The sequence below is a fragment of the Sphingomonas epibiotica genome, assembly GCF_039615155.1.
In the GTDB taxonomy this organism is placed as follows: domain Bacteria; phylum Pseudomonadota; class Alphaproteobacteria; order Sphingomonadales; family Sphingomonadaceae; genus Sphingomonas.
The window spans coordinates 167074-282416 of the sequence record NZ_JBDGHY010000003.1 but is presented as its reverse complement, the minus strand read 5'-3'; the positions used below and the strand labels follow the sequence as shown (position 1 = coordinate 282416).

The 115343-nt window shown below is 67.2% G+C and carries 93 protein-coding genes, 2 tRNA genes and 1 riboswitch (2 of these 96 only partly in view); of the genes, 59 read left to right on the top strand and 36 right to left on the bottom strand.

Annotated features, from left to right (window positions below; all coding sequences use genetic code 11):
- On the top strand, positions 1-730 hold the 3' portion of the coding sequence (locus AAIO73_RS07690) for a glycosyltransferase family 4 protein (protein WP_345877141.1). 491 nt of this gene lie to the left of the window's left edge; the window shows 730 of its 1221 coding nt (coding positions 492-1221); its start codon lies off the left edge, out of view; its stop codon occupies positions 728-730.
- Here AAIO73_RS07690 and AAIO73_RS07685 read toward each other — a convergent pair.
- Positions 652-1518: a glycosyltransferase family protein gene (locus AAIO73_RS07685; protein ID WP_345877140.1), complete on the bottom strand. Its 867-nt coding sequence runs from the start codon at positions 1516-1518 to the stop codon at positions 652-654. The two genes, AAIO73_RS07690 and AAIO73_RS07685, sit on opposite strands and share 79 nt — an antisense overlap.
- Before the next feature lie 83 nt (positions 1519-1601).
- Between AAIO73_RS07685 and AAIO73_RS07680 the strand changes: the two genes are divergently transcribed.
- The gene (locus AAIO73_RS07680) at positions 1602-2483 is read left to right on the top strand and encodes an NmrA family NAD(P)-binding protein (protein WP_345877139.1); all 882 of its coding nucleotides are present in this window, start codon (positions 1602-1604) and stop codon (positions 2481-2483) included.
- 194 nt (positions 2484-2677) lie between these two features.
- On the opposite strand, the gene cobU is transcribed toward AAIO73_RS07680, so the two are convergent.
- Positions 2678-3196 carry a bifunctional adenosylcobinamide kinase/adenosylcobinamide-phosphate guanylyltransferase gene (cobU, locus tag AAIO73_RS07675; protein ID WP_345877138.1) on the bottom strand — a complete coding sequence of 173 codons (519 nt, stop codon included), beginning with the start codon at positions 3194-3196 and terminating at the stop codon, positions 2678-2680.
- Between the two features lie 25 nt (positions 3197-3221).
- A riboswitch (cobalamin riboswitch) is annotated at positions 3222-3422 on the top strand.
- Positions 3423-3559: 137 nt separating this feature from the next.
- On the opposite strand from cobU, the gene AAIO73_RS07670 reads away from it, so the two are divergent.
- Genes AAIO73_RS07670 through AAIO73_RS07620 form a run of 11 tightly spaced genes read left to right on the top strand, consistent with a single transcriptional unit; the run spans position 3560 to position 14204 of the window.
- Positions 3560-5488, top strand: coding sequence for a TonB-dependent receptor plug domain-containing protein (locus tag AAIO73_RS07670; RefSeq protein ID WP_345877137.1), 1929 nt, complete (start codon positions 3560-3562; stop codon positions 5486-5488).
- Positions 5488-6447: an aminotransferase class I/II-fold pyridoxal phosphate-dependent enzyme gene (locus AAIO73_RS07665; protein ID WP_345877136.1), complete on the top strand. Its 960-nt coding sequence runs from the start codon at positions 5488-5490 to the stop codon at positions 6445-6447. Before AAIO73_RS07670 ends, AAIO73_RS07665 begins: the two co-directional genes overlap by 1 nt.
- Positions 6444-7055, top strand: a complete 612-nt coding sequence (gene cobO / locus AAIO73_RS07660) for a cob(I)yrinic acid a,c-diamide adenosyltransferase (protein ID WP_345877135.1) — start codon at positions 6444-6446, stop codon at positions 7053-7055. The genes AAIO73_RS07665 and cobO overlap by 4 nt, the downstream gene beginning before the upstream one ends.
- Positions 7052-7858, top strand: a complete 807-nt coding sequence (locus tag AAIO73_RS07655; protein WP_345877134.1) for an ABC transporter substrate-binding protein — start codon at positions 7052-7054, stop codon at positions 7856-7858. The genes cobO and AAIO73_RS07655 overlap by 4 nt, the downstream gene beginning before the upstream one ends.
- A complete protein-coding gene (locus AAIO73_RS07650; protein ID WP_345877133.1) occupies positions 7855-8817 on the top strand; it encodes a FecCD family ABC transporter permease in 963 nt (320 codons plus the stop codon). The genes AAIO73_RS07655 and AAIO73_RS07650 overlap by 4 nt, the downstream gene beginning before the upstream one ends.
- Entirely contained in the window at positions 8814-9584 is a 771-nt protein-coding gene (locus tag AAIO73_RS07645; protein ID WP_345877132.1) for an ABC transporter ATP-binding protein, read from the top strand. The genes AAIO73_RS07650 and AAIO73_RS07645 overlap by 4 nt, the downstream gene beginning before the upstream one ends.
- Entirely contained in the window at positions 9584-10453 is an 870-nt protein-coding gene (gene cbiB, locus AAIO73_RS07640) for an adenosylcobinamide-phosphate synthase CbiB (protein ID WP_345877357.1), read from the top strand. The genes AAIO73_RS07645 and cbiB overlap by 1 nt, the downstream gene beginning before the upstream one ends.
- The gene (locus AAIO73_RS07635) at positions 10441-11898 is read left to right on the top strand and encodes a cobyric acid synthase (protein ID WP_345877131.1); all 1458 of its coding nucleotides are present in this window, start codon (positions 10441-10443) and stop codon (positions 11896-11898) included. The genes cbiB and AAIO73_RS07635 overlap by 13 nt, the downstream gene beginning before the upstream one ends.
- Complete coding sequence (gene cobT / locus AAIO73_RS07630; RefSeq protein WP_345877130.1) at positions 11895-12899, top strand: nicotinate-nucleotide--dimethylbenzimidazole phosphoribosyltransferase; 1005 nt, start codon at positions 11895-11897, stop codon at positions 12897-12899. The genes AAIO73_RS07635 and cobT overlap by 4 nt, the downstream gene beginning before the upstream one ends.
- Complete coding sequence (locus AAIO73_RS07625; RefSeq protein WP_345877129.1) at positions 12889-13662, top strand: adenosylcobinamide-GDP ribazoletransferase; 774 nt, start codon at positions 12889-12891, stop codon at positions 13660-13662. Before cobT ends, AAIO73_RS07625 begins: the two co-directional genes overlap by 11 nt.
- Positions 13659-14204: a histidine phosphatase family protein gene (locus tag AAIO73_RS07620; RefSeq protein WP_345877128.1), complete on the top strand. Its 546-nt coding sequence runs from the start codon at positions 13659-13661 to the stop codon at positions 14202-14204. Before AAIO73_RS07625 ends, AAIO73_RS07620 begins: the two co-directional genes overlap by 4 nt.
- On the opposite strand, the gene AAIO73_RS07615 is transcribed toward AAIO73_RS07620, so the two are convergent.
- Positions 14189-15031, bottom strand: coding sequence for a glycoside hydrolase family 16 protein (locus tag AAIO73_RS07615; protein WP_345877126.1), 843 nt, complete (start codon positions 15029-15031; stop codon positions 14189-14191). The genes AAIO73_RS07620 and AAIO73_RS07615 overlap by 16 nt on opposite strands.
- A 129-nt stretch (positions 15032-15160) precedes the next feature.
- Between AAIO73_RS07615 and AAIO73_RS07610 the strand changes: the two genes are divergently transcribed.
- The 10 genes from AAIO73_RS07610 to AAIO73_RS07565 all read left to right on the top strand — a co-directional run bounded on the left by AAIO73_RS07610 (position 15161) and on the right by AAIO73_RS07565 (position 30267).
- Positions 15161-15871: a dienelactone hydrolase family protein gene (locus AAIO73_RS07610; protein WP_345877125.1), complete on the top strand. Its 711-nt coding sequence runs from the start codon at positions 15161-15163 to the stop codon at positions 15869-15871.
- A 56-nt stretch (positions 15872-15927) separates the two neighbouring features.
- Positions 15928-16371, top strand: coding sequence for a peptide-methionine (R)-S-oxide reductase MsrB (gene msrB, locus AAIO73_RS07605; RefSeq protein ID WP_345877124.1), 444 nt, complete (start codon positions 15928-15930; stop codon positions 16369-16371).
- Between the two features lie 146 nt (positions 16372-16517).
- Positions 16518-19322 (top strand): TonB-dependent receptor, encoded by a 2805-nt coding sequence (locus tag AAIO73_RS07600; protein ID WP_345877123.1) that lies wholly within the window; start codon positions 16518-16520, stop codon positions 19320-19322.
- The gene (locus AAIO73_RS07595) at positions 19322-20350 is read left to right on the top strand and encodes a phytase (RefSeq protein WP_345877122.1); all 1029 of its coding nucleotides are present in this window, start codon (positions 19322-19324) and stop codon (positions 20348-20350) included. The genes AAIO73_RS07600 and AAIO73_RS07595 overlap by 1 nt, the downstream gene beginning before the upstream one ends.
- Positions 20351-20491: 141 nt before the next feature.
- Positions 20492-21577 (top strand): ROK family transcriptional regulator, encoded by a 1086-nt coding sequence (locus tag AAIO73_RS07590; RefSeq protein ID WP_345877121.1) that lies wholly within the window; start codon positions 20492-20494, stop codon positions 21575-21577.
- A 215-nt stretch (positions 21578-21792) separates the two neighbouring features.
- A complete protein-coding gene (locus tag AAIO73_RS07585) occupies positions 21793-22755 on the top strand; it encodes an ROK family protein (protein ID WP_345877120.1) in 963 nt (320 codons plus the stop codon).
- Positions 22748-24124 (top strand): sugar porter family MFS transporter, encoded by a 1377-nt coding sequence (locus AAIO73_RS07580; protein WP_345877119.1) that lies wholly within the window; start codon positions 22748-22750, stop codon positions 24122-24124. Before AAIO73_RS07585 ends, AAIO73_RS07580 begins: the two co-directional genes overlap by 8 nt.
- Positions 24121-25623 carry a glycoside hydrolase family 32 protein gene (locus tag AAIO73_RS07575; RefSeq protein ID WP_345877118.1) on the top strand — a complete coding sequence of 501 codons (1503 nt, stop codon included), beginning with the start codon at positions 24121-24123 and terminating at the stop codon, positions 25621-25623. Before AAIO73_RS07580 ends, AAIO73_RS07575 begins: the two co-directional genes overlap by 4 nt.
- An 84-nt stretch (positions 25624-25707) precedes the next feature.
- Positions 25708-28512 (top strand): TonB-dependent receptor, encoded by a 2805-nt coding sequence (locus AAIO73_RS07570; RefSeq protein WP_345877117.1) that lies wholly within the window; start codon positions 25708-25710, stop codon positions 28510-28512.
- Between the two features lie 129 nt (positions 28513-28641).
- Entirely contained in the window at positions 28642-30267 is a 1626-nt protein-coding gene (locus AAIO73_RS07565; RefSeq protein ID WP_345877116.1) for a glycoside hydrolase family 32 protein, read from the top strand.
- A gap of 58 nt (positions 30268-30325) precedes the next feature.
- On the opposite strand, the gene AAIO73_RS07560 is transcribed toward AAIO73_RS07565, so the two are convergent.
- Both AAIO73_RS07560 and AAIO73_RS07555 read right to left on the bottom strand, forming a co-directional pair.
- Complete coding sequence (locus AAIO73_RS07560; RefSeq protein ID WP_345877115.1) at positions 30326-31675, bottom strand: GntP family permease; 1350 nt, start codon at positions 31673-31675, stop codon at positions 30326-30328.
- A gap of 525 nt (positions 31676-32200) precedes the next feature.
- Positions 32201-32274, bottom strand: a tRNA-Gln gene (locus AAIO73_RS07555).
- 166 nt (positions 32275-32440) lie between these two features.
- On the opposite strand from AAIO73_RS07555, the gene AAIO73_RS07550 reads away from it, so the two are divergent.
- Positions 32441-33481, top strand: coding sequence for a Ppx/GppA phosphatase family protein (locus AAIO73_RS07550; protein ID WP_345877114.1), 1041 nt, complete (start codon positions 32441-32443; stop codon positions 33479-33481).
- Positions 33478-34197: an RlmE family RNA methyltransferase gene (locus AAIO73_RS07545; protein ID WP_345877113.1), complete on the top strand. Its 720-nt coding sequence runs from the start codon at positions 33478-33480 to the stop codon at positions 34195-34197. The genes AAIO73_RS07550 and AAIO73_RS07545 overlap by 4 nt, the downstream gene beginning before the upstream one ends.
- On the opposite strand, the gene AAIO73_RS07540 is transcribed toward AAIO73_RS07545, so the two are convergent.
- Positions 34187-35248: an SDR family oxidoreductase gene (locus AAIO73_RS07540; RefSeq protein ID WP_345877112.1), complete on the bottom strand. Its 1062-nt coding sequence runs from the start codon at positions 35246-35248 to the stop codon at positions 34187-34189. The genes AAIO73_RS07545 and AAIO73_RS07540 overlap by 11 nt on opposite strands.
- A gap of 102 nt (positions 35249-35350) precedes the next feature.
- Here AAIO73_RS07540 and AAIO73_RS07535 point away from each other — a divergent pair, with 102 nt between their 5' ends.
- Complete coding sequence (locus AAIO73_RS07535; RefSeq protein ID WP_345877111.1) at positions 35351-35731, top strand: winged helix-turn-helix transcriptional regulator; 381 nt, start codon at positions 35351-35353, stop codon at positions 35729-35731.
- Positions 35732-35931: 200 nt separating this feature from the next.
- Here AAIO73_RS07535 and rpoZ read toward each other — a convergent pair whose 3' ends face one another.
- Positions 35932-36276: a DNA-directed RNA polymerase subunit omega gene (gene rpoZ, locus AAIO73_RS07530; protein ID WP_055758348.1), complete on the bottom strand. Its 345-nt coding sequence runs from the start codon at positions 36274-36276 to the stop codon at positions 35932-35934.
- Positions 36277-36389: 113 nt separating this feature from the next.
- Between rpoZ and AAIO73_RS07525 the strand changes: the two genes are divergently transcribed.
- The 3 genes from AAIO73_RS07525 to AAIO73_RS07515 are packed head-to-tail and all read left to right on the top strand — an operon-like array spanning position 36390 to position 38310.
- Complete coding sequence (locus AAIO73_RS07525) at positions 36390-37550, top strand: phospholipase D-like domain-containing protein (protein WP_345877110.1); 1161 nt, start codon at positions 36390-36392, stop codon at positions 37548-37550.
- A 45-nt stretch (positions 37551-37595) separates the two neighbouring features.
- Positions 37596-37940: a hypothetical protein gene (locus AAIO73_RS07520; RefSeq protein ID WP_345877109.1), complete on the top strand. Its 345-nt coding sequence runs from the start codon at positions 37596-37598 to the stop codon at positions 37938-37940.
- 34 nt (positions 37941-37974) lie between these two features.
- Positions 37975-38310 carry a hypothetical protein gene (locus tag AAIO73_RS07515; RefSeq protein WP_345877108.1) on the top strand — a complete coding sequence of 112 codons (336 nt, stop codon included), beginning with the start codon at positions 37975-37977 and terminating at the stop codon, positions 38308-38310.
- A 29-nt stretch (positions 38311-38339) separates the two neighbouring features.
- On the opposite strand, the gene AAIO73_RS07510 is transcribed toward AAIO73_RS07515, so the two are convergent.
- Entirely contained in the window at positions 38340-38930 is a 591-nt protein-coding gene (locus AAIO73_RS07510) for a TlpA family protein disulfide reductase (RefSeq protein WP_345877107.1), read from the bottom strand.
- A 16-nt stretch (positions 38931-38946) separates the two neighbouring features.
- Here AAIO73_RS07510 and argH point away from each other — a divergent pair, with 16 nt between their 5' ends.
- Together argH and AAIO73_RS07500 are read left to right on the top strand one after the other, a co-directional pair.
- Positions 38947-40308 carry an argininosuccinate lyase gene (argH, locus tag AAIO73_RS07505; RefSeq protein WP_345877355.1) on the top strand — a complete coding sequence of 454 codons (1362 nt, stop codon included), beginning with the start codon at positions 38947-38949 and terminating at the stop codon, positions 40306-40308.
- Positions 40308-40544 carry a hypothetical protein gene (locus AAIO73_RS07500; RefSeq protein ID WP_345877106.1) on the top strand — a complete coding sequence of 79 codons (237 nt, stop codon included), beginning with the start codon at positions 40308-40310 and terminating at the stop codon, positions 40542-40544. The genes argH and AAIO73_RS07500 overlap by 1 nt, the downstream gene beginning before the upstream one ends.
- A 4-nt stretch (positions 40545-40548) precedes the next feature.
- Here AAIO73_RS07500 and gspN read toward each other — a convergent pair whose 3' ends face one another.
- The gene (gene gspN / locus AAIO73_RS07495) at positions 40549-41187 is read right to left on the bottom strand and encodes a type II secretion system protein N (RefSeq protein ID WP_345877105.1); all 639 of its coding nucleotides are present in this window, start codon (positions 41185-41187) and stop codon (positions 40549-40551) included.
- 71 nt (positions 41188-41258) lie between these two features.
- Between gspN and AAIO73_RS07490 the strand changes: the two genes are divergently transcribed.
- From AAIO73_RS07490 to AAIO73_RS07480, 3 genes are read left to right on the top strand one after another with little or no spacing between them, the layout of a single operon-like run.
- Positions 41259-42278 carry a type 1 periplasmic-binding domain-containing protein gene (locus AAIO73_RS07490; protein WP_345877104.1) on the top strand — a complete coding sequence of 340 codons (1020 nt, stop codon included), beginning with the start codon at positions 41259-41261 and terminating at the stop codon, positions 42276-42278.
- Complete coding sequence (locus tag AAIO73_RS07485) at positions 42275-42808, top strand: type II secretion system protein GspJ (RefSeq protein ID WP_345877103.1); 534 nt, start codon at positions 42275-42277, stop codon at positions 42806-42808. Before AAIO73_RS07490 ends, AAIO73_RS07485 begins: the two co-directional genes overlap by 4 nt.
- On the top strand, positions 42805-43686 hold the full coding sequence (locus AAIO73_RS07480) for a type II secretion system minor pseudopilin (RefSeq protein ID WP_345877102.1): 882 nt from the start codon (positions 42805-42807) through the stop codon (positions 43684-43686). The genes AAIO73_RS07485 and AAIO73_RS07480 overlap by 4 nt, the downstream gene beginning before the upstream one ends.
- Positions 43687-43877: 191 nt before the next feature.
- Here AAIO73_RS07480 and AAIO73_RS07475 read toward each other — a convergent pair whose 3' ends face one another.
- From AAIO73_RS07475 to AAIO73_RS07465, 3 genes are all read right to left on the bottom strand, one after another.
- Positions 43878-44315 (bottom strand): hypothetical protein, encoded by a 438-nt coding sequence (locus AAIO73_RS07475; protein WP_345877101.1) that lies wholly within the window; start codon positions 44313-44315, stop codon positions 43878-43880.
- 100 nt (positions 44316-44415) lie between these two features.
- The gene (locus AAIO73_RS07470; protein WP_345877100.1) at positions 44416-44799 is read right to left on the bottom strand and encodes a YraN family protein; all 384 of its coding nucleotides are present in this window, start codon (positions 44797-44799) and stop codon (positions 44416-44418) included.
- 36 nt (positions 44800-44835) lie between these two features.
- Positions 44836-45942 carry an extracellular catalytic domain type 1 short-chain-length polyhydroxyalkanoate depolymerase gene (locus AAIO73_RS07465; protein ID WP_345877099.1) on the bottom strand — a complete coding sequence of 369 codons (1107 nt, stop codon included), beginning with the start codon at positions 45940-45942 and terminating at the stop codon, positions 44836-44838.
- A gap of 295 nt (positions 45943-46237) precedes the next feature.
- On the opposite strand from AAIO73_RS07465, the gene AAIO73_RS07460 reads away from it, so the two are divergent.
- A complete protein-coding gene (locus AAIO73_RS07460) occupies positions 46238-47707 on the top strand; it encodes a glycoside hydrolase family 125 protein (protein ID WP_345877098.1) in 1470 nt (489 codons plus the stop codon).
- A 174-nt stretch (positions 47708-47881) separates the two neighbouring features.
- Here AAIO73_RS07460 and AAIO73_RS07455 read toward each other — a convergent pair.
- Positions 47882-47958: transfer RNA gene (locus tag AAIO73_RS07455), tRNA-Pro, on the bottom strand.
- Between the two features lie 164 nt (positions 47959-48122).
- On the opposite strand from AAIO73_RS07455, the gene lepA reads away from it, so the two are divergent.
- The 6 genes from lepA (at position 48123) to AAIO73_RS07425 (ending at position 53814) form a co-directional block, all read left to right on the top strand.
- Positions 48123-49931: a translation elongation factor 4 gene (gene lepA / locus AAIO73_RS07450; RefSeq protein WP_345877354.1), complete on the top strand. Its 1809-nt coding sequence runs from the start codon at positions 48123-48125 to the stop codon at positions 49929-49931.
- 631 nt (positions 49932-50562) lie between these two features.
- Positions 50563-50898 (top strand): phasin family protein, encoded by a 336-nt coding sequence (locus AAIO73_RS07445; protein ID WP_345877097.1) that lies wholly within the window; start codon positions 50563-50565, stop codon positions 50896-50898.
- 67 nt (positions 50899-50965) lie between these two features.
- On the top strand, positions 50966-51724 hold the full coding sequence (modA, locus tag AAIO73_RS07440; protein ID WP_526023786.1) for a molybdate ABC transporter substrate-binding protein: 759 nt from the start codon (positions 50966-50968) through the stop codon (positions 51722-51724).
- Positions 51721-52413, top strand: coding sequence for a molybdate ABC transporter permease subunit (modB, locus tag AAIO73_RS07435; protein WP_345877095.1), 693 nt, complete (start codon positions 51721-51723; stop codon positions 52411-52413). The genes modA and modB overlap by 4 nt, the downstream gene beginning before the upstream one ends.
- Positions 52403-53023, top strand: a complete 621-nt coding sequence (locus tag AAIO73_RS07430; protein WP_345877094.1) for an ATP-binding cassette domain-containing protein — start codon at positions 52403-52405, stop codon at positions 53021-53023. The genes modB and AAIO73_RS07430 overlap by 11 nt, the downstream gene beginning before the upstream one ends.
- 89 nt (positions 53024-53112) lie before the next feature.
- Positions 53113-53814 (top strand): hypothetical protein, encoded by a 702-nt coding sequence (locus AAIO73_RS07425; protein ID WP_345877093.1) that lies wholly within the window; start codon positions 53113-53115, stop codon positions 53812-53814.
- Here the strand turns inward: AAIO73_RS07425 and AAIO73_RS07420 are convergent.
- Genes AAIO73_RS07420 through AAIO73_RS07410 form a run of 3 tightly spaced genes read right to left on the bottom strand, consistent with a single transcriptional unit; the run spans position 53805 to position 55221 of the window.
- Positions 53805-54224: a hypothetical protein gene (locus AAIO73_RS07420; protein WP_345877092.1), complete on the bottom strand. Its 420-nt coding sequence runs from the start codon at positions 54222-54224 to the stop codon at positions 53805-53807. The two genes, AAIO73_RS07425 and AAIO73_RS07420, sit on opposite strands and share 10 nt — an antisense overlap.
- Entirely contained in the window at positions 54212-54661 is a 450-nt protein-coding gene (locus AAIO73_RS07415) for a hypothetical protein (RefSeq protein ID WP_345877091.1), read from the bottom strand. The genes AAIO73_RS07420 and AAIO73_RS07415 overlap by 13 nt, the downstream gene beginning before the upstream one ends.
- A complete protein-coding gene (locus AAIO73_RS07410) occupies positions 54658-55221 on the bottom strand; it encodes a hypothetical protein (protein WP_345877090.1) in 564 nt (187 codons plus the stop codon). Before AAIO73_RS07410 ends, AAIO73_RS07415 begins: the two co-directional genes overlap by 4 nt.
- 189 nt (positions 55222-55410) lie before the next feature.
- Between AAIO73_RS07410 and AAIO73_RS07405 the strand changes: the two genes are divergently transcribed.
- Positions 55411-57924, top strand: coding sequence for a PhoX family protein (locus tag AAIO73_RS07405; RefSeq protein WP_345877089.1), 2514 nt, complete (start codon positions 55411-55413; stop codon positions 57922-57924).
- Between the two features lie 392 nt (positions 57925-58316).
- Here AAIO73_RS07405 and gspD read toward each other — a convergent pair whose 3' ends face one another.
- The 5 genes from gspD to gspG all read right to left on the bottom strand — a co-directional run bounded on the left by gspD (position 58317) and on the right by gspG (position 62571).
- Entirely contained in the window at positions 58317-60365 is a 2049-nt protein-coding gene (gene gspD, locus AAIO73_RS07400; RefSeq protein WP_345877088.1) for a type II secretion system secretin GspD, read from the bottom strand.
- A 10-nt stretch (positions 60366-60375) separates the two neighbouring features.
- Positions 60376-61158: a type II secretion system protein N gene (locus AAIO73_RS07395; RefSeq protein ID WP_345877087.1), complete on the bottom strand. Its 783-nt coding sequence runs from the start codon at positions 61156-61158 to the stop codon at positions 60376-60378.
- Positions 61155-61574 carry a type II secretion system minor pseudopilin GspI gene (gspI, locus tag AAIO73_RS07390; protein ID WP_526023785.1) on the bottom strand — a complete coding sequence of 140 codons (420 nt, stop codon included), beginning with the start codon at positions 61572-61574 and terminating at the stop codon, positions 61155-61157. Before gspI ends, AAIO73_RS07395 begins: the two co-directional genes overlap by 4 nt.
- Before the next feature lie 77 nt (positions 61575-61651).
- Positions 61652-62116: a prepilin-type N-terminal cleavage/methylation domain-containing protein gene (locus AAIO73_RS07385; RefSeq protein ID WP_345877353.1), complete on the bottom strand. Its 465-nt coding sequence runs from the start codon at positions 62114-62116 to the stop codon at positions 61652-61654.
- A gap of 2 nt (positions 62117-62118) precedes the next feature.
- A complete protein-coding gene (gene gspG / locus AAIO73_RS07380; RefSeq protein ID WP_345877085.1) occupies positions 62119-62571 on the bottom strand; it encodes a type II secretion system major pseudopilin GspG in 453 nt (150 codons plus the stop codon).
- A 67-nt stretch (positions 62572-62638) separates the two neighbouring features.
- On the opposite strand from gspG, the gene gspL reads away from it, so the two are divergent.
- The 5 genes from gspL (at position 62639) to glsA (ending at position 68170) form a co-directional block, all read left to right on the top strand.
- Positions 62639-63724: a type II secretion system protein GspL gene (gspL, locus tag AAIO73_RS07375; protein WP_345877084.1), complete on the top strand. Its 1086-nt coding sequence runs from the start codon at positions 62639-62641 to the stop codon at positions 63722-63724.
- Positions 63721-64215, top strand: coding sequence for a type II secretion system protein M (locus tag AAIO73_RS07370; RefSeq protein WP_345877083.1), 495 nt, complete (start codon positions 63721-63723; stop codon positions 64213-64215). Before gspL ends, AAIO73_RS07370 begins: the two co-directional genes overlap by 4 nt.
- Positions 64212-65693 carry a GspE/PulE family protein gene (locus AAIO73_RS07365; RefSeq protein ID WP_345877082.1) on the top strand — a complete coding sequence of 494 codons (1482 nt, stop codon included), beginning with the start codon at positions 64212-64214 and terminating at the stop codon, positions 65691-65693. The genes AAIO73_RS07370 and AAIO73_RS07365 overlap by 4 nt, the downstream gene beginning before the upstream one ends.
- A gap of 166 nt (positions 65694-65859) precedes the next feature.
- On the top strand, positions 65860-67086 hold the full coding sequence (locus AAIO73_RS07360; protein ID WP_345877081.1) for a type II secretion system F family protein: 1227 nt from the start codon (positions 65860-65862) through the stop codon (positions 67084-67086).
- A 169-nt stretch (positions 67087-67255) separates the two neighbouring features.
- A complete protein-coding gene (glsA, locus tag AAIO73_RS07355; RefSeq protein WP_345877080.1) occupies positions 67256-68170 on the top strand; it encodes a glutaminase A in 915 nt (304 codons plus the stop codon).
- Between the two features lie 294 nt (positions 68171-68464).
- Here the strand turns inward: glsA and AAIO73_RS07350 are convergent, their stop codons facing one another.
- Positions 68465-69793, bottom strand: coding sequence for an amidohydrolase (locus AAIO73_RS07350; RefSeq protein ID WP_345877079.1), 1329 nt, complete (start codon positions 69791-69793; stop codon positions 68465-68467).
- Between the two features lie 354 nt (positions 69794-70147).
- On the opposite strand from AAIO73_RS07350, the gene uvrB reads away from it, so the two are divergent.
- From uvrB to AAIO73_RS07335, 3 genes are all read left to right on the top strand, one after another.
- Positions 70148-72349: an excinuclease ABC subunit UvrB gene (gene uvrB / locus AAIO73_RS07345; RefSeq protein ID WP_345877078.1), complete on the top strand. Its 2202-nt coding sequence runs from the start codon at positions 70148-70150 to the stop codon at positions 72347-72349.
- 442 nt (positions 72350-72791) lie between these two features.
- On the top strand, positions 72792-73310 hold the full coding sequence (locus AAIO73_RS07340) for a hypothetical protein (protein ID WP_345877077.1): 519 nt from the start codon (positions 72792-72794) through the stop codon (positions 73308-73310).
- The gene (locus AAIO73_RS07335; protein WP_345877076.1) at positions 73307-73834 is read left to right on the top strand and encodes a hypothetical protein; all 528 of its coding nucleotides are present in this window, start codon (positions 73307-73309) and stop codon (positions 73832-73834) included. The genes AAIO73_RS07340 and AAIO73_RS07335 overlap by 4 nt, the downstream gene beginning before the upstream one ends.
- A gap of 349 nt (positions 73835-74183) precedes the next feature.
- Here the strand turns inward: AAIO73_RS07335 and AAIO73_RS07330 are convergent, their stop codons facing one another.
- From AAIO73_RS07330 to rpoB, 4 genes are all read right to left on the bottom strand, one after another.
- Positions 74184-74963, bottom strand: a complete 780-nt coding sequence (locus AAIO73_RS07330) for a formate/nitrite transporter family protein (RefSeq protein WP_345877075.1) — start codon at positions 74961-74963, stop codon at positions 74184-74186.
- A 56-nt stretch (positions 74964-75019) separates the two neighbouring features.
- Positions 75020-76099 (bottom strand): DUF5694 domain-containing protein, encoded by a 1080-nt coding sequence (locus tag AAIO73_RS07325; protein ID WP_345877074.1) that lies wholly within the window; start codon positions 76097-76099, stop codon positions 75020-75022.
- A 523-nt stretch (positions 76100-76622) separates the two neighbouring features.
- A complete protein-coding gene (gene rpoC / locus AAIO73_RS07320; RefSeq protein ID WP_345877073.1) occupies positions 76623-80903 on the bottom strand; it encodes a DNA-directed RNA polymerase subunit beta' in 4281 nt (1426 codons plus the stop codon).
- A gap of 164 nt (positions 80904-81067) precedes the next feature.
- Positions 81068-85213 (bottom strand): DNA-directed RNA polymerase subunit beta, encoded by a 4146-nt coding sequence (rpoB, locus tag AAIO73_RS07315; protein ID WP_345877072.1) that lies wholly within the window; start codon positions 85211-85213, stop codon positions 81068-81070.
- 325 nt (positions 85214-85538) lie between these two features.
- Here rpoB and AAIO73_RS07310 point away from each other — a divergent pair, with 325 nt between their 5' ends.
- The 5 genes from AAIO73_RS07310 to AAIO73_RS07290 all read left to right on the top strand — a co-directional run bounded on the left by AAIO73_RS07310 (position 85539) and on the right by AAIO73_RS07290 (position 90349).
- Positions 85539-86681: a hypothetical protein gene (locus AAIO73_RS07310; protein ID WP_345877071.1), complete on the top strand. Its 1143-nt coding sequence runs from the start codon at positions 85539-85541 to the stop codon at positions 86679-86681.
- Between the two features lie 72 nt (positions 86682-86753).
- The gene (locus AAIO73_RS07305) at positions 86754-87275 is read left to right on the top strand and encodes a DUF2975 domain-containing protein (RefSeq protein ID WP_345877070.1); all 522 of its coding nucleotides are present in this window, start codon (positions 86754-86756) and stop codon (positions 87273-87275) included.
- Positions 87275-87505 (top strand): helix-turn-helix domain-containing protein, encoded by a 231-nt coding sequence (locus AAIO73_RS07300; RefSeq protein WP_242119872.1) that lies wholly within the window; start codon positions 87275-87277, stop codon positions 87503-87505. The genes AAIO73_RS07305 and AAIO73_RS07300 overlap by 1 nt, the downstream gene beginning before the upstream one ends.
- Positions 87506-87525: 20 nt before the next feature.
- Positions 87526-88935 carry a M16 family metallopeptidase gene (locus tag AAIO73_RS07295; protein WP_345877069.1) on the top strand — a complete coding sequence of 470 codons (1410 nt, stop codon included), beginning with the start codon at positions 87526-87528 and terminating at the stop codon, positions 88933-88935.
- Between the two features lies 1 nt (position 88936).
- Positions 88937-90349: a M16 family metallopeptidase gene (locus AAIO73_RS07290; protein WP_345877068.1), complete on the top strand. Its 1413-nt coding sequence runs from the start codon at positions 88937-88939 to the stop codon at positions 90347-90349.
- Between the two features lie 217 nt (positions 90350-90566).
- Here the strand turns inward: AAIO73_RS07290 and AAIO73_RS07285 are convergent, their stop codons facing one another.
- The 3 genes from AAIO73_RS07285 to rplJ all read right to left on the bottom strand — a co-directional run bounded on the left by AAIO73_RS07285 (position 90567) and on the right by rplJ (position 92803).
- Positions 90567-91643 carry an energy transducer TonB family protein gene (locus tag AAIO73_RS07285; protein ID WP_345877067.1) on the bottom strand — a complete coding sequence of 359 codons (1077 nt, stop codon included), beginning with the start codon at positions 91641-91643 and terminating at the stop codon, positions 90567-90569.
- 218 nt (positions 91644-91861) lie between these two features.
- Positions 91862-92239, bottom strand: coding sequence for a 50S ribosomal protein L7/L12 (gene rplL, locus AAIO73_RS07280; protein ID WP_056002613.1), 378 nt, complete (start codon positions 92237-92239; stop codon positions 91862-91864).
- 48 nt (positions 92240-92287) lie between these two features.
- Positions 92288-92803 (bottom strand): 50S ribosomal protein L10, encoded by a 516-nt coding sequence (rplJ, locus tag AAIO73_RS07275; RefSeq protein WP_055761025.1) that lies wholly within the window; start codon positions 92801-92803, stop codon positions 92288-92290.
- Between the two features lie 379 nt (positions 92804-93182).
- On the opposite strand from rplJ, the gene AAIO73_RS07270 reads away from it, so the two are divergent.
- Positions 93183-93926, top strand: a complete 744-nt coding sequence (locus tag AAIO73_RS07270; RefSeq protein ID WP_345877066.1) for a copper homeostasis protein CutC — start codon at positions 93183-93185, stop codon at positions 93924-93926.
- A gap of 20 nt (positions 93927-93946) precedes the next feature.
- On the top strand, positions 93947-96844 hold the full coding sequence (gene galA, locus AAIO73_RS07265; protein WP_345877352.1) for a beta-galactosidase GalA: 2898 nt from the start codon (positions 93947-93949) through the stop codon (positions 96842-96844).
- Positions 96845-96906: 62 nt separating this feature from the next.
- Here the strand turns inward: galA and AAIO73_RS07260 are convergent, their stop codons facing one another.
- The 7 genes from AAIO73_RS07260 to AAIO73_RS07230 all read right to left on the bottom strand — a co-directional run bounded on the left by AAIO73_RS07260 (position 96907) and on the right by AAIO73_RS07230 (position 113813).
- On the bottom strand, positions 96907-98823 hold the full coding sequence (locus tag AAIO73_RS07260; RefSeq protein ID WP_345877065.1) for an alpha-L-fucosidase: 1917 nt from the start codon (positions 98821-98823) through the stop codon (positions 96907-96909).
- Positions 98820-101186 carry a hypothetical protein gene (locus tag AAIO73_RS07255; RefSeq protein ID WP_345877064.1) on the bottom strand — a complete coding sequence of 789 codons (2367 nt, stop codon included), beginning with the start codon at positions 101184-101186 and terminating at the stop codon, positions 98820-98822. Before AAIO73_RS07255 ends, AAIO73_RS07260 begins: the two co-directional genes overlap by 4 nt.
- On the bottom strand, positions 101183-103477 hold the full coding sequence (locus AAIO73_RS07250; RefSeq protein WP_345877063.1) for a GH92 family glycosyl hydrolase: 2295 nt from the start codon (positions 103475-103477) through the stop codon (positions 101183-101185). The genes AAIO73_RS07255 and AAIO73_RS07250 overlap by 4 nt, the downstream gene beginning before the upstream one ends.
- Positions 103474-106056 carry a glycoside hydrolase family 3 C-terminal domain-containing protein gene (locus AAIO73_RS07245; RefSeq protein ID WP_345877062.1) on the bottom strand — a complete coding sequence of 861 codons (2583 nt, stop codon included), beginning with the start codon at positions 106054-106056 and terminating at the stop codon, positions 103474-103476. Before AAIO73_RS07245 ends, AAIO73_RS07250 begins: the two co-directional genes overlap by 4 nt.
- Positions 106053-108665, bottom strand: a complete 2613-nt coding sequence (locus AAIO73_RS07240; protein WP_345877061.1) for a beta-mannosidase — start codon at positions 108663-108665, stop codon at positions 106053-106055. The genes AAIO73_RS07245 and AAIO73_RS07240 overlap by 4 nt, the downstream gene beginning before the upstream one ends.
- Positions 108662-110947, bottom strand: coding sequence for a beta-N-acetylhexosaminidase (locus AAIO73_RS07235; RefSeq protein WP_345877060.1), 2286 nt, complete (start codon positions 110945-110947; stop codon positions 108662-108664). Before AAIO73_RS07235 ends, AAIO73_RS07240 begins: the two co-directional genes overlap by 4 nt.
- Positions 110948-111086: 139 nt before the next feature.
- Positions 111087-113813 (bottom strand): TonB-dependent receptor, encoded by a 2727-nt coding sequence (locus tag AAIO73_RS07230; protein WP_345877059.1) that lies wholly within the window; start codon positions 113811-113813, stop codon positions 111087-111089.
- A 485-nt stretch (positions 113814-114298) separates the two neighbouring features.
- Here AAIO73_RS07230 and AAIO73_RS07225 point away from each other — a divergent pair, with 485 nt between their 5' ends.
- Both AAIO73_RS07225 and AAIO73_RS07220 read left to right on the top strand, forming a co-directional pair.
- Positions 114299-115036: a GntR family transcriptional regulator gene (locus AAIO73_RS07225; protein ID WP_242119842.1), complete on the top strand. Its 738-nt coding sequence runs from the start codon at positions 114299-114301 to the stop codon at positions 115034-115036.
- A gap of 31 nt (positions 115037-115067) precedes the next feature.
- Positions 115068-115343, top strand: the 5' end (the start) of a protein-coding gene (locus tag AAIO73_RS07220; protein WP_526023777.1) for an SIS domain-containing protein. 783 nt of this gene lie beyond the right edge of the window; 276 of the gene's 1059 nt are visible here — the first part of the coding sequence; the start codon lies at positions 115068-115070; its stop codon lies beyond the right edge, outside the window.

Below are 115343 nucleotides of genomic sequence, written 5' to 3'. Positions count from 1 at the left end.
TGGCGCGAAGGTCGCGGCGCTCTACGGTACGCAGCCGCCGGGGGCGGGCCATGCGGTGATCGGCCTCAGCCTGCCGCCGGCGATCGGTGATGCCGGACGGGCGGCGCCCTATCCGCCGGGCAATGCCGTGCTGCGGATGCTGTTCGTCGGACGCAACGAGCCGCGCAAGGGCACCGACGCGCTGATCGGCGCGCTGCCGGCACTGGCAGCGGAGGCGGATGCCGGGACGCTGCCCGATTTCCGGCTGACGATGATCGGGCTGCACCGCCAGGAACTCGACCGGCTGCCGCCCGCCGCGCTCAAGCGGATCGACAGCTATCACCGGGTCGATGACGACACGCTGCACGCCGCGCTGGCGGCGGCGGATATCGTCGTCGCGCCGTCGCGCTACGAGAGTTTCGGGTTGGTCTATCAGGAGGCGATGACCTTTGGCCGGCCGATCGCGGCGTGTGGCGAGGATCCGAGCGCCCAATTGTTCGTCGGCGGCAGCGGCGCGGGATTGCTGGCACAGGATTGCACGGCGGTGGCGCTCGGTGCGATCCTGCGGCGGATGCTGCGCGATGGCGAGTTGCGGCAGGCGTTGTCGGCGGCGGCGCGGGTTGCGGCGGGGCGCTTCACCCGCGCCGGCCTCGCGGCGGAAACGCTAGCGGCCTATGTCGCGGCGGTTAACGGGCGGAGCAGCGCGGCTTCGTCGCTCGGCCGGCCGGCGTCGGTCGACATGGCTTCGTAGGCCACCGAGCGTTCGACGACGCGCGATCGGCTGAGTTGATGGTCGATCGAGCCGGCGAGGGCCAGCGAGGTGCGCTCGAACGGCACGACCGGGCGTTCGTGGACGCGGCCGGCGAAGCGGATGCCGGCGTGGTTCAACCGGTACTGGATATCGGGCCACAGCGCCGACTGCACGCCATCGACCCAGTTGCGGCGCGGCAGGCCGAGCGATTGTAGCCCGTCGCGATCCGCCGCATGAGTCAGCCAGCCGAGCGACCCCAGCAACGCCGCGTCGGGCCGTTCGTCGGTATCGAGTTGCAGCACCCAGCCGGCGGCCAGCGCCTGCACCCGGTTGCGCTGCGCCGCGAAGTCTCCGTTCAGCGGATGGGCGATGATCTGCGCCCAAGGCGTCCGTTCGGCCAGGGCCGCCGCGTCGGCGGACGTACCGTCGAGCAGGACGATGGCGTGGGGAAAGGCGGGGCGGAGGTCGGCGAGCATCGTGGCGATGGTGTCCGCCTCGCCGGCGCGGGCGATCATGCCGAGCGTGACGCTGTGCGGTCGCGGGGTGGCGGGCCGGCCATCGACCAGTCCCAGTGCCCATGCCGCGTTGCGCCGGGCATGGGGGGCAAACGCGAAGCCGCGTGCGGGCGATCGTCCCTGCAAATGGTCACCGATTGCGTTGCGTAATCGCTCGGCGTCGAAACGAAGGTCGACGACTGCCAGCCCGCAATGGGTGCATTCGGGCAGCGCGCGGTCGTGCCAGTTGGCGTTGCCGCAGATCGGGCAGCGCGGTGCCGTGCCTTGACTCATCTTAATCGCCCCCTTGCGTTGCCGCGACGGGGAACGCACGACGCGGCCTGACGGTTCGTCGGGACGACAGACGGGAAACGGACATGGACACGATCATCGTCGCGGGGGCGACCGGCGATTTGGGCGGGCGGATCGCGAAGGCGGCAGTCGCGCGCGGCGCGAAGGTGCGTGCGCTGGTCCGGCCGGGCACCGCCCCCGACCGGATTGCCAAACTCGAAGCGATCGGGGCCGATCCTTATCCGGTCGATTTCGGCGACGCGCAGGCGCTGGCCCATGCCTGTCGCGCCGTGGTGTGCGTGGTGTCGGCGCTGAACGGCTTGGGTGACACGATCCTCGATGCGCAGACGCGGCTGCTCGACGCGGCGCTTGGCGGCGGGGCGGCGCGGTTCATCCCGTCCGATTTCTCGATCGACTATCGCGCGCTGCCGACCGGCACCAACCGCAATTTCGACTTGCGCCGCGCCTTCCGCACCCGGATCGACACTGCGCCGATCATGGCGACGTCGATCTTCAACGGCGCGTTCGCCGATATGCTGAACGGGCAGATGCCGTTGACCCAGCGGCGGGTGCGGCGTGTGCTGTACTGGGGTGATGCGGACGTGAAGTTCGCGCTGACGACCAAGGACGATGTCGCCGCCTACACCGCCGCCGCCGCGCTCGATCCGGCCGCGCCGCGCGACCTGCATATCGCGGGGGCCGAGGTCAGCGCGCGCGATCTGGCGGCATTGATGGGCGAGGTGACGGGCAGGCCCTATGGACTGCTACGCGCCGGGTCGCTCGGGTCGCTGGCGCGGATGATCGCCGTGACGCGCCGGCTGTTTCCCGCGCGGGATCAGGTGTTTCCGGCGTGGCAGGGTATGCAGTATCTGCACAATATGTTCGATGGGCGGGCGCCCAGCGCGCCCGTGGACAATGGGCGCTATGATGTGGCGTGGACCCCGTTGCGAGAGGTGGTGGCGCAGTGATGCGGTCGTATCCTCGCGGAGGCAAGGCCTGCGAAAGTCGCCCGATCACTTAAGAAATCCCGTACCCCGGCGAAGGCCGGGGTCCAGTTGGGAAGGCTTTTCCCGACCTTACCGACGTCCCCCAACTGGGCCCCGGCCTTCGCCGGGGTACAAGAATAGCGTTTCGCTACGGTCTCGCCGATGCGGGGATATTGTCAGGGTGCGCGATCGAACCGGTGAAGCGGCAGCACCATGCCTGCCACCACGAACCAGCACCGATCGACCTTCGCTGCCACCGCTTGATTCAACCGCCCCGCCGCATCGCGAAATCGCCGGCCGAGCGGATGGTCGGGCACGATGCCCATGCCGACCTCGTTGCCGACCAGCAGCACCGGGTGCCGCGCCCGGCCGATCGCGGCGAGCAGGTCGGCGGTATGGCGGTCGATATCATGGTCACCCAGCATCAGGTTCGACAGCCATAGCGTCAGGCAATCGACCAGCACCGGCCCCGTCGCCGCATCGATCGCAGCCGCCAGATCGACCGGGCATTCGACCGTGTGCCAACAGGAGCCGCGATCGGCGCGGTGGCGGGCGATGCGGTCGGTCATCTCCTCGTCCCAGGCCTCTGCCGTGGCGAGATAGGTCCATGGCCCTGCCAGCGCCTCGCACGCCTGTTGCGCCAGCCGGCTCTTGCCCGAGCGTGCGCCGCCCACGAACAGGGTTGTCGTCGCCATCTTGTCCTGTGCCCCGATGCGCTCTAAGGGCGCGGATGCGACAGGTTCCCAGAAATGGGATGAAAAGGGAACCCGGAAGCGCGTCGTGAACGCGTCATCCGGGGCTGCCCCCGCAACTGTGACCGGCGAGCCTTGCTCCCCCGCATGCCACTGGACATCCGTCCGGGAAGGCCGGGCAAGGCGACGACCCGGGAGCCAGGAGACCTGCCCGTCGCGGTTGTCCTTCGCGCGGACGGGGTGTGCCGGGTGATCGAGGGTTTCCTCGCGTGACGACGTCGTTTGGGGGTCGTGCGCGCGGAGAACAGCCTGTTCCGGCGCCCGCGCCGCGCGTCCCCTTGTTTGATGCCAAGGGGGATTACCCGAATGAAGACCCGTTTCCTGTTGCTGCCCTGCCTGTTGGCGGCAGCCCCGAGCTTTGCGCAGAGCGCGCAGTCGTCCGCCGGCCTCGAACGCGTGGCGCAGGGCGATGACGACATCATCGTCACCGCCAATCGCGAGGCGCGGCCGGTCGATACCGTCGGGCAGGCGGTGACCGTGCTCGACCTCGCCACCATCGAACAGCGGCAGGCGGTGGTCGTATCCGACCTGCTGCGCCAGACGCCGGGCGTTACCGTTACCCGCAATGGCGGCATCGGCACGACGACCAGCGTCAACATCCGCGGCGCCGACAGCGACCAGACCGTGGCGCTGATCGATGGCGTCAAGCTGAACGATCCGTCGTCGCCGGGTGGCGGGTTCAATTTCGGCAACCTGCTGGTCGGCAATATCGCCCGCATCGAAGTGCTGCGTGGGCCGCAGTCGGTGCTGTGGGGCAGTCAGGCGATCGGCGGCGTCGTCAACCTCATCACCCGCCAGCCGACCGAGGACCTGTCGATCAACGTGCGCGGCGAGGGCGGTTCGTTCGGCACCGGACAGGGGTTCGCCAACATCTCGGGCAAGGCCGGACCGGTTTCGGCCAGCATCGGCGGCGGTTTCCTGACCACCGACGGCATTTCGGCCTATGCGCCGGGACGTGAGGCGGACGGTTATCGCAATTATGGCGCGAACGGCAGCGTATCGGTGGCGCTGGCCGACAGCGTATCGGTCGACGTGCGCGGCTTTTATTCGAACGGGCGGACCGATATCGACGGGTTTCCGGCGCCGACCTTCAGCTTCGGCGATACCCGCGAAGTTGGCGATGCGGAGCAGTGGACCGGCTATACCGGGCTGAACGCCGCGCTGTTCGACGGGCGGTTCCGCAACCGCATCGGCTATGCCCATACGTCGAGTAACCGGACCAACACCGATCCCGACGGCATTCCGACCGAGACGTTCCGGGGCAAGGGGCGCAACGATCGCTTCGACTATCAAGGGTCGTTCGACGTGACCGAGGCGGTGTTCGCGACCTTCGGCATCGAGCGCGAAGTGTCGCGCTTCACCTCGTCCAGCTATGGCGGCACACCGACCACCGGTCGCGCGCGGCTGTTCGGGGTCTATGGCCAGCTGGCGGTGACGCCGATCGCGAATCTGACGCTGACCGGCGGGGTGCGGCACGACGATCATAATGTCTTCGGTGGTGCGACGGTGTTCGCGGGCAGCGGCGTATGGTCGCCGAACCGGGGCAACACGCTGTTGCGCGCCAGCTATTCCGAAGGGTTCAAGGCACCGACCCTGTATCAGTTGCAGAGCGAATACGGGAATGCGCTGCTGACCCCCGAACGTTCGCAGGGCTGGGACGCGGGCATTACCCAGCGCGGGCTGAACGATGCGGTCGAGGCGAGCGCGACGTGGTTCGACCGCACGTCGAAGGATCTGATCGCGTTCATCTCCTGCCCCCCGGCCGGTACCGGCATCTGTGCCGGACGGCCGTTCGGCACCTATGACAATATCGCCCGTGCCGAGGCGAGGGGGCTGGAATTCGCGCTGAAGCTGCGTCCGGTCGATGCGTTCACCGTCGCCGCCGCCTATACGTGGCTCGATGCCGAGAACCGCTCGGCGGGTACGGCCAATTTCGGGCGCAAGCTGGCTCGGCGTCCTGCCGACAGCCTGACGGTCAATGCCGATTATCGCTGGGGCTTCGGGCTGGGCGTAGGCGCGACCGTCACCATGATCGGCGATAGTTTCGACAATGCGTCGAATACGCGGCGGCTGGACGGCTATGTCCTGACCGATCTGCGCGCGTCGTTCCCGGTCACCGAACGGATCGAAGTCTATGGCCGCGTCGAAAATCTTTTCGACGAACGCTATCAGACGATCTTCCAATATGGGACGCCGGGGCGCGCCGCCTTTGGTGGCGTCAGGCTCAGCTACTGATGACCGACCTCGCCGAATTCTGGGCGCATGGCGGGCGGGTGACCGCCGCCGCGCGCGTGTTCGGCGGGGAGGACTGGATCGACCTTTCCACCGGCATCGCGCCATGGGCGTATCCGCATGGCGCGATCGATCCCGGTCATGACCGCCTGCCCGAACCGGGCGAACTGGCAGCACTGGAAGCGGCGGCGGCGCAGGCGTTCGGAGTCGCCGATCCGGCGCGGGTGGTGGCGGTGCCGGGAACCGACCTGGCGCTGCGGCTGCTGGCGGTGATCCTGAATGCCGAGCGGCCGGCGGTGGTGTGGCCGGGCTATGCCGGTCATGTCGCCGCATGGCCCGATGCGCGCGCCGTCGCGGCGCTCGCCGATCCGGGCGATGCCGACCTACTGGTGCTGGCCAGTCCCGCCAATCCCAATGGCTTTGTCACGCCGCCCGAGCATCTGCTGGCGCTGACGCGGCAGCGGATCGTGGTGGTCGACGAAGCCTATGCCGATCCCGCACCCGGTCTGGGTGCGCAGGCGTCCGACCGGCTAATCGTGCTGCGATCCTTCGGCAAATTCCATGGCCTGCCCGGATTGCGGCTGGGCTTCGTGATCGCTGGCGGCGGGGTGACGGTGGCGCTGCGCCAGTTGCTCGGCGACTGGCCGGTGTCGAGCGCGGCGGTTCGGATCGGGACAGTGGCCTATGCCGATCGCGGCTTTGCCACGGGTCAGGCGGGGCGGATCGAAACGGCGGGGATGTTGCTCGATCAGGCGCTGGCGGGGTGGCCGGTGGTCGGCCATGCGCCGCTGTTCCGCCTGATCGAGACCGGCGACGCACATGCGCTGTTCCGTCACCTGTGCAACCGTGCCATCCTGACCCGGCCGTTCGCCGACCGGCGCGACCGGTTGCGCATCGGCCTGCCGCCCGACGGCGCGGCGCTTTCCCGTCTTACCACCGCCCTATCGGAGCATGACCGATGACCGAGACCCCCGACGACTATGCGAAGCACAATGCGCGGATGCAGCGCATGGCGGTGGCACGCGAGAAGATGCAGGCGCGCCGCACGCTCGAACGCGGGCTGCTGATCGTCCATACCGGCAATGGCAAGGGAAAGTCGTCGAGCGCGTTCGGCATGGCGATCCGCAGCATCGGCTGGGGAATGAAGGTCGCGATCCTGCAATACGTCAAGGGCAAGTGGGAGACGGGCGAGCGCAACTTCTTCGACGCGCATCCCGACCTCGCCAGCTTCGAGGTGATGGGCGAGGGGTTTACCTGGGATACGCAGGACCGGGCCAAGGATATCGCCGCCGCGCGCGCCGCATGGGAACGGTCGAAGGAAATGATCCTCGATCCCGCGATCGACTTCGTGATTCTGGACGAACTCAACATCGTGTTGCGTGACGACACGCTGCCGATCGCCGAGATCGTCGCGTTCCTGAAGGAGCGTCCGCTGACCAAGCATATCTGCATCACCGGCCGCAACGCGAAGCCCGAATTGCTGGAGATCGCCGACCTGATCACCGAATTCGGCGAGGTGAAGCATCCCTATCATGCCGGGTTCAAGGCGCAGAAGGGCGTCGAATATTGATCCGTCGCTTCGCCCTGTTGCTGGTGGCGCCAGTACTGGTGTCGGCCGCGCCACGTGCGCCCCGCATCGTGTCGATCAACCCGTGCGTCGATGCAGTGCTGGCCCGCGTCGCCGATCCGGCGCAGATTATCGGCATCAGCCATTATTCGCAGGATGCGCGCGCGACCTCGGTGCCGCTGGCGTGGTCGAACCGGTTCAAGGCGACGTCGGGCACGGCGGAGGAAGTGGTGGCGCTGCGTCCCGATATCGTTCTGGCCGGTCCGCATGTCGAACCGGCGACGATCGCCGCGCTGAAGCGGCTGAAGATCAAGCTGGTGCAATATCCGGTCGCGGAATCGGTGCCGGAAAGCATCGCGCAGGTTCGCGAGATCGCCGCCGCCACCGGCCATGCCGCGCGCGGCGAGGCACTGGCGGCGCGCATCGCGGTGGCGGCGGCACCATCGTCGGCGCGACCGATCAGCGCGCTGGTGTGGCAGGGGAACGGGCTGGTGCCGGGTAGCGGCACGCTGACAGATGATCTGCTCCGGCGCGCGGGGTTTCGCAACATGAGCGCGAAATATGGCCTGAAGCAATGGGACGTCCTCCCCCTCGAATATCTGGTCGCCGATCCGCCGCGCGTGCTGTTGTCGACGGCGCCGGCTGGGGTGCAGGACGATCGCATGACCGGTCATCCGGCGGTGCGGCGGCTGGCGAAGCATATCATCGTTGCTCCCTATCCGACGCGGTTAATGAATTGCGGCGGCCCGACGATCGTCGCGGCGATGGCGCGGTTGCGGCAGGTGCGTGCGCAGGTGGCGTCGTGAAGCGGTTGACATTCGGCCTGATCGTCCTGCTGCTGCTCGCCGCCGCGCTGTCGGTCGCGGCGGGGAAGGTGTGGGTGCCGTTCGACGCGTGGACCGCCGACGATCCGCGATCGATCATCATCGTCGAACTGCGCCTGCCGCGCACCGTGCTGGCGCTGCTGGTGGGAAGCGCGCTCGGCCTGTCGGGCGCGGTGATGCAGGGCTATCTGCGCAATCCGCTGGCCGATCCGGGGCTGTTCGGCGTGTCGTCGGGCGCGGCGTTCGGCGCGGTGATCGCGCTGTATTTCGGCTATGCCGCACAGATGTGGCTGTTGCCCGGCTTCGCGCTGGTCGGGGCGGGGGTAACGATGGCGCTGCTGGCATTGATCGCCGGTCGCTCCGGCAGCCTGATCCTGTTCACGCTCGGCGGCATGATCCTGACCAGCATAACCGGCTCGCTGACGGCGCTTGCCATCAGCCTTGCCCCGACGCCGTTCGTGTCGTCGCAGATCGTGACGTGGCTGATGGGCGCGCTGACCGATCGTAGCTGGGACGATGTGACGGTCGCCGCACCGCTGATCGTCACTGGAATGGCGTTGCTGGCGATGACCGCGTGGTCGCTCGACGCGTTGACGCTGGGCGAGGCGGCGGCGCGGTCGATGGGGGTCGATCCGGCCCGGCTGCAACGGCTGGTGATCGCGGGCATCGCGCTGACCGTGGGCGCGTCGGTGGCGTCGGCGGGGATCATCGGGTTCGTCGGGTTGATCGTGCCGCACATGGTTCGGCCCTTTGCCGGCAACCGGCCCTCGGCGATCCTGCTGCCCTCCGCGCTGGCCGGCGCGGTGCTGCTAACCCTTGCCGACAGCCTCGTGCGCCTCGCCCCGACCGTCAGCGAATTGCGGCTGGGCATCGCCATGTCGATGCTGGGCGGGCCGTTCTTCCTCTATCTCCTGATCGCGATGCGGCGGAGGCTGGCATGACCGATCTGGTGGCGGATGCGATCGGCCTGACGCTGGGCGGCAAGCGCGTGCTGGACGATGTGTCCTTCGCGTTTCGACCCGGGCGGGTGACCGCGCTGCTGGGGGCGAATGGCGCGGGCAAGTCGAGCCTGCTCGCCTGTCTCGCGGCGCTGCGACGGCCGGACAGGGGCGCGGTACGGTTGGGCGACACCGATGTACAGTCGATCGACCGGCGCGCACGGGCACGGGCGATCGGGTTGTTGCCGCAAGCTGCCGATGTGCATTGGGATATCGATGTTCAAACGCTGGTCGGGCTGGGGCGGTTCGCGCATCGCGGGCGATGGGGCGAGACGCAGGCCGATCGCGATGCGGTCGCGGCGGCGCTGGCCGCGACCGATATGACCGCGCTGGCCGACCGCGGCGTCGAGCGGCTGTCGGGGGGCGAGCGGGGCCGGGCGCTGCTGGCGCGGGTGCTGGCCGGCGAGCCAGACTGGCTGCTGGCCGACGAACCGCTCGCCAGCCTCGACCCCGCCCACCAGCTGGACGTGCTGGCGCGGTTGCGCGGGGTGGCGGCGGGCGGGCGCGGCGTGGTGCTGGTGCTGCACGACCTGCATCTGGCGGCGCGGGTCGCGGACGACGCGGTGCTGCTGAAGGACGGGCGGATCGTGGCGAGCGGTGAGGCGGATGCGGTGCTGACCGCGCCGGCCATTGCCGAAGCCTATGGCATCGAGGTCGAGATCGGCCGGACGCCGCAGGGCCATCGCTATATCCTGCCGGTCGCGCGGTGATCGCACTCGCCGCGTTGATCGTCGAGGCGGCGGTCGGTTACCCGCGCCGCTGGTGGCATCCGGTGATGGGCGTCGGCGCGCTGATCGAGGGGGTCGAGCGGCGCTGGAACCGGCGGCGTCGGTTGGAGGGGGTGGCGCTGGTGCTGCTGCTGGTCGCGCTGTCGGTCGTGCTCGGCCTCGCGATCGAGCGGCTGGGGACGATCGTCACCGTGGCGGTGGCGACGACCGGCCTCGCGCAGCGCAGCCTGCACGATCATGTCGCGGCGGTCGCGCGGCCATTGGCGGCGGGCGATCTGGGCACGGCACGACAGGCGGTGGCGATGATCGTCGGGCGCGATACCGACCGGCTGGACGAGGCGGGGGTGGTGACGGCGGCGATCGAAAGCCTGGCGGAGAGTTTCTGCGACGGGGTGGTCGCGCCCGCGCTGGGGCTGTTGCTGTTCGGGTTACCTGGATTGTTCGCGGTGAAGGCGATCAACACTGCGGACTCGATGGTCGGGCATCGCACGCCGGAGCTATCGGCGTTCGGCTGGGCGGCGGCGCGGGCCGATGATGTCGTCAATTTCGTACCGGCGCGGATCGCGGGCGTGCTGATCGCGCTGGCTGGACGCGGCGGCTGGCAGACGATGCGTCGCGATGCGCCCGCCCATGCCTCGCCCAATGGCGGCTGGCCGGAGGCGGCGATGGCTGGGGCGCTGGAGCGGCGGCTGGGCGGCGCGGTGAGCTATGATGGCGAGCCGGCGCACCGCGCGGTCCTCGGCGACGGGCCGTTGCCCTATGCCGGCGATCTGCTGCGCGCGCTTCGCATCTACCGGACGGCCTGTCTGTTGCTGTGGATGTTGGTCGGGATCGTCCCATGGCTGGGGTGATGATTCAGGGCACCGGATCGGACGTCGGCAAGTCGGTGCTGGTCGCCGGGCTGTGCCGCCTGCTGACCAACCGGGGCCTGCGGGTGCGTCCGTTCAAGGCGCAGAATATGTCGAACAACGCCGCCGTCTGTGCCGATGGCGGCGAGATCGGCCGCGCGCAGGCGTTGCAGGCGATGGCGTGCCGTGTGCCGCCGACGACGGACATGAACCCGGTGCTGCTGAAACCGCAGAGCGACCGCACGTCGCAACTGGTCGTCGGCGGGCGGGTCGCCGGCACGATGGCGGCGGGCGATTACCGGCGGCGGCGCGAGGAATTGCTCGGCCAGGTCGTCGCCGCCTATCGCCGGCTGTCGGCGGAGGCCGATATCGTCGTGGTCGAGGGTGCGGGATCGCCCGCCGAAATCAACCTGCGCGCGGGCGACATCGCCAATATGGGATTTGCGCGGGCGGCGGGGGTGCCGGTGGTTTTGGCGGGCGATATCGATCGCGGCGGGGTGATCGCGGCGCTGGTCGGCACTCAGGCGGTGATCGACCCGGCCGATGCGGCGATGATCCGCGGCTTTCTGGTCAACAAATTCCGGGGCGACCCGGCGCTGTTCGACGACGGTCGCGCCGAGATCGTGGCGCGGACCGGCTGGCGCGATATCGGGCTGGTGCCGTGGCTGCCCGACGCTGCCCGCCTGCCCGCCGAGGATGCGGTGGCGCTGGGGCGGGGCGGCGAGCGCGGCGAGGGGCCGCTGATCGCGGTGCCGATGTTGTCGCGCATCGCCAATTTCGACGATTTCGACGCGCTGGCGCACGATCCGGCGGTCCGGCTGCGGATGATTCCACCGGGCCAGCCGCTACCGGGCGATGCCGCGCTGGTGATCCTGCCCGGGACCAAGGCGACGATCGCCGACCTCGCCTTCCTGCGCGAACAGGGTTGGGATATCGACCTTGCCGCACATGTCCGGCGCGGGGGACAGGTGATCGGCATTTGCGGCGGCTATCAGATGCTGGGGACCGGCATCGCCGACCCGGACGGGATCGAGGGGCCGGCGGAGCAGGTCACCGGCCTCGGCCTGCTGCCGGTCGAGACGGTGATTGCCGGCACCAAGACGACGCGCCCGGCGGCCGGCATGCTGGCCGATGATGCGGCGTTTTCGGGCTATGAGATCCATGCCGGCGTCACGACCGTCGCGCCGGGTACGCCGCCCTTTCTACAATTCGCCGATGGCACGCCCGACGGAGCGGTCGCACGCGATGGGCAGATTGCCGGCTGCTACGTCCATGGCCTGTTCGACGCCGCTACCGCGCGCGAGAGTCTGTTGCGACGGATCGGTGCGCAGGGCGATCCGCTCGACCGGCGCGAGGCGATCGATGCCGCGCTCGACGGGGTGGCGGCTGCGTTGGAAGCGGCGCTCGATATCGACGCATTGCTGGACATTGCCGGGGAGGCACCATGATCGACGACGTTCGCGCGCATCTGGATGCGCTGGCCAAGCCGCGCGGGGCGATGGGGCGGCTGGAGACGCTGGCGACCGAGTTGGCGCTGACGCAGCGGCGGATCGATGCGCGGACGTCCCCCCGCCGCGTCGTGTTGTTCGCCGGAGACCATGGCTGTGTCGGCGAAGGCGTGTCGGCATGGCCGTCCGAGGTGACGGCGATGATGGTCGCTACCATCCTGTCGGGCCGGGCGACCAGCAACGCGCTGGCGGCGGCGGCTGATTGTCCGTTGCGGATGGTCGATGTCGGGATGATCGGCGGGCGGGTTGAGGGGCCGGGCTTCTTTCGCGACGCGCGGGTGGCCGACGGCACCGAACCGCTGGGGGCTGGGCCGGCGATGACCGTGGCGCAGTTCGATGCGGCATGGGCAGTCGGGGCCGACGAAGCCGCGCGGGCGATCGATGACGGCGCGGCGCTGCTGATCGCGGGCGAGATGGGGATCGGCAACACCACCCCCGCCGCCTGCCTGACGACGCTGCTGACCGGAATCGACCCGCAATCGGCGGTCGGGCGCGGGGCGGGGGCGGACGATGCGGTGCTGGCCGCCAAGCGCGGCGTGGTGACCGCTGCGACGGCGCGCGCGCAGGCGATGGCCGATCCGCGCGAAGCGATCGCGTCGGTCGCCGGCAATGAGATCGCGGCGATGGCGGGCTTTTATGCGACCGGCGCGGCGCGCGGCGTGACGTTGTTGCTCGACGGCTATGTCAGCACTGCCGCAGCGCTGATCGCCGAACGGCTTGCCCCCGGCAGCGCGCGGGCGATGATCGCCGGGCATCGCTCGGCCGAACCGGGCCATGGTGCGGCGCTCGCCGCGCTGGGGCTGACGCCGGTGCTGGAATGGGAGATGCGGCTGGGTGAGGGTAGTGGTGCGCTGACCGCGTTGCCGTTGCTTGATGCGGCGGCGGCGCTGCTCAACGACGTGGTGCGGCTCGATCAGATCGGGGCGGATCGTGCCGATTGAGGTGCCGCGCTGGGCCGCGCCGTTGCTGGCGGTCCAGTTCCTGACGCGGCTGCCGATGCCGATCCTGAACCGGCTCACGGCCGAACAGGCGGCGGCGGGACTGGCGCGGGCGATGGCGTGGCTGCCGCCGGTCGGCACGTTGATCGGCGGAGTGACGGCGGGCGTGTTCGTCGCCGCCGGCTGGTTCTGGCCGCCGCTCGTCGCTGCTACCTTGGCGCTGATCGTCGAGGCGCTGCTGACCGGCGCGTTTCACGAGGATGCCGTCGCCGATTTCTGCGACGCGTTCGGGGGGACGGCCAGCGGCGAACGCGCGCTGACGATCATGAAGGACAGCCGCATCGGCAGCTATGGCGCGTTGGGGCTGGGGCTGACGGTCGTACTGCGCATCGCCGCGATCGTTGCACTGCCAGCGCCGGTCGCGGCGGCGGCGATCATCGGTGCGGCGACGGCGGGGCGGCTGTGCGCGGTGACGCTGGCGGCGATCGTCGCGCCGGTGGGGAGCGGCGCGGGGATGGCGGTGCGCGCCGGACGGATGCCGCCGGCGCGGCTGGTGTTGGCGGTGGTGCTGGCGCTGCCCGGTCTCGCGCCGATCCTGTGGCTGCGGCCGGATGCGACGGGTGCGGCGTTTGTGGCGATGCTTCTGTTGCTGCTATGGTTGCGGCGGTTTCTGCTCGCGCGGATCGGCGGGAGTACCGGCGACTGTCTCGGCTTCGCGGCGGCGATGGGGCAGCTGGCGCTGTTGCTGGCGGTCGCCGCGCGGTGAAGGTGCTGCTGCTGCGCCATCCGCCGGTCGCGACGGCGTGGAAGGGGCGCTGCTATGGCCGATCCGATATGGGATTGAGCCGGGCGGGTCAGGCTCTGGCGGCGCGGATCGCCGCCGATCTGGCCGCCACGCCGATCGACGCGATCGTCCATTCGGGTGCGATCCGAACCCGGCGGCTTGCCGAGCATGTCGCGTGGGGCTGCGACGTGCCGGTCGCCACCGATTCCCGCTGGCTCGAACGCGATTTCGGCGCATGGGAGGGCCGGTCGTGGGACGCGATTTGGCGTGAGACGGGGTCGGAAATGGACCGGATGATGACCGAGCCGACCTATCGCCCCGGCGGCGGGGAAAGCGGCCGCGACCTTGCCGAGCGGGTGCTGGCGGCTTGGCACGCGCTGCCCGAGCGTCGGTGCGTATTGGTCGTCGCGCACGGCGGGCCGATCGCGACGCTGCGTGCGCTGTTGGCCGGGCAGCCGGTGACGCGCGCGGTCGACTTCATTCCCGCCTGTGGCGAACTGGTCGTGGTTCAGCGCCGCCAGTAGCGGACATAATCGACCTGCATCGATTGCGGGAACTTGCTGTCGTCGATGCCCATCTTGCCGCCCCAGCCGCCGCCGACCGCGACGTTCAGGATCAGGTTGAACGGCCGGTCGAACGGCCACGCTGCGCGTCCGCCCGGCTGGTCGTTGGCGACGCGCATATAGCCGCGCCCGTCGACGCCGATGGTGATCGCCTGTGGGGTCCAGTCGAGTTGATAATTGTGCCACTGGCCGCAGACGTCGGCCATCCGGCGCGAACCCCTGCGCTGCGTGCCCTTCGCATGGTTGAACGCGCCGGTATGCAACGTCGCATGGACCAGATCGGGTTCGTAACCGACCAGTTCGAGGATATCGATCTCGCCCTCGTCGGGCCATTTGCCGTCGGGCGGCAGCATCCACAACGCCGGCCAGATGCCGCGCCCGCACGGCAGCTTCGCGCGGATGTCGTAGAAGCCATAGCCCATCGGCTTCGTCGAGACGATCCGGGCGGAGGTATAGTCCTGCCCGCCCGAATCGCTGCCCTTCGGCTTTTCGCGCCGTGCCTCGATCACCAGCGCACCGTCGGCGATGCGGGCGTTGGCGGGGGTGTTGGCGGGCGCGTAATATTGCGCCTCGTTATTGTACCAGCCGTCGCGGTTGCGGCTGGTGTCGAAGCGCCAATGGGCCGGATCGATCCGCTTGCCCGCAAACTCGTCGGCGAAGGTCGGGGCACCGGCAGGCGGGGCGACGGCGACGTCGACCGCGTGGTTGCTAGCGCCCAGCATGGGCGGATCCTGTGCCAGAGCGGCGGTGGCGGTTGCCGCCAACAGGGTCGCCAACATCGTGCGCATCGCTCAACCTCCTGTGATCGCGCCTGTATTCCGACGCTTCGTCGACATCGTACGAAGAGGCGTCGTGCTTGCGCAACCCCCCGATGCTATCGACCGTTCAGACGGCGATATCGAGAAGGAAGGCGAAGAATGACGGTTGCGTATTTCGACTATCGCGATGGCGACACGGTGTTGCAGGCGGGCATCGCCTTCCCGGCGGCGGACGGTCCGTCCCCGGCCGTGCTGATTGCGCACCAATGGGCCGGGCGCGGCGAGGGCGAGCACAAGACCGCCGAGCGCCTCGCCGAACTCGGCTATGTCGGGATCGCCATCGATATGTTCGGTAAGGACGTGCAGGGCGATCCGGCGGGCGACAACAGCCATTTGATCGGCCCGTTCCTGGCGGATCGCGCGGCATTGTTGCAGCGGATGCGGGCGGCGGCGACGTTCGCGGCGTCGCTCGACCGGGTCGATGGGAACAAGATGGCGGCGATCGGCTATTGCTTCGGCGGGCTGTGCGTTCTCGACCTCGCGCGCGGCGGTGCGGATGGCGTGCTGGGCGTGGTCAGCCTGCACGGGATGCTCGACGGCAACGATCTGGCGAGCGACGGTCCGATCGCGGCGAAGATACTGGTCGAACATGGCTGGCAGGACCCGATGGCCGCGCCCGACAAGGTGCTGGCCTTTGCCGAGGAGATGCGCGATCGCGGGGCCGATTGGCAGTTGCACGCGCATGGCCGGGCGATGCATGCCTTCACCAACCCCCATGCCGCGGCACCCGAAAAGGGCATGGCCTATGACGCCGATGCCGATCGTCGGTCGTGGGCGTCGGTCGTCGCGTTCCTGGCCAAGCTGTTCTGATCCGGTTGCGTGGGGCCGGTTCGGCCCCATCTAGGCGGTAACGAAGGAACGACAGCATGACCGACTATCGCAAGACCGAGGAGGCACTCGCCCGCCTCACCCCCGAACAATATTATGTAACGCAGCAAAGCGGCACCGAACGTCCCGGTACCGGCGAATATCTCCACGAAAAGCGGGCCGGCATCTATGTCGACATCGTGTCGGGCGAGCCGCTGTTCGCATCGGCCGACAAGTTCGATTCGCATTGCGGCTGGCCGAGCTTCACCAAGCCGATCGAACCGGCCAATGTCGCCGAACTGCGCGACACGACACACGGCATGGTCCGCACCGAAGTCCGGTCGACGGGCGGCGACAGCCATCTCGGCCATGTTTTCCCCGATGGGCCGCGCGATCGTGGCGGCCTGCGCTACTGCATCAATTCGGCCGCTTTGCGCTTCGTCCTAAAGGAGGCGATGGAAGCCGAGGGCTATGGCGCCTATCTCGATCAGGTCGAGGGATAGGTTACCTCGCCGGCTGTTGCCAATCGGCAACAGCCGGTCCTGTAATGATTACGTAACGCCTCCGTAATCGTCGTTTCATGCCCCGCCGTCAGGGGCAGCCCCAAGGCGGGAGCGGTCAACGCTCCCCTAAAAAGGGGCTTCATTACATGGTTGGTATCTTCGCCCGATCCTCGCGGGCTGTCGTCGTGCGCGCGCTGCTGACGGGCGCCGCATTCCTGCCCGCCGCCGCGCTGGCCGATCCGGTCGAAGATGTGTCGGTCGCCGCCGATCCCGCCGCGCCTGAGGATGGCGAGCAGGAAATCGTCGTGCGCGGCAGCCGCCCGATCGCCGAATCCGAAGCCGCAGCCCTCGAAATTCAGCGCAACAGCACCGCGCTCGTCTCGGTCATCGCCTCGGACGCGGTCGGCCGCCTGCCCGACCAGAATATCGCCCAGGCGATCAGCCGCCTGCCCGGCGTCGGCGTCGAGCGCGACCAGGGCCAGGCGCGCTACGTGAACCTGCGCGGTGCGCCGAAGCGCTGGACCACCTTGTCGTTCGACGGCGTCAACGTCGTCAGCCCGGAAGGCCGCGCCGCGCGTTTCGATTCGATCCCTTCGGCGATCGCCAAGCAGATCATCGTGCGCAAGGCGGTGACCCCCGACATGGTCGGCGAGACGATCTCGGGCAATGTCGACATCATCACCCGTTCGGGCTTCGACCAGAATGGGTTCCACGTCGCGGGCAAGGCCGGCTATGGCCTGGTCGAACTGGGTGACCGTCGCGAATTCGAAGGGTCGCTGGTCGTTTCCGACCGGTTCGACACCGGCATCGGCGAGTTCGCCGTGTCGTCGTCGGCCAGCCTGTATCGGCGCGGCATGGTCACCGACAATTTCGAGACCGATTGGGAAAGCGTTGCGCAGGACGCGCGTCCCGGTTTCGCCGACCGCATCTGGGCGCGCGAGACCGAGAACAAGCTCTACCGCCTCGTCCGCAAGAATTACGCGCTGTCGACCCGGCTCGACTGGAAGCCGGCGAGCGGCCACCGCATCTTCGCCGAAACCATCTATTCGGCATTCCAGGACGACGAACAGCGCAACAACTATATCTTCGACCTCGACGATCAGCAGTCGCGCCTGTCGAACGCAACCGCCGGCTGTGCGGTCAACGCGACGCCCGCGGCCGGCACGACCGGCTATGCGGACGTCTGCACCGGCAACACCCCGCTGCGCGGCACCGTCTATGGCATCGACCTCAATTCGAACTTCACCGTGCGCGCCTACAAACAGTCGGTGTTCACCAACACGCTGGGCGGCGACCATGATCTCGACACGTGGCGGGTGTCGTGGCGCGCCAACTATACCCGGTCGATCGACGACCGGACGCAGCCGGCGCAGCTGAACTATGACAGCCCGTCCTTCGGCAGCAACGGCGCCAATGCCGCCAACCGCCTGACCGTCGGCTATGACCTGACCGACCCGCAGCTGGCGCGGGTGCAGTTGTTCCGCACCATCCGCAACGCCAATGGCACCTTCGCCCGCGGCGAACGGGTGACCGCGATCGAGGATTTCCCGCGTTCGCTCAGCCGCCTGCGCTCGCTGCTCGCCGCCGACACGACCGAGGCGTACACCGCGCGGGTCGACCTGCAGCATGACGTGTTCGAGCTGCTCGGCCAAAAGACGACCTTCGCGGTCGGGCTGCGCTTCGACGATCGCACCAAGTCGGTCGACGAACGCCTGCTCGAACTGAACAGCGCCGCCCAGTTCACCGCCGCCAACATCCCGACCGGCTATGCGCAGATCGCGATCCCCGGTGGGTTCCAGGGTCAAATCCCGCTCGGCTATACCTTCCAGTATTTCGGCAAGGACCAGATCCTCGACCTCGTCGACCGGGCGAAGACGGTCGGACGCTATGTCGATCAGACCGCCAATCTGTACGACGTGAACGAACGCATCTATTCGGCCTATGCGATGGCGACGGTCGTCACCGATTGGGGCAATGTCGTCGGCGGCGCGCGGATCGAGCATATCCGCAACACCTCGTCCGCCTTCGCGACCCCCAACGGCACGACCTTCACCCCGCTGACCGCCAGGAGCGACCTGACGCTGGTCTATCCCAGCCTGCACGTGAATTACGACGTCAGCGACCAGATGAAGGCACGCCTGTCGTTCAGCACCGGTGCGGCGCGGCCCGATTACGACCAGCTCCGCCCCAACCTGACCTTCAACGACGCCAATCTGACGATTTCGGGCGGTAACCCCGATGCGAAGCCCGAAAAGGCGATGGGCGTCGATGCCTATGTCGAATATTACGGGTCGACCGGCGGTTTCCTGTCGTTTGGTGCCTATTACAAGCGGTTGCGCGACGTGCTGTTCGACACCAGCCGCACCTTCGGCCGCGATATCCTGAACTTCGGCGGCGTCGATCGGTCGCAATATGATTTCGCGACGATCGACAATGGCGGCAACGGCTCGATCGTCGGCATTGAGGGCGCGATCCAGCAGCAGCTCGATCCGTTCGTCGCCGATCTCGGCCTGCCCGACTGGGTTGGCGGCTTCGGCGTGCAGCTGAACGCGACGCTCAACCGCAGCCGTGCGGAAACCCCCGATGGCCGTCGCGTGCCGCTGCCCGGCGCGTCGGATGCGGTGTACAATATCGGTGCCTATTACGAGAAATACGGCTTCTCGGCGCGGGTCCAGTATCAGAACCGCTCGCGCTGGCTCGACGAACTGGGCGATTTCCAAAACATCAACGGCGTCGTCCGCGGCGTCGATGGCGGCGACTTCTATTGGGCGAAGGACAACGAACTGGACGCGTCGGTCCGCTACGCGATCAATTCGAACGTCGAGCTGTTCGGCAATTTCAGCAACCTGCTGAACGGTCCCGGCCGTCGCTACGTTCGCAACACCCAGTACACGATCGAGCGTGAAACCTTCGGTCGCCGCTATCAGGCTGGTGTGCGGGTGAACTTCTGATGCGGCGGTCAATCGTCGCAGCACTGCTGCTCGGCGGGTGCGCGATGACGCCCCCGCCGGCGGTGACGCCCGGCGCGGTGCCGCTGGTGGCGGCGGTGGCGGAGACCGATCCGGTCGACACCGCTGCCGACGCCGCCGACGATCCCGCCATCTGGCGCAACCGGGGCAATCCTGCCGACAGTCTGGTGATTGGCACCGACAAGAAGGCTGGCATCCATGTCTATGCGCTGTCGGGCAAAAGGCTGAGCTTCACCCCCGCCGCGCGGCTGAACAATGTCGATCTGCGCGAGATTGGCGGCCGGGTCATCGCCGCGGCCAGCGACCGCGCGGATGAGGCTCAGGCGCATGTCGCGCTGTTCACCCTCGATACGGTGGCGAAGAAACTGGTGCCGATGGGGCGTTATCCGGTCGGTCCGGGGGAGGCCTATGGCATGTGCCTGTGGACCCGGATGGCCGACAAGGCGCTGTTCGGCTTCGTCGTGATGAAGGACGGGCGAATCGATCAGGTGTCGATCGATACCCGTGGCGCCACCCCGGTCGTCCGCACCGTCCGTTCGATGAAGGTCGGTACCCGGGCCGAGGGCTGCGTCGTCGACGACCGGACGGGTACGCTCTACGTCGCGGAGGAAGATGTCAGCCTGTGGCGCTTCGCCGCCGATCCCGCAGCGCCGGTCGCGGGTACGGCGATTGCGAAGGTCGACGGCACGACGCTGGTCGCCGATGCCGAAGGGCTGGCGCTGGCACCCCGCGGGCGTGCCGGCGGCTATCTGGTCGTCAGCAGTCAGGGCGACAATGCCTATACCCTCTATCGCCTGCCTGGCGTTACCTATGCCGGCCGCTTCCGCATCGGTGGCGGCGCGATCGACGGGACCAGCGAGACCGACGGCATCGACCTGATGCTCGGCGATTTCGGCCCCGGCCTGCGCCACGGCGTGTTCGTCGCACAGGATGGCGACAACGCGCCCGAGACGCAGAATTTCAAGTTCGTCGCGTGGGATGCTGTGCGCAAGGCACTGAAATTGCGCTGACGGCCCGCCGGCCACGGAGATAAATTACGGCACGACCCGGTACTCCCTGCGAAATCTTGTGTATCACAAAGCGATAACCAAGGTCGAAATGGAGCGGATGCCCATATGCATATGGTGCGAAAGGGCACGAACGCGAGTGGGATGCGCCGGTATAACGAACGGCTGATCCTCTCGGCGATCCGGCGATCGAACGGTGCGTCCAAGGCGGAGATCGCGCGCCTGACGGGACTGTCGCCCCAAGCGGTGGTGCGGATCATTGACGAACTCGACAGCGACGGATTGCTGTTTCAGGCCGAGAAGCGCACCGGCGGCATGGGGCAGCCGGCGACCGTCTATCGTATCAACGGAGCGCGCGGCTATACGGTCGGCGTCGAGATTGGCCGCAACGCGATGACGCTGGTGTCGCTCGACTTCGACGGGCAGCAGCGTGCGGTCCGGTGCGATGCCGGCGCCTTTCCCAGCATCGACCTGGCCGTGGAGCGGATCGACCGGTTCCTGCAGGAACATCTGCCGGCGTCGCTGCGCGATCCCAGCACCTTTCTGGGCATCGGCATCGCGATGCCGTGGTTTCTGGGCGAATGGCGCGACGAACTCGGCATTTCGGAAGATCAGGCCGAGGAATGGCGCCGCAGTGACGTCGCCGACCGGTTGCGTGCCGGGCTGCAATGGCCGACCTTCTTCGACAATGACGGCAATGCCGCGGCGCTGGCGCATTTGTTGTGCGGGGCGGGGGCCGATCTCCAGAATTATCTGTTCATCAATCTTGGCACCTTTGTCGGCGGCGGCCTCGTCCTTGGCGGGCAGGTGGTGCAGGGGCGGCATGGCAATGCCGGCGCGCTGGCGTCGATGCCGGTTCTGGCAGGTGGTCGGCGCGATTCGCTAATCCACCACGCGTCGCTCTATGATCGGGATCGGGCGACGACCCCGGCCGCGTTGGAGGGCTGGCGACGTCGGTGTGCCGAAGCATTGGCGTTCGCGATTTCGGGAGCGAACAGCCTCCTCGATCTCGAGGCGGTCATCCTCGACGGATCCTTGCCGCCGGAGGAACTGGCCGAGATCGCGGCGACGGTGGAACGGCAGCTCGGCGAACATGCCCCGCCCGATTTCTTCGCGCCGGAGTTGCGCATCGGCACATTAGGACGACGGGCAGCGGCGATCGGCGCGGGACTGTTGCCGCTCCACGCGCAATATGCGCCTGATCTCAGCAGCTTGTTCAAGCGCGGCTGACCGAATTCGGGGGTACGACGATAGCCAACGAAAACCCTCTGGTATCGCTAACCACAAACGATTGTGCGCCAAACTCTTGAAAAGGCGAAAAATTTGCTCTTGACCAACTAAATCACACTAGTAGATTTAGTGCCATCGACCGTAATAGCGGCAGATGATGGGAGAGTGACGATGGCGACGATTTTGCGACATGCAGGACCGGCGGGATACGGGTGGTGAGCGAGCCGCTACTGCTCGGCGCGATTGAGGCGGGGGGCACCAAGTTCCTGTGCGCCGTCGCCGACCGCGATGGCACGATTCTCACCGAAACCCGGATCGCGACCACGACCCCGGTCGAGACGCTGGGCGCCGCCAGCGCGTTTTTTCGCGATGCGCAACGCGTGCACGGCGACCTGTCGAGCTTGTCGGTCGGCAGCTTCGGACCATTGTCGCTCAACCCCCTGGCCGGCGATTACGGGCATATCACGTCGACCCCAAAGCCGGGTTGGGAGAATATCGACCTGCTCGGTCATCTGCGGCAGACGGTCGATGCGCCGGTGACGCTCGACACCGACGTCAACTGCGCCGCGGTGGGCGAGCGACTGTTCGGCAGCGGCCAGGGGCTCGACAGCTTCTGCTATGTGACCATCGGCACCGGGATCGGGGTCGGGCTGCTGATCGGTGGCGTGCCGCATGGCGGCGCGAACCATCCCGAGGCGGGGCATATCGCCGTGCCGCGCGCACCCGGCGACGACGGCTTTGCCGGTATCTGCCCGTTCCACGGCGATTGCCTCGAAGGACTGGCCTGCGGACCGGCGATGGCCGCGCGCTGGGGCGTGCCGGCGGAACAGCTTCCGGCCGATCACCCGGCCTGGCCGATGGAGGCGGACTATATCGCCGCTCTGTGCGCTACGCTTACCTATGTCATCCGCCCCGACCGGATCATCGTCGGCGGCGGGGTGATGCAGCCGCCCATGTATGCACGCGTGCGAGCGGCGCTGGTCGCCCGGCTCGCCGGATATGACGCCAGCATGCGGACGATCGACATGGACGACTATATCGCGGCGCCGACGGCGGGCGCTTCGGCAGGGCTGACCGGCGCGCTGGCGCTCGCCTATCGCACCGCGACCCGCCAATGGCCGATGCACTGGCGCATGGCCGAACCCTTTCATGCGAACAAGGAGACGGTCGATGCATAGCATCGCGACGCCGGCAGGCCGGCAGGATGTGGACGATGCACGGGCCACAACCGCCATCATATTGAGCGCGGCGGGTGCGGCATTGGGCGGGCTGTTGTTCGGCTTCGACACCGCGGTGATTTCGGGCGCGACACAGGCATTGCAGGAACGCTTTGCGCTGACCGATGCGTCGCTTGGCTTCACCGTGGCATCGGCGCTGATCGGGACGGTGATCGGGTCGCTGGTCACCGGCGCGCCGGCCGACCGCTATGGGCGCAAGGCGATCATGCTGTCGGTCGCGATCGCCTATGTCGTGTCGTCGCTCGGCACCGGTCTCGCCCAAAGCTGGCCGATGCTGATCGCCTTCCGGTTCCTCGGCGGTCTCGCCATCGGGGCGGCGTCGGTAGTGACGCCGATCTATATCGCCGAAGTATCACCGGCGAAGTTTCGCGGGCGGCTGGTGGCGATGAACCAGCTGAACATCGTGCTCGGCATCCTGATCGCGTTCCTAAGCAACTATCTGATCGCGCAGGCGCTTCCGCCCGAAACGGCGTGGCGCTGGATGTTCGGCATCGTCGCCGTGCCGTCCGCGCTGTTCCTTGCCGTGACCTTCCTCCTGCCGGAAAGCCCCCGCTGGCTGGCGGTACAGGGCCAACGGGCGAAGTCGACACAGGTGATGACGCGGCTCGGATTCCTCGACCCCGAGGCCGAACTGGCGAGGATCGAAGCCGCCGAACGGCGCGACGCCGGACAGGCCGATGCACGGCTGTTCCAGCCGGCGCATAGTTTTCCGGTCGCCTGCGCCATCGCCATTGCGATGTTCAACCAGTTGTCGGGCATCAACGCGCTGCTCTATTACGCGCCGCGCATCTTCGAACTGGCAGGCGCCGGGGCGGACAGCGCGCTGCTCCAGTCGATCGCGGTCGGCGGGACGAACCTGCTGTTCACCGTGGCCGCCCTGTTCTTCATCGACCGGTTCGGCCGCCGCCCGCTGTTGTTTGTCGGATCGATCGTCTGCGCCGCCGCACTGTTGCTGGTCGGATGGCAGCTCGAACGCAGCGTTCCCAACGGCACGCTGATCCTCGGCGGGCTGCTCGCCTTCATCGCCGCCTTCGCGATCAGCCAGGGCGCGGTGATCTGGGTCTTCATTTCCGAAGTCTTCCCCAGCGCGGTGCGCGGCAAGGGGCAGGCGCTGGGGTCGACCACCCACTGGGTCGCGGCGGCGGCGATCACCTGGCTGTTTCCGATCGTGGCGAGCGCGGTCGGCGGATGGGTCTTCGCCTTTTTCGGCGCGATGATGTTGTTGCAGCTGCTGTGGACAGTGCGGGTGATGCCCGAGACCAACGGCGTCGCGCTCGAGGATATGGACCTGAAGGGGCGGGCGGCATGAAGCGGCTCGCGATCCTTGCCATGGCCGGCGTCGCGCTCGCCACCGCCGCCTCGGCCCAGCGGCCCGATCCGCGCCCGACCTATCACTTCGCGCCCGCGCGCAACTGGATGAACGACCCCAACGGCCTCGTCTATTATGACGGGGAATATCATCTGTTCTTCCAGTATAACCCGCATGGCGACCGCTGGGGCCATATGAACTGGGGCCATGCGGTCAGCCGCGATCTGGTCCATTGGGAAGAACTGCCGATCGCCATCCCCGAGACCGCCGATGTCATGGCGTTTTCGGGCAGCGCAGTGGTCGACTGGAACAACACGACCGGTTTTGGCAGGAACGGCAAACCGCCGCTGGTCGCGATCTATACCGGCCATAATCCGAAGGCGAAGCTGCAGTCGCAATATGTCGCCTATAGCAACGACCGCGGCCGGACGTGGACGGTGCATGGCGAGGTGCTGAGCGTCGGATCGCCCGAGTTTCGCGATCCCAAGGTGTTCTGGCACGCAGCCACGAAGCGCTGGGTGATGGTGGCGGTGATGGCGCTGGAGAACCGCGCCGTGCTGTTCACTTCCCCCGACCTGAAGCAATGGACGTTCGCCAGCAGCTTCGGTCCGGCGGGCGGACGCGGCAAGAACTGGGAATGCCCGGACCTGTTCGAACTGCCGGTCGAAGGCGGTGCGCCCGGCGAGAAGCGCTGGGTGCTGGGCATCAACCTCGGCGACAATGCCGTCGGCGGCGGTTCGGGCGGCCAATATTTCGTCGGCGATTTCGACGGGAAGCGCTTCACCCCCGTGCCGGGCTGGCCGGGCGAGGCGCAGTGGATGGATTACGGTGCGGACTTCTATGCCGCCGTGTCGTGGAACGACCTGCCCAAGAACGACCCGCGCCGCATCTGGATCGGCTGGGCCAATGACTGGCGCTATGCCGAGGCGATCCCGACCTGGCCGGCGCGCGGGTTGATGACCGTTCCGCGCGAAGTGACGTTGAAGAAGACGCCCGCCGGCTATCGCATCGCGCAGGCGCCGGTGCGCGAGGTGGCGGGCCTGCGGGGTGCGCCGCAGGCGTTCAGCGGTACGCTCGGCGAACAGCCGGTCGACCTGCCGGTGGCGGGCGGTTCGGCCGATCTCCTGCTCGACCTCGACACCGGCACCGCCGAACAGGTCACGATCGCGCTGACCGATGAACAGGGCTATCAGACGCTGGTCGGGGTGAACCCGGGCGTGGACGAGGTGTTCATCGACCGTACCCGGTCGGGGCCGCATTTCCATGACGGTTTCGCCAACCGCCATGTCGCGCCGGTTGACCTGAAGGGCAAGCGCGTGCGGCTTCGGGTGCTGGCCGACCAGTCGATCCTCGAAGTGTTTGTCGGCGACGGCACGCGCACCATCACCGACCGCTTCTTTCGCGGCGGCGGGCAGTTGCGCTGGAGCGCCAGCGCGCGCGGCGGCAGCGCAAAGCTGACGATGCAGGCATGGCCGATGAACGGGGGATCGCGGCCATGACCGGGACGATCGCACCGGGCTGAACACCCGGCCGAAGCACGACGACCATTACCGACAAAAAATAACGGAAATCTGGGAGGATTTATGCCGAAGACCTTGCTCGCCCTTTTGACATCCAGTGCGCTGATCCCGCTGGCCGCGATCCCTGCCGCCGCGCAGGACAGCACCGCGCAGGCCGAGGCGGAGGCCGCGCCCGAAAATGACGGTGGCGCCGATATCATCGTCACCGGATACCGCGCCGCGCTGGGATCGGCGCAGGAGATCAAGCGCAATTCGTCCTCGATCGTCGATGCGATCGTGTCGAACGATATCGGCAAGCTGCCCGACAACAACGCGGCCGAAGCGATCGCCCGCGTTACCGGCGTTACCGTGCAGCGCTATAATGACGAAGCCGGCGTGATCCTGGTGCGCGGCCTGCCCGACGTCGCCACCACCTTCAACGGTCGCGAATTCTTCTCGGCCGAAGACCGGGTGCTGCATTTGCAGGACTTTCCGGCCGGCGTCGCGGCTGGGATCGAGGTGTACAAGTCGGGTACGTCCGACCTGATCGAACCGGGCCTGGCCGGGCTCGTCAATTTGCGCTCGCGGCGTCCGTTCGACGTCAAGGATACTGAGATCGCGGGCGAACTGCGTGCATCCTACAACGATCAGGCGAAGGCGTTCGACCCAGCCGGCAACCTGCTACTGACCAAGCGCTGGGACACGCCGATCGGGGAAATCGGCGCGCTGATCAATGTCAGCTATGTCCGCACCACCTATCGCAACGCCGATCGCTATGCCGATTCCGCCGTCATCTCGCCGCGCGGGTTCGGCGCGAACGATTCGGCGGACGACCTGACGGTCACGACGCCCGGCGTCGGTAACGACTTCCGCTTTCCCGCCAATGCCGGCAATTTCTATGAAAAGGGCGTACGTCATCGCCCGGCGGTGAACGGGACGATCCAGTGGCGCCCGACGCCGAACCTCGAACTCTTCGCCGAGGGGCTGTGGCAGGCCTATCGCGGGGAAGTGCTGCGCGACGCGTTCAACGTCAATTTCGAACGCCGCGACGCGAACGGCGTAGCCCCGACGCTCAGCAACGTCGTGCTGGTGGAGGGCGAGCCGGACAAGGCGGCCAGCTTTACCAAGACCGGCGGCTATGTCCCCGAATTCTATCGCTCGACCCAGAATGACCGCACCGATACGTGGCAGGCGGCGACCGGTTTCAAATGGACCACCGGCCGCGCGATCCTGTCGGGCGACTTCGCCTATACCAACAGCAAGTATCAGGCGTCGGAATACAGCCTCGACGCGCAGCTCGCGTCCGCGCCGACGATCAATGTCGATTGGGACGTGCGCGGATCGGCGGTGTTCGACCTTGGCGGCTATGCCATTGACGATCCCGCCAACACCCGCTGGCGCGGCTATTACCAGCGCGATTTCGTGACCAAGGGCGACGGGGTGCAGGGTCGGATCGACCTCGACCTCGAAACCGACTGGAACTGGTTGCCGCGCCTGCAATTCGGCTTCCGCGCCAGCGACCGCAACGCGTCGTCGCAGAACAATAATCGCTATGCCTATACTGCTGGCCTCAACATCGCGCTCGACAGCCTGCCGAGCGGCCCATTGGGCCTGATCACCGACGGCTTCCGCGGTGATCCGCAGCGGTTCCAGAACTGGCTGGCCCCCAGTCGCGAAGGGATTCGCGACAATGGCGAGGCGCTGCGGCTGCTGGCGCTGCAATCGGTACAGCGTGCGACCGTGCTGTTCCCGTGGGATAACGGCATCCGCGAGGCGGTGACGAAGTTCGCGACAGCGGAGATCCCGTTCGATCCGCTGGGCGGCTTCACCGCCAGCGAGGCGAGCTATGCGACCTATGGCCAGGGCAAGTTCGATATGGATGTCGGCGGGGTGCGGATCGACGGCACGGTCGGCGCGCGCATCGTCAATACCGACGGCACCTATCGCGGGTTCAGCCGGGTGCAGGCCGCGGACGGTACGGTCGGCATCGTGCCGAGCACCACGCGGCAGAATTATGTCGACGTTCTGCCCTCCGCCATCGCCCGGGTCCGCTTCTCGAACGAATGGCAGATGCGGCTGGGCTATACCCAGACGCGGACCCGGCCGGGCTTCGGCCAGCTCAACCCGTCGATCAACATCACCCGCAACAGCGTAGGGCCGGACGGCACGCCACCCGTGTTCGACGCGACCGGCTTCGGTGGCAATCCCGACCTGCGTCCGCTGACGTCCAAGAATTACGACGCATCGCTCGAATGGTATTTCTCGAAGAACGGATCGGCTTCGGTTGCAGCCTTCTATCGCGATCTCAACGGCTTCATCGGCTATTACACCCAGGTCGTGAACGATCCCGTCTATGGCCGGGTGCAGCTCAACCGACCCGAGAATGCCGGCGACGGTCGTATCAAGGGCGTCGAGGCATCGCTGCAGACCTTTTTCGACTTCCTGCCCGGTGCCCTGTCGGGGTTCGGCGTGCAGGGCAATGTCACCTATCTCGACGGTACCAACCAGTTGCCGCAGGTGCTGGGCGAGGGCGATCGGCAGGTGGAGATCACCGGCCTGTCGAAATGGGCGTACAACCTGACCGGCTTCTACGAAAAGGCCGGCATCTCGGCCCGGTTGTCGTACAACTGGCGTTCGCGTCACGTCACCAGTTACAACCGCAACATCAACGAAGAGCAATATGCGGGCGAGCTGGTGCAGCCGATCTCCCGACTCGATTTTTCGGCCAGCTATGACGCGTTCAAGAATATCTCGCTGGTCGCCAATGTGAGCAACATCCTGGCGCAGCCGTTCAAGAACTACCGCTTCTACAACGAAACCCAATCGTTCGGCCGCGACCTGCGGATCGAGGGGCGGTATTTCAGCCTCGGCGTTCGCTTCAAGATGTAACCCACTTGCGGCGGCGTACCGACCACGCCGCCGCCCTTCCTGCCGCCACCATTCCGCGCGAACCGCCGGCACAGGCGACGCGCGAACCATGCCGCGCGGCCATCCGTCGCGCGCGGAGAGGATTTTGCCATGAATTCGATCGTTTCACGACGTCAGACGCTCGGCCTGATCGCGACCTTGCCCCTTCTGCCTGGGTGCGGGGCATCGGGGGACGGGGGCGGGGGACGCGTCTCCGTCGCCGGCCCGGCACCGACCCCTACGCCCGGCCCGACGCCGACACCGACGGCGACGAGCGTCAGCGGACGGCCCCGCTATCACATCGCTGCGCCCGATGGCGGGTGGATCAACGATCCGCAGCGTCCCGTCCGCATCGGCGATGGCTGGACGATGTGGGCGCTCTACAACCCGACCTGGCCGAACGGCGGTACCGAATGGCGGCGCTGGACGTCGACCGATCTGGTCACATGGACCGATCGCGGCGTGTCGATCCCCCGGCGGACCACCTCGTTCGGTGACGTGTGGAGCGGCAGCGCAGTGATCGATACCGCCAATACCGCCGGTTTCGGCGCCGGGACGCTGATCGCGCTGGCGACGATGCCCGCCGACAACGCTGCCGGACAGAACCAGTCGACCGCCTTGTGGTATTCGCGCGACAACGGGGCAAGTTTTGCCTTTCACGCGATCGTCCATCCCAATTTCCCGGGCAACAAGCCGTTCCGCGATCCTACCGTGTTCTGGCACGCGCCCACGGCGCGTTGGGTGATGACCCTGTCGGAAGAGGGCAAGATCGGTTTTTACACCTCCCCCGACCTGAAACAGTGGAGCTATGCCAGCGGCTTCCTGTCGACTCTGGTCGGCGGTGTGATGGAATGTTCGCACCTGTTCCCGCTGCATCTGTACGAAGCGGACGGGACGACGACCGCCGACAAATGGGTGTTGCTGGTCGGCGGCGACGGGACCGGTAGCGGCTTCACCGGCGGCACCTATTACTGGGTCGGCAGCTTCGACGGGACCGGCTTCATCGCCGACAGCTCGGCGGGCCAATGGCTCGACGGCGGCGCCGATTATTATGCCGCGGTGGTGTGGCAGGATGCGACGGCCGCCGATCCGCTGGCCGGGGCATGGACGATCGGGTGGATGAACAACTGGGCCTATGCCAACCAGCCGGCCGCCCCTGCCGGCTATCGCGGGCAATTGACCATCGTCCGGAACCTCCGGCTGCAACGCGCCGCCGGGAGTTCGCCACGCCTGCGCATGACGCCGATCGCGGCGCAGAACGGCGTCTTCCAAACGACGGTGGTCGGAACGGATCAGACGATCACCGACGGCAGCGACTATGTCTGGCCCGCTGGTGCCGAAGTCGTTGCCGGGCGGATCGATCTGACGCTATCCCGCGTCGGTGCCGACTGGCCGGGCGGGGCATGGCTGTCGGTGCGTGGCGGCGACGGCTATTTCACCCAGATCGGCTTCGAACTGCGCGACAACCGGCTATTCGTGAAGCGCGACACCAGCGGCCCCGACGCACCCGACCATGCCGCGTGGCGCCAGAATCGCAGCATCCCATGCGACGCCGCTGACGGCAGGGTGGCCGTCAGCATCTTCCTCGATACCGCCTCGATCGAAGTGTTCGTCAACGATGGTGACGGCGTGCTGTCCGAACGCATCACGGCGCCATCGAATGCGGCGAGGTTGAACCTGAACGCAAGCGGTGGTTCGCTTCGCGTGTCGGAGGTCCGCATATCGAAGGCGTCTTGAGATCATCGTACTTGGTCGCCGTCCTCTGCTCCGGGCGCGTGACCGTTCTCGCCCGGGATCAGACGATGTAGCTGAGACCGATAACGAAGATGAGCCCGGCGACCGAGATCACCGTTTCCAGCAGCGACCATGTCCGAAAGGTGTCGGCGGTGCTGGTGCCCATATAGCCCTTGACCAGCCAGAAGCCCGGATCGTTCACATGGCTGAAGAACACCGAACCCGCGCCGATCGCCAGCACGACCAGCTCCGGTGTGGCGCCGGAGGCGGCAACCACGCCCGGCATCACCCCTACCGCGGTGATCGTGGCGACGGTCGCCGATCCCGCGGCCAGACGGATGCCGACCGCGATCAGCCAGCCGAGCAGCAACGGGGATATCGAGTAGGCCATGACGGTACGGGCGAGCAGATCGGACAGGCCGGCGCTGACCAGCACCTGCTTCAGCGCGCCGCCGGCCCCGATCGCGAGCAGGATCGCGCCGGCCGCGCCCATCGTCTGATGCCAGATCGACTCCTGGACACCCGCCTCTCGGAAGCGTCGCCCGAACAGGACCGGCATCGCCAGCAGATTGGCAAGAAGCAGCGCGATGACGGGATTGGCCGCCGCGTCGAGCAGCATCGATCCTTCGAGGCCAGGCACCAGCTTGCCGAGTTCGCCCGCCGCGATCAGGGCGATCGGCAGCAGGACGATGAACAGCGCCCTGCTACGGGATGGGGTCGCAAGCTGGCCAATCGGATCGCTCGGGACCGGCTCGGCTAGTCTGATCCCCGGCGTCACGAAGTGCGCAAGCACCGGCCCGGAGAGGATCGCGACCGGGATAGCGATCAACGTGCCGTACAACATGGTCAGCCCGAGATTGGCGTTCAACGTCTCGACGGCCAGCAACGGCCCCGGGTGCGGCGGCACCAGCGCGTGAACCACGCCGAGGCCGGCGAGCGCAGGCATGATCAGGCGCAACTTGCCGCTGTCCCGGGCAGCCGGATCCGCATCGGCAGCCATTTCTTTCGCGGCCGCGACGACGATCGGCAGCAGCAGCACCAGCCCCGTCTCGAAGAACAGCGGAAGGCCGATGACGATCGCAATGCCGAGCGTCGCCCATGGCGCCGCGCGCGGACCGGTCAGCCGCAGCGCGCCGGTCGCGAGCGACGCTGCCGCCCCCGATAATTGCAGCATCGCGCCGAGCGACAGGCCGAGCGACACCACCAGCCCGGTGCCGCCGATGATATCGCCTACCCCTTTCTGTACTGCCTTGGCGGTGTCGACCAGCGGCAGTCCGGCGAGCAGCCCGACCGTGAAGGCGCCACACAACAGACCGATAAAGGGGTGAAGCCGGCCGCGCACAATCATGACGATCGCCAGCGCGATACCCGCGACCGCGGCCGTCACGAGCCGTATGTCACCGCCACTCATGCAACCCGCTCCATCGATAGGGGTCCGTATGCGGTGTGCCTTGCCGTGTCAGGGACGGCGTACCGTCGTTGCCGTCGTACCGGGCCGGACGAGGTGCGGTTACACATTCGGCGTACACGCCATCTGGTTGGTCATACCGATTGCCGGCCTTCGTGTCAGGGTGCGTTCGACCGTGGCGACCGATGCCGTTCGCGATATGCCGTCGCGCAACGGATCGCCCGCCAACGGAAGCTTGCAATGCGATCGCTCCCGGAATTGCAGCATCCTCCTGCGTATTCATTTTCGAATAGCCATTAAGTGCCTGATCTGGCTGATAGCGCAACGCCAATCTGCCGGGTCGCACGGGCCGAACGCTCGGAAAGTCGCTCGGTGGTGAAGCGCCATTTTCCCCAGGTGACGTCACCGCTTGCCGGCCCGCTCACGCCCGCACCCTCATGGAATATGTTCGGCCAAGACCAAAGCGGATGCCGTCCGCAGCCTGCTCCCATGAAGGAGTTCCGGTTTCGATGTCGAAGGACAGGTCGCTGGATGCCCCGTGAGGATTCGAACCTCAATTAACGGAGTCAGAGTCCGTGGTCTTACCTTTAGACGACAGGGCAGCGTCGCAGCGAGGGCGGTCCGATAGGCTGGACCGGGAAGCGTGTCAACGCCGAATCATGCGATTCGTCGCAACGCCTTGTCGATCGCGACCGGCTTCGCTAGGTTGTCTGTCAGACACCGAGCGGCGTTCGGCCGTGACGGATAGAACATAAAGCGAGTGACGGCATGGGGGATATGTCCGCCCGGTTGCCGCACCGGGGAGCGCGTGGCGCTTCCCGCCCGGCACCGAATACGCCAGCGCGCCCGCGCTGGCCGGGCGCGCGTCATTATGCCGCGCTCGACCTGGGCACCAATAACTGCCGGCTGCTGATCGCCCGGCCGCAGGGGGACGGCTTTGCCGTCGTCGATGCCTTTTCGCGGATCGTGCGACTTGGGGAGGGGCTGGCCGCGACCGGTCGCCTGTCCGATCTCGCCATGGATCGCACCGTCGCCGCGCTGAAGATCTGCGCCGAAAAACTCAAGCGTCGCGACGTGACGCTGGCGCGCTCGGTCGCGACCGAGGCGTGCCGTCGCGCGAGCAACGGCCCGGCGTTCGTCGAGCGGGTGCTGGCGGAGACCGGCATCCACCTCGACATCATCACCGCCGAGGAAGAGGCGCGCCTTGCGGTGCTCGGCTGCCACGCGCTGCTCGAACCCGGCACCGGCCCCGCGCTGGTGTTCGATATCGGGGGCGGGTCGACCGAGTTGGTGCTGCTCGACGCGACCGGTCCGGTTCCGCGCGTGCTCGACTGGCATTCGGCGCCATGGGGCGTGGTGTCGCTGACCGAGAGTCTGGGCGGTGGCCGCGCCGCGCCGATGGCGTCGGGCGCCTATGCGCGGATGCGGGCATGCGTCGAGGAAAGTTTCGCGCCCTTCGCCAAACGCCTGCCGATGACCGACCAGCCGCGCCGCCTGCTCGGCACCAGCGGCACGGTGACGACGCTGGCGAGCGTCCATCTCGGCCTGCCCGCCTATGACCGGTCGCAGATCGACGGGCTGATCGTACCGGCCGATGCGATGCTGGCGGTCAGCCAGCGACTGGCGGGGATGGACCTTGCGCAGCGGGGCACGGTGCCGTGTATCGGCAGCGAGCGCGCCGATCTGGTGGTCGCAGGCTGCGCGATCCTTGAAACGATTCTGGCGCTCTGGCCCGCCGAGCGGCTAGGGATCGCCGACCGTGGGATTCGCGAAGGAATCCTGCGCCGTTTGATGGCAGGAACCCGATGACCCGCGGAAGCCCCCCCGGCCGGCAGCGCGTGCGCACCGCACGCTCGCGCTCGGCCCAGTCGACACGCTGGCTCGAACGCCAGTTGAACGACCCCTATGTGAAGAAGGCGCGGGCGGAGGGCTATCGCAGCCGTGCCGCGTACAAGCTGATCGAACTCGACGAGCGCTTCAAGCTGTTGCGCGGCGTCAAACGCGTCGTCGATCTCGGCATCGCGCCCGGCGGCTGGACGCAGGTCGTGCGCAAGGTGCGGCCGGAATGCACCGTGGTCGGCATCGATCTATTGCCGGTCGACCCTATCGACGGCGTGACGATCCTGCAGATGGACTTTCTGGCCGATCACGCCCCCGACCGGCTGCGCGAGGAACTGGGCGGGGAGGCGGACCTCGTCCTGTCCGACATGGCGGCGAACACCGTCGGCCATCCGCAGACCGATCACCTGCGCACCATGGCGCTGGTCGAGGCGGCGGTGATGTTCGCCTGCGAAATCCTGCGTCCCGGCGGCGATTTCGTCGCCAAGGTGCTGGCGGGCGGGGCCGACAACGAACTGGTCGCCGAGCTGAAGCGCAATTTCCAGGCGGTGAAACATGCCAAGCCACCGGCGAGCCGCAAGGATTCGTCCGAATGGTATGTGATCGCCACCAACTTCAAGGGGCGGCGCGATACCGGGGCCGGGGCGGGGACGGACGAACCGTCCCCGGAGACGCTCACGGAATGATCCGGTCGGCGCGCAGCCGTTCGAATAGGGCGAAGAACGCGTCGTCGGTCGCACGATAGCCGGTGAAACCCAGCCGCCGGCTCTTCGACATGTCGGCGACCACTTCGATCGGGCGGCCGAGATCGGCGTCGGTGTGCCATGGCGAGGCCAGCCGGTGCAGATCGACTTCGGCCAGACCATGGCGCGCGGCGATCGCCGTCCAGCGCGGGGCATCGTCCGCCATTTGACGTTCCAGCGGACGGACCGTGCCGTCGAACGGCGCGGCCTCGACCCCGAACCAGTCGGCGATGCGTTCCCACATCCATTGCCAGCGGAAGACGTCGCCATTGACCACGTTGAACGCCTGATCGTGCGCGGCATCGGTTTGGGCGGTCCACAATAGATGTTCGGCGAGCAGCCCGGCATCGGTCATGTCGGTCAGCCCCTGCCACTGCGCCGCCGAGCCGGGGAAGACGAACGGCCGGCCTGCGTCGCGGCACAGCGTGGCATAGACGGCGAGCGTCGTCCCCATGTTCATCGCATTGCCGACTGCCTTGCCGATCACGGTGTGCGGGCGGTGGACGCTCCACGTAAAGCCGTCGCGCGCGGCGGCGGCGAAGAGTTCGTCCTCCTGCGCATAATAGAAATTGGCGATGTCGAGCCGCGGTTGGTCCTCACGAAACGGCGTCTGCGGCAGCGTGCCCTGCCCATAGGCTTCGAACGGCCCGAGATAATGTTTGAGGCCGGTGACCAGCGCGACATGGCGCGGACGATCGGGCGCGGGCAGGGCGTCGAGCAGGTTGCGCACCATCGCACCGTTGACGCGGATATTCTCCGCCTCGCTGTCCTGCCGTGCCCAGGTGGTGATGAACACCGCATCAGGGTGCAGGTCGGCGAGCGCCGTGCGCGTCGCCTGCGCATCGGACAGGTCGGCGACGACTGGCCGTACGCCCGCCTGTGCGATCGGGCGGCGGGCGAGGCCGTGCACCGTCCATCCTTGCGCGTTCAGCAGCGTGGCCGTCGCGCTGCCGACGATGCCGCTCGCCCCCACCACCAAAGCCGTCTTCGTCATGTCCAAACTTCCTTTTCCCAACGAAGCCAGCCAGCTAGGCACGATCGCACCGGGGTTGAAGACGGCACCGGCCCCGCCCCAGGCACCAGAAGGTACCCAGTCATGCAGCCCGGATCGGACGAAGCCGAATGGCGCGAGGATTGTGCCCCGCGCCGCGTCCTGTCGCTGTTTGCGACCAAATGGACCAGCATGGTGCTGCACACCCTCCACGCCCGGCATGGCGGGGCGGCGCGGACCGGCGTGTTGCTGCGCAGCCTGCCGGGCATCTCCAAGAAGATGCTGACACAGACGCTGCGCGAGATGGAGGCGATCGGCCTGATCGAGCGCGAGGTGCAGGCGGTCATGCCGCCCGCGGTCGAAGATCGCCTGACCGATCTGGGACAGCGCTTCGTCGAGCCGGTAACGCTGCTCTACGATTGGGGGCGCCGCAATGCCGACGCGCTCGACGCGCTGGGCAGCCGGCCGGGAGCGCGGCGGGAATGATGCTTCGATCCCGCTGAGGCCGTTCGTGCCAAGTGCCGGCGAGTTCGTGCAAATGGCGTTTCGCAGGGTCGTCCACGGCGAAGTGCTTCGATGCGCGCTCAGCCCCTACTCGGCACGAACGGTTCGGACTGGTGAGAAGCGTCACAACAAAAAAGGCGGCCCCGAAGGACCGCCCTTTGTGTTTCGTCGATTCGTCGACCTTAGCCGTCGTAATCGCCACCGACATTCTGGTTGCGCGGCGGCGCGGCGGCGGTGAGGCGCAGGGCCTCCGCCGACGCGGCCAGCGAACCCAGTTCGTCCGGTGCCTCTTCGTCGTCGATCTGCACCTTCTGCATCGAGGTGATGACCGATTCACGCAGGTGATCAGGGGTGATGTTTTCCTCGGCGATCTCGCGCAGCGCCACAACCGGATTCTTGTCGCGGTCGCGATCGAGGGTCAGTTCGGCACCGCCCGAAATCTGGCGGGCGCGCTGCGCGGCCATCAACACCAGATCGAAACGGTTGGGGATCTTGTCGACGCAATCCTCGACGGTGACGCGCGCCATGAAACGCCTTCCTTGCAAAAACGGAGGGTATCGGAAAGCAGGCCGTGTAACCGTCGCCCTCCGCAAAGTCAATGAAACTCGCCCGCGCGCCGGCCGTTACGCAAGGACAACGGATGGGAGAGGACATGGACGGCGCGGGCGAACCGACTTTCACCGTGGCCGGAAACCGCCTGACGCTGCTGACCGAAGGACCGGTGCGGCTCGATGCGTTGCTGGCCCTGATCGCCGGTGCGCGCCGGTCGTTGCGCATCCTGTTCTATATCTGGGAAGAGGATAGTGCCGGCACGCGCGTGCGCGATGCGTTGGTCGAAGCGGCCCGGCGCGGGGTGCGGGTCGCGCTGATCGTCGACGGGCTGGGCGCGGAAGCGGCGGCGAGTCGCGGGTTCTTCGGACCGTTGCGCGAGGCTGGCGGCGACGTCTGCGTGTTCGTGCCGCGGATCGGGCGGCGTTATCTGCTGCGCAATCACCAGAAACTGGCGCTGGCCGACGAAGCGCGGGTGATCGTGGGCGGCTTCAATATCGAGGACGCCTATTTCGGCACCGTCGAGCAACGGGCGTGGCGTGATCTGGGGCTGCTGGTCGAAGGGCCGGCGGCGGGGCGGCTGGCGGGCTATTTCGACGCGCTGAAGGCATGGACCGCGCTGCCGGGCGCACCCTTGCGCAAATTGTCGCGGATGCTGCGGCAATGGAGCGAGGAGAGCGGGCCGATCCGCTGGCTGCTCGGCGGGCCGTCGCGGCGGCTGTCACCTTGGGCGCGGACGGTGAAGCATGAAATCCGTACCAGCGAGCGCATCGACATGATCGCCGCCTATTTCGCGCCGGGGCCGCTGATGATGCGCCGGCTCGACAAGGCGGCGAAGCGGACCCGGTTGCGCATCGTCGTGCCCGCCAAGACCGATCATGCCATCGCCCTGCTCGCGGCGCGCTTCACCTATCGCAACCTGCTACGGCACCGGATCGAGGTCTACGAATATCGGCCGACCAAGCTCCACACAAAACTCTTCCTCGCCGATGATGCGGTGCATATCGGGTCGGCCAATTTCGACATGCGCTCGATGTTCCTCAACATGGAACTGATGCTGCGGGTGGAGGATGCGGCGTTCGCCGCGCATCTGCGCGCCTATATGGACCGCGAGGTCGCCCATTCGCAGCGCGTCACCCGGCAATTGCACCACGAACGATCGGGCTGGTGGGCGCGGGTGAAGCAGGCCGCGGCCTATTTCATCATGTCGGTGCTCGACCCACAGGTGACCGCACGGCTTAACCGGGATTAGCGCAAACCACTTGTGCCTCGCGGCGGTGCGGTCCATCGGGCGGCGATGGATATACCCGCACTCTACGCCCGGATGATTCAGGCGATCGGCGACGGCACCGGCATGGCCGACAGCCTGCTGCATGTCCATGCGGGCATGGCAGTGCTGCTGATCACCCGCATCGTCACCGGCTATCGCCTGTCGACGCCGGTGCCCCTGGCCGTGGTCGCGCTGGCCGAACTGGCCAATGAGGTGCTCGACCGGATCTATTGGGGGTCGTGGCGGTGGGAGGATACGTCGCTCGACATCCTCAACACCATGTTCTGGCCGACGATGCTGTTCATCGGCCTGCGCCTGCGCGACCGGTTCGAACCGCGTGCCAAACCGCCGGCGCCAGGGAACGTCGCCTGATCGCGAGCGGTTATGTCGGCCAAGGAGAATTGCCATGGCCGACACCCCCGCCCATCCCAAGGTCGATCCGGGTCGCACCGAACCGCTGAACGCCTTCGACCAGCCAAGCGGCTATTCGGGGCAGGAATATGATCGCGAGCGGCAGGCGGAACAGGCCGCTGCCGAGGCGCGGCCGACCAGCCCGACGCCGCTCGACGATGGCCGCGAAATTCCCCCGGAAGCCGGTCGCCGTGCCTTCGTCGCCCCCAATGGCGAAGCGCATGGCAGCGGCGCCAATGCCGGCGGCGGTGCGCAGGGTGAGAATTTTGACGACGATGCGCCGGGCGAAGGGGCGGGAGTGCCGCCTGCGGAACGCGCGCCGGATCGGTAAGCCCGGCACGTCATCCCAGCGCAGGCGCGTTACCCCTTCGCCTCGCTGATTAGCTTCGCGGCCTCGGCACCGGCCCAGTCCATGCCGCCGGTTACCCGCCACACTTCCTTGCCCGCTGCATCGTACAGGATCGTCGTCGGCAGACTGAGGTTCATGCCGGTCGTAAACTGCAAATCGGGATCGCGATAGGCGACCAGATTGGCGAGTTTTCGCTCAGTCAGAAAGGGCTGCACCTTGGCCGGTTCCATGTCTTGCGACACCGTCAGGACGTGCAGCGCCGCCTTCTCGCGCGCCGTCAGCGCATCGAGCGTCGGCATCTCGCGCACGCACGGCGCGCACCAGGTCGCCCACAGATTGACCAGCACCGGCTTGCCGCGGAAATCGGTCAGCGTCACCGCCTTCCCCGCGCCGTCCTGAAACTTGTAGGTCGGCATCGCGTCGGCCTTGTGGCTGCGATCGACCTTGGCCGCGGCTTCGAGGGCGGCATTGTTGGCGGGTGCGGCGACGTCGGGGACGGTGCCGTCCTCCGTCGCGGCGGCTTGCTCCGGCGCGGCGGCTCGCTTATCGCAAGCGCCGACGAACAGGCTCAGTCCAAGGAGAAGCGCGATTACCGGGCGCATGGAAGGCTCCAACAGCATGTGGGGCGGGCGCTTCGCCGAAGGCCCGTCGGCGGTGATGCGTGAGATAAACGCCTCGATCCCCTTCGACAAGCGGATGTGGCGACAGGATATCGCCGGGTCCAAAGCGCACGCAACGATGCTGGGTGCGCAGGGCATCGTCGATGCGGTGGACGTCGCGAAGATCCTCGAAGGGCTGGATGCGGTCGCGGCGGACTATGCCGAACACGGCGTGCCGGACGACCTGACGCTCGAGGACATCCATATGCTGACCGAGGCGCGGCTGGCCGAAAAGATCGGCCCGGTCGCGGGGCGGCTACACACCGCGCGTTCGCGTAACGATCAGGTCGCGACCGATTTCCGGCTATGGACCCGCGACGCGATCGACGCGGTCGATGCGGCGCTGGGACAGTTGCAGGCAGCGTTGCTCGACCGGGCGGAGGAACATGCCGCGACGGTGATGCCGGGCTTCACCCATCTTCAGGTCGCGCAGCCGGTGACGCTCGGCCATCATCTGATGGCCTATCACAGCATGATCGCGCGCGATCGCGGGCGCTTCGCCGATGCGCGGGCGCGGCTGAACTATAATCCGCTCGGGTCGGCGGCGCTCGCCGGGACCGGCTTTCCCCTCGATCGCTACGCGACGGCCAAGGCGCTGGGCTTTGCCGGGCCGACGGTCAATTCGCTCGACTCGGTCAGCGACCGCGACTTCGCGATCGAATATCTGACCGCCGCCGTGCAATGCTCGCTGCACCTGTCGCGGCTGGCGGAAGAGTTCGTCATCTGGGCCTCGCAGATGTTCGGCTTCGTGTCCTTGAGCGACCAATGGTCGACCGGCAGCTCGATCATGCCGCAGAAGCGCAATCCCGACGCCGCCGAACTGGTGCGCGGGCATAGCGGGCGGATCATGGGCTGCATGACCTCGCTGATGGTGACGATGAAGGGGCTGCCGCTCGCCTATTCGAAGGATATGCAGGACGACAAGCCGCCGGTGTTCGAGGCGACCGACCTGCTGGCGCTGTCGATCGCGGCGATGACCGGCATGGTCGAAAGCGCGACCTTCCGCCCAGAGCGGATGCGCGCGGCAGCGGAGACCGGCTTTTCGACCGCGACCGACCTTGCCGACTGGCTGGTGCGCGAAGCCGGCGTGCCGTTCCGCGAGGCGCATCATATTACCGGCCGCGCGGTCAAGCTGGCCGAGGAAAAGGACTGCCGCCTTGATGGCTTGACCATCGACGACCTGACCGGCATCGACGACCGCATCCATGCCGGTATCTTCGACGTGCTGAGCGTCGATGCCTCGGTCGCCAGCCGCAAGAGCTTTGGCGGCACCGCGCCGGAACGGGTGCGCGAAGCCATCGCCGCCGCGCGGGGCCAGTGATGCGGGCGCTCGCCTTGCTCGGCATCGCGCTGGCATTGGCCGGCTGCGGGCAGCGGCGCGACCTGCGTCCGCAGGAAAACGCGTCGCTGCCGCCCGCCCCCTATGGCGCGACCGCGACGCCGAGCTCGGCCGACCTCCTGACCCCGACCACGCAGCAGCGCCCGTCGCGTAGCGACGAATTGCTGACCGAGTCGAAGGAACGCGGCGACGATCCCTTCGCCTTGCCGCCGCGCTGACCGGTCAGAAACTGCCCTGCACGCTGGCGCCTGCGGGCAGGCCGGTAAAGGGCAGCATCGCCGCGCCGTCGCCGGTCATCGCGAAGCGCAGCGTTCCGTCCTCGTTGATCGTCGCGTCCATCAGCGTGCGGCGGCGCTGATTGTCGGGGACGAGGCGGATGCGCGATTGCTGGCCGATATGCTCGGCAGTCAGCAGCATCGCCGGGGTCGGCGTGGCGACATTGCCCGGGCGCGTCACGCAACTGCCCGGATCGATCGCGACGCGCCCCTGGGCCATCGCCGACCCGGCGATGGTCGAAAGGACCGGAATATCGACCTGCCACGGCATGTCGCAGGCAAAAGGCAGATTGGGTTGCAGCGCGGCCAGCAGCGAGGCGTCGGCCGACCCCGCCACCCGGTCGAGCCGCACCCCGCCCGGCCGCAGCAGTGCCTGTCCGCCGAGATCGGTGTCGGCGCCGGTCGCGTTCCAGTCGACCGCGAAGCCGAGGCTGGTCAGGCTGCGAAGCGGCGCGAAATGCCATTCGAGGCGGCTGCCCCCGGCGATGCCGACCTCGCCGTTCCACACGGTTCCGCCGACGCCGCTGCGCCAGTCGTTATTGCCCACGATCAAGCTGGCGGGCAGCGTCGCGACGATCGCGACCACGAACGAGGCTATGCCGAGCGCGGCGAAGCGGATACTACGCCGTCGTGCCTGCAACCTCGAAAGACTCGGTGATGCGATCGCGACGCTCGACGCTTGGGCTGTTCCGGGATGCGATGCTGCTGTCGTCTGCGGCATGGGCCGCCTCCCCCCTATTGGCTGCGCGCCGGGCCAAGCGCTCCGCCGCGTTGCTGGTTCCGCTGACCGGAGACCGAAGCGGCCTGGGGCTTAGCATAGCCAATGCGGCGAGGCTCGCCGAAACCGATGTGACTGCGCTGTCGGTCGTCGATACCGGCGGGAGTGCGGCGGGCGCGGTGCGCGCGGCGCGGGCGGCGGTGAAGGGCGGGGCGACGATGCTGCTGGGGCCGCTAAGCGCCGAGGAGACGCGGGCAGTGGCGGCGGCGGTGTCGGTGCCGGTGGTGGCGCTGACCAACGATGCGGCAGCACGCGGCGGCGCGGCGTTCGTGTTCGGGATCACCCCGACACAAGCGGCGTCGGCGATCCTCGGCTATGCCCGGTCGCGCGGGGTACGGCGCGTGCTGGCGGTCGATGACGGGACGCCCTGGGCGCGGGCATCGGTGGCGGCGGCCAAGGCGGCGGAGGCTGATCTGGGGCTGAGCATCACTGTCGTGCAGCCGGTCGCCGGCGCGTTGCCGGCGGGGCTGGAGGCCGATGCGGCGTTCGTACCCGGCGCAGCGGTGGCGCTGGCCCCGGCGTTGAAGGCGCGGGGGATGCAGTTGCTGGCGACGATGCAGGCGCTCGATTACCGGCCCGATGCGGCGGGTGCGCTGGAGGGGGCGTGGATCGCCAGCCCCGATCCCGAACGCTTCGCGACCTTCGCCACCGAATATGCCGCGCGCAACGGCGGCAAGCCCGGTGCGATCGCGGCGCTGGGCAACGACGCGGCGATGATCGCGAGGACATTGCGCGAGGCCGATGCGATGACCCGCGAAGGGGTGTTGCGCGACGCCGGGTTCGACGGGGTGACCGGACGGGTCCGCTTCCGATCGGACGGGAGCTGCGCGCGCGACTTCGCGATCCTCGTCCCCACCAACGGCGTCTATCAGAAGGTGGCGGAGAGCCGCGGCGCATGACCCCACGCCGGTCGGGGGAAGCGGGCTTCACCCTGCTCGAACTGATGATCTCGCTGGGCCTGTTCGCGCTGATCGCGGTGGCCGGGCTGGCGCTGGTCGACAGCGTGATCGGCGTCGACGGGCGGACCGAGGCGCGGCTCGACCGGGTCGCCGACCTGCAACGGGCGATGGTGGTGATCTCCAGCGACCTCGACCAGATCGCGCCGGGGCCGCTGGGCGGCGATGCGGCGGGGCTGCGGTTCCGGCGGAGCGCGCCGGGACTGGGCGGGCCGCCGATCGGGGTCGGCTATCGGGTGACCGACGGGCAGTTGCTGCGCGTGGTTGATGGCCGGGCGCAACTGGTGCTCGATCAGGTGACGGCGGCACGCTGGCGTTACTTCGACGGCGGCTGGCTGGACCGCTGGCCGCCCACGCCTGACCGCTCGCTCGAATGGCCGCGGGCGGTGGTGGTCGAGCTGCAGGTCGGCGGTCCCGGCGGTGGCAATTTGCGGCGGATCGTGACGCTGCCGATCCCGGCCAAGACCGCATGACCCGGCCGGTGCTCGAGCGCGAGGCGGGCATGATCCTCGTCAACGTGCTGATGTTCGTGGCGATTGCCAGCGGCCTCGTCCTGCTGATGATCAACCGCGAGGAGGTGGCGCTCGACCGGTCGATCCGGTCGCGCGAGGCGGCGCGGGCGCTGGCGGTGGTGCGCGGCGGCGAATTGTCGGCGCTCTCGGCCCTGCAACGCGACGCGCAGGTCGCGCCCGAGGCGGACTATCCGGGCGAGCCATGGGGCGCGATCAGCGAGAACGACATCGCGATCGAGGGCGGGCGGTTCGACCTCGCCATCGCCGATGCCGAGGGGCGCTTCAACGTCAATTCGGTGCGGCGCGAGCTGGACCCGATCCCGCAGCTGCTGTTCCTGCGCATCGCCAAGGCGGCGGGGATCGAGGAGGAGAAGGCGGTCGCGGCGATCGCGCTGATCCGCGAGAAGGGGCCGGTGCAGGACCTGCGGCCGCTGGCCGTATTCCTGCCCGCCGAACAGGCGGCGCTGCTGGCGCGGATGGTGACCGCGCTGCCCGGCGACACCGCGATCAACCTGAATGCGGCGACGCCCGAATTGATGGCGGTGCTGTTCGAACCGGCCAAGGCGCAGCGGCTGGTGGCCCTGCGCAACCGGCAGGGCTATTTGTCGAAGGACGATCTGGCGCGCGAGGACGTGACCGCGCCCGGCGGCACGCGTTTCCAGTCCGACCATTACTGGGTCCGTACCCGCGCGACGATCGGCGAGACGGTACAGCAGGGCGCGACGTTGATCCAGCGGGTCAAGCGACAGGAAGGCGCGCAATCGGTGCCGATCACAGTACCGATAGAGCGCTGGCGCAACGCGGCCATTCCGCCGGAAGTGCCGGGGTTCGGCGGGTAAATCGGCCAAAGTTCACAAAGTTCACACTTGCCGCGTTCTTACACGCGACGGGCATCGGAGCGGTACGGCGGTGTCAAAGAGCGTGGGCGGATGGCGGCCAGCGAGGATGGTCGCAGGCTGGGCGGCTGTAGGAAAGCGGGAATGGCTTGATTTGATCGAAAGCCGACCTTCCGCTTGTAAGCCGGGCAACATTAAAGCTGCTCGGCTTCCGCCTGTTGAACGGTGTACTGGTCAATAAACGAAGCTCGCAGCGTCAATAGCCACGCCGATGTCAGCATCATGTATGCGGGCCAAAGATACTCATACCATGGCATCACTCTAGCGGCGTCAGCAAGCGCGCCCAAACATAGAATAGCGGCGCTGATGCCGAAAATTGCTGTCGCAACAGCGCTGCGGACGGGTCGGTCCAAACGAAAAACTAGCAACCGGGTGGTTGGGTTGTAGCGTCGATAACACATCCACGCCACGCCCAAGACGATCGGCGACGCGACCAGCGTTGCGAGCAAGCTGCCAAGCATTGGTATGCCGATGCTGTCGCCGTCTGTTGGTAAAACACCTGACTTCAAAACCTCAGGCCAGTAAACGAAGTTTAGAACCGGATATGCTATTATCAGCACGGCGGTCAGCATCCATAACGCTGAGGCGCGGGAAGGCATGGGACATCTCCTTCCAGCCATCGTACGTGCCGGACTGATGGTCTGCAACTGGCGGTAGCCACCACAACATTACTCAATACCCGATCCACGCATTCTCGATATGGCGCGGGGTCGTGCGGGGGGCGAGGAGGATGACGTCGATGCGGATGTCGCAGCCCTCTGCATAGGCCGGCGCCAGTAGCTCCGCCGCCGCCGCCACCCGCGCGAGGCGGCGTTCGTCGATGGCGTGGTCGAGGTCGGCGGCGGTCGCGCGTGTCTTGACCTCGACGAAGGCGACGATCGCGCCGCGCCGTGCGATCAGATCGACCTCGCCCGCTTTCGTCCGCACGCGGCGGGCGAGGATGCGCCAGCCCTTCAGCCGCAGCCACCAGCCGGCGATGCGCTCACCGCGTCGGCCGGCATCGTCGGCGGCGATGCGGGACGCGCGCGAGCGGGGGCGGGGCGGGCGGGCGAGCACTCGGCCGTTGTGCCGCGCCCGACCCCGTGCGGCAAGTCAGCGCATCAGGCCGGCGGCGCGCAATGCCTTTTCGATCGTCGCCTGCACCGTGCCGGCGGAATGGGCGGCGGCATGGTCGTCGGCGGCGGGTTCGGGGGTGAGGCGTTCGAGCTTCGCACCGCGCGGTGCGGGCCTGGATGCCGGGGCGGCGGCGGGTTCGGCGGCGGCCGGCCGTTCGACGGCATCGATCAGCCCCCAGCCGCGCGCTATCTCCAGCGTGCTCGACAGGCCGACATCGAGCATGAACGGACCGACATGGCCGATGCCGCTCGCCGGGTCGATCGGCACGCCATGCCCCATGCCGGCGACGCGCCATTCCTCGACCAGCGCGTGACCCTGCGCATCGCACCAGATGCTCTGCGACCAGTTGGCGCCGCTGCGCCCCTGGCGCGGCTCGGGCGGCAATGCGTGGACGCGGCACCATTGCTCGACCAGCGCGTCGCTGTTGGCGATGACGACGGTGGGGTCGGCGGTGCCGTGCCAAATGGCGACGCGCGGCACGGCGGGGGCAGGGGCGATGGGGAGCGCGTCGAGCGCCTTCTGCCCGCGCATCCGTTCGAGCGCGGCGCGTACGCCGATCGCGGTGCCATAGGGCAGGCCGCCGATGATCGCGCCGGCGGCGAAGCGTTCGGGCCAGGTGGCGAGCATGACCGCGGTCATCGCCCCGCCCGCCGACAGGCCGGTGATGAAGATCCTCGCCGGATCGATGCCGTGCGCGGCGACCGCCGCGTCGATAATCGCCGCGATCGATTCAGCCTCGCCGCCGATGCGGGCGATGTCGGCAGCCTCGAACCAGTTGAAGCACATATTGGCGTTGTTGGCGCGGCGCTGCTCGGGGAACAGCAGGGCGAAGCCCTGCGCGTCGGCGAGCGTCGACCAGCCGGTGCCATGGTCGTAGACCGCTGCGTCCTGCGTACAGCCGTGCAGCGCGACGACCAGCGCGGCGCCGGGCTCCAGGTCGGCGGGCACGTACATCCGCGCGCGCAGATTGCCCGGATCGGGCGCGAAGCCGATCAGGTCGTGCAGCCGGTCGGGCACGCTCGGCCGCGCGCCGGGCGGTTGCATGCGCGACAGGCGGGAAATGGTGGTGGAGAGCGAAACCATCGTCGAGAACCTTGTCGTCGCGGCACCCCGCTGGCCGCCCGGACAGGATATGGTCTTCATGCTGCATTGCACAATGGGAAAGCGACGTCGGAGCGATCGGACGGAACGCTACCCGTATAATGGCGCGCGATCGGCTCCGGCCCATGCATTTGCTACGACGGAGCAATCTGCACATGCGCGGCGCGGACTTGCGAGCATGGTTGCAACGATGCCGAAGCATCGGCACTGGATCGCCTGCCAGTACGAGGCAGCGGTCGCCCGATCCGCAAGCCTTCAGGATAACGGAGACTGTCCGATGCTTACCGACCGCCGCACGTTGATGACGCAGGGTGCCCTGCTGGGCGCCGGGCTGGCCTCCGGCACGCTCGCCCCGATCGCCGCTGCGCAGACCGGTGCGAAGGGCGGCTTTGTCAGCAAGCGTCCCGCTCCCGCCGACCGCCGGTTCGTCAGCAAGGCGGTCGAACAGGAGATTGCACGGGTCAGCCGGATGATCGCCGATCCCGAGGTCGCGTGGCTGTTCGCCAATTGCTATCCCAACACGCTCGACACGACGGTGCGGATGGGCATGGCCGACGGCAAGCCCGACAGCTTTGTCATCACCGGCGACATTCCCTGCCTGTGGCTGCGCGATTCGGCGGCGCAGGTGAAATCCTACCTCCACTTGGCGAAACGGGATGCGAAGCTGCGCGAGCTGTTCCGCGGCCTGATCGCCCGGCATGCGCGCAGCGTGCTGATCGACCCTTATGCCAATGCCTTCATGGAGGACCCGACCGCCCCGACGTCGCTGGGCTGGGCGAAGGAGGACGTGACCGAGATGCGGCCGGGCGTCGCCGAGCGGAAATGGGAGATTGATTCGCTGTGCTATTCGATGCGGCTGTCGCACGGCTATTGGTCCGCGACGCGCGACCCGGCACCGTTCGACGCGCAATGGGCCGACGCGATGCGCGCGATCGTGCGGACCTTCCGCGAGCAGCAGCGAAAGGACGGGCCGGGGCCGTACAAGTTCCAGCGCGCGAGCCGCCAGCCGACTGAGACGCTGCTTGCCGGCTATGGCCCGCCGACGGTCAAGAACGGCATGATCCATTCGGGCTTTCGCCCCTCCGACGATGCCTGCCAATATCTGCTGTTCGTACCCGCCAATCTGTTCGCGGTAACGACGCTGCGCGAAATGGCGCAGGTCGCGAGCGAAGCCCGCAACGACAATGCGCTGGCGCGGGACGCGACCGCGCTTGCCGACGAGGTCGCGGCGGCGGTCGCGCAGCACGGTACGATGCGGCTCGCCGATGGCAGCGAAGTCTGGGCCTATGAGGTCGACGGCTATGGCAATGCGATCTTCGTGGACGACGCCAATGTGCCCTCGCTGTCGAGCCTCGCCTGGCTCGGCTGCGTTCCGGCGGACGACGCACGGTGGCAGCGCACCGCCAAGGCGGCGTGGAGCGAGGCCAACCCATGGTTCTTCAAGGGCACGGCCGGCGAAGGCATTGGCGGGCCGCATCAGGGCATGAACTATATCTGGCCGATGTCGCTGATCGTCCGCGCGCTTAGCGCCACCGACGATGCGACGATCCTTCGGTGCCTCGCCACGCTCAAGCGGACGCATGCCGGCACCGGTTTCATGCACGAGGCGTTCGAAAAGGACGATGCCGCCAAGTTCAGCCGCGACTGGTTCGCCTGGGCCAACGGGCTGTTCGGCGAACTGATCCTGCATATCGCCGCCACGCGCCCGCACCTGCTCAAGGCGCCGCTGGATACGATCCGGGTTTAGAATTCGAGCGGGTTTGGTCGCCCTCACCCGTCACGGCTGCGCCGCTGCCCCGCCCCTTTCACGCCGGGAGAGGGGAAAGCGGCAGAGGGCGACGGTCGTCGTGCTTGATCGATCAGGCTGCACCTCGCAGGGCCGACGCCCAGCGGGCCGATGCGATGTACCGAATATGTCCAATGGTCGGGGAGAGAGGATTCGAACCTCCGGCCCCTGCCTCCCGAAGGCAGTGCTCTACCAGGCTGAGCTACTCCCCGACGGAGTATCGGCGGGCCGCTCGAAAGGCGCCTGCCGTTGCTTGGAGGCGCGCCTATAGCGGGCGGGTTCGGGGTCTGCAAGCGAGATTCGCATGGCCGCTGTTTGGCTTTGGCGGGGAAACTGCTAGGGGCGCAGTCATCCTACTCTTTTCGAATGTGTGACCGTGGCCACTCCGCTCGACAAACTGCGCAATTTCTCGATCATCGCCCATATCGACCATGGCAAGTCGACGCTCGCCGACCGGCTGATCCAGCGGACCGGCGGCCTCGCCGAGCGCGAGATGTCGGCGCAGGTGCTCGACAATATGGAGATCGAGAAGGAGCGCGGCATCACCATCAAGGCGCAGACGGTGCGTCTGGAGTGGAAGGGGCATGTCCTGAACCTGATGGACACGCCGGGCCATGTCGACTTCGCCTATGAGGTGTCGCGGAGCCTTGCGGCGTGCGAGGGCGCACTGCTGGTGGTCGATGCGGCGCAGGGGGTCGAGGCGCAGACGCTGGCCAACGTCTATCAGTCGATCGAGCATGACCATGAGATCATTCCGGTCATCAACAAGATCGACCTGCCCGCCGCCGAACCGGAAAAGGTGAAGAGCGAGATCGAGGACCTGATCGGCCTCGACACGTCGCGCGCGGTTCTCGCATCGGCGAAGGCCGGGATCGGCATCGACGACATTCTCGACGCGATCGTCGAGCAGATTCCGCCGCCCAAGGGGGACGCGAATGCGCCGCTCAAGGCGATGCTGGTCGACAGCTGGTACGACCCGTATCTGGGCGTCGTCATCCTGATCCGCGTGATCGACGGATCGATCCGCAAGGGCCAGCAGATCAAGTTCATGAATGCCGACACGACGCACCTGGTCGACCGGGTGGGGGCATTCCGGCCGAAGATCGAGCAGTTGCCCGACCTCGGCCCCGGCGAGATCGGCTTCATCACCGCGCAGATCAAGGAAGTGGCGCAGACGATGGTCGGCGACACGATCACCGATGCGAAGCGCCCGACCGCCGAGGCACTGCCGGGGTTCAAGGAAGTGCAGTCGGTGGTGTTCTGCGGCCTGTTCCCGGTCGATGCCGCCGAGTTCGACAAGCTGCGCGAATCGATCAGCAAGCTCAGGCTCAACGACGCCAGCTTCACCTTTGAAATGGAAAGCTCGGCGGCGCTGGGCTTCGGCTTCCGCTGCGGGTTCCTCGGGCTGCTGCATCTGGAGATCATTCAGGAGCGGCTGACCCGCGAATACGACCTCGACCTCATCACCACCGCGCCGTCGGTGGTGTACCAGATCGAACTGACCCATCCCGATCCGGCCGGCGTCACCCAGATCGACCTGCACAACCCGGCCGACATGCCCGACGTCAACAAGATCAAGACGATCAGCGAGCCGTGGATCAAGGCGACGATCTACGTCCCCGACGAATATCTGGGCGGCATATTGAAGCTGTGTCAGGACCGGCGCGGCATCCAGTTGAACCTGACCTATGTCAGCGGGCGGGCGCAGGCGACGTACGAACTGCCGCTCAACGAAGTCGTGTTCGATTTTTACGACCGGCTGAAGTCGCTGTCGAAGGGCTATGCCAGCTTCGATTACGAACAGATCGGCTATCGCGAGGGTGACCTCGTCAAGATGAGCATCTTGGTCAACGAAGAGCCGGTCGATGCGCTGTCGATGATCGTTCACCGCGGGACGGCCGAGGTGCGGGGACGCGGCATGGTCGAGCGGTTGAAGGAACTGATCCCGCGCCACCTGTTCAAGATTCCGATTCAGGCGGCGATCGGCGGCAAGGTGATCGCACGCGAGACGATCAGCGCGATGCGCAAGGACGTGACCGCCAAATGCTATGGCGGCGACGCCAGCCGCAAGCGCAAGCTGCTGGACAAGCAGAAGAAGGGCAAGGCGAAGATGCGCGAATACGGGTCGGTCAGCATTCCGCAGGAAGCGTTCATCGCCGCGCTACGCATGGGCGACGAAAACTGATTCCGGCCCCGGTCCCGACTGCTGGCCGGGGGCATCCATTTCGATAGCGCACAAACGAAAGCGGCCGGCGCCTCAAAGGCACCGGCCGCTTTTCGGTCGATCGTTCGCGCCGTTCAGGCGAGAACGTTCAGAACCATCTGCACGGTCAACGCAACGCCGGCCCAACCGATCGCTGCCATTCCGACCATGGTGGCGATGGTCGCTCGCCCGGAATATTTGGTGTGCATCCTCGCCCTCCTTGTTCTTGTCTGGGACAGGTTGTTCCAAAACCGGGACGATTGCAAATTTGTGATGGTCATCCATTCGGCTAAATTGGCGTTATCGCCGGACGTTTTGCTGCATCGCACAATGAAATTTGCGCGACGCAAAACCGTCGCTTCCTGCGCACGTGCCAATTTGGAACGATTTTTTTGACCGCACTTCGCAGTTGCGATGTATGGTTAATGCGGTGCGGCAGCCCGAAAATTTTTTTTCAGTCCGTTTGCCGCAGGGAAATTAGCGCCTTCGCCGGTTGCAAACGTTTCGCGTTCGTTTCGTACCACGCGATTCGAATCGCATTTTGTCGCGGAACCTTTGGCCGATTCGAACGTCGGCGGAACGCCGGTTTCGGCACGACGACAGGGAGAGCGACATGACCGATACCGACCGTCCGTTCGATGCGGCAAAACAAGCGACCGACCAGATGAAGGCGGCGGGCGAGCGCATGCAGGCGGCGGGCACGCAGATGACCGAACAGGGATCGCAGCTCGGTCTGACCATCCTGTCGCAGGCCGAATCCAATACGCAGGAAGCGTTCAAGGCGATGCGCGCTGCCGCACAGGCTCGCGACCTGAACGAAGTCATGAAAATCCAGTCGGATTATATGCGTGAACAGGGGTCGCGATCGATATCGCAGGCACGCGAGGTCGGCGAGATGATCGCCCAGTTCGGACGCAACGCCGTCGGGCAGATGACCGGGCGCGACTGATCGCGCCATTCCGACCGTCCGTCGTGGCGATCTGCTGCGGCGGATCGCTCGTGCCTCCGGGGGTATGATGAAACGTTGGTTCCTGTGGCTGTTCGCCCTGCTGACTTTGGCAGGAGCCGCAGTCGCGCAATCGCGGCCGCCGGTGGTGCTCGCCGCCGCCAGCCTGCAGGAATCGATGAACGCCGCGGCGGACGCCTGGGCGAAGCGCGGGCATGTCCGGCCGACCCTGTCCTTCGCCGCCAGCTCGGCGCTGGCGCGGCAGGCGGCGGCGGGTGCGCCTGCCGACCTGTTCGTCTCGGCCGATGTTGAATGGATGGACGATCTCGACCGGCGCGGGCTGGTCGCACCGGGTAGCCGAACCAATTTGCTCGGCAACCGGCTGGTGCTCGTCGCTCCCGCCGATAGCAAGCTGCGCGTGGCGTTGCGGCCCGGCGTCAACCTGTTGCGCGCGTTGAACGGCGGACGACTGGCGATGGCCGATCCCGATGCGGTGCCGGCCGGGCGCTATGGCAAGGAAGCGCTGACCCGGCTGGGCGCATGGGATCGCGTCGCGCCGTCGGTAGTCCGAGCCGAGAATGTCCGCGCCGCGCTGGCGCTGGTCGAGCGCGGGGCGGCACCGCTCGGCATCGTCTATGCGACCGATGCCAAGGCTTCGGCGAAGGTACGGGTCGTCGGCATCTTTCCGGCGGCGAGCCACCCGCCGATCGTCTACCCGATCGCGCGGCTGAAGGCGTCGCGGAGCGTCGAGGGTGAGCGCTTCCGCCGCTTCCTTATCAGCCCGGCGGGCAAGGCGATTTTCGTGCGCTACGGTTTCTCCGCACGTTGACGTTCGATCGCGGCGAATGGGCGATCGTCCTGCTGTCGCTGAAGATCGGCGGAGTGGCGATGTTGGCGGCCTTACCGATCGCCTATGCCTTGGCATGGGTGCTGGCGCGGGGACGGTTTCCGGGAAAGGTGCTGCTCGACGGGGTCGTTCATTTGCCGTTGGTGCTGCCGCCGGTAGTGACCGGGTGGCTCTTGCTGCTCGCCTTCGCGCCGAACGGCCCGATCGGTGGCTGGCTCCAGGCTTGGTTTGGGGTCAGCGTGCTGTTCCGCTGGTCCGGCGCGGCGATCGCAGCGGCGGTGATGGCGCTGCCGTTGATGGTGCGGGCGATTCGTTTGTCGATCGAGGGTGTCGACCGGCGGCTGGAAAGCGTCGCGCGGACGCTGGGTGCGGGGCGTGCGCGTGTCTTTTGGACGGTGACCGCGCCGCTCAGCCTGCCCGGCGTGCTGGCCGGCATGGTGCTGGGCTTCGCGCGTGCGCTCGGCGAGTTCGGGGCGACGATCACCTTCGTCTCCAACGTGCCGGGCGAGACGGCAACGTTGCCGATCGCGATCTACAGCGCGTTGCAGGTGCCGGGTGGCGAGACCAGCGTCGTGCGGCTTGCCGGCATGTCGGTGGCGCTGTCGCTGATCGCGCTGGTCCTGTCCGAAACGCTGGCGCGGCGCAGCGGCCGGAGTGGGCATGTCCTTTGACATCGAGGTGACCGTGCGGCTGGGCGAGGCGGTGGTCGGCGCGGTCGTGCCAGACGACGGGCACGACAGCGGGCTGACGGTGCTGTTCGGTCCGTCGGGCGTCGGCAAGTCGAGCGTGCTCAACATGGTCGCCGGATTGTTGCGACCGGCGGCGGGGCATGTCCGGGTCGGGGGCGTCACGCTGTTCGACAGCGCCGCGGGGATTGACGTTGCGGTGCAGGCTCGCTGCTGCGGCTATGTCTTTCAGGAGCCGCGCCTGTTTCCGCACCGCCGGGTCGCGGCCAATCTGCGCTATGGCATGGGGCGCGGCACGCCGCCGATCGGCTATGACGACATGGTCGCGCTGCTGGGGCTGGAGCATCTGCTAGATCGCTGGCCGGCGACGCTGTCGGGGGGCGAGGCGAAGCGGGTTGCGATCGGGCGGGCGCTGTTGTCGGGCGCAAGGTTCCTGCTGATGGACGAACCGCTCGCCTCGCTTGATCGCGGGCGGCGCGAGGAGGTGATGGTCGCGATCGAGCGGCTGCGCGACACGCTGCGGCTGCCGATCCTGTACGTCACCCATGATGGGGCGGAGGCGGAGCGGCTGGCAACGCGCATCGTCGCGATGTGACCACCTGCAATGCCGGCGTCGCGATCCGAACATGGTGCCGCCGTAATTAGCGGGTGATGTCGGTCCCGAAACGATCGGGAGTTCGGGTAATGCGGCAGGTGGTTCTAATAGTGGCAACCGTCGTGGCGTCGCCCGCCATGGCGCAGGACGCCCAACCCGATGGTCCCGACATCGTCGTCATCGCCGGCAAGCCGTTGCGGGTCGATGCGAAGCTGCTGCGTGCGGCGCAACGGCGTTTTGCCGAAGACCGTCCGAGCTATGCGCCGCAAGGGACGCTGCGGTTCGAACTATGGCGGGGGGCTGATCGGATTTCGGCGGCCGGCGTCGGATTGGCGCTGACCGACGGGGCGGGGCGGCAATTGCCGGTGACGATCGATGCGGATGGCCGAGTTGCGTTCGCGACGCTGCCGGCCGGTCGCTGGTTCCTGACCGCGCCGGTCCAGTCGCAGGGGATGCGCCTGCGCCCGATCGTCCTGTCGAGCGGGACCAGTGTCGAGGATCGGCGGCTGGGCGATCTGCGCGCGCAATGCCGGGTGGCCGTATCGATGGCGAAAGCGGATGCATCGTTGCTGGCAATGCCGTTGATCGGCATGTTCGACGCGATTGGCGGCTGTGCCAGCAAGCGCTTCGGTTTCTACCACATGGTCGAACATCCGCTGGCCGGCGCCACGGCAACGGGTGCGGGCGTCACCCGGACGCTGCGGCTGTCGGCGAAGCGGACCTCGTACGAAGCGCCGTTGTCGGATCGCACGCTTTCCAACGAGGCCCGAGTGCGGCTGGCCTATCGCTGATCGTCGCTGCCGGGCATCGGCACGCGCGCCGTCTGTCCGCCGCGGGTGAAATAGGCGGCGTCGATCGCGAGGCTGCGCAGCTGCCAGCCATCGACGCTGTCGCCGGGAGACAGGGTGCGCGTGCCCTCCGCACCGCGCACCAGCGCGACGGCATCGCGGCCGAGCCTTCCGACGACACCGAGCAGGACCGGCGCGTCGTCGGGCAGCGCGTCGGCGGCGGGTGGTGCAAACAGCGTTCGGGCAAAGGCGGCGCGCAAGGGTGGCGGGGAGACCGGGGCGGCAAGCGGCGCGACGGCCGGTGCCGGCGCGGCGCCGTGATCGGCCTCGCGCAGCAGCCATGGCGGCAGGACGAGCGCCACCAGAACCGCCGCCGCGATCAGCCCATGGTCGCGCAGCCTCATCCCCGCCATGGCGCCACCAGCCGCGCATCGAGCCGCACCCCGCCCGGTGCCGAACTCAGCCGCCACGCCGCCATCCGCACCGGCGGGCCGCCGCGTTCGAGCGCGTCGGCAAACGCCACCACCGCCTTCTCGCTGCCCGATGCGCGCAGCGTCAGCATGGCGAGCGGCGCAGGCGCGGCGGGATCGGTGGCGAGGTTCTCGATCAATACGCCGCCGCGCGCGGCATCGGCGCGGATGCGTGTGGTGAGGCGGCGGGCGGCATCTGCGGCATCGTCGGCGGGAAAGGCCGCCGCGGCGACCGCGAGCGGTACCGGATCGGCGGCAGCCTCCGCACGGGCGGCGTCGCGATCGGCGCGGGCGGTCGCCAGATCGTCGAGCGCGGCGGCGGTCGGCATGGCGAGCAAGGCCGCCAGCCCCATCGCGATCAGCGGCAGGCGCGGCGTCATCGCGGCTGTTCCAGCGTGATCCGCATCCGCCCGTCGCCGTCCGTGCGGCTCTGCGCGACGGCGCGCAATCCGCCGAGCGCCGGGTCGCGCCGCAATGCCGCCACGGCGCGATCGGGGTCGGGCGCGGCAATGTCGATCGTCAGCGGCCCGGCACCGCGCTCGACCCGCAGCAGCGCGGCATCCTCGGGCAGCGAGCGGGCGATCGCTTCCAGCGTCGCGCCGAGCGTCGGGCCGTTCCATGCGTCGGCGAGCAGCGCACGGGCGCGGTCCTGTCCGGCACGCACCGCGACCGCCGGGGCCGATCGCTCGGTGAACGTCCGAGTTTCGTGACGAAGCTGCGCGGTCGTCAGTGTCGCGCCGGCCAGCGTCAGCAGCGGCGTGGCAAGGATCGCGATCGCAAGGAGGATGCTCGCCCGGTCGGGGCGCGAGCGCGCGGTCGGATCCGGAACCGGATCGACGGGGGGTGTCGTAGCCCGCGCCCGACGCGCCGTACCCAATGCCCGATCGAACAGGCTGGGCCGGACGGGCGCGCTGTCATTGGCGGGACGGGGGTCGGCCATGCCCGCTCCTACGCCCGGCATCGGTGGCGGCACAAGCGCGAACGGGGTTGCGGGGTTACGTCACCGAACCGTCTTCATTCCGCCATCCAATCGTCTTCGATCCGCAATCGCCGTGTCGCAGCTTTGCGCCAACGCAGGTCGGGGAGGGATGCCGGCAGGGCCGGCTTCCGGAAATAACGCGGGGATTTCATGGCGAACAACGACCTCATCATCGATTACGACGACGGCGATATCGAAACGAACCCGAGCACGGGGCCGAGCCTGCAGGATCTGGTCGACCAGCGCTATTCGCGGCGGCAGGCGCTGCGCGGCGGTGCGTCGACGGCGGCGGTCGCCGTATTCGGCGGATCGCTGCTCGCCGCGTGCGACGACAAGGCGCAGGGCATCGACAACACCCCGCCGGTCGTCGGCGGCACGTCGAGCGGTGCGACCAGCGGCGGCCGCGTCGTGACGCTGACCGGCACCGTCACCGACGACAATGCGATCGTGTCGCAGGCGTTCACGCAGGTGGCGGGGCCGACCGTCGCGCTGTCGAACGCGAACACCGGTGCCGCGACCTTCATCGCTCCCGCGGTCAGCACCAACACCAACCTGGTGTTCCGCTATGCCGCCACCGACGTGAAGGGCGCGACCAGCACCACCGACATCACCGTCGCCGTCGCACCGCCGACGCTGGGCTTCACGGCGGTCGGCCGCAGCCTCGCCGATACGGTCGTCATTCCCACCGGTTATACCGCAAGCGTTGTCTATCGTCTCGGCGACCCGCTGAGCAGCGCGACGCCGGCCTTCGCCAATGACGGCACCGACACCGGCTATTCGAACCGTGCCGGCGATCATCATGACGGCATGAGCTATTTCGGCCTCGCCGCCAGCGGCAATACTCGCGACGCGAACAATTCGACGCGCGGCCTGCTGGTGATGAACCACGAGAACATTTCCGAGCAATATCTCCACGTCGCCGGCGTGACGGCGGGCGCTACGCGCGTGACGTCCGAAGTCGTCAAGGAAATGGAATGCCATGGCGTGTCGGTGGTCGAAGTGACCCGCGCGTCGAACGGCAGCTGGAGCTATGTCCAGAATTCGTCGTTCAACCGCCGCATCACCCCCTATACCCCGACCGCGTTCAGCGGCCCGGTGAAGGGCAGCCCGCTGCTGTTCACCGCCTATTCGCCCGACGGCACGACCGGGCGCGGCACCATCAACAACTGCGCCAACGGCCATATGCCGTGGGGCACCTATATGACCTGCGAAGAGAATTGGGCGGGTTATTACCGACGCGACACCGGCGACAACGCCGTGCGGACCGCGCTGATCGGCGCCAAGTCGACCCAGGCGTTCACGCGCTACGGCCTGTCGCAGCGTACCGGCAACTATGCATGGACCACGGCGGCCGAGGCGACCCCTGGCGCGACGCTGATCCGCAAGTTTAACGCGACGATCGACCAGACCCAGCCGGTGAACGGTACCGGCGATTTCCGCAACGAGCCGAACCAATATGGCTGGTGCGTGGAGATCGATCCTTATGATCCGGCATCGACCCCACGTAAGCGCACCGCGCTGGGCCGCATGAACCACGAGGGCTGCTGCCCCGGCCGTGCCGTCGCCGGCGTCCGCCCCGCCTTCTACATGGGCGACGACGCGCAGAACGAATATATCTACAAATTCGTGTCGAACACCCCGTGGGCGGCGGCCGATGCGACCGCGACCAACCGCCTCGCGATCGGCGACAAATATCTCGACAATGGCACGCTGTACGTCGCCAAGTTCAACGCCGACGGGTCGGGCGAATGGATCGCGCTGGTGTTCGGGCAGAACGGCCTGACCGCAACCAACGCACTCTATCCCTTTGCCGATCAGGCCGACGTCCTGACCCATTGCCGTCTGGCAGGGGATGCGGTCGGCGCGACCCGGATGGACCGGCCCGAATGGACGGCGGTCAATCCGGCGACCGGCGAGATGTACTGCACGCTGACCAACAATTCGTCGCGTGCGCCGGGCAATGTCGATGCCGCCAATCCGCGCTCCTATATCGACCCGCGTACCAACGGCTCGCGTTCGACCGGCAATGCCAACGGCCATATCGTCCGCCTGCGCGAAGCCGGCGACACGACCGAGGCGACGCGCTTCACCTGGGACGTCTATGCCTTTGGCGCCGGGGCCGATCTCGACCCGACCAACATCAACCTGTCGGGTCTGGACGCGACCAACGACTTCTCCAGCCCGGACGGCCTGTGGTTCGGCAGCCCGACCAACGCATCGGGGCAAATCACGCCGGTGCTGTGGATCCAGACCGACGACGGCGCGTACACCGACGTCACCAACTGCATGATGCTGGCGGCGATGCCGGGCACGGTCGGCGATGGCGGGACCCGCACCATCACCAACACCGGCGTGTCGGCGACCAGCACCGCGACGACCCGCATCGGCAAGGCTCCGGGTACGGCGCTCCGCCGCTTCCTGGTCGGGCCGGTCCAGTGCGAGATTACCGGCATCGAATCGACGCCCGACGGCCGGTCGCTGTTCGTGAACATCCAGCATCCGGGCGAGGGTGGTACGTTCAGCGCGCCGACCAGCAACTGGCCGCCGTTGCCGGCGAGCGGCAGCGCGACGATCTCCGCGACGGCAACGGTCACCGCCGGCACCCGGCCCCGGTCGGCGACCATCGTCATCACCCGGACCGATGGCGGCGTGGTCGCGCTGTAACGCGGCTTCCGATCGAGGCGGCAAGGGGGGCGGGGACCGCAGGGTCTCCGCCCCTTCGTCGTTGACCATCATGCCGGCAGCCTGTCGAACGCCAGCCGCGCTGTCCTCGGGCTGTGCTCCGGCTGAAAGAAGGGCGACGTTGCAGGTCGTATCGAACCGCTCCGGTGCCGTCGTATCGACACGGAGCGGCGGCGCGATGGCGTCCTCATCCGACCGGTCGATCCGCCAGGGGGCGGGTATCGCACGTGATGCGGCAAACCGGCGCCATTCGCTGTCACGGTTCAGATGCCTGGATGGATCGCCCATAGGCGAACCACTAGCTTATATGATAATCACTATCAATAGCGAAGCCGTATCGGTTATTGTTACCGGCGATGCTGAACGCCAAGCGGTCAATAAATCCCGTCGATCTCCATCGTCAGGCGCGGTGCGGGCGGGTTAAGCAACAGGCTGCGTTTCTCACCCTGCAGCACCTCTTCCTGCCGCAAGCGGTCGTAGCGGTTCTTCGCCGCCGCCGCCGCGTCGGCACCGTCGCGCAGGATCGTCGGCTTCAGGAACACGAACAGGGTGCGCTTCTGGCGGCTTTCGTTGCGGCCCTTGAACAATTCGCCGACGATCGGAATGTCGCCGAGGATCGGCACCTGGCTGCGGACGCGCTGATAATCGTCGCTGGTCAGGCCTCCCAGCACGATCGTCTGGCCGTTATCGGCAAGGACAGTGGTGTTGGCCGAACGCTTGTTGGTGATGATGTCGGCAGCGCCGCTGACCTGGGTCGGCGCGATCGAGGACGCCTCCTGACTGACTTCGAGACGGATCGTGTCGCCGGCGTTGATGCGCGGCAGGACGCGCAGGGTGATGCCGACGTCCTTGCGCTCGATGGTGGTATAAGGATTGGCGGTGCCGTTGCCGGTTAGGATCGATCCGGTGACGAACGGAACCTCCTGCGCCACGACGAACTCGCCGAGCTTGTTGTCGAGCACGGTGATCTGGGGCGTCGACAGCAGATTGGCCTTGGTCGACTGGCTGAGCGCCTGCACTAGGATCGAGAAATCGTTGCCGATGCCGAAATTGCCGGTGATGCCGCTGCCGAGCAAATTGCCCGCCGGCACCCCCAGCGCGCGCAGGATTCCACCGAGCGACGCGCCACCATTGTCGAACGACGTGGCGACTCCTTCGACGCGGGTCAGCGCCGCTCCCGACGTACCGATCTGTACGGCCAGTTGTTCGGCGTCCTGACCGGTGATCTCCGCGATTGCCGCCTCGATCAGCACCTGCGGACGGCGGACGTCGAGGTCGGGGATCAGCCGTTCGATCTGCGCGATAGCGGTGGGGGTGCCGCGCACGACGACGGCGTTGATGTCGGGGGCGGGCTGGACGGTGATGTCGGGCGTGGTGAAGCCCTGTGCCGGGGTGGTCGACTGGTTCTGGCCCACGGTGCTGATGCTGCCGCCCGTCCCGGTACCCGTGCCGACGCCGTTCGCCGCGGCGATCCCCGCTGCGCTGGCGCCACCATTGGCGATCAGGCCCGACAGCGCCGCGCCGGCATTGTTGCGCTGGCTGGTGGTCGACAGACTCCGCGCGACCGGGTTTGACGCCGATTGCTGCTGGCCGAGAATGCCGCGCAGCACCTCGGTCACGCTTTCGGCATCGGCATAGTTCAGGCGGAACACGCGGGTCGACGGCGTCGCGCCGCTGCCGCGCGCGTCGAGCGACTGGGCGATACGCCGTGCCTCGGCGACGCCGGCCGGCGTGCCGCGCACGAGAATGGTGTTGCTGCGCGCGTCACCCGCCACCCGCGCGCCGCCTTCGCCGAGCACCGCCTGCATCGCCGTCGCGATATCGGCGGCATTGCCGTTCTGGAGCGTGATGGTGGCGAAGGTCGATCCGCCGCCGCCGTCCAGGGAGCGGGCCAACGCCTCGATCCGGCGGACATTGTCGGCATAGTCGGTGACGACGATCGCATTGGGCTGGGTCAGCGGTTCGACGCTGCCGAAGCTGGCGACCAGCGGGCGGACGATCCGCGCGGCATCGGCCGAGGGGACGTTCGACAGGCGGACCATGCGCGTGGTCAGTTCCTGCCCGCCGACGCCGCGCGCGCGCACCCCGCCGTCGCGCACTGCATTCGCCTGCGGAATGATCCGCCATGCCGAGCCGGAACGGACCGCTGCGAAGCCGTTGGCGCGCAGCACCGACTGGAACAATTCCCATACCCCCGCCGGCGACAGCGGTTCGGCGGAGGTGACCGTCACCTGCCCCTTGACCGTCGGGTCGAGGATCAGTGTGCGGCCGGTGATGCGGCTGATCTGATCGGCGACGTCGGCGATCTCGACGCCGCGCATGTTGACGACGATGTCGGCAGGCTGCGTCTGGGCCGAAACCGGCGAAAGGCTGGTCGCGGCGAGCGTGACGGACAGGAACGCGGAAACGAGGCGATGGCGCACGGGACTTACCCTAACGGATGGGAATGGAGACGGTGGTCGGCTTACCGTCGCGAAGGATGGTGACTTGTGCCTGCCCCGATGCGGCGGCGCTGGCGATGGCGGCGTTCACCGCCGACTGGTCGGTCATGGCCGCGCCGTTGACCGACTGGATGACATCGCCCGCGCGCATGCCGGGCGGCGGGTTGGCGCCGATCGCATAGCCGCCCGCGACCGGCGTGGCGTTCAGCCGCGAGAGCACCGCCTGCGCGCTGGGCGGGGGGGCGACGCTCGGGGCGGCGGGGGCGGGCGCGGTCTGGCCGATGACGGGCGCAGGGGCGGGCTGACCGGGGGTCGGCGTCGCCTGTCCGAACGGATCGGGGAAGGCGAGATATTCGAGCCGCCCGCCATTGTTCAGGATGATGCGGTCGCGGCGAATCTCGGTCACTTGGGCGCCGGCCAGCGCGTCGCCGGGCCTGAACGGCTTGGCCGGTTCGTTGCCGATCGACACGAACGCGACCGACAGCTCGGCGGGGCGGGCAAAGACCACGCCCTTCAGCACCGCTTGAATGGCGGTCGGGCTGGTGGCGTCGGCGGCGGTCGGGCTGCCGAAGGGGGTCCAAGCAACCGCCGGGCCGGTGTCGACGGTCACCGCGCGGGTGCGCGCTTCGCTGGGCACAGTGATCGCGCCGGTGCCGGCATGCCCGGCGATACGCCAGACGAGGCCGGCAAGCGCGAAGGCGACCGACACGATCGCGGCGGCGGCGAGCCAGTCGACCCAGCGTTCGCGCCAGCGGAGCCGTTCGACGACGATCATGCCGCGTCCTTCCGCAGGAAGCCGTCGAGCCGGGCCATGGGCGCGGCTTCGCCGGCAGGGGCGACGCTGATCGTCACCCGGTCGAGCGCGGGATCGCTGGTCGCGGTCCGGCTCACCGCCACGCTCCATTGCCGTCCCAGCATGTCGACCGACTCCGCATTCGCCTCCGGCGTCCCCACTTCCAAATCGGCGAGCCGGTTTTCGGCCACCCACATTGCGATCGCGCGGCGTTCGACGCCGCGGGTCGAATCGATATGCTGCTCAACCGCGCCGATCAGCCCTACCGTGGCGATCGCCAATACCGCCAGCGCCACCATCGCCTCGATCAAAGAAAAGCCGGCTTCATTTAGATCCTCCCCGCCTGCGGGGAGGGGGACCGTCCGCGTAGCGGATGGTGGAGGGGGGGAGCGGCGCAACGCAACGGCAGCGTTTGCGGCGACGCCCCTCCACCAGCCTATGGCTGGTCCCCCTCCCCATGTGATGGGGAGGATTTTCATTGCGTCACCTTGGTCGCGCGCGCGGTGATGCCGTCATAGCGCACCCGCCACGTCTGGTCCCCGCCGCTGATCGTCGCGCCCAGCGGTTGGCCGGTGCCGTCGACGCCGAGAATCACCGGCGGCGGGGTGTCGAGCGTCATCACCATCCCGCCGGGCAGGGTGTGGAACGCCAGCGGCCCCTCGGTCTGCGGGGTCAGTCCCTTGGCCCCGACCCGCGCAAAGCCATAGCCATGCGTCTCGGTGGTCAGCGCGATCAACTGGTCGCCGAGCATCGCATCGTCCGCCGCCGCCTGCAGCCGTACGGCGAAGCGCCGCGCCTCCGCCTCGACATTGGGCGCGCGGGTGGCGGCGCCGATGCCGAGGCTGACGGCACCGGCCGCTACACCGATGATGGCGAGGACGATCAGCATCTCGATCAGGGTCATCCCCCGTTCGGCGTCGCGAACCGGGCGGCGGGGCAGGATCAGCGCGCCGTCCCGTCGATATCGGCGTCCAGCCCCTCGCCGCCGGGCTTGCCGTCCTTGCCGAGCGACTTGATCGCAAAGCGCCCGCCGGTCGATTCGTAGACATAGGGATTGCCCCACGGGTCCTGCGGCATCTGCGACAGATAGCCGTCGGGCGGATAGGCGCCGGGGACCGGTGGCTGGGTCGGCTTTTCGACCAGTGCCTTCAATCCCTGCGTCGTCGTCGGGTAATCGCCATTGTCCAGCCGGTACATTTTCAGCGCGCCGGCTAAGGTTTTCATGTCGGTGCCGGCGGTCGTCACCCGCGCCTGATCGGGGCGGTTGATGACGTTGGGCACGATCAGCGCCGCGACCAGCGCGATGATCGCCAGCACGACGATCATTTCGACCAATGTCAGCCCCGCCTCATGGGTTGGGACAGAAACCTTGCGGGCGGCGGGGTTCGCGGCCAAGGTGTCACGAAACTTTCGGAATAAGATGCGCATCCACGCCCCAATGCGTCCACACGATGAAGCCATTGTGACAATCGAACCCGCCCCCGCCGGTCCGGCCGCCGGCGTGTGGGCTGTCGCGGGCGGCGCCGCCATCTTAGTCGATGGCGCGGTCCCCGCAACAACCTTGCTCGTGCCGTCCGAATCGGTCCTTTTGCTTTCCGTCGACCTGCCGCTGCCCAACCGGGCCAAGCGGCTGGCGGCCTTGCCCTTCGCGGTCGAGGACCGGATCGCCGATCCGATCGACGCGGTCCATCTGGCGCTGGGCGACGCGATCGGCGACCGGCGCTATCTGGTCGCGGTGGTGCGGCACAGCGTCATGGCCGAATGGGTGGCGATCGCCGAAGGTGCCGGGATCGGCGCGGCGGCGTTCGTGCCCGATGCGCTGACCCTGTCGGCACCGGTCGAGGGATGGAGCGTCGAAGTGACTGGCGGGCGGGCGCTGGTCCGTGCCGCCGACGGCACCGGTTTCGCCATTCCGCTGCCGATGCTGGTCGCGGCATGGGAGGCGGCGGGACGGCCGGTGGTGCAGGCGCTCGGCGAACCGCTGCCGGAGGCGATGGCGGGCGACGGGGCCGCCTTCCCGCCCGCGCCGCTTGCCGAACGCGTCGCCGCCGCGCCGATCGATCTACGGCAGGGCGTATATGCCCGCCGCAGGACGGCATGGCCGAGCACGACGCGCAAGGTGGCGATGATCCTCGGCGCGGCGGCGCTGGCGCATGGCGTCATCGCTATCGCCGACACGCTGATGCTGCAACGGATTGCCGGGCGGCGGCAGGCGGCACTGCAGCAGCTGGTGGTCACGACTGCGCCGTCGGTGCCGACAGGGGGCGACGATTTCATGGTGCGCGTCGCCGACCTGCTACCGCGTCCGACCGGTTCCAACCGCTTCGTGCCGCTGCTGTCGCGCGTTGCCGGCGCGCTGTCGCCGATCGGGCCGGCCTTGGTCGTCAACGCGATGACGTTCGAAGGCAATGCGTTGACCCTCGATTGCCAGTCGCCCGAAACCGGCATGGCCGACCGGCTACGCGCGGCGCTGTCGTCGGCGGGGGTCGCGGCACAGGTCAGTGCGGCCCCGGGCGGTGGCCTCCGCATCGTGGCGCGGGGGGCATGATCGTCGTGCGTAAGAGCGTCCGGATCGAGGCGGCGTTGGCCCGGTTCGACGGCTGGTGGCAGGGGCTGACCACGCGCGAGCGGGTGCTGGTAAGCGTGCTTGCGGCGCTGCTCGCCGGGGTCGTGCTGGTCTATGGCGTGGTCAAACCGGTGCAGGCGGCGCGGGCACAGGCGCGCGCCGACATCCGCCAGGCCGAGACGTTGATGGCCCGCATACGCGCCGCCGGACGGCTGGAAAGTGCGCCCCCCACGACCGCTGCCGGTCCGCCGCAGACGGTGATCGCATCGGCCGCGACGACGGCGGGGTTGCAGCCGACCGTGGCCGAGGCGAATGGTGCGGTCACCGCGACGCTGACCGATGCGCCCTATCCGGCGGTGGTGACGTGGCTCAGTTCGGTGGCCTCGACCAGCACGATCAACGTGCGGCGGGTGACGATGCAGCGCGGCAGCACCTCCGGCCGGGTCAACGCGACCGTGGAGTTCCAGCCATGACCGACACGCTGCTGCATGCCGAACCCGTCCGCCTGCCCTATGGCTATGCGCGCAAGGGCGGGGTGCTGATCCGGCTGGGCGCGCAGGGCATGGAATGCGTCCATCGCGCCGACGCGACGCTCGACGCGATGCTCGAGGTGCAGCGGGTCGCGCCGGGCATTCCGTTCGTGGCGCTGGACGATGCAGCGTTCGATACGGCGTTGCAGGCAAGCTATGGCGGCAGCGCGACGACCGCGGCCGACATCGAACTCGCCGAAACCGATCTGGCGGCATTGGCCGACAGCGCGGCGGCGGTCGACGATCTCCTCGATGCGCGCGACGATTCGCCGGTCATCCGCCTCATTAACGCGCTGCTGCTGGAGGCGATCAAGGAAGGCGCTTCCGACGTCCATGTCGAGACGCAGGAAAAGCGCCTCGTCGTCCGCTTCCGCATCGACGGTGTGTTACGCGATATCGTCGAGCCGCCGCGCGCGCTGGCGCCGTTGCTGGTCAGCCGGATCAAGGTCATGGCAAAGCTCGACATCGCCGAGCGCCGCACTCCGCAGGATGGCCGCGTGACGCTGCGTATCGGCGGGCATGACGTCGATGCGCGCGTGTCGACCATGCCGACCCAGCATGGCGAGCGGGTGGTGCTGCGTCTGCTCGAACGCGGCGGCATGATGCTCGACCTTGCGGGCCTCGGCATGTCGGAGCGCGACGAGGCGGTATTCGGGCGGTTGCTCGAACGGCCGCACGGGCTGCTGCTGGTCACCGGGCCGACGGGGTCGGGCAAGACGACGACGCTCTATACCGCGCTGACCCGGCTGAACGATCGTCGCCGCAACGTGATGACGGTCGAGGATCCGATCGAATATGAACTGGCCGGCATCGCCCAGACGCAGGTCAATCCGCGTACCGACATGACCTTCGCACGCGGGCTGCGCGCGATCCTGCGGCAGGATCCCGACGTCATCATGGTCGGCGAAATCCGCGATCAGGAAACCGCACAGACGGCGGTCCGATCGTCGATGACCGGCCATTTTGTGCTGTCGACGCTGCACACCAACACCGCGATCGGATCGGTCACGCGGCTGATCGACATGGGGGTCGAACGGTACCTGCTGGCGCCGATGCTGGTCGGTCTGGTCGCCCAGCGGCTGGTGCGGCGGTTGTGTATCCATTGCCGCTGGCAGGACCGCGCGACCGACGCCGACAGCGCGCTGCTGGGCGGAGCGATCAAGCCGGGCAAGAAATTGTGGCGCAAGGGCGGATGCGAGGCGTGCCATCATGAGGGCTATCGCGGGCGCGCCGGGCTGTACGAGGTCGTGGCGGTCGACGACCGGTTGCAGGCGATGATTCACAATGGGGTGGCCGAGGCCGAGCTGGAACGCGCGGCGCGGGTCGACAATCCGGCGTTGCTCGATGACGGCGTGGCGAAAGTGAAGGCCGGGGTGACGACGGTCGAGGAGGTCGCGCGGGTCGTGCGGGACGAGGGGTGACGAATCCCCATCCCAGCTCCCTGCCGTTTGGTTCGAGCAGCTTCGAGCGTAGTCGAGAAGCGTCTGTCGAGAACGCCTGTCCAGCGGAACCCCGTTCTCGACACGCGCTCTCGACTTCGATCGATCGCTGCTCGAACCAAACGGTATCCTTAAAAGGGATAAGTAGGTGACCGCCTACACCTACCGCGCCGCTAGCCGCACCGGCGCGACCGTCAAGGGCGTGATCGAGGCCTCCAGCCCCGCCGCCGCCCGCGCGATGCTCCGCGAACGCGGCGAATTGCCGCTGTCGGTCGAGGAAGCCGCCGAGAAAGGCCCGAGGCTCGGCAGCATCCAGCTGCCCCGCCTGTTCCGGCGCGGCGTGTCGGCCAAGGCGCTGGCGACGCTGACCCGCCAGATCGCGACGCTGGTTGGCTCCGACATCTCCATCGAGGAATCGCTGCGCATCGTCGCGGGGCAGGCCGACAATGCGGCGGTCAATGCGCTACTGCTCGACGTGCGTGCTGCGATCCTCGACGGGCGCAGCTTTGCGCAGGGGTTGGGGCGGCATCCCAGGGCATTTCCTGAGTTCTACCGCGCCTCGGTCGCGGCGGGCGAACAGTCGGGGCGATTGCCCGACGTCCTCAACCACCTCGCCAATTTCGTCGAGACGCGGCAGGCCAATGGCCAGAAGATGCAGTTGGCGCTGCTCTATCCGGCGCTGCTGGCGACGGTCAGCTTCGGCATGATGGTGCTGTTGATGGTCTATGTCGTGCCCGACATCGTCCGCGTGTTCGTGTCGCGCGGGGCGGAATTGCCGTTCCTCACCCGAGCGCTAATCGCGCTGTCGGCGTTCATCCAGAATTACGGGCTATATGTCGCGGTCGCGGCGCTGGTGCTGTTCCTCGTCGGCGCGCGCTGGCTGAAGGTGCCGGGCAACCGGCTGGCGCTCGACAAGCGCTTTGCGACGCGGCGGCCGTTTCGCCGCTTCAGCCGCCAGCATAATGCCGCGCGCTTCGCCGGCAGCCTCGCGACCTTGGTCGGGAGTGCAGTGCCGCTGGTCGAGGCTTTGCACGCCGCCGCCGCGGTCACGCCCAACCGCTTCGTGCGCGACAAGGCGCTGACCGTCGCCGCGCGGGTCCGCGAGGGGCTGAGCCTGCGCGCGGCTATGGCGGAGGCGGAAATCTTTCCGTCGATGCTGGTCGCGATCGTCGCGTCGGGCGAGACGTCGGGGCGGCTGGCTCCCGCGCTCGACCGCGCGTCGGGCGAACTGGAGCGCGAACTCGACGCGCTGGTCGCGACGCTGGTCGCGTTGGTCGAACCGATGGTGCTGTTGCTGATGGGCGGGCTGGTCCTGATGATGGTGCTCGCGATCCTGTTGCCGATCATCAACCTGAACAATCTGGTGCAGATTTGAGCGTCGCATCTTTCCCGTTCGTGCTGAGTAGGGATTGAGCTTGTAGAAAGCCCGTATCGAAGCACCCCTGGCCGTCCTTCGATACGCCGCATCGACAGGCTCAGCGGCTACTCAGGACGAACGGCTTGGGCTAAACGCCAGCGTTGATTAGCTTGTTCAAGGAAATGCCATGACCGACCTCGCCCGCATCGTCGCCGAGGTGACGGAGGAGATCACCGCCAACGCCGCCGAGATCGAGGCGGCCGCCGAAGCGGGTCACGACTATCCGCCCGACTGGTTCGGCATGGCGGTGGCGACGCCCGATGGCGCACTGTATCATGGCGGCTATTCGCATATCCGCTTCCCGCTCCAGAGCATCGCCAAGGTCTTCGCGCTCGAGCTCGCGTTGGAGGCGTGCGGGGACCGGGTGTTCGAGCGCGTCGGGCGCGAGCCGTCGGGCGATCCGTTCAATTCGATCGTCGACCTCGAACGCAACAAGGGCGTGCCGCGCAACCCGTTCATCAACGCCGGCGCGCTGGTGGTGTGTGACATATTGGTCGAGCATAAGGGCGACGATTGCGCGCGCGCCGTGGTCGACTTCGTTGGTCGCGAGGCAGGGCTGGCCGAGGTGATCCTGAACCAGGACGTACTGGAAACCGGTCGTACCGGCGGCGATCTGAACCGCGCGATGATGAGCTTCGCCAAGCATCACGGCAATCTGCACTGCGGGATCGATGAGGTGATGGAGGCCTATGTCCATCAATGCGCGATCGAGATCGATGCGAAGTCGCTGGCGAAGACCGGCCTGTTCCTGACCCGCACCGCGCGGACCGGCGATGCGGAAGGCGACAAGCGCGCGAAGCGGACGCGGCGGTTGCTGTCGCTGATGACGACCAGCGGGCAGTATGACGGATCGGGCGACTTCGCCTATCGCGTCGGGCTGCCGGCCAAGAGCGGGGTAGGGGGCGGTATCCTCGCCATCGTGCCGCAGGTCGCGTCGATCGCGGTTTGGTCGAACAATCTCGACCGGCACGGCAATTCGATCCTGGGCGTGCGCGCGCTGGAGTTGCTGGCGGACAAGGCGGACTGGTCGGTGTTCGGGTAGGGGGGCAGCTTCCCCCCTACCCAACCCGTTTATGCTGAGTAGCCACTGAGCTTGTCGAAGGGGCGTATCGAAGGGTCGGTGGGGGCAGGTACTTCGATACGGGTCTTCGACAAGCTCAGCCCCTACTTAGCACGAATGGGGTTGGAATCTTCGCCGGCTACCTAACCCCGTTTGGTTCGAGCCTGTCGAGAACCCTAGCAGAGAAGGGGTTGCCCCAAGCGACCAAGTTCTCGACGGACGCTTCTCGACAAGCTCGAAACTGCTCGAACCAAAGGGGGTGGTGAGGGGAGGGTGTCACCCCGCCTTTTGCGGCCCCAGCAACTCCAGCACCGCCGCCGTCATCGCGATCGTCCCCGTCACGATCGATGGTTCGGGCGCGACCTTGAACAGCGGCGAATGGTGCGACGGCACCGACGGGCCGCCATTCTTCGCGGCGGTGATGTCCGCCATCGGCGTACCGCCGACCGCGAAATAATAGCCTTTAACCTTTGAATCCGGCTGGACCAGATAAGCGAAGTCCTCCGCCCCCATGCCAGTCTGTTCGAACGGCATGACATTCGTCGCCCCCAGCGTCGTCGCCATAACGGCGTTCAGACGGCGGGCGAGGGGGGCGTCGTTGATCGTGGTCGGCGTGCCCTCAATCACCTTTGCGGTCGGCATCCGGTCGGCGGGCATGCCGTTGAGGGTGCCGATGCCGGTGGTCACGCGCTGGATGCCGTCGAGCAGCTGCTTGCGCGTGACTTCGTCGTTGGCGCGGACGGTTACCTGCAGCTTGGCCATGTCGCTGATGATGTTGTGTTTGAGGCCAGCATGGAACGAACCGACGGTGATGACGCCAGGGTCGAGCGGCTGGCGTTCGCGGCTGATCAGCCCTTGCAGCGCGATTACCAGTTGCGACGCCATATAGACCGGGTCCTTGCCGGCATGCGGGCTGGCGCCGTGCGCGCCGATGCCGGGGACGTCGATATCGACCGAGTCCGACGACGAATATTGAATGCTCTCCGACGCCGACACCATCCCCGCCGGCAATCCCGCCGCGACGTGGAAGGCGAGCGCGTAGTCGGGCTTGGGGAAGCGGCTGTACAGACCGTCGGCCAGCATTGCCTTCGCCCCGCCGACGCGTTCCTCGGCGGGCTGGACGATGAAGACGATCGTGCCCTTCCACCGGTCCTTCAGTGCGGCCAGCCGCCGGGCGGTGCCAACCATCGCCGTGATATGGGTGTCATGACCGCAGGCGTGCATCACCGGCGCCTCGACACCATCGACGCCGACCTGCCGCGCCTTGCTGGCATTGGGCAGGCCGGATTTCTCCTCGACCGGCAGCCCGTCCATGTCGGCGCGGACCAGCACGGTCGGGCCGACGCCGTTCCTGAGCACGCCGACCACCCCGGTGCCGCCGACGCCGGTGGCGACCTGCATTCCGGGAACACCACGCAGTTCGGTCGCCATGCGTTCGGCGGTCTTCACCTCCTTGAACGACAGTTCGGGGTTGCGGTGGAACCAGTCCCACATGCTGCCCAGCGACGCCTTGTAATCGGCACGCACGGCGGGCGCCCAGTCGGGTTCGGCCATGGCCGGCGTTGCGGCGAACAGGCAGGCGGCGGTGGCGATCAGTTTGCGCATTCGGGTTCCCCTTTGGGCGCCAAGCTATCGGGTTCGGGGCGGGTGTCGAGGGGGATTTGGTTCACGCGAAGGCGCGAATCGTAAGAAGGGAGAGTGGTTCGCGCAGGGACGCAGAGGCGCAGAGAGGTGGCGTACCCGGCGACCGATCGCGCAGCGATCCTCTGCATTTCCGTTTGCACCCGAAGATAGGGTCTCGCTGACGCGGGACGGGGCGGCAAGCGCAACCCCTTCGCGTCTCCCCGCCTCTGCGCGAAAACTATCTTCTGCTTCGCGCCCTTCGCGCCTTCGCGTGAATCACAAAACCGACCGCCCCGAATGTTGCCGTCCCGTTCCACGCAACCCATATTCCGAACCATGGCGATCATGATCCGCACCGACCTGTCCGAGCCGGAAACCGGACAGACCTTCATCCCCCACCGCCCGGCCCGCCCGGACAAGGTCGATGCCGGCAAGCGCTTCGTCATCAAGTCCGAATATCAGCCCGCCGGCGACCAGCCGACCGCGATCGCCGAACTGGTCGCGGCGGCAAAGGCGGGGGAGAAGGATCAGGTGCTGCTCGGCGTTACCGGGTCGGGCAAAACCTTCACCATGGCGAAGACCATCGAGGAATTGCAGCGGCCGGCGCTGATTCTCGCGCCGAACAAGATACTTGCGGCACAGCTGTACGGCGAAATGAAGTCGTTCTTCCCAGACAATGCCGTCGAATATTTCGTCAGCTATTACGACTATTATCAGCCCGAAGCCTATGTGCCGCGGTCCGACACATATATCGAAAAGGAAAGCTCGACCAACGAGGCGATCGACCGGATGCGGCACTCCGCGACGCGGTCGCTGCTGGAGCGTGACGACGTCATCATCGTCGCGTCGGTGTCGTGCCTGTACGGTATCGGTTCGGTCGAAACCTATTCGGCGATGATCTTCGACCTGAAGAAGGGCGACGTGGTCGACCAGCGCGAGATCGTGCGCAAGCTGGTCGCGCTGCAATACAAGCGCAACGACGCCGCGTTCCAGCGCGGCAATTTCCGCGTGCGCGGCGACAGCCTCGAATTGTTTCCGTCACACTATGAGGACAGCGCGTGGCGGATCACCTTTTTCGGCGACGATATCGAGGAGATCACCGAATTCGACCCGCTGACCGGCAAGAAGATCGCCAATCTCAACTCGATCCGCGTCTACGCCAATTCGCACTATGTGACGCCCGGCCCGACGCTGAAACAGGCGGCGGAGGCGATCAAGCACGAGCTGGCCGAGCGGCTGAAGGAACTGGTGATGGAGGGCAAGCTGCTGGAGGCGCAGCGGCTGGAACAGCGCACCAATTTCGACCTCGAGATGATCGCCGCCACCGGTAGCTGTGCGGGGATCGAGAATTACAGCCGCTTCCTGACCGGGCGCCTGCCCGGCGAGCCGCCGCCCACGCTGTTCGAATATCTGCCCGAAAACGCGCTGCTGTTCGTCGACGAAAGCCACCAGACGATCGGCCAGATCAACGGCATGTCGCGGGGTGACCATCGCCGCAAGATCACGCTGGCCGAGTACGGCTTCCGCCTGCCCTCGGCGATCGACAACCGCCCCTTGCGCTTCAACGAATGGGACGCGATGCGCCCGCAGACGGTCTGCGTCTCGGCGACGCCCGGCGGGTGGGAGATGGAGCAGACCGGCGGCGTGTTCAGCGAACAGGTCATCCGCCCGACCGGGCTAATCGATCCGCCGATCACGATCCGCCCGGTCGAGGAACAGGTCGACGACCTGATCCATGAGGCGAAGGAGACGGCGAAGCTCGGCTATCGCACGCTGGTTACGACGCTGACCAAGCGCATGGCCGAGGATCTGACGGAGTTCATGCACGAGGCTGGGCTGAAGGTCCGCTACATGCACTCGGACGTCGAGACGCTGGAGCGCATCGAGCTGATCCGCGACCTGCGCATGGGCGTGTACGACGTGCTGGTCGGCATCAACCTGTTGCGCGAGGGGTTGGACATTCCCGAATGCGGGCTGGTCGCGATCCTCGACGCCGACAAGGAAGGGTTCCTGCGCTCCGAAACCTCGCTGATCCAGACGATCGGCCGCGCCGCGCGCAATGTCGAGGGGCGGGTGATCCTCTATGCCGACCGGATGACCGGCAGCATGGAACGCGCCATCGCGGAGACCGATCGCCGCCGCGAGAAGCAGCGCGCGTATAACGAGGAACACGGCATCACGCCGACCACGATCAAACGCCAGATCGGCGACATTATCGCCGACGTCGCCTCGCGCGATCAGGTGACGGTCGAGATCGACGAGGACCGGCCGCACATGGTCGGCCACAATCTGCGTTCGTACATCGAAAGCCTCGAAAAGCAGATGCGCGAGGCGGCGGCGAACCTCGAATTCGAGACTGCCGGCCGGCTGCGCGACGAGATCCGCAGCCTTGAGAACGAGGAACTCGGGCTTCCGGCGAGCGAGCACAAAGCGCCGATCATGGGCCGGTCGAACGAGGGCAAGCCGGGGACGCGCAAGACGCGCTATGGCAAGCAGAAGGCGATGCGCATGGCCGGGGGCGGGGGAAGGCGGCGGTAGCGGCGCTGGTTGCGCAGGCGGGAGCCGATACACGCCGTCGTTGTGCGTTTGGCCTGACGGTAGCGCGTATGGAGTCCGGCCAGCGCGAGACCTCTGCGAAAGTCCTTTTTCTGTACCCCGGCGAAGGCCGGGGCCCAGTTGGGGGAATACGAAAAATACGGAAGAACCTTCCCGACTGGACCCCGGCCTCCGCCGGGGTACGCGTAGTTTTCAGCTGCGCGCCGACGTTCGCAGAGGCCGCGTTTGCGCGGAGTGGCGATAATCCAAAGATCGTCATCCCGGCGTAGGCCGGGATCCATTGTGTCGGGTGGTGTCGACTCCATTATGACCTTTCCCAATCCGTAGATTCCGGCCTTCGCCGGAATGACGGGCGGTTCGATGCAAGGGGCGCTTCGCCCCATCCCCGGTTGAGGCAACCGCCCGCATCGCCCATAAGGTGGCCATGCGTATCAAGTTCCTTGCCCCCGCTCTCCTGCTGGCCGGGTGCGTGCCGCCCGGCGCGCCGCCTGCGCCCGAAACGGTCCCGTCGCCCATGCCGCGCCCCGCGCCGGTGACGCCGGCCCCGCCACCGGTCGGCGACTGGCGCGACCTGCCGCGTACCCCCGGCGACTGGCAGTATCGCGGTCTCGGCAGCGGGTCCGCCGCGACCTATGGCGTACGCGGGGCGGCACCGGTCGCGACGCTCACCTGCAACCGTGCGGCCCGCCAGGTGACAATGGTCTTCGCATCGCCGCGTCCCGCCGCCGGCACGGTGACGATCCGCACCACCAGCACGCAGCGCAGCCTGACCATCCAGCCGATGGCCGGCGGGGTCGGTGCGTCGCTGCCCGCCAGCGACAAGCTGCTCGACGCGATCGGGTTCAGCCGCGGCCGCTTCGTCGTGGAAGGTGCCGCGGTCGGCCGACTGGTCCTGCCGAGCTGGGCCGAAATCCTGCGCGTGACCGAGGATTGCCGCGCGTGAGGCGGGCGGCGGCGTTCGCGGCGCTGGCGCTTGCCGCCTGTTCGAGCGAACCGCCGCCCGCGCCGAAGCCGACCGCCGGCGCGACGCCGACCCCGCGCCCGACCCCGTCGCCACGCGCGCTCAGGCCCGGCGAACTGCCGACGCCCGAACTCGACGGGGCGGCGCCGCTCGCCGGCAACTGGCGCTATCAGGCATCGGCAAGCGGCAGCGCGGTGCGCTACGAAGCGAACGGCGCGACGGTCTTCACCATCCGCTGCGATCCGCAGGCCCGGCGCATCGTCTTCGCCCATCCGGGGCAGGGCGCGACGATCCGCCTCTATGTCGCCGATGCCGCCGCGACCTTCCCGACACAGACCGTCGACGGCGCGGCCGAAGCGGCGGTGACCACCGGCCAGACCTTCCTCGACGCGCTGGCCCGTGCCGATAGCATCGGCTTCGCCATCGATGACGGCCCGGTCGCGCGGCTGCCCGGCGATAAGGCGATCCTATCGGTGGTGCGGGGCTGCCGGCCGGGTCTGCGCTGACTCGGGAGCGAGGGCCGCGAAGTATGGCGGAAACATTGTGCAATACAAGTCTTGTGCGCAGCCCGGCGATGCCCCAGATTCGGGGTGCGCATCGATCGGTGCGTAACGGCTTTAACTAGCGAAAGGAGGTGATCCGATGTCTCATGGTTCAGCAATGGGGTCGGTTCAGTTCGTTCGGGAGACGCGCCGCTAACGCGTGAGGCCGCGTGCGGGGGGTATCCTCCCCCAGTCAACGTCGCGGCATCAACAATGCGGCTCGCATGGTCTCCCGGGCTGGAGCTTCCGGCCGCTGACCATGCTTGAGGTCGCCGGGCGTCGAGAGACCCCGGCGGCCTCTTTCATATCCCGCCTACCCGCTTTTCAATGTGCGATGCCCCGCCGCCAGGGTGATCGCAACCAGCGATCCGCCGACGATATTCCCGGCCGTCGCCAGCAACAAATTGCCGAGCAGCGCGCTCACCGGCACCGCCGCCGGATCGATCCCCCACGCGACCGGCAACAACGTCATGTTCGCGACCGAATGTTCGAACCCGGCCGCGACGAACAGCGTCACCGGTCCGATGACGGCGACGATCTTGCCCGACACCGTTTGCGCGCCCGTCGCCATCCAAACCGCAAGACATACCAGCATATTGGCGAGCACGCCCGAGGCGATCAGTTCGATCCAATCCTTGGCGAGCTTGGTATCGGCAGTCTTCAGCGCCGCCTGTCCGACCGCGCCGTCGACCGCCCCCGTCGCGCCCGACGCGACGAACAGGGCGGCGATGGCGAGGCTGCCGATCAGGTTCGCGACCCATACCACACTCCAGTCGCGTAGCGTTTCGCCCATGCTCAACCGGTCCTGCGCGGCGGGCAGTACCAGCATCGTGTTGCCGGTGAACAATTGCGTGCCGGTCACCATCACCAGCATCAGCCCGACCGAAAAGGCAAGGCCCGACAGCAGCTGCGTTGCGCCGCCCGGTTCCGCGCCCGCTTGCGCGACCAGATAGCCGATCGCACCAAAGCCGATCTGCGCCCCCGCCGCGATGCCCAGCAACAGCATCGCGCTGATCGGCGGACGGGTCTTGGCCAACAGCGCGTCGTCGACGCTGTCGGCCAGACTGTCGGCGGTGGCGTCGTCCTTGGCCATGGCGTTCCCTTCCAAATGGTGCAGGAACGAAACGACCGGAACCGCACGCGGCTCCGTCAGCGCAGTATCGGCCGGATATCGACCACGTGGACATCGTGCATCTGGTTCAGATAGGCCTCCAGATACGGCTTGTGCGATGCGCCGACCACGACCAGCGCGCGCATCCCCGGCCCCGGCGCCTCGGCCAGCATGTCGCGGATATTCGCCGCCATGCGCAGGTTGCGCACCTCCCAATAGGCGACATATTGCCGTCCGAACCGCTGTGGCGAGGGTTCTTCGAGCGCCGCACCGAAGTCGCTGTCGAACGCGACCTGCCCCTGACCGACCGCGTTATAGCCGCGATACATCGTCAGGATGCCGGCGCCGGTCGCCAAGTCGACCTGGGTCGCCTCGATCGCCGCCATCCGCCGCTTGGTCGCCGGATTGTCCCATGCGGTCTGGATCGCCTTGCCATAGGGGGCTTCGTCCGCCTTCGGTACCGATCGGTCGGCGGTGTGGTCGTCCATCGCATAGACGCGCTGAAGCCCCAACCGGGCTGCGAGGCGTGCCGCGATCATCAGGCTTTCATCGCGCCGCGTCTCCAGCTTGGTCAGTCGCGCGACCAGCGTGTCGTCGAGACCGTCCCCCACCTTGCGCTCCGCCGCCGGCAGTCGCAGCCACTGGACCAGCGCCGATGCCTGCTCGCCCCCGGCGAGGAACAGCGCGGCCAGCTTGCGCCGTTCGGCCGGGCTTGGTTCGGCAGGCAGCGTCGTCAGCATCGCTTCAAAGGCGGCGGTGGCGGCCGGCACGTCGAGGCCGGTGGCCGCCTTGGCCGGTGCTGGATCCCAGCAATAATCGGGCACGGTGTCGGCATAGCGATAGGGATAGCGGCGCAACTGATCGCATTGCGCCCCCGACAGCGCCTCGATCGCGATCGCCTGCGGTTTCCACACCGCCAGCCGGTCGAGCAGCGGCCCGAGCGCTTCGGGCCGGAACCGGTCGGGCAGTTGCGACAAATGCGGCGACCCCAGCACCGCGACCTCGTTGGCTGGTCCGGTGCGCGGCCCCTTATGCGCTGCCGGATCGAAGTCCGGGCGGTAGCTTTGTGCGGTGGCCGGTGCCGCGAGCAGCAGCAAGGTCGACAGAATGCGTTTCATGAACTTCCCCCTTGGGTCGCAGCGTACGGCGGCAAATAGGGAAGGGGAATGCGGTTTGATGTAAATCAGGCCACGGTCCCTCGCCCCGGCAGGGGAGAGGGATGCGCAGACGTGGTCTTTGCGCCAGCAAAGGCCTAGTCGAAGCTGGGAGAGGGGAAGCGCTCGCGCATGCGAGCGCGCGAGCCGTTGACTCGCTTCGCCCCCTCTCCCCGGCGATTACATAAGCCTAACCCGTTCGTCCTGAGTAGCCATTGAGCTTGTCGAAATGGCGTATCGAAGGACTGCTTGGGGCTGGTGCTTCGATACGGGTCTTCGACTTCGCTCAGCCCCTACTCAACACGAACGGTTCTACTGTTGGGGTCACGCTCCCGCCAGCGAGCTGGCAAGCTCCGTTATCCCCCTCCCCTGCCCGGGGAGAGGGCAACGGTCTGCGCGAGCGCAGCGAGACTCCAGATACCGCAAAACAAAACCGCCGCCCGGTTACCCGGACGGCGGCTTGTTCGCTTCACAAAGACCCGAACGATCAGTCGTTCAAATATTCGCCCGCATCGGCGTCGGTGCCGGTGCCCGAGGGCACGACATCGGCCAGCGGATCGCTGACGCCCTGGCCGTCGCGGGGCGAGCGGGCCAGTTCGGCGGCATGTTCTTCCTCGGCCGAATTCGGCGCGACGAAGCCGGCCAGTGCCCGCTGCTGTGCCCGCAGCGCCGCATCGCGCGACGATGCCGCGACGCGCAGGCGGTTCATGCCGGCACCGGTGCCCGCCGGGATCAGGCGGCCGACGATGACGTTTTCCTTCAGACCGTTCAGGCTGTCGATCTTGCCCTGCACCGATGCCTCGGTGAGAACGCGGGTCGTTTCCTGGAACGATGCGGCCGAGATGAACGACCGCGTCTGCAGCGACGCCTTGGTGATGCCGAGCAGCACCGGCTTGCCCTGTGCCGGGGCCAGACCCGGCGCAAGCTTCGCATTGGCTTCGTCCATCTCGTCCCGGTCCAGCTGTTCGCCGGCCAGCAGAGTGGTGTCGCCGCCGTCGGTGATCTCAACCTTCTGCAGCATCTGACGAACGATCGTCTCGATGTGCTTGTCGTTGATCTTCACGCCCTGCAGTCGATAGACGCCCTGAATTTCGCTGACCAGATATTCGGCCAGCGGCTCGATGCCGAGCGTTTCCAGAATGTCGTGCGGGTTCGGCGAACCACCGATCAGGTTGTCGCCGCGCTTGACATAGTCGCCTTCCTGAACGTCGATCACCTTCGACTTCGGGATCAGATACTCGACGACCTCGCCGCCATCCTCGGGCTGGATGCCGATCTTGCGCTTCGCCTTGTAATCCTTACCGAACACGACGCGGCCCGAGACCTTGGCGATGATCGCCGCCTCCTTCGGAATACGTGCCTCGAACAGTTCGGCGACGCGCGGCAGACCGCCGGTGATGTCGCGGGTCTTGGCCGATTCACGGGCGACACGGGCAAGAACGTCACCCGCCTGCACCTGCGCACCATCCTCGACCGACAACACCGCGCCCGGTGCCAGCATGTAGCGCGCGGCCTCGCCCGAATTCGCGTCGAGCAGGGTCATGCGCGGACGCAGATCCTCCTTCGACTTCGACGTCACGCGATATTCGATGATCTCGCGCTGGGCGATACCGGTCGCTTCGTCGACGCGTTCGGTGACGGTCTTGTTCTCGATCAGATCGATGAACTTCACCGTACCGCCCGTTTCGGTGATGACCGGTGCGGTGAACGGGTCCCATTCCGCCATGCGGTCGCCCTGCGAGACGATGTGGCCATCGTCGAACAGAACATAGGCACCATAGGGGATGCGATGCACCGACAGGTCGCGGCCGTCCATGTCGACGATCGCGATTTCGCCCGAACGGCTGAGCACCACGCGCCGGCCACGCTGATCCTCGATCAGGCGCAGGTCGCGGAACTCGACCGTGCCGTCGACCGGCGCTTCGAGGTTCGACTGTTCGTTGAGCTGTGCCGCACCGCCGATGTGGAAGGTACGCATGGTCAGCTGCGTGCCCGGTTCACCGATCGACTGCGCCGCGATGACGCCGACCGCTTCGCCGATGTTCACCGGCGTACCGCGGGCGAGGTCGCGACCATAGCAGGTGCCGCAGACGCCAACCTTGGCTTCGCAGACCAGCGGGCTGCGGATCTTCATCGCCTGCAGGCCCAGCTTCTCGATCTTGGTGATCATCGCCTCGTCGAGCAGCGTGCCCGTCGGGAACACGACCTCACCCGTCTTCGGATCGACCACATCCTCTGCCGTGGTCCGGCCGAGGATACGCTCGCCGAGCGACGCGATCGTCGCGCCACCTTCGATGATCGACCGCATTTCCAGCGCGCGCTGGGTGCCGCAGTCTTCCATGATGATGACGCAGTCCTGCGACACGTCGACCAGACGGCGGGTCAGATAGCCCGAGTTTGCCGTCTTGAGCGCGGTATCGGCCAGACCCTTGCGGGCGCCGTGGGTCGAGTTGAAGTACTCAAGGACGGTCAGGCCTTCCTTGAAGTTCGAGATGATCGGCGTTTCGATGATCTCGCCCGACGGCTTGGCCATCAGCCCGCGCATGCCGGCCAGCTGCTTGATCTGCGCCTGCGAACCGCGGGCACCCGAGTGGGCCATCATGTAGATCGAGTTGATCGGCTTCTCGCGGCCCTTGTTGGGGCCGTCGTCATAGCGGCGGACCGCCTTGATCTCGTCCATCATCGACGTCGCCACCTGATCGCCGCAACGGCTCCAGGCGTCGATCACCTTGTTGTACTTCTCCTGCTGCGTGATCAGGCCGTCCTGATATTGCTGCTCGAAGTCCTTCACCTGATCGCGGGTCTCGTCGACCAGCTTGTCCTTGTCCGGCGCGATCAGCATGTCGTCCTTGCCGAACGAGATGCCCGCACGGAACGCGTGACGGAAGCCCAGCGCCATGATCGCGTCGGCGAACAGCACGGTCTCCTTCTGACCGGTGTGGCGATACACCTCGTCGATGACGTCGCCGACATCCTTCTTGGTCAGCAGGCGGTTGACCGTTTCGAACGGCACCTTGTGGCTCTTCGGCAGCGTCTCGCCCAGCAGCATGCGACCCGGGGTGGTCTCATAGCGCTTGAGATACTGCTTACCGTCCTCGTCGGTCTGCGGAACGCGGCTGACGATCTTGGTGTGCAGCGTGACGGCCCCGGCGTGCAGCGCCTGATGCACCTCCGCCATGTCGCCCAGCAGCATGCCTTCGCCCGGCTCGCCGGTCTTTTCCATCGACAGATAATAGAGACCCAGCACCATGTCCTGCGACGGCACGATGATCGGCTTGCCGTTGGCGGGCGACAGGATGTTGTTGGTCGACATCATCAGGACGCGCGCTTCGAGCTGCGCTTCGAGCGACAGCGGGACGTGCACGGCCATCTGGTCGCCGTCGAAGTCGGCGTTGAACGCCGAGCAGACCAGCGGGTGGAGCTGGATCGCCTTGCCCTCGATCAGCACCGGCTCGAACGCCTGGATGCCCAGACGGTGGAGCGTCGGCGCGCGGTTCAGCATGACCGGGTGCTCGCGGATCACCTCGTCGAGGATGTCCCAGACTTCCTTGCGTTCCTTCTCGACCCACTTCTTCGCCTGCTTGAGGGTCATCGAGAGACCCTTGGCGTCGAGGCGCGCATAGATGAACGGCTTGAACAGCTCGAGCGCCATCTTCTTGGGCAGGCCGCACTGGTGCAGCTTGAGTTCCGGGCCGGTCACGATGACCGAACGACCCGAATAGTCGACGCGCTTGCCGAGCAGGTTCTGGCGGAAGCGGCCCTGCTTGCCCTTGAGCATGTCGGACAGCGACTTCAGCGGACGCTTGTTGGCACCCGTGATCGTGCGACCGCGACGGCCATTATCGAACAGCGCGTCGACCGCTTCCTGCAACATGCGCTTTTCGTTGCGGACGATGATGTCCGGCGCGCGCAGTTCCATCAGCCGCTTCAAGCGGTTGTTACGGTTGATGACGCGGCGGTAGAGGTCGTTCAGGTCCGACGTCGCGAAGCGGCCGCCGTCCAGCGGCACCAGCGGACGCAGTTCGGGCGGAATGACCGGCACGACGTCGAGGATCATCCATTCGGGACGGTTGCCCGATTCAAGGAACGATTCGACGACCTTCAGCCGCTTGATGATCTTCTTGGGCTTCAGTTCCGACTTGGTGACCGCCAGCTCTTCGAGCAGGTCACGCTTCTCGCCCTCGAGGTCGAGGTCGATCAGCATCTGCTTGACCGCTTCGGCGCCGATCCCGGCCGAGAACGCGTCTTCGCCATACTGGTCCTGCGCGTCGAGCAGTTCGTCCTCGGTGAGGAGCTGATACTTCTCCAGCGCGGTCAGGCCCGGCTCGATCACGATGTAGCTCTCGAAATACAGCACGCGCTCGAGCTGCTTCAACTGCATGTCGAGCAGCAGGCCGATGCGCGAGGGCAGCGACTTCAGGAACCAGATGTGCGCGACGGACGCGGCCAGTTCGATATGGCCCATCCGCTCACGGCGGACCTTCGACACCGTGACTTCGACACCGCATTTTTCGCAGACGATGCCCTTGTACTTCATGCGCTTGTACTTGCCGCACAGGCATTCGTAGTCCTTGATCGGACCGAAGATGCGCGCGCAGAACAGGCCGTCACGCTCGGGCTTGAACGTGCGATAGTTGATCGTTTCGGGCTTCTTGATCTCGCCGAACGACCATGAGCGGATACGCTCCGGCGAGGCGATGCCGATCTGGATCTGGTCGAAAGTCTCCGGCTTGGCCACCGGGTTCGCGAAATTGGTCAGTTCGTTCATTTTGCTTTCCTCACAGGGAGGGAAAAACCATCCGTTCGTCCTGAGTAGAGACTGAGCTTGTCGAAGGCCCGTATCGAAGGACTGCCACGGGGGCGGTCCTTCGATACGCCGCTTCGACTTCGCTCAGCGGCTACTCAGGACGAACGGTATTCATTCGATCCGGCTTACTCCGCCGCCTCGGCCAGTCCGTCATTCTCCTCCAGGCTGCTCAACTCGATGTTGAGGCCCAGCGAGCGCATTTCCTTGACCAGCACGTTGAAGCTTTCGGGGATGCCGGCCTCGAAGGTGTCGTCGCCCTTGACGATCGCCTCATAGACCTTGGTGCGGCCGACCACGTCGTCGGACTTCACCGTCAGCATTTCCTGGAGCGTATAGGCGGCGCCATAGGCCTGGAGCGCCCACACTTCCATTTCCCCGAAGCGCTGGCCACCGAACTGCGCCTTGCCGCCCAGCGGCTGCTGGGTAACGAGGCTGTACGGCCCGATCGAACGCGCGTGGATCTTGTCGTCGACGAGGTGGTGCAGCTTCAGCATGTAGATGATGCCGACGGTGACCATCCGGTCGAACTGATCGCCGGTACGACCGTCGAACAGCACCGACTGACCCGAGCTGTGCAAGCCGGCCAGCTGCAGCATGTCCGACACGTCGCTTTCGCGTGCACCGTCGAACACCGGGGTCCCCATCGGCACGCCCGTGCTGATGTTCTGGACCAGTTCGGCGAGCTGCTCGGTCGAACGGCTGTCGATATCCTCGGCATAGTGATCGCCGTAGATCTCCTTCAGGCGATCCTTGACCGCCGCCGGCATTTCGCCGCCGACCGCATCCGGGTTCGCCTCGCGCCAGTCGCGCAGCGACCGTGCGACCTGCATCCCCAGGTTGCGCGCCGCCCAGCCAAGGTGCGTTTCGAAGATCTGACCGACGTTCATGCGCGACGGCACGCCCAGCGGGTTCAGCACCAGGTCGACCGGCGTGCCGTCCTCGAGGAACGGCATGTCTTCCTGCGGCAGGATGCGCGAGATGACGCCCTTGTTGCCGTGACGGCCGGCCATCTTGTCGCCCGGCTGCAGCTTGCGCTTCACCGCGACGAAGACCTTGACCATCTTCAACACGCCCGGCGGCAGCTCGTCGCCACGCTCCAGCTTCTCGCGGCGGTCGTGGAACTTGTCGGTGATGCGCTTCACCGCCTCGTCATACTGCGCCTTGATCGCTTCGAGATTGCCCTGCGCCGCATCGTCGGCGACGGCGAACCGCCACCATTCATGCTTTTCCACGCTGTCGAGCAGGTCGCGGTCGATGACCACGCCCTTCTTGACGCCCTTGGGTGCGGCCGTCGCGGTCTGCCCTTCGAGCATTTCGCGCAGGCGCGACCACGTCGCACGGTTGAGGATGCCGCGCTCGTCGTCCGAGTCCTTCTTCAGGCGCTCGATCTCCTCGCGCTCGATCGCCATCGCGCGCTCGTCCTTGTCGATGCCGTGACGGTTGAAGACGCGGACGTCGACGACCGTACCCGACACGCCCGGCGGCAGGCGGAGCGAGGTGTCACGCACGTCGCTGGCCTTTTCACCGAAGATCGCGCGCAGGAGCTTTTCCTCCGGCGTCATCGGCGATTCGCCCTTGGGCGTGATCTTGCCGGCGAGAATGTCGCCCGGTTCGACCTCGGCACCGATATAGACGATGCCCGCCTCGTCGAGGTTGCGCAGCGCCTCTTCACCCACGTTCGGAATGTCGCGGGTGATGTCTTCCGGCCCAAGCTTCGTGTCGCGGGCCATCACTTCGAACTCGTCGATATGGATCGACGTGAACACGTCGTCCTTCACGATCCGTTCGGAGATCAGGATCGAGTCTTCGTAGTTGTACCCGTTCCACGGCATGAACGCGACGAGGGCGTTGCGGCCCAGCGCCAGCTCGCCTAACTCGGTCGACGGGCCGTCGGCGATGACTTCGCCGGCCTTCACCACGTCGCCCACCTTCACCAGCGGACGCTGGTTGATGCAGGTCGACTGGTTCGAACGCTGGAACTTCATCAGCGTGTAGATGTCAACGCCGCTCTCGGTCGCATCGACCTCGCCGGTCGCGCGGATAACGATACGCGCCGCATCGACCTGATCGACCACGCCTGCCCGCTTGGCCGAGATCGCCGCGCCCGAATCGCGCGCCACGGTCTCTTCCATGCCGGTGCCGACGAACGGCGCCTCCGCCTTCACCAGCGGCACGGCCTGCCGCTGCATGTTCGAACCCATCAGCGCGCGGTTGGCGTCGTCGTTTTCCAGGAACGGAATGAGCGACGCGGCGACCGACACCAGCTGCTTCGGGCTGACGTCCATCAGCGTGACGTTTTCGGGCAGCGCCATCAGGAATTCGCCGGCCTGACGGGCCGACACCAGTTCCTCGGCGAAGCTGCCATCCTCGTTCAGCGCCGCCGATGCCTGCGCGACGGTGTGCTTCTGCTCTTCCATCGCGGAGAGGTACACGACGTCGTTCGACACCTTGCCGTCGATGATGCGACGATAGGGGGTCTCGATGAAGCCATACTTGTTGACGCGGCTGAAGGTGGCCAGCGAGTTGATCAGACCGATGTTCGGGCCTTCCGGCGTTTCGATCGGGCAGATACGGCCATAATGTGTCGGGTGAACGTCACGGACTTCGAAGCCGGCACGCTCACGCGTCAGACCGCCCGGCCCGAGCGCCGAAACGCGACGCTTGTGCGTCACTTCGGACAGCGGGTTGGTCTGGTCCATGAACTGCGACAGCTGCGACGAACCGAAGAACTCGCGCACCGCGGCCACCGCGGGCTTCGCGTTGATCAGGTCGTTCGGCATGACCGTCGATACGTCGACCGACGACATGCGCTCCTTGACCGCACGCTCCATGCGCAGCAGCCCGACGCGATACTGGTTCTCCAGCAGCTCGCCGACCGAGCGGACGCGACGGTTGCCGAGATTGTCGATATCGTCGACTTCGCCCTTGCCGTCCTTCAGGTCGACCAGCGTCTTGACGACCGCGAGGATGTCCTCGCTGCGCAGCGTGGTCACCGTGTCCGGCGTGTCGAGGTCGAGGCGCATGTTCAGCTTGACGCGACCCACGGCCGACAGGTCGTAGCGCTCGGGATCGAAGAACAGGCCGGCGAACAGCGCTTCGGCGGTTTCCAGCGTCGGCGGCTCGCCGGGGCGCATCACGCGATAGATATCCGACAGCGCCTGTTCGCGCTCCTCGGCCTTGTCGACGTTCAGCGTGTTGCGGATCCACGGACCGGTCGAGACATGGTCGATGTCGAGCAGTTCGATCCGCTCGATGCCTGCCTGGTCGAGCAGTTCGAGATTTTCGGCGGTCACTTCGTCGCCGGCTTCGATATAGATCTGGCCGGTCGTCTCGTTGATCAGGTCATAGGCGCTGTAGCGGCCGAAGATTTCCTCGGTCGGGATCAGCAGGTCGGTCAGGCCGTCCTTGCCCGCCTTGTTTGCCAGACGCGGCGAAATCTTGGTGCCCGCCGGGAACACGACTTCGCCGGTGTTCGCGTCGACGATGTCGAACGACGGCTTCTGGCCGCGCCAGTTCTCCGGCGCGTACGGAATGCGCCATCCGCCTTCGCCACGGACGAAGGTCACGCGGTTGTAGAAGTGGTTGAGGATGTCCTCGCCGGTCATGCCCAGCGCATAGAGCAGCGACGTCACCGGCAGCTTGCGCTTGCGGTCGATACGGACGTTGACGATGTCCTTGGCGTCGAATTCGAAATCGAGCCACGACCCGCGATACGGGATGACGCGCGCGGCGAAAAGATACTTGCCGCTGGCGTGTGTCTTGCCGCGATCGTGATCGAACAGCACGCCCGGCGACCGGTGCATCTGCGACACGATCACGCGCTCGGTGCCGTTGATGAAGAAGGTGCCGTTCTCGGTCATGAGCGGCATGTCGCCCATGTACACGTCCTGCTCCTTGATATCGAGGACCGACCGCGCCTCGGTATCGGCGTCGACCTCGAACACGATCAGGCGCAGGGTGACGCGCATCGGCGCCGCATAGGTGATGCCGCGCTGACGGCATTCTTCCACGTCGAACTTGGGATCTTCCAGTTCGTAGGTGACGAAGTCCAGTTCGGCGGTGCCGGCGAAGTCGCGGATCGGGAACACCGAACGCAGCGTCTTTTCGAGGCCGGAGACATAGCCGATCGACGGGTCACTGCGCAGGAACTGTTCATAGCTCTCGCGCTGGACCTCGATCAGGTTCGGCATCTGCACCACTTCGTGGATGTCGCCGAACACCTTGCGGATGCGGCGCTTGTGCGTGCCGGTTGCGGTTGCCTTGGTCGCCATGGAGTCGTGGGCCTCGCTTGCAGTCAAATCTCGTGCCCGGTTGCCACCGGGCTGGCGTGCGATCGGGACGACGAAAGCCGCGTCACCCAATATGGGCCGCAGCTGATCGAGCGTCCTGGAATGGCGACAGACCTATACATGCAATGCGTTGCGCGACGACGCATTCTTTCCCGGTCCTGAAGCAAGCCCACCATATAGAAGCGGTGGCGGAGTGTGTCAACGCGGGCCAGATATTGTTTCGACTGGGCGTGGAACCAACTCGCTTCGTCGCAATGGCGGGTTCGGCGGGCTGACAGGTACCGGCAAAGCCCGGTTGAGGGCGGGGATGCAGTTCCAGCTTTTGTGCGCGGCCGTCGTCGCGAGTCTCGCCATGCCCGCCGCCGCGCAGCAGACCAATCCGGGTGGGTCGATCCCGATCTACGACATCACGCCGCAGGTCGCGCCGACCCCGGTGGCAACTTCGACGCCGATCGCAACGCCGACACCGACGCCGACCCCGCGCGCCACGCCGGCGCCGCGCCCCACCGTCACCCCGACTCCGCCCGCGCAACGTCCGCGCGTGACACCTTCGCCAACTTCCACGCCTTCGCCCGCGCCCGTCGCCCGCCCGACACCGGCTCCGGCCCCGACCCCGGAGGCGACCTATGTCGGGCCGCAGGTCCTGCCGACCGCCGAACCGACCGCGACGCCCGAACCCGCCGTCGCGCCGACCGCGACCCCCGAAGCCGCCCCGGTCCAGGCCGGCGATGCGCTGCCATGGTGGCTATGGTTCCTCGGCGGGATCGCCGTCGCCGCCGCCGCGGCGTTCCTGTTCACGCGCCTGCGCCGCAAGCCGCCGGCTGCCATCGAGGAGATCGCCCCGGTCGCGCCCGTCCCGGTCCGACCAGTCGAGCCGGTCGCTCCGCCCCCGCCGCCGCGCCCCGTGACTGCGCCACCACCGCCGCCACCGCCCGCGCCCGTCGCGCCGAACCCCGGCCCGTTCCTCGAATTCCAGCTCGCCCCTCTGCGCGTCGGCACCGAGGGCGAGCGGATTCTGCTCGATTTCGACCTGACCGTCGGCAATCCGGCGGCGATGCCGGTGGCCGAGGTGCGTATCGCGACAATGCTGCTGACCGCTCATGCCGAACAGGACGAAGCGATCGCGACCTTCTTCGCCAACGACACCAAGCGCGGGCTCGACCCGTTTGCGCTGGGCGCGGGGGAGCGCCGCCAGCTCGAAGCGACGATGACCCTGCCGCGCGTCGCGGTGAATATCGTTACCGCCCGGGATCGCCCGTTCTTCGTGCCGATGATCGCGATCGACGCGCGCTATCGCTGGGAGGACGGTCGGGAATCGCGCACCACCGCCGCCTTCATGGTCGGCCCGACCGCACCGCAGGGCAAGCTCGCCCCGATCTTCACCGATCGCGGCGACCGCATGACCGACCGATTGGAAGTCCGGCTCTATGGCGAGGTGCGGCGGACATAGGGCGGGGCGCCATTCTGCTTGGCGCTGATCGATATACCGATTAGCGTCCGCATCGGATCGAATGGGGGCAGCATGGGGCGGCGGGACCGGATATTGCGATTGACGCTTGGCGTGCTGCGGCTGCTGCTCGCCCTCAACATCCTCTTCGCGGTCGCCTTCCTGCTGGCGGCGATCGCTAGCCTGCCGCTGCATGACATGCTTGGCGCGCGGATCGCCGCCAAATATCCGGCGATCGATGTCGAGCGCATGATCGGCGGTGTCCGCGCGCTGCTGCTGCTGGGCGTCGTCGCGGCGGTGCCCGCGCACGTCATCTTCTCTAGGCTGACGGCCATTATTCGCACCGTGCTGGCGGGCGAGACCTTCGCGTCGCCCAACGCCCGGCGGGTGCGGGCGATCGGCTGGGCGCTGCTCGCCATCCAGCTGCTCGACATTCCGCTGTTCCTGATCCTGCCGCGCTTCGCCGGCACCGGGGTCGGTCTGGACGGCTCGTCCTTCTCGGTCGGCGGATGGCTGTCGGTACTGGTCGCGTTCGTGCTGGCGCGCGTGTTTGCCGAAGGCGCGGCGCTGCGTGAGGATCTGGAGGGGACGGTCTGATGGCGGTGCTCGTCCGCCTCGACGAAGTGTTGCTCGCCAGGCGCATGACGCTGACCGAACTGGCGCAGGCGGTCGATATCACGCTCGCCAATTTGTCGATCCTGAAGACCGGCAAGGCGCGCGCGATCCGTTTCACCACGCTCGATGCGATCTGCCGCGTGCTCGAATGCCAGCCCGGCGACATTCTGGTCCATGCCGATACGGCAGAGGAAAGCGCTACCGACGACTGATTTGCAAAAAGGGGGGACCGATGATGCCTATCATGAAACGGCTGTTGCTGGGGGCGGCGCTGGCCGTGCTGCCGGCGATGGCGACCAATGTGCTGGCGCAACCGCGCCCCGCCGCCGCGCCCGCGAAGCTCGCCATCGACATGCGCTACTTCACGCTGCCCAACGGGCTGAAGGTGGTGCTGTCGCGCGACACGCTGGCCCCGACCGTCACCGTCGGCGTCTATTACGGAATCGGCTTTCGCGTCGAACCGCGCGAGCGGACCGGCTTCGCGCATCTGTTCGAACATCTGATGTTCCAGGGATCGCAGAACGCACCCAAGGGCGTATTCATCAACACCATCAGCAATGCCGGCGGCGTGCTGAACGGGTCGACCCGGTTCGACTTCACCAATTATTTCGAGATCGTGCCGTCCAACGCGCTGGAACGCATCCTGTGGCTGGAGGCCGATCGCATGGCCCGCCCGGTCATCGACGACACGGTGCTCAAGAACCAGCAGGGCGTCGTCGGCAACGAGGTGAAGGTCAACGTCCTCAACCAGCCCTATGGCACCTGGCCATGGATCGACCTGCCGATGCTCGCCAATACCAACTGGTACAACAGCCATAATTTTTACGGCGACCTGAAGGAGATCGAAGCGGCGACGGTGGCGGATGCCAAGCAGTTCCAGTCGGAATTCTACCGCCCGAACAATGCGGTGCTCGTGGTCGCGGGCGACATCGACTATGCCGGGGCCGAGGCGATGGTCCGCAAATATTTCGGCCCGCTGCAAAAGGGCGCAGCCGTGGTACTGCCCGACCTCGCCGAACCGCGCCAGACGGTCGAGAAGACACGCAGCCGCGTCGATGCGCTGGCGCCGAAGCCCGGCTGGGCGGCAGGCTATCACATGCCGCCGCGCGGCACGCCCGAATGGTATGCGATGGGCCTGATCGACCAGATGCTCCTGCAGGGCGACGACAGCCGCCTGTCGCGCAAGCTGGTGGCGGAGACCGGCATCACCGGCGACCTGTCGGGCGGCATCAACGCCTATCTCGGCAACATGTACAACTATAATGGCCCGATGCTGTGGGCGTTCAACTTCACCCACGATCCGAAATTCACCGACGCCCAGATCCGGCAGGCGGTCGACGGGGTCGTCGAACAACTCCGCACCACGCCGGTGACCATGGCCGAGCTCGACCGCGTACGGACCAAGCTGCGCTCCGACCTGTACTCGTCGGTCGATGGCGGCATGCGGATCGGCCTGATCGATCTGCTCGCCGTCTATGCGCTGTTCGACAATGATCCGCAGGCGGTGAACCAGATCGAAGCCGGCTTCGCCAAGGTCACGCCCGCGCTGATCCAGAAGACCGCACAGGAATATCTCCGCCCGACCAACCGCTCGATCTATACCATCGTGCCCGGCAATGCCGCAGCCCAGGGAGCCAAGTGAGATGCGCCGTTCGATCCTGCTCGCCGGCCTCGCGCTGCTCGCCGCGCCGCTCGCCGCACAGACCCAGCCGCCGGCACTCCCCGCGCCGCCGATTGGGGCGCCCAAGCCGTTCACCGTGCCCGCATCGGAAACCTATACCCTGCCCAACGGCATGGGCGTGACGCTGATCCCCTATGGCAATGCGCCCAAGGTCACGATCATGCTGCGCGTCTATGCCGGCAATCTGGAGGAGGGGCGCGATACCTGGCTGTCCGACCTGACCGGCGACATGCTGAAGGAAGGGGCGGGGAGCCGCGATTCGACCGCGCTCGCCACCGCCGCGGCCGGCATGGGCGGCAATCTGTCGGTGCGCACCAGCTATACCGGCACGTCGATCACCATGAGCGGCCTCAGCGAATTCGCGCCACAGGCGGTCGCGCTGGTCGGCGACGTCGCGCGGCGGCCGACCTTCCCCGCCGGCGAGTTCGCGCGGGTCAAGGCGAACAGCGCGCGGTCGCTGGCGCAGGCGCTGGCGCAGCCGGGCACGCTTGCCGATTATGCGCTGGCCCGGGTCACCTATGGCGATCATCCCTATGGCCGCACGGTGCCGACCCCCGCGCAGCTCGATGCCTATACCCTCGATCAGGTGAAGCGCTTCTACGCGACCAATTTCGGGGCGCAGCGCGCGCGGCTGTACGTCGCGGGCCGGTTCGATCCGGCGGCGGTCAAGGTCGCGGTCGAAAAGGCGTTCGGCGACTGGCAGAAGGGGCCACCGCGCCTGTCGCTGGTCCCGACCGCTACGCCAGGACCGCGGGTGCTGCTCGTCGATCGTCCCGGTGCGCCGCAATCGACGATCCGCCTCGCCTGGCCCGCGCCGCTGGCCGGCAGCGCGGAGGACATCCCGATGCGTGTCGCCAACGCACTGCTCGGCGGCAGCTTCTCGTCACGGATCACCCGCAACATCCGCGAGGACAAGGGCTATACCTATTCGCCCGGATCGGGGATCGACCAGCGTCCCGGGAATGCTGCATGGACCTTCGACGCCGACGTCACCACCGCGGTGACGGGCGCGTCGCTCAAGGAAGTGTTCCATGAAATCCGTACATTGCAATCGGCCCCGCCGGGCACCGCCGAGGCGGCGGGCATGCGCAGCTACAATGCGGGGCTGTTCGTGTTGCGCAGTTCGGACAGCGCCTCGCTGATCGGGCAGTTGGCGACGCGCGACGCGCTCGGCTTGCCCGCCGACTGGCTCGACCGCTACGTACCCGCGACGATGGCGGTCAGCGACGCGCAGTTCAGCAGCGCGATCAAACAGAATCTGCCGCTCGACAAGTTCACGCTGGTCGTGGTCGGCGACCTTGCCAAGGTTAAGCCGCAGCTCGACGGATTGCCCGAGTTGAAGGGCGTGCCGGTGCAGACGGTGACGGTGCCGTAAGAAGGGCTTACGCCTGCTCCCCTTGCTCGTCGGGAAGGGGGGCTTCTATCCGCTTATACCGCGATGACAGCAGATAGGACCGTTCATGCTGAGTAGGGGCTGAGCGAAGTCGAGGACCCGTATCGAAGCACCTGCCCCAAGCGGTCCTTCGATACGCCATTTCGACAAGCTCAATGGCTACTCAGGATGAACGGATCTGGTTGATATCCAACACACTCTAATAGATTGGTGCTGTCTCGGGGTCGGCGGGCATATCGTTCGACCGAATCTTGAACAACACGCGGTCGATGCAACCGCTGGCCCCGGTCGGCGAAGGTGCCCGTCGGGCGGAACGAACGACCTGTAGCGCCTGCTCGCCAAAGGCGGTGGCGGGCTCACTGGCCAGCACGCGGACGTTGCCAACGTCACCCCATGGCGCGACGTCGTAGGTGACGATCGCCCATCCCTCGATCGAGCGGCGGTTCCATGGGGCAGGATAGGTGAGGCGCGGCGGCTGGACCCACGGGGCGGCGGGGCAGTTGGGCTTGGCGCCAAAGCTCGCTTCCTCGGGCGCGACGGGGGCAGCAATCGGTGTGGCGGCGCGCCAATGGGGATAGAGGCAGCCGGTGCGGGCACCGTCGGTGAAACGCGACGCGGCGATCGCCTTGCGCCCGGCGGCGTCGAGTGCGCGATTGGCGGTGCCGGCGATGGTGCGGACATTCACCGGCTTGCCGCTGTCGGTCAGATCATAGCCGGTCATCGTCCAGCTACGCTCGCCCGGCGACCCGGTAATCTTGTCGAAGTCGGGATAGGCGCGGAGCAGCGGCCTCGGGTAGGGCGGGCGGAGGCAATCGCTGTTCGCAGCTCCGATCCGGTTCCAGCCTGCCTGTGGCAGCCGGCCGCTGATCGGATCGATCGTATAGGCCATCAGCTCGACCGGGTCGGCATCTGCGAAGGGCACCGCTTCGGCACGATAGACGATGGCGCAATCTGCGAGTGCTTCACCCGGCGCAAAGCGGGCAACGGCAAGCGCCGGGGCAAGGTCCTCGCCCGATGGAACGTAGCGGGTCGGTGCCTGCGCGATCGACAGTGCGCGGCCGGTGGCGTCGATACGGAAGGTGAAGGTGACCGGTTGCGGATCGACCTGCCCCCAGACAAGGCCGGAGAGCGGACGCGGGGCGGCAAGCGGCGTGACGGCGCGATCGCCGCAGCGGATGCTCTCCACCTGCCAGCGCAGCAGTTGCTGCTGTGGCGGGGTGGCGACGGCCGGCGCGATCGGTGAGGCGGCGGCGAGCAACAGGGTGAGGACAGTCATGCATGGATGGTGTCGCGGTTTCGTGACGTCCGCAAGTCATTGTCGCGATTGGGGTTTGCGGACGTGAAAAAGGGGCGGTCCCCGCTTGGGGCCGCCCCTTCTTCGTACCGTGCAAGCCGGGATCGAAGTGAATTCGATCCCGTCGGTCGGGCCTTAAAGCCCGCCGGCCGGCCTTGACGGAGATAGCGGAGCCTCGGCTCCGCTGTCCCGTCTGCGGCTTACTTGACTTCGACGGTTGCGCCGGCGCCTTCGAGCTGCGCCTTGATCTTGGCGGCTTCGTCCTTGTTGACGCCTTCCTTGACGGCCTTCGGAGCGCCTTCGACCAGCGCCTTGGCTTCGGTCAGGCCGAGACCGGTGATGGCGCGGACTTCCTTAATGACGTTGATCTTCTTGCCGCCGTCGCCGGTCAGGATGACGTCGAATTCGGTCTGCTCTTCAGCAGCCGGGGCAGCGGCGCCGCCGCCAGCGGCCGGAGCGGCAGCAACGGCAGCAGCGGCCGAAACGCCCCACTTTTCTTCGAGCAGCTTCGACAGTTCAGCCGCTTCGAGGACGGTCAGTTCGCTCAGCTGGTCGACGATCGCGTTCAGGTCAGCCATGATATTCTCCGTAAATCAGATAGGGGTAAATTGGTCGGAAGCCGCCGATCAGGCCGCGTCCTTCTCCGCATATGCCGACAGGACCCGGGCGATCTGTGCCGCGGGAGCCTGGGTGATGGTCGCCAGCTTCGTTGCCGGGGCAACGATGAGGCCGACGATCTTGGCGCGCAGTTCGTCGAGCGACGGCAGCGAGGCGAGTGCCTTGATACCTTCCGCATCGAGGAGCTGACCGCCCATCGCGCCACCGACGATCTCGATCTTGTCGTTCGTCTTGGCGAAGTCGTTGATGACCCGTGCCGCGGCAACGGGGTCGGTCGACGTCGCCAGCGCCGTCGGGCCGGTCAGCAGGTCGGCGATCACCGCGTACGGCGTGCCTTCGGCTGCGATCCGGGCAAGACGGTTCTTCGAGACCTTGTAGCTCGCGCCGGCGTCACGCATCTTGTTGCGCAGGCCCGTCGATTGCGCGACGGTCATGCCGAGGTTGCGGGTGACGACCACCACGCCGACCTCGTTGAAGGTGCGGTTCAGCTCGGCGACGGCTTCACTCTTCTGAGTGCGATCCATGCCGTTCTCCTTAACTGGGGCGGTTCCCGAACCGGAAAACGCCCGCGTACAATCCGCCCGCCGCGGTTGCGACGAACGGGGCGACAGTCCGTGAAGGGGCATGGTCGCCATGCGAAGGAACCGGGCAGTCGCGCGGATTTCCCATGGCTGGCCCGGCGTGGCGAAAGCTGCGCCCGGCGATATAACGCATTCCCCGCCTCGGCAGGACATTAAGCGGGGAACCCGCACCTGCTGTCTCGGACGGACGTCGGACATGGACGAATCCTGCCACGACGCTTGGCCGCGCGCTTATGCCGGACCCGTGCAGGAGTCAAGCATGGGAAGCCGCTTGACCTTCGGCGACGACGCTTCATTAGTCTTACAAACCGACGGGGGTCGCATGGCGCGTACGACGCTGGAAATCTGTATCGACAGTGTGGCGGGGTTCGATGCCGCCATTGCCGGGGGCGCGGACCGGGTCGAATTGTGCGGTGCGCTGTCGGTCGGCGGGCTGACGCCATCGCCGGGCCTGACCGCCCTCGTCGTCGCGCGGGCACGGATGGCGGGCATCCGGGTCCATGCCATGGTCCGGCCGCGCGCAGGGGACTTCACCTATTCGCCCGGCGAGGTCGCGACGGCGATCGCCGATGCGCAGGCCCTGATCTCCGCCGGGGTGAACGGGCTGGTGTTCGGGGCGGTGCGTGACGGCACCATCGACGAAGCGGTTACGCAGCAATGGGTTGCCGCCGTCCGCACGGTGCGGGGCGATATCGACCTGACGCTGCACCGCGCGGTCGACCTGCTACCCGATCCGGTCGCGGCGATCGAACCGGCGCTCGCGCACGGCTTTGCGCGCATCCTGACCTCGGGCGGTGCGGTGCGGGCCGTCGACGGGGTGGGGGTGATCGCGGCGATGACGCGCGCGGCGGCGGGGCGCATCGTCGTGATGCCGGGATCAGGCGTTCGGCCGGACAATGTCGCGGCGCTGCTGACCGCGACGGGCGCGGGAGAGGTCCATGCCTCCGCCGGGGTGGCCGTGCCGCAGGACGATGCGCTCGTACAGGCACTGGGCTTTGCCGGGCCGGGACTGGCCCGGACCGATGCGATGGTCGTGCGGGCGCTGCGCGCCGCGATCGACGAATAAGGAGAGATCGGATGAGCTTCATGCCCCTTGGCCGGCGCGCCCTGCTGACCGGAACGGCGGGAACGCTGGCGGCGGCGACCCTGCCGATGCGGGCGCTGGCCGCACCGCGCGCGACCGAGCCGAACGGTTTGCTGCACGGCCTTGCCCCGCGCGACGGCTTGTTCGAACGCTTGCCCGTCGAGGATCCGTCCCGGACGCTGCTCGCGCGCGGCTGGCTGTTCCACGAAGGGGACATCACGCCCCCGGCGCCGGTTACTCATGACGATACGTACAGCAATGCCAAGGCCGGCAATGCGCGCGGCGCGGCGGCGATGGACCACGACGACAGCGACTGGGCGGAGGTGACGCTGCCGCACGACTGGGCGTCGGCGCAGGGGTTCGTCGAGACCGCCAATGTCGCGCAGGGCTATCGCCCGCGCGGGATCGGCTGGTATCGCCGGACGCTGCGGCTCGACCCCGCGGATCGCGGCAAAAGGCTGGAACTACACTTCGGGGCGATCGCGACCGCCGCGACGATCTGGATCAACGGCAGCATCGTTGCGCGCAATTTTTCCGGTTATAATGCGATAGATATCGACCTGACGCCGTTCGCACGCTTCGGCGACGAATTGAATGTCATCTCCATTCGCGTCGACGCCAACGCCATGGAAGGCTGGTGGTACGAAGGCGCGGGCCTGTACCGCCATGTCTGGCTGTCGAAGCGGTCGCCGGTGTCGATCGCGACCGATGGCGTGCATTGCGATCCGCGGCTCGGTGGCGATGGTCGCTGGAGCGTGCCGGTCACCGTGACGCTGGACAGCATCGCGCGCGAAGCGGCGACGGCGAACGTGCTCGTCGACTTGCTCGATCCGGCGGGGAAGGTGCTCGGCAGTGCTCGTGGCCAGGCGGAACTGCAACCACTGGCCCGGGCGGAAGTCGCAATCACGCTGCCCGTTGACAATCCGGTGCGTTGGTCGATCGAGACGCCGACGCTCTACACCGTCCGGGTGACGACCGATGCGCCGGGCGGCGCAGACGAACGGCGTATTCCGATCGGGTTTCGCACGATCCGCTTCGATGCCGAACAAGGATTCTTCCTGAACGACCGGCACGTCAAACTGAAGGGCGTGTGCCTGCATCAGGACCATGCCGGGGTCGGCGTGGCGGTGCCCGACGCGCTGCTCGAATGGCGGTTGCAACGGATGAAGGACACCGGCGTCAACGCCATCCGCTGCTCGCACAATGCGCAGGCCGAGGCGTTCTACCAGCTATGTGACCGGATGGGGTTCGTCTTGATGGACGAGAACCGGATATTCAACCCGGCGCCGGAGAATATGGCGCAGCTCGAATGGCTTGTCCGGGCGCATCGCAATCATCCCAGCATCATCCTGTGGTCGGTGTTTAACGAAGAACCCATGCAGGGCACCGAAGCCGGCGTCGAAATGGTGCGGCGGATGGCCGCCCATGTCCATGCGCTGGACGACAGCCGGCCGGTGACCGCGGCGATGAACGGCAGCTTCTACGACCCGCAAAACGTGTCGAGCGTGGTCGATGTCATGGGCTTCAACTATTATCAGGGCGATTACGACAAGTTCCACGCGCTGAACCCCGCCAAGCCGAGCACGTCGTCGGAGGACACCAGCGCGTTCATGACGCGCGGGGCCTATGCGACCGATCAGGAACGCCATGTCATGTCGTCGATGGACGACGAAGCCGCGCCGTGGGGCGCGACGCATCGCAAGGCATGGGCGGAGATCGCCAAGCGGCGCTTCGTCGCGGGCGGGTTCGTCTGGACCGGCTTCGACTATCATGGCGAGCCGACGCCGTTCACCTGGCCGACCATCGCCAGCTTCTTCGGCATTCTCGACCTGTGCGGTTTTCCCAAGACCGCCTATGACATCCATCGCGCGCACTGGATCGACGACACGGCCGTGGTCGGTATCGCGCCGCACTGGACATGGCCGGGCAAGGAAGGGCAGCCGATCGCGCTGCTCGTCACCAGCAATGCCGAACGGGTGCGCGTGGTGCTCAACGGCCGGGTGATCGGCGAACAGGCGGTCGACCGGATCATGGGCAACAGCTTCACCGTCCCCTATGCGCCGGGCAGGCTGGAAGCGATCGCGCTGAAGGGCGGGCGCGAGGTCGCGCGGGCGGCGCACGAGACGGCGGGCCTGGCGGTCGCTCTGCGCCTGACCCCGGCACGCCGTCAAATACTTGGCGATGGCGAGGACGTGGTCCCGGTCACCATCGACGCGATCGATGCGAAGGGGCGGCATGTGCCGATCGAGAACCGGGCGACCCGCTTCACCATCGATGGCGCGACGCTGATCGGTGTCGGCAATGGCGATCCCAACAGCCATGAAAGCGAGAAGGCGCCGCAGCGGTCGCTGTTCAACGGCCTTGCGCAGATGCTGGTGCAGGCGGGCGAGGGACGCGGCAAGGTGACGATCGTCGCCAGTGCCGACGGACTGCGCCCGGCGCGGCTGGTGATCGACCGGGTCGCGGCGACCCCGCGGGCGCAGGTGGCGGTGACGCCGCCGGGGGCGTTCATCCTCAATTGGCGGCGGTCGCCTTCGTTCGCGACCGCGCCCGATCCGGCGCTGATGCCGCCGACCAACGACAATAACAGCTGGGACTTTACCCGCAGCGGCAACACGACGGGGCCGGAAGCGGGCGCGTCGTTCCGCCTGTATCGGGCTACGCTGCCGGTCCGGCGGCGGGTGGTGGAGGAAGGCGGCAACGTCACCTTCGCCCGGATCGACGGGCGGGCCAGGGTCTTTGTCGATGGCAAGGTGGTCGCGACCAAGACCGATTTCGCCGCCGCGCCGCTGGTCGCGTCGATCCCGCCGGGGGCCAAGACCATCGCGGTGATCGTCGAGGCACAGCCGAACACGCGGTCCGGGTTCAACGGCACGGTGCGGGTCGCGCCGAAGGGATAGCGACCGGCCCCTTGCTCCCTCCCGTTTGCGAACCGAACGGAAGGGAGGGGGCGGGAGCTATCTCACCGGAATGCGCCGATTTCCGCGACCGCGATTGCCGGCGCCGGCACCGCCGGTTGTGGGAAAGCGAAGCGGAGGTAGCGGGCCGGCCGCGCCTTCGGGAAGGGCAGGCGCTGCGTCGCGCGGGCGTAGTTGATGTTCTGGAACTCGCCTTCGCCACCCGGCGTCCAGCTCTTGCCATCCATGCTGGTTTCGACGCGATACTTCATCGGCGGGGCGGCCTGCGGATCGACGTGGCGCGTCGGGGTCAGGGTGAAGCCGGCGATCGTCTCGCTGCGGCCCATGTCGATCGTCAGCGACGCAGGCGCGGGGCTGACCCACGCGGTGCGGGGGCTGGCGTCGAGGATCGCTTCGCCGCCGGGCGCGCTGGCGGCGGTGATCTTCCAGCCGGTGCGGTCGACGATGCTCGCGTCGCTGACCTTCAGCGGGGGTAGGTCGACCGGCGCAACAGACTGGAACAGCGCGAATTCACGGATCGCCGGACCGGCTTCGGCGGCGACGGTGCGGAAGCGGACGCGGCGGGGGGTGATCGGGGCCGGTAGCCGGACGAGGCGCTGCGGGCCGACCATGTCCTTTTCGGCGACGGTGGTCCACTGGTCGCCGCCGTCGGACACGTCGATGGCGAAGCGGGTGACGCGCAGGCCCAGCGGCAGCCATTCCTGCAACCGGATCGTGTCGAAGCTGCGGCCGGGCGGCAGGTCGAGGATAAGGCTAGCGTTTTTTGCTTCCGGCGGGGCGAGCCAGAAGGTGTCGGGGCGGCCGTCATTGACGTGGCGGGCCGAGTTGCCGGACAGGTCGGCGCTGGCGGTGGCGACCGCGCCAGCGGCCTGGTTGTTGGCAAAGGTTGCACGGAGCGCGTTGCCGAAGGCGGTCAGGCTGGCGACGTCGCGGTCGTGGATCCGGCCCCGGCGATCGGGGGGCAGGTTCAGGTGGAAGGTCGTGCCATGACCGACCGAATCATTGTACATCTCCATGATTTTGCTGGGTAATTTTACCTGTGCATCCTCATCGGCATGGTAGAACCAGCCCGGCCGGATCGAGACGTTGGTTTCAGCCGGCCACCATAATTCGGCGCCGCGCACGCCGGTGTTACCTTCGGTCTGGTCATAGGGGTGGTTCGGCATGGTCGGCCAGCACGGATCGGCGGCGTGGCCGTCCTCGTTCCCGACCCAGCGGATATCGGCACCCAGCGGATCGAAGGTACAGGCGTTCGGTTGCAGTTCGTGGACCAAGGCGATGATCGAGGGCCAGTTATAATATTGAACCGCATCGATTTTCCGCGTCTCGCGCGCGCCGCCATAATAGCCGTCGCCGCCATTCGCGCCATCGAACCACACTTCGAACAACTCGCCATAGCGGGTGCAGAGTTCGGTCAGCTGGGCACGGTAATAGGTGATGTAGCTGGGCGTACCATAGTCGGCGCGGTTGCGGTCCCATGGGGACAGGTACACGCCGAAGTTGATACCGCCGCGCCGGCATGCCGCCGCGAGTTCGCCGACAATGTCGCCTTTCCCCTGTTTATAGGGCGAATTGCGGATGCAATGTTCGGTCAACATCGTCGGCCACAGGCAGAAACCGTCATGATGCTTGGCGGTCAGGATCAGGCCGGTAAGTTCGCCCGCCTTCGCCGCCGCGACGATCTGATCGGGGTCGAAGTCGGTCGGGTTGAACAGGGCGGGGTCTTCGTCGCCATAGCCCCATTCCTTGTCGGTGAAGGTGTTGATCGAGAAATGGATGAAGCCGTATTGGCGATGGTCGTGCCATTTGAGCTGACGCGGCGATGGCGTCGCGCCCCATGCCGGGGGCAGGACGCGGTTGCCGCCGCCACCGGCCGCCGCGACGGGCGACACGCGCGGGGTGCAGGCGGCGGCACCGGCGATCAGGCTGCTGCCCATCAGGCTGCGGCGGGAAAACTTCATTGCTCTGCTCCGGGTGCGTTTGATTCGGGGACAAGGGGTTCGGGGATCAGCCACGTCTGCGCGATCTGATGACCGCGCCCGCCGCCGCCGATGCCTGGCGGGCGATGCCATTCGAGGGTCAGCGCGCCATCGGCGGTCAGGGTTTGCGGGATCGCGGTCTCCACCGTCTCGCGGTCGCCCTGCCGCGCGCGGAAACCGTGGAGTTCGACGCCGTCGCCAATCAGGCGCATCGGCAGCGCATAATCCTCGCCCGACCAGCGCGCGATCAGCCGGTAGCGGCGGTTCCGCTCCAGGCCGGTATAGGACAAGCGGACCGGTGTTTCGTACAGCCCCTCGGCATAGCTCAAATCGGCCATGCGCCAGCCCTGATCGGGATAGTGATCGGCGACGCCGTCGATCGCGCTGACTAGCGATTGGGGGTCGGCGTCGAAGCCGGGCCCGCGCACCAGATGCGGTTCGGCCGTCGGATCGCCGAGATCGTCGTAGAGCGCCATGTCGCGGGTGCGCCATGGGTCGCCGATCGCGACGAGCCGGGCGGCGGCGTCTTGATGGGTCAGCGCCTCGGCCATCTCCGTCTCGACGACATTGCGGTCGTTCAGTTCGATATCGGCGCGGTCGAGATTGGCGCCGCGTTCCCAGTTGGAGGCACCGTGGCGCGGGACGGAAAGCTGCATCCGGGCGCGATTCCACAAGCGATCGGCGATCGCGGTCAGATCGGCGCGCAGCGGGGCGACGATCGCCGGTTCGGGACGGGCGTAGGCGAAGCGGGCGGCGGCGACGGTGGCCTCCGCGCCGATCGCCGGAGCCTGTCGCAGCGTCCAGCGTGCCTCGTCCTCGTTCGCCTTCGCAGCGATCAGGCGGTGGCGGACCAGCGCGTCATAGGTGGCGCGGTAGCGGTAGAGGTCGATGCGCCAGTCGGCCCATCGGGCGGGGCGAAGATCGGCGACCAGCCGGGCGGTGGCGTCGATGCCGGCATTGGCGGACGGGTCGCCGCGCCAATTGGCCTCGAGTGCGTCCGGTACGGCGGCGAACGTGTTGTCGCCGACGAACATGCGGGCATAGTCGGCAGCGATGTCGGTGGCGGGCGTCGCCGGGTTCCAGCCGAGGCGGAACCATTGGGATACGTTCCAGTCGTCATTGACCCCTTCGCTATAGGTCACGAAGCCGCGCGTTTGCGGTGCCAAGTAGGCGAAGATGCGCGTCGTCGCGGCGGGGCGCGGGTTGACCGGTTCGCGACCTTCGGTGAGCGCGAAGGCCGGGTGCCAATCGGGGATCGGGAATTGCGCGTGCATGGTGTGCGCGGTGTCTGGGTAGGTTTCGATGGGGAAGCGGCCGGCGATGCGGCGGCGATGCTCGGCGATGCTGTCGCGGGTCTGCGGGCCGACGAAGATCGCGGTCAGCCAGCGTGGGTTCTTCGCGAGTTGCGCGTGGAAGGCGTTCAGGCCGGCGGCCTCGAAGCCTTGCGTCGACAGCAGCACTTCGGCCTTGGCGAAACGGTGGCGGAGCGCCCCGGCGATGCGTTCCGCCACCGGGAACAGCCGGTCGGGCGCGGTATGGCCGGGATCGCCGCCGGGTATGTAAAGCGCGTCGAGTGCCGGCAGTTTCGCGGTGAGGGCGGTGAAGTCGGCGACTTCGGCCTGCGCGCTGCCGGGCTTTTCGTAATCACGCAGCAGTGGGTAGAAGAGCGCGACGTCGAGGCCTAGGCGATGGGTGGCTGCCGCGACCGCGACCAGCGTTTCGGTGGCGGGCAGGGGCGAGAGCGGCGAGGTCGCGGCATCGTCGGACACCGGCGCGACGAACTGGATGCGGTTGCCACCGAGCAGCGCGAAATCCTCGATCCGGCGGGTCAGCATCGGCACCGTCCAGGCGTCGTAGCTGTTGTTCTTGGCGCGATAGCCGATCTGGGTGCCGCGGATCGCCATGGCCGGGGCTTCGGCGATATGGGTCGGGGCGGTGAGGGTGAGATTGTCGAGATGGCGCAGCAGCCAGCCGGCGGCGAACAGGCGGGCGCGGGTGGTCGCGGCGCGGATGGTGATGGTGCGGCGGGTGGTGGTGATGGCGAAGGCTTCGGGGGGGAGCCTTGCCGATACGAATTTGATCGCTACGGGCTGTCCCACACAGGCGTATCCCCGCGCAGGCGGGGATCCAGTGGCACGACCGCAGCCGTTCGGTTTGCTTGGCTCTGGACCCCCGCCTGCGCGAGGGAGCGGCTGGGGTTTTGGCGACGGGCGAGGACACACCGCTCCCCGCTCCGCCAACCGCTCGCGCAGCACCTGCGCCGCCGGATCGGTGCCGATGACGCAGGCGGCATCGAGCGGTACTGTCAGCGGCGCGGCAGTGGCGAGGAGCGTGGCGAGGATCACTTGGCGCCCGGGCGGTCCTGCGGCGCGCGGCCGAATGCCTTGTTCGGTTCGGCGGCCATGTCGAACACCAGCCGTCCGCCCTTCGCCAATTCGGCGTGGGCGATCCAGCTCTTGGTCCAGGGGCGGCCGTTCCAGGTGACGGCGCGGACATAGGGGCGGTCGGGGGCGTTGGCCCGTGCCTCGACGATCAGCTTGCGGCCGCCGCCGACCTGTACCGTGGCGCGATCGAACAGCGGGCTGCCGAGCACATAGGTCGCGCTCACCGGATCCACGGGATAGAAGCCGAGTGCCGACAGCAGATACCAGGCGCTCATCTGGCCGCAATCGTCGTTGCCGATGATGCCGTCGGGGCGGTCGTGATACATTTCGGTCAGCAGGCGGCGGACCATCGCCTGCGTTTTATACGGCGCGCCGCAATAGGCGTACATGTACGCGACATGGTGGCTGGGTTCGTTGCCATGCGCATATTGCCCGACCAGCCCCGAAATGTCGGGCGGGGCGTCGGCGGGGAGCTCGGAGGAGGCGGTGAACAGGCCGTCGAGCTTCGCCTCGAACGCGGCATCGCCGCCCATCGCCGCGATCAGGCCATGGACGTCATGCTGGTTGAAGAAGGTCGCCTGCCAGCCATTGCTCTCGGTGAAGTCGCGCCACTTCTTCGAATGGCCGAGGGCATTGGGGGCATAGGGTTCGGCCCAGCTGCCATTGGCCAGCCGCCCGCGCGCGAAGCCGATGCGCGCGTCGAACACGTTGCGCCAGTTGCCCGACCGCTTGCGGAGACGCGCGGCGCCGGCGGCGTCGCCCGCCGCATCGGCGATGAACGCGCCGGCATAGTCGTCATAGGAAAATTCCAGCGTCTTCGACACGCTTTCGAAGATGCGGTCGGCGGGCGCATAGCCGAGTTCGTCATAGGCCTGCACGCCGATGCTGTTGTCGAGATTGGGCGTGCTCCAGTCGAACGACCGCTTCTTCACGCCCCCCCATGCGGCGGCATAGTCGGCGGCGATGCCTTTCGCGCGCGCTTCAGCCATTACGGGTACGGCGTGCCAGCCGATCATGCAGCCGGTCTCGACCCCCTGTAGCGGCCAGACAGGCGGGCCATAGGGGCTTTGCTGCGTCTGGCGGATCAGGTCGCGGACGAATTGCTGCGTACGCGCCGGCCGGATGAGGGTCTGCAAGGGATGGAAGGCGCGGTAGGTGTCCCAGAGCGAATAGGCGCTGTACGCCTGCTCACCGCGCGGGACGGTATGCGTCTGGCGGTCGAGGCCGATATAGCGGCCGTCGGTGTCGGAGAAGAGCGTCGGGCCGATCGAGGCGTGGTAGAGCGCCGATGCGGCGACGGTCCGTTGCTGCGGGGTGCCGCCTTCGAAGCGGATCAGGTCGAGTTCGCTGGCCCATGCCGACCGGGCGGCGCGGGCGTAGCGGTCGAAGTCCCAGTGCCTGGCTTCGGCGGTGAGGTTGGCCTTTGCGCCGGCGATGTCGACGGCGGAGATGCCGGTGCGGATGACGATCGGCGCGGCACCGGCGTCGTTGTAATGGAGCACCGCTTTCAGGCGCTTGCCGGTCACGCCCTTGCTGCCCGCCGGAGCGTCACTGTCGCCGAAGAATTCGATGCGGTCGGGTTTGCGCGACAATTGCATCGCGAAGAAGATGCGGCGGCCCTTGGCCCAGCGGAACACGCGGCGGGTGCCGGTCAGGGTGCCGTCGGCTTCGAGGGTCAGCGCTGCTTCGTCGATATAGGGCGACTGGTTCGGCCCCTCCATCACCAGATGCGACAGGTCGACCAGGATATGGCCGGGACCGGCGGGGAAGCGGTGGCGCTGGATGCCGGTGCGGTCGGTCACGGTCAGTTCGGCGCGGACGCCGCTTTCGAGGGTGACGGCGTAATAGCCGGGTTCGGCGACCTCGTCCTTGTAGCGCTGGCGATAGCCCTTGTCGGGATCGTCGAGCGGGCCGCCCTCCAGCAAGACCGGGCCGCGCGTCGGCACGACCAGCACGTCGAGCATGTCGCCGATGCCGGTGCCCGACAGGTGCGTGTGGCTGAAGCCGAGGATCGAGCTGTCACCCTTGTGATAGCCCGAACAGGTCGCCCAGCGCGCGGTATCGGTGTCCGGCGAAAGCTGCACCATCCCGAACGGCATGGTCGCGCCGGGGAAGGTATGGCCGTCACCGCCGGTGCCGATGAACAGGTCGGGCTTGGCGGGGGCGGTGCCGGCCGCGCCGACGGGGAATGCATCGACCAGCGCCAGCGCGGCGGTGCCGCCGAGCAGGGCGCGACGCGAGAACATGGTCATCTCGGCAACTCCTGCGTGCCGGTGATGGTGAAGGCGACTTGCTGTCCGGTCGTGTCGCCCGGCTGGCCGCCGCCGATGAACAGGCGATAGGCGCCCGGTCGCACCGCGCGGGTGCCGTCGAGCGACACGGTGCTGAGCAGGCGCGGGTCGAAGGTGAAGGTCACGGTCTTGGCCTGTCCGGGTTTCAGAGCGACGCGCTGGAAGGCGACGAGGCTGTGGCGCAGGACCGGGTCGTTCCATGCGCCGATCTTGTTGAGATTGTCGGGCGCGATCAGATAGGCCTGCGCGACTTCCTCACCAGCGCGTTTGCCGGTGTTGGTGACGCGGGCGGTGACGGTGAGCGGCTGGCCGGCGGTCAGCGTCGCGGGGGCCTTTGCATCGCTATAGGCGTAGCTGGTGTAGCTGAGGCCGTGACCGAAACCCCAGAGCGGTTGGCCGTCGAAATAGCGATAGGTGCGGCCCTTCATATTATAGTCGACAAAGGCGGGCAGGTCGCTGGTCTTCGCGTAGAAGGTGACCGGCAGGCGGCCCGACGGGTTGGTCGTGCCGTCGAGCATATCGGCGATGGCGGTGCCGCCGACCTCGCCCGGATACCAGCCGGCGACGATCGCGTCGGCATGTTGTTTCGCCCATTCCATCGCGACGGCGCTGCCTGACAGGAGGACGACGACCAGCGGCTTGCCCGTCGCCTTGACCGCTTCGAGCAGTTGCTGCTGCGCCTGTGGCAGCGCGATGTCGGTGCGGTCGCCGCCCGAGAAGCCGGCGACTTCGAGGCGCAGTGCCTCGCCCTCGACCGCCGGGGACAGGCCGACGAACGCGACCACCGCATCGGCATTGCGTGCGGCGGCGACGGCTTGTGCGCGCTGTGGGTCGGCGGGGGCGATCCACGTCAGGCGGATGCTGTCGTCGGTGCTGGCATGGGTCAGGTCGAGGCGGAAGGGCTTGGGCGACGTATCGGCGAAGTCGAGCACCGCCTCCATCCGTTCAGACTTGCTGTCGTTCGCCGCGCCTTCGACCGCCGCAGTGCCGGTGGCGCTCAGTACGTCGCGGCCATCGACCCACAGCTTCACCGCATCGCGGCCCGTGCATTTGTCCCAGCAGCGGTTGATGTCGATGCGCAGCGTGTAGCGGCCCGGCCCTGGCGGGGTCAGCGTGCCGGTCCAGCGCACGCCGTAGCGGTTCGCCGGAAGGTTCGCGGCGGGGCTGGTGCGTGCCCAGTTGAAATCGATGGTGTGGTCGGTGCGGGTCAGCACGGGTGCGCCGGTCATCGCCGGATCGGCGAAATACTCCGCCTTCAGTCCCGATCCGAAGGCGGTCTGAGGGACGGGGAGGGGGACGCCTTCGGCGAGCGTGGAGCCTTGCGCGTAGGTCACGGCGAAGCGGTCGGTCAGGCCGTGGAGCGGCGTGACGGGATCGGCCGAGGTGCCGTTGTAATTGGCCTCCAGCACGTCGAGGCTGTCGGCATTCGGGCCGACGACCGCGATCTTCGCGCCGCGCTTCAGGGGCAGGACGCCGTTGTTCTGGAGCAGCACCAGCGATTTGCGCGCCGCCTCCAGCGCCAATGCGCGATTGGCGGGGGTGTGGAGCGCGCCGGCCGGGATCGAGTCCCAGCGGCTCTTGGTGCCGAACGCGTCGCCCAGCCGCTTGCGGACCTCGAACGTGCGGGTGAGCGCGCGGTCGATCACGGCCTGCGTCGTCAGCCCGCGTTCGAGCGCCTTGGGCAGCGCGGCATAGGCCGAGCCGCAATTCAGATCCATGCCGGCGTTGATCGCGGCGGCCGAGCCGGCGGCGTTGTCGAGCGCATAGCGCTGATAATGGGCGATATTGCCGATCGCGTCGCAGTCCGAGACGACCAGCCCGTTCCACCCCCAGTCGCGTCGGATGCGCTGGTTGAGCAGCCAGTCGGCGGCGCAGACGGGCACGCCATGCACGCCGTTATACGCGCACATCACCGATTGCGCCTTCCCCTCGGTCAGTGCGCGGCGAAAGGCGGGGAGGTAGGTCGCCTCCATGTCATAGGGCGCGGTCTGCACGCTGAACGCGTCGCGCCCCGCCTCCGGCCCGCTATGCGCCACCAGATGCTTGGGCGTGGCGATGACGCGGGGTTGCAGCGGGTCCGGCCCTTGCAGGCCACGGACGTAACCCACTGCCAGCGCGCCGGTCAGCACCGGATCCTCGCCATAGGTTTCCATGCCGCGACCCCAGCGCGGATCGCGGAAGATGTTGATGTTGGGCGACCAGATGGTCAGCCCCTCGTAGCGCCGCCGGTTCTTGCCCGGCAGTGCGTTGTATTTGGCGCGCGCCTCGGTCGACACGACGGTGCCGATCCGCTCCATCAGCGGCGCATCCCATGTCGCGGCGAGGCCGATCGCCTGCGGAAAGACCGTGGCGACGCCGTTGCGGGCGAGGCCGTGTAGCGCCTCGTTCCAATAGTCATAGGCGGGCAGGACATCGCCTTGCGCCGGAGCGGTGCTTTGCAGCTGCGCCGCCTTTTCCGTCGGGGTCATCGCCGCAATGGTCGCGGCGATCTGCGGATCGGGTTCAGCCGCGCCAGCAAGCAATGCGAGGAGGATGCTCACTTGGCGGCTCCCAGCGTTTGCAGGCGCAGCGCTTTCTTCAGCGCACCGGCCGATGCCTTGCCCTCGATCGTCACCGTCACGCTTTCACCCGGCAACAAGTCGAGGAAATTGTCCGACGCCTGCACGTCCAAGGTACCGAAGCCGATCCACAGCGCGCGGGCGAGGCGGGTGGCGGTCACGGTCAGCGCCGGCCTGCCGTCAACGGTCGACCAGCGCGTGACGAACCCCGGATCGGGCAGGTCCATCGCCTTTTCGGGGAGCGCCGAAACGAGTGCGCGCGAGGCGACTTTGCCGTCGACCAGCAGTTCGAACACGGCGAAGCTGCGCTTGGGATCGGCGCCCTTGAACAGATCGGCGTCGGTCAGCGTCGCGATCTTCGTCGAGGACAGCGCCGGCAATTGCACCGCGCGTTCGAACTGGTTGGCGACCTTGCCCGCGACGTCGATCGTCCGCACCCGCCAGCGGGCGGTGACCGGCCGGGTCGCGTCGGAGATGAGCGCGACCTCGGTCGGCCCGTCCGCCTTGCGCGCCGCCGAGATGGCGAGCGGGGCGTAGAAGCGGCGGGCGGCGAAGTGCAGCGCCTTCCACCGGCCATAATAGTCGATGCTCGACCATGATGCGCCGGGCCAGACGTCGTTCAACTGCCAGTAGAGCGAGCCGCTGGTGACCGGGCGGCAGGCGCGGTGATGGAGCGCGCCCAACTGGATGCCGTCGGCCTGCATAACCTGGCTGAGATAGACGAAGTCGGCGAAGTCGCGAGGTTCGCGGTAACGCATCCGGATATAGTCGAGCAGCCGTTGCTGCCCGGCACCCTTCAGGAACTTCTGGTGCGCGGTCATCACCCGGGAGTCGACGGCATAGTCGCCGGGTTTGGCGAACTTGGCGATGGTCGCCATGTCGGGCATCGCCTGCAGCCCATATTCGGACATGAAGCGCGGGCAGCTGTCGAGGTACGCGGTGGCGGGTTTCTTGCCGCCCCATACGTCCCAATAATGGCGGTCGCCATTGCCGTCCTGATCGGGCTTGCCCTCGTAATTGGCGCTGGGTGATCCGGGCCAGTACGGCACGTCCGCGTCGCGGCGCTCGGCGGCGTCGCGCAGCACGCGGTCGAACAGGATCGCCATGCCGACGCCGACCCGTTCCTGCTCATCGGCACCGACACGCTTCTTAAAGGCGGTGCGGTCGCTCCAGCCCTCCCAGCCCGACAGCACTTCGTTATTGCCCGACCACAGCACGATCGAGGGATGCGCCTGCACCCGGTCGACCTGTTCTTCGGCCTCGATCTTCACGGTTTCGCGATAGTCGGGATCATAGGGCGTGATCGCGCCGCCGAACATGAAGTCGGACCAGATCATCAGCCCCAGCCGGTCGGCGGTGTCGAAGAAGCTGTCGGGCAGATACATGCCGCCGCCCCAGATGCGGATCATGTTCATGTTCGCCGCCTGCGCGTCGCCCATGATCTTCGCCATATAGGCGTCGGTGACGCGCGGGCCGAAGCTGTCGAACGGGATCAGGTTCGCGCCCTTGGCAAAGACAGGAATACCGTTGATCCGGAACAGGAAGCCACGACCGATCGCATCCTTTTCGCGGACCAGTTCGACGGTGCGGATGCCGGTGACACGCTGCTGGCTGTCGACCACTTCCCCGTCGAGCCGGGTTTCGGTGGCGAGGGTGTAGAGCGGTTGCGCGCCGTACCCGGCGGGGTACCAGAGTTTGGGATTGGCGATGGCAACGGGTACGCTTACCCGGTTCTCGCCCGCCGTGACCGCGACGGTGCGCGTCGCGCGGACCTTGGTGCCATCGGGGGCGGTGACGATCGCATCGACCTGCACCGTCGCGTCGCGATCGGCGATGAGCGTCACGTCGGCGGACAGGCGTGCCTCGGCCGGGGTTACCGCCTCCTGCTGGACGCGCAACGTGTCGATGCGGACGTCGTCCCACGCATCGACCTTCACCGCGCCGTTGGGGCCGACATTGAGGATGCGGGGGCCCCAGTCCCAGCCATAATGATATTTGGGCTTGCGGATATAGGGCGAGGTCTGCCGCCCCTCCGGCTCGTCGCCGGCGGTCGAATCATATTCGCCGGGCAGCGGGTTCTCGATGTTGGCGACCATCGGCTTCAGCACGCCCAAAGGCGATTTGAACGCGATGCGGATCTCGTTCGCGCCCACCTTCAGCAGCGGCTTGGCGTCGGCGCGCCAGCGGCGGTGCGCATTGTCGGCGGCGAGCAGCTTGGTGCCGTTGACGAACACTTCGGCAAAGGTGTCGAGCCCGTCGAACACGAGGTCGACATGGTCGCGTGCCAGCAGCGCCGGCGTGGCGATGAGGCGCCCGCGATAGTCCCAGTCGCTGCGTCCCACCCACTGGATCGTCGCTTCGTTGAGGCGGATGAACGGATCGGGCGTGATCTTCGCCGCGATCAGGTCGGTCTGGACAGTGCCGGGCACCTTTGCTGGCAGCCAGCGCGCGGCCTTCGGATGCTCCTTTGCCGCCGGATCGCCCGGCGCCAGCCGAACCTCCCACCCCTTGTCGAGCGTCACCGTTTCGCGGGGCGCCGCCCACAGGGCGGCCGGGGCGGCGGCGAGCAGCAGGAACAGGGCAGGCTTCACTTGGCGTCTTCCAGTTGCAGCGTGTCGACGGTGTAGAAGGGATTGGATAGCGGCGAGGTGAATTGCAGACAGATATCCGCATCGCCCGGCTGTTTCGGGAAGCTGCCGGTGAAGTCGAACCGGTTGGGCGCGGTGTCGGGATCGGGCAGCGGGAAGGTCGCGGCGACGATGCCGTCACACCCGCCGACGCGCATCACCAGTTCGCCATAGCGGGTGACGGCGTAGTGGAGGCGGACCTTCCCCTCGTCATGGGCGAGGCCATAGTGGCGCGGCAGGCGGGCGACGGTGACCTTGAACGCCTGTGCCACGTCGAGCGGCATTTTCGGCGCCTGGGTGCAGGTGTCGAAGATATTGACGTTGTACGCGGGAGCGTCGCCGGTCTGCCCCGATACCAGCGGTACGCGCAGGCCCAGCGCCCCTTTGGGACAGGCGACCATGTCGCTGCTGCCGGTCGCGCGCAGCAAGGCCGGGCGGGTGGCGTCGAAGCGGCGTGGTACGGCGAGGGCATGGCCGTCCTTGGCGAAGGCTGTCGCGGTCACGACCTGTCCGGGCTTTACCGCGATCGGTGCGGCGTAGGTGCGCGAGCGGGCGGTCGGCTGACTGCCGTCCGTCGTGTAGCGGATCGTGCCGGCACCGGTCTGGGTGGCAAGCGTCAGCTTCGGCGACTTGCCGCGCAGCACGTCGCCCTTGGCACCGTCGAGCGTATAGGCGACCGCGAAGGCGGCGTCGGCGGCGGCGATGCCCTGCCGTTCGTAGCGCAGCATCTGCGGCTGTAGGCGGGTGACGAAGCCCTTCCAGTCGCGCTTGTCGCGCGGGCTCCACGTGAATTCGGCGATCGCGGACAGGCGCGGGAAGGTGGCGTGCTCCTTCTGCTTGGCCGTCGCCAGATATTCGGACCAGGCATTGCCCTGTGCACCCAGCACATGCGCGGCGGCCTCCGCCGTCACGCCGGGGCGGACCGGTTCATAGCCATAGACCATCTCCAGCGTCTGGAGGCCGATGCGGCCGGGCGGTTCGTCGCCTGCCGTCGACTGGATATTGTCGAGATACAGGTTGGGGGCGGGCGACATGACCACGTCATGGCCCTTGTTCGCCGCCTCGACCGCGCCCGCCTCGCCGCGCCACGACATGACGGTCGCGCTGGTCGGCACGTCGCCTTCGAGGATTTCGTCCCAGCCGATCAGGCGGCGGTTCTTCGACGCCAGATATTTGCCGAGCTCGGAGATCATCCAGCCCTGCATCTGGTTCTCGGTCTTGAGGCCCAGCGCCCGCATTTGCGCCTGCACTTCCGGCGAGCGTTGCCACTGGTCCTTGACCGCCTCGTCGCCGCCGACATGGATGAACTGGCCGGGAAAGATGTCGATCAGCTCGTCGAGCACGTTCTTGATGAAGGTCATGCTGCGTGGGGACGGCGAGAAGAGCCACGGATTGACGCCCCAGTCATGGCCGACCGGCGGACGATCGCCGAGCACGCCGACCTCTTCGGGGTAGGCCGCAACGGCCGCCTGCGCATGGCCGGGCATGTCGATTTCGGGGACGATGGTGATGCCGCGTTCGGCGGCATAGGCGACCAGCTTGCGCAGTTCGTCCTGCGTATAGAAGCCGCCGACCTTCGGCCCCGGCTTTCCACCCGCGACGGGAGGTTCGCGGAACGCCCCGATCTCGGTCAGCTTCGGGTAGCGCTTGATCTGGACGCGCCATCCCTGATCGTCGGACAGGTGCATGTGCAGCGTATTGAGCTTTTGCGCGGCCATGGTGTCGATGACCGGATAGAGCGTGTCGATCGGCTGGAACGAGCGGGTGACGTCGACCATCAGCCCGCGCCAGCGGAAGCGGGGTGCGTCGTCGATGGTGGTCGCGGCGACGCGGACCGGCTTGCCGAAGGCGTTGTCGGGGCTGAGCAGCTGCGCCAGCGTCATCGCGCCCCAGATCAGGCCGCGGTCGCCGCTGGCGGCGATGGTGATCCCCTTGGCGCTGACGGTCAGGCGATACGCTTCGTCCCCGGCGATGGCCGCGTCGCGGACAAAGCGGATCGCGCCGGTGGTGGCGGTCGTCAGCGTCAGGCCACGATCGACCTTGACCCGATCGGCCAGCAGCCGTGCGGCGGTGGCGGCAGCGGTGTCGCCGGCCGGCACGACGACGCCCGCGCCGTTGCCGATGGTGGTCGCCCCCTTGGCCGGCGTCACCTGTGCGGGCAGGGGAAGGAGCGGGGCGGTCTGCGCATGGACCGGCGCGATGGTCGCCGTCGTCGCGGCCAGTGCCGCCCGGATCAGATGCTTCACGCGGATACTCCCCTTGGGTGGCAGGCCGATTCGTGCCCGCCCGAAACTCTAGCGACCCGAACGAAAAAAGGCCCCGGCAAAGCCGGGGCCTGTGACGAAGCGGGGAGCGCGGGCCGCACCCCCCGTATCGCCGGCCCCCTTACATGCGGAAGGTGGCGTTGAGCGAGAAGACACGGCCGTTCTTGTACACCGAGGTCGGCGCGTTCGGCGTGCTGCTATACTGGTAATAGGTTTCGTCGAGCAGGTTCGAAGCCTGTGCCGTGATCGAAACGCCTTCGGTCAGCTGATAGCTGATCTGCGCGTCGAGCTGGCGATAGGCGTCGGTGTAATCCTGCGACGACTGACGGCCGAAGCGGTAGAAATACTTCGAACGACGGTTGTAGCTGACCCGCGCCTGGAACGGACCATTCTCGTAATAGGGCGAGAGCTGGAGCGTGTGACGCGACAGATAGGGCAGGCCGGTCGCCAGCGACGCTTCGGCATCGGCGAAGGTGTAGCTGCCCTGGAAGCCGAAGCCCCAGATCAGGTTGGTGTTGCCCGACAGCGAGAAGCCGGTGACCTGCGCGGTACCACCATTGACCGGCCGCGATACGGCATAGGTCGCATCGCGGGCGAGCAGGACGTTGAACTGCGTCTCGTTGTTCACCTGGTTGACGGTGTAGTTCGAAATGTCGCGGTAGAAGAACTCGGCCGCGAGGAAGCTGGCCGGAGCGAAATACCATTCCGCCGACAGGCCGTAGTTGGTGGCTTCGTACGGCTTGAGCGCCGGGTTGCCGCCGCTGCCGCTCAGCTGGTTGTCGTCGAGCGACAGCGAACCGGCGAGGTCGCTGTAGCGCTGGCGGGCCAGCACCTTCGCGGCCGACGCGCGCAGCACGACGTCCTCGCCCGCCTGGTAGCTGACGTTGGCCGACGGCAGCAGGCGGTTATAGTCGTTCTTCACCGGGGTGTAGGTGTAGACCGGGAACAGCTGCCCCGAACGGTTGCTGGCGGTGTAGAACTTCGCTTCGTCGCTGGTGTGGGCGAAGCGGACGCCGACATTGCCCTTGATCCTGCCGGTTTCGAAATTCGCCTGGGCATAGGCGGCCGCGATCTTTTCGTTCACGCCGAAGAATTCGTTGTACGAGAAGCCGCGATCGATCTGCTGGTTGCCGTACTTCGCAAGCGCGGCGATGATGCCGTCCTTGTCGAGCGTGGCATAGGGGGTGCCGTTCCCCGACACGCCGAGGCCGTTATACAGGCTGCCCGGCAGGACGTAGTAGGGCAGGTCAGCCAGCGTGAAGTTCTGGTTGGTGAACACCGCGTTGCTGTAGGTCGTCTGCTTGTTGTCGTGATCGACATAGCGGCCGCCGAACAGGATTTCGGTCACCGGCCCGAAAGCGACCGGGTGCTTGAAGTTCACTTCGGCGAACTTTTCCTGGTCCATCGTGAAGCCCGACTGGAGCGGAATGCCGCCGATCTGGCGACCGAAGAAGTTCACGCCACCGTTGCGGGCACGGTCCTGCGCGCCGAGATTTTCGCCGCCGTTCGCGGTGAAGTTGCTGATCCACATCGTCGGGTCGCTGGCCGACTTGGCCCAGTTGACGACGGTGTTCTGACCATCGGCGCCCGAAGTGAAGCCCTGCTGCGTACGGAAGTCGAGCAGATATTCCGGGTCCTTACCGCCGGTGGCCTTGGTGCCGCCGACATTGCCGGTGATCGTCCAGTCGCCCGGCTTCCAGTCGACCAGCAGCGTGACCGAGTCGTTCTTCAGGCGGGTACGGCGATAATTGGTGTCGAGCTGGCCGGTCGAGCCGGTCTGGCCGGTCGGAATGCCCGAGAAGGTCGCCGAGGTCACGAGGCCGTTCGACGATTCCGCCGAGATCAGGCGCGAACCTTCATAGCCGTAGGTGTAGGCCGAGTTCGACACGTTGTCGTAATTGCCGCGGATGAACAGACCGGTGGCGGTCACGGTCAGGTTGTCGGTCGGACGCGCCTGCACCGCACCCGAGAAACCGATGCGCTCACGCTCCTGCTTGAAGAATTCGCGGGCGAGGAACGAGGCGAAGCGCGCGCTGCTGAAGCTGGCGCGTTCGGCGGCGGTCAGCTGGGTGATGTTCTTGCCGTTGATCGTCGCGGTGGTCGGCGCGTTGGCGAGCAGCGCGTCGCCGGTACGATACCAATAGACCGCCGAACCGGCGCGGCTCAGCTGTTCCTTGTCATAGCTGACCGAACCGAGGAAGCCGATCGTGTCGTCCGCATTGTGCCAGCTGTACAGCGCCGAGCCACGGAAGCTGCCGCGCTTCGCCCGGTCGTTATATTCGCCGCCGGCGGTCGCGGCGATCGTGCCCGACTTCAGGTCGAGCGGCTTGCGGGTGACGACGTCGACGCTGGCGCCGATCGCGCCTTCCTGCAGACGTGCTTCCGGGGTCTTGTAGACGACCGCCTGGCTGATGATCGTCGGCGACAGCAGCGAATAGTTGAAGGTGCGGCTCGAACGGTCGGACGGGTTGCCGCCCCAGTCGGCCGAGGCGACCGAGTGGCCATCGACGGTCAGGCGGTTGAGCGCCGGCTCAACGCCCGCGATCGAGAGCTGCTCGCCTTCGCCGAACTGGCGATCGACGGTCACGCCCGGCAGGCGCGCCAGCGAATCGGCGACGTTCGCGTCGGGGAACTTGCCGACGTCCTCGGCCGAGATGACGTCGACGATCGAACCCGCTTCGCGCTTGGTCTGGATCGAGTCGGCGATCGACCGGCGGATGCCGGTGATGGTGATGGTGTCGTCTTCAGCCGTCGTGCCGGCCGGTGCGGGCGCTTCCTGTGCCAGCGCCGGTGTCGCCACTGCGACCAGCGCGGTGGAGGCTAGATATGCGAAACGCGAAAAAGCCATGGTCCCCTACCCCTTCTAATCGGGCGCGATGTGCGCCCTCCCCGATTGGCCGCGACGGGCAAAGACGACATGCGTCGTGCTCTGGTACTATATTGGCACCATGCAAGCTCGTTTTGGTCGAATGCAATGTGACCAATTCCAATCATAAAATCTACATAAAAATGAAAAGGAGATGTACTGGTGAGAAAACCTATCCTCAGCGCATCCGAGAATTGCTGAAAGCGCTGCCCTCAGCGCACGTTTACGCAACATAATTTCAACAGACAGGTGGGTTTGGTTAACGCGTTCCTCCCCTTGATGTCCTGTTCGAACCAAGCCGACGATGATGCCAATATCTTGGTATATAGAAGTGAGGGGCATTCCGGACCGCATTTCGAGCGAATTAAACAGGGTTGCGTAGTACCAAAAACATACCTATCACAGCGATTGTGATCGTTCCCATCGCCCTTTACGTTGACCGTTCGAGAGGTTCGAAGGGCGTTGTCATGGGGTTTTCAGAACGGATCGGTCGGTTGCGCGACGACGCGCACGCACCGCTCTATGTCCAGTTGCAGCAACTGGTACGTACCGCGATCGAGCGGAAGGTCCTGCAGCAGGACGATGCGATCCCGCCCGAGCGCGAGCTGGCGATCGAATATGACGTGTCGCGCATCACCGTGCGCAAGGCGATCGAGGGGCTGGCCAAGGAAGGGCTGGTCGTACGTCGTCGCGGCGCGGGCACCTTCGTCGCAGCGCGGGTCGACAAGAGTTTTTCGAAATTGTCGTCCTTTTCGGAGGACATGGTCGCGCGCGGCCGGGTGCCGAGCAGCGCATGGGTGTCGAAATCGACCGGGCTGGTGACGCCCGAGGAATCGATGTCGCTGGGACTGTCGCCCGGTGCGCCGGTCTATCGGTTCCAGCGGATGCGCTATGCCGACGATGTGCCGATGGCGGTCGAATATGCGACCATCGCCGGCAATTGCCTGCCGAGCGTCGATGCCGTCGGGGACTCGCTCTATGCCGCGCTGGAGGCGGCGGGATCGCGGCCGGTGCGCGCGTTGCAGCGGCTGCGCGCGATGGCGTTTCCGGCCGAACAGGCGAAGCGGCTGGGCGTCGAGACCGGCCATGCCGGGCTGTTCATCGAACGCCGCGGCTTCCTGGCCGATGGCGACACCGTCGAATTCACCCAATCCTATTACCGTGGCGACGCGTACGACGTGGTCGCCGAACTCAACGCAAGCTGATCCGGCGGGGGCCGGCACCAAGAGGGGGTTCATGACGTCCACCGTCGAAGCCGGGCCGAAGCCGGTCGTTGCCGAGCATACCGCCATGCACCGCGAAGCCGGGGAGGGCGGCGCGTCGGTCGCCCGCTTCCTGTCGCGCAACGCGCAGGCGCTGGCCGAACTGGGCGCATCGCTGCGTGCCGATCCGCCGGCGCTGGTCGTTACCTGTGCGCGCGGGTCGTCGGACCATGCCGCGACCTATGGCAAATATCTGGTCGAGACGCTGTGCGGCGTGCCGGTCGCCAGCGCCGCGCCGTCGGTCGCGTCG

What these genes read in the sequence shown, in the direction of transcription:
- AAIO73_RS07290 (WP_345877068.1), top strand. Translation starts at nt 88,937, where the DNA reads ATGCGCCGTTCGATCCTGCTCGCCGGCCTCGCGCTGCTCGCCGCGCCG.
- cobO (WP_345877135.1), top strand. Translation starts at nt 6,444, where the DNA reads ATGACCGAGACCCCCGACGACTATGCGAAGCACAATGCGCGGATGCAG.
- AAIO73_RS07685 (WP_345877140.1), bottom strand. Translation starts at nt 1,518, where the DNA reads ATGAGTCAAGGCACGGCACCGCGCTGCCCGATCTGCGGCAACGCCAAC.
- AAIO73_RS07635 (WP_345877131.1), top strand. Translation starts at nt 10,441, where the DNA reads ATGGCTGGGGTGATGATTCAGGGCACCGGATCGGACGTCGGCAAGTCG.
- AAIO73_RS07610 (WP_345877125.1), top strand. Translation starts at nt 15,161, where the DNA reads ATGACGGTTGCGTATTTCGACTATCGCGATGGCGACACGGTGTTGCAG.
- AAIO73_RS07300 (WP_242119872.1), top strand. Translation starts at nt 87,275, where the DNA reads ATGGCGGTGCTCGTCCGCCTCGACGAAGTGTTGCTCGCCAGGCGCATG.
- AAIO73_RS07365 (WP_345877082.1), top strand. Translation starts at nt 64,212, where the DNA reads ATGACCGACACGCTGCTGCATGCCGAACCCGTCCGCCTGCCCTATGGC.
- AAIO73_RS07225 (WP_242119842.1), top strand. Translation starts at nt 114,299, where the DNA reads ATGGGGTTTTCAGAACGGATCGGTCGGTTGCGCGACGACGCGCACGCA.
- AAIO73_RS07270 (WP_345877066.1), top strand. Translation starts at nt 93,183, where the DNA reads ATGGCGCGTACGACGCTGGAAATCTGTATCGACAGTGTGGCGGGGTTC.
- uvrB (WP_345877078.1), top strand. Translation starts at nt 70,148, where the DNA reads ATGGCGATCATGATCCGCACCGACCTGTCCGAGCCGGAAACCGGACAG.
- AAIO73_RS07595 (WP_345877122.1), top strand. Translation starts at nt 19,322, where the DNA reads ATGCGGCGGTCAATCGTCGCAGCACTGCTGCTCGGCGGGTGCGCGATG.
- AAIO73_RS07250 (WP_345877063.1), bottom strand. Translation starts at nt 103,477, where the DNA reads ATGACCATGTTCTCGCGTCGCGCCCTGCTCGGCGGCACCGCCGCGCTG.
- argH (WP_345877355.1), top strand. Translation starts at nt 38,947, where the DNA reads ATGTGGGGCGGGCGCTTCGCCGAAGGCCCGTCGGCGGTGATGCGTGAG.
- AAIO73_RS07410 (WP_345877090.1), bottom strand. Translation starts at nt 55,221, where the DNA reads ATGGCCGACCCCCGTCCCGCCAATGACAGCGCGCCCGTCCGGCCCAGC.
- AAIO73_RS07540 (WP_345877112.1), bottom strand. Translation starts at nt 35,248, where the DNA reads ATGACGAAGACGGCTTTGGTGGTGGGGGCGAGCGGCATCGTCGGCAGC.
- AAIO73_RS07580 (WP_345877119.1), top strand. Translation starts at nt 22,748, where the DNA reads ATGCATAGCATCGCGACGCCGGCAGGCCGGCAGGATGTGGACGATGCA.
- AAIO73_RS07475 (WP_345877101.1), bottom strand. Translation starts at nt 44,315, where the DNA reads ATGCTGACCGCCGTGCTGATAATAGCATATCCGGTTCTAAACTTCGTT.
- AAIO73_RS07490 (WP_345877104.1), top strand. Translation starts at nt 41,259, where the DNA reads ATGCGATCGCGACGCTCGACGCTTGGGCTGTTCCGGGATGCGATGCTG.
- AAIO73_RS07260 (WP_345877065.1), bottom strand. Translation starts at nt 98,823, where the DNA reads ATGAAGTTTTCCCGCCGCAGCCTGATGGGCAGCAGCCTGATCGCCGGT.
- AAIO73_RS07570 (WP_345877117.1), top strand. Translation starts at nt 25,708, where the DNA reads ATGCCGAAGACCTTGCTCGCCCTTTTGACATCCAGTGCGCTGATCCCG.
- AAIO73_RS07510 (WP_345877107.1), bottom strand. Translation starts at nt 38,930, where the DNA reads ATGCGCCCGGTAATCGCGCTTCTCCTTGGACTGAGCCTGTTCGTCGGC.
- AAIO73_RS07445 (WP_345877097.1), top strand. Translation starts at nt 50,563, where the DNA reads ATGACCGATACCGACCGTCCGTTCGATGCGGCAAAACAAGCGACCGAC.
- AAIO73_RS07395 (WP_345877087.1), bottom strand. Translation starts at nt 61,158, where the DNA reads ATGATCGTCGTCGAACGGCTCCGCTGGCGCGAACGCTGGGTCGACTGG.
- AAIO73_RS07420 (WP_345877092.1), bottom strand. Translation starts at nt 54,224, where the DNA reads ATGGCGGGGATGAGGCTGCGCGACCATGGGCTGATCGCGGCGGCGGTT.
- AAIO73_RS07415 (WP_345877091.1), bottom strand. Translation starts at nt 54,661, where the DNA reads ATGACGCCGCGCCTGCCGCTGATCGCGATGGGGCTGGCGGCCTTGCTC.
- AAIO73_RS07535 (WP_345877111.1), top strand. Translation starts at nt 35,351, where the DNA reads ATGCAGCCCGGATCGGACGAAGCCGAATGGCGCGAGGATTGTGCCCCG.
- cobT (WP_345877130.1), top strand. Translation starts at nt 11,895, where the DNA reads ATGATCGACGACGTTCGCGCGCATCTGGATGCGCTGGCCAAGCCGCGC.
- rpoZ (WP_055758348.1), bottom strand. Translation starts at nt 36,276, where the DNA reads ATGGCGCGCGTCACCGTCGAGGATTGCGTCGACAAGATCCCCAACCGT.
- AAIO73_RS07600 (WP_345877123.1), top strand. Translation starts at nt 16,518, where the DNA reads ATGGTTGGTATCTTCGCCCGATCCTCGCGGGCTGTCGTCGTGCGCGCG.
- AAIO73_RS07370 (WP_345877083.1), top strand. Translation starts at nt 63,721, where the DNA reads ATGATCGTCGTGCGTAAGAGCGTCCGGATCGAGGCGGCGTTGGCCCGG.
- AAIO73_RS07590 (WP_345877121.1), top strand. Translation starts at nt 20,492, where the DNA reads ATGCGCCGGTATAACGAACGGCTGATCCTCTCGGCGATCCGGCGATCG.
- galA (WP_345877352.1), top strand. Translation starts at nt 93,947, where the DNA reads ATGCCCCTTGGCCGGCGCGCCCTGCTGACCGGAACGGCGGGAACGCTG.
- AAIO73_RS07330 (WP_345877075.1), bottom strand. Translation starts at nt 74,963, where the DNA reads ATGGCCAAGGACGACGCCACCGCCGACAGTCTGGCCGACAGCGTCGAC.
- AAIO73_RS07485 (WP_345877103.1), top strand. Translation starts at nt 42,275, where the DNA reads ATGACCCCACGCCGGTCGGGGGAAGCGGGCTTCACCCTGCTCGAACTG.
- AAIO73_RS07230 (WP_345877059.1), bottom strand. Translation starts at nt 113,813, where the DNA reads ATGGCTTTTTCGCGTTTCGCATATCTAGCCTCCACCGCGCTGGTCGCA.
- AAIO73_RS07465 (WP_345877099.1), bottom strand. Translation starts at nt 45,942, where the DNA reads ATGGTTTCGCTCTCCACCACCATTTCCCGCCTGTCGCGCATGCAACCG.
- AAIO73_RS07460 (WP_345877098.1), top strand. Translation starts at nt 46,238, where the DNA reads ATGCTTACCGACCGCCGCACGTTGATGACGCAGGGTGCCCTGCTGGGC.
- AAIO73_RS07615 (WP_345877126.1), bottom strand. Translation starts at nt 15,031, where the DNA reads ATGCGCACGATGTTGGCGACCCTGTTGGCGGCAACCGCCACCGCCGCT.
- rpoC (WP_345877073.1), bottom strand. Translation starts at nt 80,903, where the DNA reads ATGAACGAACTGACCAATTTCGCGAACCCGGTGGCCAAGCCGGAGACT.
- AAIO73_RS07285 (WP_345877067.1), bottom strand. Translation starts at nt 91,643, where the DNA reads ATGACTGTCCTCACCCTGTTGCTCGCCGCCGCCTCACCGATCGCGCCG.
- AAIO73_RS07545 (WP_345877113.1), top strand. Translation starts at nt 33,478, where the DNA reads ATGACCCGCGGAAGCCCCCCCGGCCGGCAGCGCGTGCGCACCGCACGC.
- rplL (WP_056002613.1), bottom strand. Translation starts at nt 92,239, where the DNA reads ATGGCTGACCTGAACGCGATCGTCGACCAGCTGAGCGAACTGACCGTC.
- AAIO73_RS07500 (WP_345877106.1), top strand. Translation starts at nt 40,308, where the DNA reads ATGCGGGCGCTCGCCTTGCTCGGCATCGCGCTGGCATTGGCCGGCTGC.
- AAIO73_RS07480 (WP_345877102.1), top strand. Translation starts at nt 42,805, where the DNA reads ATGACCCGGCCGGTGCTCGAGCGCGAGGCGGGCATGATCCTCGTCAAC.
- glsA (WP_345877080.1), top strand. Translation starts at nt 67,256, where the DNA reads ATGACCGACCTCGCCCGCATCGTCGCCGAGGTGACGGAGGAGATCACC.
- AAIO73_RS07515 (WP_345877108.1), top strand. Translation starts at nt 37,975, where the DNA reads ATGGCCGACACCCCCGCCCATCCCAAGGTCGATCCGGGTCGCACCGAA.
- AAIO73_RS07525 (WP_345877110.1), top strand. Translation starts at nt 36,390, where the DNA reads ATGGGAGAGGACATGGACGGCGCGGGCGAACCGACTTTCACCGTGGCC.
- AAIO73_RS07680 (WP_345877139.1), top strand. Translation starts at nt 1,602, where the DNA reads ATGGACACGATCATCGTCGCGGGGGCGACCGGCGATTTGGGCGGGCGG.
- AAIO73_RS07560 (WP_345877115.1), bottom strand. Translation starts at nt 31,675, where the DNA reads ATGAGTGGCGGTGACATACGGCTCGTGACGGCCGCGGTCGCGGGTATC.
- AAIO73_RS07350 (WP_345877079.1), bottom strand. Translation starts at nt 69,793, where the DNA reads ATGCGCAAACTGATCGCCACCGCCGCCTGCCTGTTCGCCGCAACGCCG.
- AAIO73_RS07520 (WP_345877109.1), top strand. Translation starts at nt 37,596, where the DNA reads ATGGATATACCCGCACTCTACGCCCGGATGATTCAGGCGATCGGCGAC.
- AAIO73_RS07310 (WP_345877071.1), top strand. Translation starts at nt 85,539, where the DNA reads ATGCAGTTCCAGCTTTTGTGCGCGGCCGTCGTCGCGAGTCTCGCCATG.
- AAIO73_RS07665 (WP_345877136.1), top strand. Translation starts at nt 5,488, where the DNA reads ATGACCGACCTCGCCGAATTCTGGGCGCATGGCGGGCGGGTGACCGCC.
- AAIO73_RS07425 (WP_345877093.1), top strand. Translation starts at nt 53,113, where the DNA reads ATGCGGCAGGTGGTTCTAATAGTGGCAACCGTCGTGGCGTCGCCCGCC.
- AAIO73_RS07340 (WP_345877077.1), top strand. Translation starts at nt 72,792, where the DNA reads ATGCGTATCAAGTTCCTTGCCCCCGCTCTCCTGCTGGCCGGGTGCGTG.
- AAIO73_RS07575 (WP_345877118.1), top strand. Translation starts at nt 24,121, where the DNA reads ATGAAGCGGCTCGCGATCCTTGCCATGGCCGGCGTCGCGCTCGCCACC.
- modA (WP_526023786.1), top strand. Translation starts at nt 50,966, where the DNA reads ATGAAACGTTGGTTCCTGTGGCTGTTCGCCCTGCTGACTTTGGCAGGA.
- AAIO73_RS07305 (WP_345877070.1), top strand. Translation starts at nt 86,754, where the DNA reads ATGGGGCGGCGGGACCGGATATTGCGATTGACGCTTGGCGTGCTGCGG.
- AAIO73_RS07550 (WP_345877114.1), top strand. Translation starts at nt 32,441, where the DNA reads ATGGGGGATATGTCCGCCCGGTTGCCGCACCGGGGAGCGCGTGGCGCT.
- AAIO73_RS07565 (WP_345877116.1), top strand. Translation starts at nt 28,642, where the DNA reads ATGAATTCGATCGTTTCACGACGTCAGACGCTCGGCCTGATCGCGACC.
- cobU (WP_345877138.1), bottom strand. Translation starts at nt 3,196, where the DNA reads ATGGCGACGACAACCCTGTTCGTGGGCGGCGCACGCTCGGGCAAGAGC.
- AAIO73_RS07645 (WP_345877132.1), top strand. Translation starts at nt 8,814, where the DNA reads ATGACCGATCTGGTGGCGGATGCGATCGGCCTGACGCTGGGCGGCAAG.
- AAIO73_RS07325 (WP_345877074.1), bottom strand. Translation starts at nt 76,099, where the DNA reads ATGAAACGCATTCTGTCGACCTTGCTGCTGCTCGCGGCACCGGCCACC.
- rpoB (WP_345877072.1), bottom strand. Translation starts at nt 85,213, where the DNA reads ATGGCGACCAAGGCAACCGCAACCGGCACGCACAAGCGCCGCATCCGC.
- AAIO73_RS07295 (WP_345877069.1), top strand. Translation starts at nt 87,526, where the DNA reads ATGATGCCTATCATGAAACGGCTGTTGCTGGGGGCGGCGCTGGCCGTG.
- rplJ (WP_055761025.1), bottom strand. Translation starts at nt 92,803, where the DNA reads ATGGATCGCACTCAGAAGAGTGAAGCCGTCGCCGAGCTGAACCGCACC.
- AAIO73_RS07405 (WP_345877089.1), top strand. Translation starts at nt 55,411, where the DNA reads ATGGCGAACAACGACCTCATCATCGATTACGACGACGGCGATATCGAA.
- msrB (WP_345877124.1), top strand. Translation starts at nt 15,928, where the DNA reads ATGACCGACTATCGCAAGACCGAGGAGGCACTCGCCCGCCTCACCCCC.
- AAIO73_RS07430 (WP_345877094.1), top strand. Translation starts at nt 52,403, where the DNA reads ATGTCCTTTGACATCGAGGTGACCGTGCGGCTGGGCGAGGCGGTGGTC.
- AAIO73_RS07670 (WP_345877137.1), top strand. Translation starts at nt 3,560, where the DNA reads ATGAAGACCCGTTTCCTGTTGCTGCCCTGCCTGTTGGCGGCAGCCCCG.